This is a genomic window from Leifsonia sp. C5G2 (assembly GCF_013359685.1).
In the GTDB taxonomy this organism is placed as follows: Bacteria; Actinomycetota; Actinomycetes; order Actinomycetales; family Microbacteriaceae; genus Leifsonia.
The window spans coordinates 1-115,343 of record NZ_JABFMV010000012.1; the positions used below are offsets into that span (position 1 = coordinate 1).

At 68.7% G+C, this 115,343-nt stretch carries 101 protein-coding genes and 2 tRNA genes (1 of these 103 running past the window's edge); 65 read left to right on the top strand and 38 right to left on the bottom strand.

What is annotated here, in order from left to right; all coding sequences use genetic code 11:
- On the bottom strand, positions 1-1,152 hold a 1,152-nt coding region (locus HNO83_RS14940), incomplete at its 3' end, for a low temperature requirement protein A (protein ID WP_175338320.1).
- A gap of 2 nt (positions 1,153-1,154) precedes the next feature.
- Positions 1,155-1,583, bottom strand: a complete 429-nt coding sequence (locus HNO83_RS14945) for an Lrp/AsnC family transcriptional regulator (protein WP_175338321.1) — start codon at positions 1,581-1,583, stop codon at positions 1,155-1,157.
- A 127-nt stretch (positions 1,584-1,710) separates the two neighbouring features.
- Here HNO83_RS14945 and pdhA point away from each other — a divergent pair, with 127 nt between their 5' ends.
- The 5 genes from pdhA to HNO83_RS20810 are packed head-to-tail and all read left to right on the top strand — an operon-like array spanning position 1,711 to position 6,271.
- On the top strand, positions 1,711-2,802 hold the full coding sequence (gene pdhA, locus HNO83_RS14950; RefSeq protein WP_175338322.1) for a pyruvate dehydrogenase (acetyl-transferring) E1 component subunit alpha: 1,092 nt from the start codon (positions 1,711-1,713) through the stop codon (positions 2,800-2,802).
- Positions 2,799-3,824: an alpha-ketoacid dehydrogenase subunit beta gene (locus HNO83_RS14955; protein WP_175338323.1), complete on the top strand. Its 1,026-nt coding sequence runs from the start codon at positions 2,799-2,801 to the stop codon at positions 3,822-3,824. The genes pdhA and HNO83_RS14955 overlap by 4 nt, the downstream gene beginning before the upstream one ends.
- On the top strand, positions 3,821-5,143 hold the full coding sequence (locus tag HNO83_RS14960; protein WP_175338324.1) for a dihydrolipoamide acetyltransferase family protein: 1,323 nt from the start codon (positions 3,821-3,823) through the stop codon (positions 5,141-5,143). Before HNO83_RS14955 ends, HNO83_RS14960 begins: the two co-directional genes overlap by 4 nt.
- A gap of 9 nt (positions 5,144-5,152) precedes the next feature.
- Complete coding sequence (locus HNO83_RS20645) at positions 5,153-5,275, top strand: hypothetical protein (RefSeq protein WP_283810106.1); 123 nt, start codon at positions 5,153-5,155, stop codon at positions 5,273-5,275.
- 45 nt (positions 5,276-5,320) lie between these two features.
- On the top strand, positions 5,321-6,271 hold the full coding sequence (locus tag HNO83_RS20810) for a DMT family transporter (protein ID WP_175338325.1): 951 nt from the start codon (positions 5,321-5,323) through the stop codon (positions 6,269-6,271).
- A gap of 9 nt (positions 6,272-6,280) precedes the next feature.
- Here HNO83_RS20810 and HNO83_RS14970 read toward each other — a convergent pair whose 3' ends face one another.
- Together HNO83_RS14970 and msrB are read right to left on the bottom strand one after the other, a co-directional pair.
- Entirely contained in the window at positions 6,281-6,832 is a 552-nt protein-coding gene (locus HNO83_RS14970; protein ID WP_175338326.1) for a nitroreductase family protein, read from the bottom strand.
- Positions 6,832-7,257 (bottom strand): peptide-methionine (R)-S-oxide reductase MsrB, encoded by a 426-nt coding sequence (gene msrB, locus HNO83_RS14975; RefSeq protein ID WP_175338327.1) that lies wholly within the window; start codon positions 7,255-7,257, stop codon positions 6,832-6,834. The genes HNO83_RS14970 and msrB overlap by 1 nt, the downstream gene beginning before the upstream one ends.
- Positions 7,258-7,436: 179 nt before the next feature.
- Here msrB and HNO83_RS14980 point away from each other — a divergent pair, with 179 nt between their 5' ends.
- The 6 genes from HNO83_RS14980 to HNO83_RS15005 all read left to right on the top strand — a co-directional run bounded on the left by HNO83_RS14980 (position 7,437) and on the right by HNO83_RS15005 (position 16,859).
- A complete protein-coding gene (locus HNO83_RS14980) occupies positions 7,437-7,754 on the top strand; it encodes a DUF3263 domain-containing protein (RefSeq protein WP_175338328.1) in 318 nt (105 codons plus the stop codon).
- 15 nt (positions 7,755-7,769) lie between these two features.
- Complete coding sequence (locus tag HNO83_RS14985) at positions 7,770-8,324, top strand: LytR C-terminal domain-containing protein (protein ID WP_175338329.1); 555 nt, start codon at positions 7,770-7,772, stop codon at positions 8,322-8,324.
- 157 nt (positions 8,325-8,481) lie between these two features.
- Complete coding sequence (locus HNO83_RS14990) at positions 8,482-8,685, top strand: cold-shock protein (RefSeq protein WP_175338330.1); 204 nt, start codon at positions 8,482-8,484, stop codon at positions 8,683-8,685.
- A 191-nt stretch (positions 8,686-8,876) separates the two neighbouring features.
- Positions 8,877-10,496: a chaperonin GroEL gene (groL, locus tag HNO83_RS14995; protein WP_175338331.1), complete on the top strand. Its 1,620-nt coding sequence runs from the start codon at positions 8,877-8,879 to the stop codon at positions 10,494-10,496.
- Between the two features lie 243 nt (positions 10,497-10,739).
- Positions 10,740-15,635, top strand: a complete 4,896-nt coding sequence (locus HNO83_RS15000; RefSeq protein WP_175338332.1) for a CLIPPER-2 domain-containing protein — start codon at positions 10,740-10,742, stop codon at positions 15,633-15,635.
- A gap of 288 nt (positions 15,636-15,923) precedes the next feature.
- A complete protein-coding gene (locus HNO83_RS15005) occupies positions 15,924-16,859 on the top strand; it encodes a hypothetical protein (protein ID WP_175338333.1) in 936 nt (311 codons plus the stop codon).
- Between the two features lie 40 nt (positions 16,860-16,899).
- Here HNO83_RS15005 and HNO83_RS15010 read toward each other — a convergent pair whose 3' ends face one another.
- Positions 16,900-18,600, bottom strand: coding sequence for a sensor histidine kinase (locus HNO83_RS15010; protein WP_175338334.1), 1,701 nt, complete (start codon positions 18,598-18,600; stop codon positions 16,900-16,902).
- A 60-nt stretch (positions 18,601-18,660) separates the two neighbouring features.
- Positions 18,661-19,353 carry a response regulator transcription factor gene (locus HNO83_RS15015; RefSeq protein WP_018191755.1) on the bottom strand — a complete coding sequence of 231 codons (693 nt, stop codon included), beginning with the start codon at positions 19,351-19,353 and terminating at the stop codon, positions 18,661-18,663.
- A gap of 104 nt (positions 19,354-19,457) precedes the next feature.
- Between HNO83_RS15015 and HNO83_RS15020 the strand changes: the two genes are divergently transcribed.
- The 4 genes from HNO83_RS15020 to HNO83_RS15035 are packed head-to-tail and all read left to right on the top strand — an operon-like array spanning position 19,458 to position 23,207.
- Positions 19,458-20,678: an NAD(P)/FAD-dependent oxidoreductase gene (locus tag HNO83_RS15020; protein ID WP_175338336.1), complete on the top strand. Its 1,221-nt coding sequence runs from the start codon at positions 19,458-19,460 to the stop codon at positions 20,676-20,678.
- Positions 20,632-21,591: a dihydropteroate synthase gene (gene folP / locus HNO83_RS15025; protein WP_175338337.1), complete on the top strand. Its 960-nt coding sequence runs from the start codon at positions 20,632-20,634 to the stop codon at positions 21,589-21,591. Before HNO83_RS15020 ends, folP begins: the two co-directional genes overlap by 47 nt.
- Positions 21,584-22,345, top strand: coding sequence for a pyrimidine reductase family protein (locus HNO83_RS15030; protein ID WP_175338338.1), 762 nt, complete (start codon positions 21,584-21,586; stop codon positions 22,343-22,345). Before folP ends, HNO83_RS15030 begins: the two co-directional genes overlap by 8 nt.
- Entirely contained in the window at positions 22,332-23,207 is an 876-nt protein-coding gene (locus tag HNO83_RS15035; RefSeq protein WP_175338339.1) for an aminoglycoside phosphotransferase family protein, read from the top strand. Before HNO83_RS15030 ends, HNO83_RS15035 begins: the two co-directional genes overlap by 14 nt.
- 216 nt (positions 23,208-23,423) lie before the next feature.
- Here HNO83_RS15035 and HNO83_RS15040 read toward each other — a convergent pair whose 3' ends face one another.
- From HNO83_RS15040 to HNO83_RS15055, 4 genes are all read right to left on the bottom strand, one after another.
- Positions 23,424-25,067: a DNA repair helicase XPB gene (locus tag HNO83_RS15040; protein ID WP_175338340.1), complete on the bottom strand. Its 1,644-nt coding sequence runs from the start codon at positions 25,065-25,067 to the stop codon at positions 23,424-23,426.
- Positions 25,068-25,104: 37 nt separating this feature from the next.
- Complete coding sequence (locus tag HNO83_RS15045) at positions 25,105-25,521, bottom strand: hypothetical protein (RefSeq protein WP_175338341.1); 417 nt, start codon at positions 25,519-25,521, stop codon at positions 25,105-25,107.
- A 112-nt stretch (positions 25,522-25,633) separates the two neighbouring features.
- Positions 25,634-27,505, bottom strand: coding sequence for a helicase-associated domain-containing protein (locus tag HNO83_RS15050; protein ID WP_175338342.1), 1,872 nt, complete (start codon positions 27,503-27,505; stop codon positions 25,634-25,636).
- A 23-nt stretch (positions 27,506-27,528) separates the two neighbouring features.
- Positions 27,529-27,831 (bottom strand): hypothetical protein, encoded by a 303-nt coding sequence (locus HNO83_RS15055; RefSeq protein ID WP_175338343.1) that lies wholly within the window; start codon positions 27,829-27,831, stop codon positions 27,529-27,531.
- Positions 27,832-27,887: 56 nt separating this feature from the next.
- Here HNO83_RS15055 and HNO83_RS15060 point away from each other — a divergent pair, with 56 nt between their 5' ends.
- Both HNO83_RS15060 and HNO83_RS15065 read left to right on the top strand, forming a co-directional pair.
- Positions 27,888-28,268, top strand: a complete 381-nt coding sequence (locus HNO83_RS15060) for a cold-shock protein (protein WP_175338344.1) — start codon at positions 27,888-27,890, stop codon at positions 28,266-28,268.
- Positions 28,261-28,947, top strand: a complete 687-nt coding sequence (locus tag HNO83_RS15065; protein ID WP_175338345.1) for a DUF3027 domain-containing protein — start codon at positions 28,261-28,263, stop codon at positions 28,945-28,947. The genes HNO83_RS15060 and HNO83_RS15065 overlap by 8 nt, the downstream gene beginning before the upstream one ends.
- A 21-nt stretch (positions 28,948-28,968) precedes the next feature.
- Here HNO83_RS15065 and HNO83_RS15070 read toward each other — a convergent pair whose 3' ends face one another.
- Both HNO83_RS15070 and serC read right to left on the bottom strand, forming a co-directional pair.
- Positions 28,969-29,193 (bottom strand): DUF2530 domain-containing protein, encoded by a 225-nt coding sequence (locus HNO83_RS15070; protein WP_175338346.1) that lies wholly within the window; start codon positions 29,191-29,193, stop codon positions 28,969-28,971.
- 8 nt (positions 29,194-29,201) lie between these two features.
- A complete protein-coding gene (gene serC / locus HNO83_RS15075; RefSeq protein ID WP_175338347.1) occupies positions 29,202-30,317 on the bottom strand; it encodes a phosphoserine transaminase in 1,116 nt (371 codons plus the stop codon).
- Positions 30,318-30,448: 131 nt separating this feature from the next.
- On the opposite strand from serC, the gene HNO83_RS15080 reads away from it, so the two are divergent.
- From HNO83_RS15080 to HNO83_RS15105, 6 genes are all read left to right on the top strand, one after another.
- Positions 30,449-31,141, top strand: coding sequence for an iron-dependent transcriptional repressor DtxR (locus HNO83_RS15080; protein WP_175338348.1), 693 nt, complete (start codon positions 30,449-30,451; stop codon positions 31,139-31,141).
- A gap of 223 nt (positions 31,142-31,364) precedes the next feature.
- Positions 31,365-32,252, top strand: a complete 888-nt coding sequence (locus HNO83_RS15085) for a C40 family peptidase (RefSeq protein ID WP_175338349.1) — start codon at positions 31,365-31,367, stop codon at positions 32,250-32,252.
- Positions 32,253-32,647: 395 nt separating this feature from the next.
- Entirely contained in the window at positions 32,648-33,163 is a 516-nt protein-coding gene (locus HNO83_RS15090; RefSeq protein WP_175338350.1) for an HNH endonuclease, read from the top strand.
- A 31-nt stretch (positions 33,164-33,194) separates the two neighbouring features.
- A tRNA-Arg gene (locus HNO83_RS15095) sits at positions 33,195-33,266 on the top strand.
- A 410-nt stretch (positions 33,267-33,676) separates the two neighbouring features.
- Positions 33,677-35,896 carry a GmrSD restriction endonuclease domain-containing protein gene (locus HNO83_RS15100; protein WP_175338351.1) on the top strand — a complete coding sequence of 740 codons (2,220 nt, stop codon included), beginning with the start codon at positions 33,677-33,679 and terminating at the stop codon, positions 35,894-35,896.
- A gap of 339 nt (positions 35,897-36,235) precedes the next feature.
- On the top strand, positions 36,236-38,236 hold the full coding sequence (locus tag HNO83_RS15105; protein WP_217499108.1) for a nuclease-related domain-containing DEAD/DEAH box helicase: 2,001 nt from the start codon (positions 36,236-36,238) through the stop codon (positions 38,234-38,236).
- A 12-nt stretch (positions 38,237-38,248) separates the two neighbouring features.
- On the opposite strand, the gene HNO83_RS15110 is transcribed toward HNO83_RS15105, so the two are convergent.
- Positions 38,249-39,409: a site-specific integrase gene (locus tag HNO83_RS15110; protein WP_175338353.1), complete on the bottom strand. Its 1,161-nt coding sequence runs from the start codon at positions 39,407-39,409 to the stop codon at positions 38,249-38,251.
- Positions 39,410-39,607: 198 nt separating this feature from the next.
- On the opposite strand from HNO83_RS15110, the gene HNO83_RS15115 reads away from it, so the two are divergent.
- Positions 39,608-39,901, top strand: coding sequence for a hypothetical protein (locus HNO83_RS15115; RefSeq protein WP_175338354.1), 294 nt, complete (start codon positions 39,608-39,610; stop codon positions 39,899-39,901).
- A gap of 14 nt (positions 39,902-39,915) precedes the next feature.
- Here HNO83_RS15115 and HNO83_RS15120 read toward each other — a convergent pair whose 3' ends face one another.
- Both HNO83_RS15120 and HNO83_RS15125 read right to left on the bottom strand, forming a co-directional pair.
- Complete coding sequence (locus HNO83_RS15120) at positions 39,916-42,648, bottom strand: AAA family ATPase (RefSeq protein WP_349627234.1); 2,733 nt, start codon at positions 42,646-42,648, stop codon at positions 39,916-39,918.
- 323 nt (positions 42,649-42,971) lie between these two features.
- On the bottom strand, positions 42,972-43,136 hold the full coding sequence (locus tag HNO83_RS15125; protein ID WP_175338355.1) for a hypothetical protein: 165 nt from the start codon (positions 43,134-43,136) through the stop codon (positions 42,972-42,974).
- A 644-nt stretch (positions 43,137-43,780) separates the two neighbouring features.
- Between HNO83_RS15125 and HNO83_RS15130 the strand changes: the two genes are divergently transcribed.
- The 5 genes from HNO83_RS15130 to HNO83_RS15150 all read left to right on the top strand — a co-directional run bounded on the left by HNO83_RS15130 (position 43,781) and on the right by HNO83_RS15150 (position 54,501).
- A complete protein-coding gene (locus HNO83_RS15130; protein WP_217499109.1) occupies positions 43,781-44,497 on the top strand; it encodes a DUF5067 domain-containing protein in 717 nt (238 codons plus the stop codon).
- A 484-nt stretch (positions 44,498-44,981) separates the two neighbouring features.
- On the top strand, positions 44,982-45,830 hold the full coding sequence (locus HNO83_RS15135) for a serine/threonine protein kinase (protein WP_175338356.1): 849 nt from the start codon (positions 44,982-44,984) through the stop codon (positions 45,828-45,830).
- Positions 45,827-47,002 carry a hypothetical protein gene (locus HNO83_RS15140; RefSeq protein ID WP_175338357.1) on the top strand — a complete coding sequence of 392 codons (1,176 nt, stop codon included), beginning with the start codon at positions 45,827-45,829 and terminating at the stop codon, positions 47,000-47,002. Before HNO83_RS15135 ends, HNO83_RS15140 begins: the two co-directional genes overlap by 4 nt.
- A 1,437-nt stretch (positions 47,003-48,439) precedes the next feature.
- Entirely contained in the window at positions 48,440-51,709 is a 3,270-nt protein-coding gene (locus HNO83_RS15145; RefSeq protein WP_349627236.1) for a helicase-related protein, read from the top strand.
- Positions 51,709-54,501, top strand: a complete 2,793-nt coding sequence (locus HNO83_RS15150) for a class I SAM-dependent DNA methyltransferase (protein ID WP_175338358.1) — start codon at positions 51,709-51,711, stop codon at positions 54,499-54,501. The genes HNO83_RS15145 and HNO83_RS15150 overlap by 1 nt, the downstream gene beginning before the upstream one ends.
- Positions 54,502-54,688: 187 nt before the next feature.
- Here the strand turns inward: HNO83_RS15150 and HNO83_RS15155 are convergent, their stop codons facing one another.
- Positions 54,689-54,937, bottom strand: coding sequence for a hypothetical protein (locus tag HNO83_RS15155; RefSeq protein WP_175338359.1), 249 nt, complete (start codon positions 54,935-54,937; stop codon positions 54,689-54,691).
- A 481-nt stretch (positions 54,938-55,418) separates the two neighbouring features.
- Here HNO83_RS15155 and HNO83_RS15160 point away from each other — a divergent pair, with 481 nt between their 5' ends.
- The 6 genes from HNO83_RS15160 to HNO83_RS15185 all read left to right on the top strand — a co-directional run bounded on the left by HNO83_RS15160 (position 55,419) and on the right by HNO83_RS15185 (position 61,190).
- A complete protein-coding gene (locus tag HNO83_RS15160) occupies positions 55,419-56,774 on the top strand; it encodes a hypothetical protein (RefSeq protein ID WP_175338360.1) in 1,356 nt (451 codons plus the stop codon).
- Between the two features lie 43 nt (positions 56,775-56,817).
- Complete coding sequence (locus tag HNO83_RS15165) at positions 56,818-57,375, top strand: adenylyltransferase/cytidyltransferase family protein (protein ID WP_175338361.1); 558 nt, start codon at positions 56,818-56,820, stop codon at positions 57,373-57,375.
- A 65-nt stretch (positions 57,376-57,440) separates the two neighbouring features.
- On the top strand, positions 57,441-59,222 hold the full coding sequence (locus HNO83_RS15170; RefSeq protein ID WP_249776772.1) for a PEP/pyruvate-binding domain-containing protein: 1,782 nt from the start codon (positions 57,441-57,443) through the stop codon (positions 59,220-59,222).
- Positions 59,219-60,142 (top strand): DHH family phosphoesterase, encoded by a 924-nt coding sequence (locus HNO83_RS15175; protein ID WP_175338363.1) that lies wholly within the window; start codon positions 59,219-59,221, stop codon positions 60,140-60,142. The genes HNO83_RS15170 and HNO83_RS15175 overlap by 4 nt, the downstream gene beginning before the upstream one ends.
- 392 nt (positions 60,143-60,534) lie before the next feature.
- Complete coding sequence (locus HNO83_RS15180; RefSeq protein ID WP_175338364.1) at positions 60,535-60,762, top strand: RNA-binding S4 domain-containing protein; 228 nt, start codon at positions 60,535-60,537, stop codon at positions 60,760-60,762.
- 68 nt (positions 60,763-60,830) lie between these two features.
- Positions 60,831-61,190: an ACT domain-containing protein gene (locus tag HNO83_RS15185; RefSeq protein ID WP_175338365.1), complete on the top strand. Its 360-nt coding sequence runs from the start codon at positions 60,831-60,833 to the stop codon at positions 61,188-61,190.
- 10 nt (positions 61,191-61,200) lie between these two features.
- Here HNO83_RS15185 and HNO83_RS15190 read toward each other — a convergent pair whose 3' ends face one another.
- Positions 61,201-61,662, bottom strand: a complete 462-nt coding sequence (locus HNO83_RS15190) for a pyridoxamine 5'-phosphate oxidase family protein (protein WP_175338366.1) — start codon at positions 61,660-61,662, stop codon at positions 61,201-61,203.
- Between the two features lie 153 nt (positions 61,663-61,815).
- Here HNO83_RS15190 and HNO83_RS15195 point away from each other — a divergent pair, with 153 nt between their 5' ends.
- On the top strand, positions 61,816-62,208 hold the full coding sequence (locus tag HNO83_RS15195) for a hypothetical protein (protein WP_175338367.1): 393 nt from the start codon (positions 61,816-61,818) through the stop codon (positions 62,206-62,208).
- 134 nt (positions 62,209-62,342) lie between these two features.
- Positions 62,343-63,272: a hypothetical protein gene (locus HNO83_RS15200; RefSeq protein WP_175338368.1), complete on the top strand. Its 930-nt coding sequence runs from the start codon at positions 62,343-62,345 to the stop codon at positions 63,270-63,272.
- 735 nt (positions 63,273-64,007) lie between these two features.
- On the opposite strand, the gene HNO83_RS15205 is transcribed toward HNO83_RS15200, so the two are convergent.
- Positions 64,008-65,498 (bottom strand): DHA2 family efflux MFS transporter permease subunit, encoded by a 1,491-nt coding sequence (locus HNO83_RS15205; RefSeq protein WP_175338369.1) that lies wholly within the window; start codon positions 65,496-65,498, stop codon positions 64,008-64,010.
- A 92-nt stretch (positions 65,499-65,590) separates the two neighbouring features.
- Here HNO83_RS15205 and HNO83_RS15210 point away from each other — a divergent pair, with 92 nt between their 5' ends.
- The gene (locus HNO83_RS15210; protein ID WP_175338370.1) at positions 65,591-66,265 is read left to right on the top strand and encodes a winged helix-turn-helix transcriptional regulator; all 675 of its coding nucleotides are present in this window, start codon (positions 65,591-65,593) and stop codon (positions 66,263-66,265) included.
- A gap of 43 nt (positions 66,266-66,308) precedes the next feature.
- Here the strand turns inward: HNO83_RS15210 and HNO83_RS15215 are convergent, their stop codons facing one another.
- Both HNO83_RS15215 and HNO83_RS15220 read right to left on the bottom strand, forming a co-directional pair.
- Positions 66,309-66,515, bottom strand: a complete 207-nt coding sequence (locus HNO83_RS15215; RefSeq protein WP_175338371.1) for a hypothetical protein — start codon at positions 66,513-66,515, stop codon at positions 66,309-66,311.
- 161 nt (positions 66,516-66,676) lie between these two features.
- The gene (locus HNO83_RS15220; RefSeq protein WP_175338372.1) at positions 66,677-69,262 is read right to left on the bottom strand and encodes a winged helix-turn-helix domain-containing protein; all 2,586 of its coding nucleotides are present in this window, start codon (positions 69,260-69,262) and stop codon (positions 66,677-66,679) included.
- Positions 69,263-69,380: 118 nt separating this feature from the next.
- Here HNO83_RS15220 and HNO83_RS15225 point away from each other — a divergent pair, with 118 nt between their 5' ends.
- Together HNO83_RS15225 and rox are read left to right on the top strand one after the other, a co-directional pair.
- Complete coding sequence (locus HNO83_RS15225; RefSeq protein ID WP_175338373.1) at positions 69,381-69,596, top strand: DUF8691 family protein; 216 nt, start codon at positions 69,381-69,383, stop codon at positions 69,594-69,596.
- A 174-nt stretch (positions 69,597-69,770) separates the two neighbouring features.
- Positions 69,771-71,210, top strand: coding sequence for a rifampin monooxygenase (gene rox / locus HNO83_RS15230; protein WP_217499110.1), 1,440 nt, complete (start codon positions 69,771-69,773; stop codon positions 71,208-71,210).
- 3 nt (positions 71,211-71,213) lie between these two features.
- Here the strand turns inward: rox and HNO83_RS15235 are convergent, their stop codons facing one another.
- On the bottom strand, positions 71,214-71,828 hold the full coding sequence (locus HNO83_RS15235; RefSeq protein WP_175338374.1) for a class I SAM-dependent methyltransferase: 615 nt from the start codon (positions 71,826-71,828) through the stop codon (positions 71,214-71,216).
- Positions 71,829-72,072: 244 nt separating this feature from the next.
- Between HNO83_RS15235 and HNO83_RS15240 the strand changes: the two genes are divergently transcribed.
- Positions 72,073-72,693, top strand: coding sequence for a DnaJ family domain-containing protein (locus HNO83_RS15240; protein ID WP_175338375.1), 621 nt, complete (start codon positions 72,073-72,075; stop codon positions 72,691-72,693).
- An 81-nt stretch (positions 72,694-72,774) separates the two neighbouring features.
- On the opposite strand, the gene HNO83_RS15245 is transcribed toward HNO83_RS15240, so the two are convergent.
- From HNO83_RS15245 to HNO83_RS15255, 3 genes are read right to left on the bottom strand one after another with little or no spacing between them, the layout of a single operon-like run.
- Positions 72,775-73,476 (bottom strand): hypothetical protein, encoded by a 702-nt coding sequence (locus HNO83_RS15245; protein WP_175338376.1) that lies wholly within the window; start codon positions 73,474-73,476, stop codon positions 72,775-72,777.
- Positions 73,473-74,039 carry a DUF6114 domain-containing protein gene (locus HNO83_RS15250; protein ID WP_249776767.1) on the bottom strand — a complete coding sequence of 189 codons (567 nt, stop codon included), beginning with the start codon at positions 74,037-74,039 and terminating at the stop codon, positions 73,473-73,475. The genes HNO83_RS15245 and HNO83_RS15250 overlap by 4 nt, the downstream gene beginning before the upstream one ends.
- Positions 74,030-74,626: a DUF6230 family protein gene (locus HNO83_RS15255; protein WP_175338377.1), complete on the bottom strand. Its 597-nt coding sequence runs from the start codon at positions 74,624-74,626 to the stop codon at positions 74,030-74,032. Before HNO83_RS15255 ends, HNO83_RS15250 begins: the two co-directional genes overlap by 10 nt.
- 132 nt (positions 74,627-74,758) lie before the next feature.
- Between HNO83_RS15255 and HNO83_RS15260 the strand changes: the two genes are divergently transcribed.
- A complete protein-coding gene (locus HNO83_RS15260; protein ID WP_175338378.1) occupies positions 74,759-75,346 on the top strand; it encodes a TetR/AcrR family transcriptional regulator in 588 nt (195 codons plus the stop codon).
- Here HNO83_RS15260 and HNO83_RS15265 read toward each other — a convergent pair.
- The 3 genes from HNO83_RS15265 to HNO83_RS15275 all read right to left on the bottom strand — a co-directional run bounded on the left by HNO83_RS15265 (position 75,343) and on the right by HNO83_RS15275 (position 78,277).
- Positions 75,343-75,666, bottom strand: a complete 324-nt coding sequence (locus tag HNO83_RS15265) for a hypothetical protein (protein WP_175338379.1) — start codon at positions 75,664-75,666, stop codon at positions 75,343-75,345. The genes HNO83_RS15260 and HNO83_RS15265 overlap by 4 nt on opposite strands.
- 134 nt (positions 75,667-75,800) lie before the next feature.
- The gene (locus HNO83_RS15270) at positions 75,801-76,709 is read right to left on the bottom strand and encodes a DsbA family protein (RefSeq protein WP_249776768.1); all 909 of its coding nucleotides are present in this window, start codon (positions 76,707-76,709) and stop codon (positions 75,801-75,803) included.
- A 122-nt stretch (positions 76,710-76,831) separates the two neighbouring features.
- Positions 76,832-78,277, bottom strand: a complete 1,446-nt coding sequence (locus tag HNO83_RS15275; RefSeq protein WP_175338451.1) for an MDR family MFS transporter — start codon at positions 78,275-78,277, stop codon at positions 76,832-76,834.
- Between the two features lie 75 nt (positions 78,278-78,352).
- Here HNO83_RS15275 and HNO83_RS15280 point away from each other — a divergent pair, with 75 nt between their 5' ends.
- From HNO83_RS15280 to HNO83_RS15310, 7 genes are all read left to right on the top strand, one after another.
- Positions 78,353-78,991, top strand: coding sequence for an ArsR/SmtB family transcription factor (locus tag HNO83_RS15280; RefSeq protein ID WP_175338380.1), 639 nt, complete (start codon positions 78,353-78,355; stop codon positions 78,989-78,991).
- On the top strand, positions 78,988-80,253 hold the full coding sequence (locus HNO83_RS15285) for an MFS transporter (RefSeq protein ID WP_175338381.1): 1,266 nt from the start codon (positions 78,988-78,990) through the stop codon (positions 80,251-80,253). Before HNO83_RS15280 ends, HNO83_RS15285 begins: the two co-directional genes overlap by 4 nt.
- Before the next feature lie 53 nt (positions 80,254-80,306).
- A complete protein-coding gene (locus HNO83_RS15290) occupies positions 80,307-80,807 on the top strand; it encodes a hypothetical protein (protein ID WP_175338382.1) in 501 nt (166 codons plus the stop codon).
- Positions 80,808-81,009: 202 nt separating this feature from the next.
- Positions 81,010-84,765 carry an AAA family ATPase gene (locus HNO83_RS15295; RefSeq protein ID WP_175338383.1) on the top strand — a complete coding sequence of 1,252 codons (3,756 nt, stop codon included), beginning with the start codon at positions 81,010-81,012 and terminating at the stop codon, positions 84,763-84,765.
- A gap of 28 nt (positions 84,766-84,793) precedes the next feature.
- Positions 84,794-85,015, top strand: a complete 222-nt coding sequence (locus HNO83_RS15300) for a DUF8778 family protein (protein ID WP_175338384.1) — start codon at positions 84,794-84,796, stop codon at positions 85,013-85,015.
- Entirely contained in the window at positions 85,012-85,371 is a 360-nt protein-coding gene (locus HNO83_RS15305; protein ID WP_175338385.1) for a type II toxin-antitoxin system PemK/MazF family toxin, read from the top strand. Before HNO83_RS15300 ends, HNO83_RS15305 begins: the two co-directional genes overlap by 4 nt.
- A 9-nt stretch (positions 85,372-85,380) precedes the next feature.
- Positions 85,381-85,560, top strand: a complete 180-nt coding sequence (locus tag HNO83_RS15310; protein WP_175338386.1) for a hypothetical protein — start codon at positions 85,381-85,383, stop codon at positions 85,558-85,560.
- An 86-nt stretch (positions 85,561-85,646) separates the two neighbouring features.
- On the opposite strand, the gene mscL is transcribed toward HNO83_RS15310, so the two are convergent.
- Genes mscL through HNO83_RS15325 form a run of 3 tightly spaced genes read right to left on the bottom strand, consistent with a single transcriptional unit; the run spans position 85,647 to position 87,002 of the window.
- Positions 85,647-86,084 (bottom strand): large-conductance mechanosensitive channel protein MscL, encoded by a 438-nt coding sequence (gene mscL, locus HNO83_RS15315; RefSeq protein WP_175338387.1) that lies wholly within the window; start codon positions 86,082-86,084, stop codon positions 85,647-85,649.
- 17 nt (positions 86,085-86,101) lie between these two features.
- The gene (locus HNO83_RS15320) at positions 86,102-86,398 is read right to left on the bottom strand and encodes an FmdB family zinc ribbon protein (RefSeq protein ID WP_175338388.1); all 297 of its coding nucleotides are present in this window, start codon (positions 86,396-86,398) and stop codon (positions 86,102-86,104) included.
- 19 nt (positions 86,399-86,417) lie between these two features.
- Positions 86,418-87,002 (bottom strand): 5-formyltetrahydrofolate cyclo-ligase, encoded by a 585-nt coding sequence (locus tag HNO83_RS15325; RefSeq protein WP_175338389.1) that lies wholly within the window; start codon positions 87,000-87,002, stop codon positions 86,418-86,420.
- A 60-nt stretch (positions 87,003-87,062) separates the two neighbouring features.
- On the opposite strand from HNO83_RS15325, the gene galU reads away from it, so the two are divergent.
- From galU to HNO83_RS15345, 4 genes are all read left to right on the top strand, one after another.
- A complete protein-coding gene (gene galU, locus HNO83_RS15330) occupies positions 87,063-88,040 on the top strand; it encodes a UTP--glucose-1-phosphate uridylyltransferase GalU (RefSeq protein ID WP_175338390.1) in 978 nt (325 codons plus the stop codon).
- Between the two features lie 22 nt (positions 88,041-88,062).
- The gene (locus HNO83_RS15335) at positions 88,063-88,725 is read left to right on the top strand and encodes a GNAT family N-acetyltransferase (protein WP_175338391.1); all 663 of its coding nucleotides are present in this window, start codon (positions 88,063-88,065) and stop codon (positions 88,723-88,725) included.
- A 61-nt stretch (positions 88,726-88,786) separates the two neighbouring features.
- Complete coding sequence (locus HNO83_RS15340) at positions 88,787-89,893, top strand: hypothetical protein (RefSeq protein WP_175338392.1); 1,107 nt, start codon at positions 88,787-88,789, stop codon at positions 89,891-89,893.
- A gap of 58 nt (positions 89,894-89,951) precedes the next feature.
- A tRNA-Ala gene (locus HNO83_RS15345) sits at positions 89,952-90,024 on the top strand.
- A gap of 138 nt (positions 90,025-90,162) precedes the next feature.
- Here the strand turns inward: HNO83_RS15345 and HNO83_RS15350 are convergent.
- Complete coding sequence (locus HNO83_RS15350) at positions 90,163-90,762, bottom strand: LysE/ArgO family amino acid transporter (RefSeq protein ID WP_175338393.1); 600 nt, start codon at positions 90,760-90,762, stop codon at positions 90,163-90,165.
- 70 nt (positions 90,763-90,832) lie between these two features.
- Between HNO83_RS15350 and HNO83_RS15355 the strand changes: the two genes are divergently transcribed.
- Positions 90,833-91,780 (top strand): LysR family transcriptional regulator ArgP, encoded by a 948-nt coding sequence (locus HNO83_RS15355; RefSeq protein WP_175338394.1) that lies wholly within the window; start codon positions 90,833-90,835, stop codon positions 91,778-91,780.
- On the opposite strand, the gene HNO83_RS15360 is transcribed toward HNO83_RS15355, so the two are convergent.
- On the bottom strand, positions 91,719-94,598 hold the full coding sequence (locus tag HNO83_RS15360; protein WP_217499111.1) for an aminotransferase: 2,880 nt from the start codon (positions 94,596-94,598) through the stop codon (positions 91,719-91,721). The genes HNO83_RS15355 and HNO83_RS15360 overlap by 62 nt on opposite strands.
- A 171-nt stretch (positions 94,599-94,769) precedes the next feature.
- Between HNO83_RS15360 and HNO83_RS15365 the strand changes: the two genes are divergently transcribed.
- Complete coding sequence (locus HNO83_RS15365; RefSeq protein WP_175338396.1) at positions 94,770-95,195, top strand: DUF3054 domain-containing protein; 426 nt, start codon at positions 94,770-94,772, stop codon at positions 95,193-95,195.
- A gap of 24 nt (positions 95,196-95,219) precedes the next feature.
- Here HNO83_RS15365 and HNO83_RS15370 read toward each other — a convergent pair whose 3' ends face one another.
- The 3 genes from HNO83_RS15370 to HNO83_RS15380 all read right to left on the bottom strand — a co-directional run bounded on the left by HNO83_RS15370 (position 95,220) and on the right by HNO83_RS15380 (position 98,414).
- Entirely contained in the window at positions 95,220-96,329 is a 1,110-nt protein-coding gene (locus HNO83_RS15370) for an aminopeptidase P family protein (protein ID WP_175338397.1), read from the bottom strand.
- A 66-nt stretch (positions 96,330-96,395) separates the two neighbouring features.
- Positions 96,396-97,580: an acyl-CoA dehydrogenase family protein gene (locus tag HNO83_RS15375; protein WP_349627239.1), complete on the bottom strand. Its 1,185-nt coding sequence runs from the start codon at positions 97,578-97,580 to the stop codon at positions 96,396-96,398.
- Positions 97,581-97,658: 78 nt separating this feature from the next.
- Complete coding sequence (locus HNO83_RS15380; protein ID WP_175338398.1) at positions 97,659-98,414, bottom strand: SDR family NAD(P)-dependent oxidoreductase; 756 nt, start codon at positions 98,412-98,414, stop codon at positions 97,659-97,661.
- Between the two features lie 57 nt (positions 98,415-98,471).
- On the opposite strand from HNO83_RS15380, the gene HNO83_RS15385 reads away from it, so the two are divergent.
- Positions 98,472-99,086 carry a TetR/AcrR family transcriptional regulator gene (locus HNO83_RS15385; protein WP_175338399.1) on the top strand — a complete coding sequence of 205 codons (615 nt, stop codon included), beginning with the start codon at positions 98,472-98,474 and terminating at the stop codon, positions 99,084-99,086.
- 10 nt (positions 99,087-99,096) lie between these two features.
- A complete protein-coding gene (locus HNO83_RS15390; RefSeq protein ID WP_175338400.1) occupies positions 99,097-100,077 on the top strand; it encodes an aldo/keto reductase in 981 nt (326 codons plus the stop codon).
- 53 nt (positions 100,078-100,130) lie between these two features.
- On the opposite strand, the gene HNO83_RS15395 is transcribed toward HNO83_RS15390, so the two are convergent.
- Both HNO83_RS15395 and HNO83_RS15400 read right to left on the bottom strand, forming a co-directional pair.
- Positions 100,131-101,015, bottom strand: a complete 885-nt coding sequence (locus tag HNO83_RS15395) for an endonuclease domain-containing protein (RefSeq protein ID WP_175338401.1) — start codon at positions 101,013-101,015, stop codon at positions 100,131-100,133.
- Between the two features lie 128 nt (positions 101,016-101,143).
- Positions 101,144-102,355, bottom strand: a complete 1,212-nt coding sequence (locus tag HNO83_RS15400; RefSeq protein ID WP_175338402.1) for an MFS transporter — start codon at positions 102,353-102,355, stop codon at positions 101,144-101,146.
- A 261-nt stretch (positions 102,356-102,616) separates the two neighbouring features.
- Between HNO83_RS15400 and HNO83_RS15405 the strand changes: the two genes are divergently transcribed.
- From HNO83_RS15405 to HNO83_RS15435, 7 genes are all read left to right on the top strand, one after another.
- Positions 102,617-105,115, top strand: coding sequence for a ribonucleoside-diphosphate reductase subunit alpha (locus HNO83_RS15405; protein ID WP_175338403.1), 2,499 nt, complete (start codon positions 102,617-102,619; stop codon positions 105,113-105,115).
- 124 nt (positions 105,116-105,239) lie between these two features.
- On the top strand, positions 105,240-106,229 hold the full coding sequence (locus HNO83_RS15410; RefSeq protein WP_175338404.1) for a ribonucleotide-diphosphate reductase subunit beta: 990 nt from the start codon (positions 105,240-105,242) through the stop codon (positions 106,227-106,229).
- A gap of 1 nt (position 106,230) precedes the next feature.
- A complete protein-coding gene (locus tag HNO83_RS15415) occupies positions 106,231-107,118 on the top strand; it encodes a sulfurtransferase (protein ID WP_175338405.1) in 888 nt (295 codons plus the stop codon).
- Between the two features lie 235 nt (positions 107,119-107,353).
- Entirely contained in the window at positions 107,354-108,253 is a 900-nt protein-coding gene (locus HNO83_RS15420; protein ID WP_175338406.1) for an ABC transporter substrate-binding protein, read from the top strand.
- Positions 108,254-108,258: 5 nt separating this feature from the next.
- Positions 108,259-109,242 carry an amino acid ABC transporter permease gene (locus HNO83_RS15425; RefSeq protein WP_175338407.1) on the top strand — a complete coding sequence of 328 codons (984 nt, stop codon included), beginning with the start codon at positions 108,259-108,261 and terminating at the stop codon, positions 109,240-109,242.
- Entirely contained in the window at positions 109,239-110,015 is a 777-nt protein-coding gene (locus tag HNO83_RS15430) for an amino acid ABC transporter ATP-binding protein (protein WP_283810107.1), read from the top strand. Before HNO83_RS15425 ends, HNO83_RS15430 begins: the two co-directional genes overlap by 4 nt.
- A gap of 28 nt (positions 110,016-110,043) precedes the next feature.
- Entirely contained in the window at positions 110,044-110,790 is a 747-nt protein-coding gene (locus HNO83_RS15435; RefSeq protein ID WP_175338408.1) for an SDR family oxidoreductase, read from the top strand.
- Between the two features lie 85 nt (positions 110,791-110,875).
- Here the strand turns inward: HNO83_RS15435 and hrpA are convergent, their stop codons facing one another.
- The gene (gene hrpA, locus HNO83_RS15440; protein ID WP_175338409.1) at positions 110,876-114,754 is read right to left on the bottom strand and encodes an ATP-dependent RNA helicase HrpA; all 3,879 of its coding nucleotides are present in this window, start codon (positions 114,752-114,754) and stop codon (positions 110,876-110,878) included.
- 118 nt (positions 114,755-114,872) lie between these two features.
- Between hrpA and HNO83_RS15445 the strand changes: the two genes are divergently transcribed.
- Positions 114,873-115,343: the beginning of a long-chain-fatty-acid--CoA ligase gene (locus tag HNO83_RS15445; RefSeq protein WP_175338410.1), read on the top strand. Its footprint extends 1,101 nt past the window's final position; 471 of the gene's 1,572 nt are visible here — the first part of the coding sequence; it begins with the start codon at positions 114,873-114,875; its stop codon lies off the right edge, out of view.

Below are 115,343 nucleotides of genomic sequence, written 5' to 3' on the forward strand. Positions count from 1 at the left end.
GGGGGAGGCGGCGCGGGCGCGGCGGCGGGAGGCGCGCTCGGCGGCGGCGACGACGTAGGCGAGCACGACCACGGCGCAGGCGACCGTCGCCGCGGCGGGCAGCACCGCTCCGAGCGGGACGAGCAGCAGCGACAGGACGACCGCGGGGACACCCCAGCGCAGCACCACCCGCCACTCGTCGCCATAGCGCCGCGAGATGACCGTGTTCGCGAAGTAGAACAGCGCGATCCCGCCGCCGAGACACAGCGAGAGCGCGAGCGGGAGCGGCTCGCCGGGATGCGCGATCGCCGCCGACAGCGCTCCCGACAGCGCCGTCACCCCCGCCAGCAGCAGGAACGGCAGGAACGCCACCGTATCCCGGACGCCGCGGATGTCCCCGCGCGCGAGCAGCCGCTCCAGCCCCTGGTGCATCGCATCCACCCCGTACAGGAAAAACGTCCACGCCAGCCCGGCGGCGATGAGCAGGCCGAGCAGGCCGACCAGCGCCCCGGCCACGGTCCACGTCGCGCTCACCGCCGCGACGATGCTCAGCACGGACTCGCCGAGCACGATGATCACCAGCAGCCCGAACCGTTCCGACAGGTGGTCCACGTTCAGTGTCTCGAACGCTCCGGACGCCCAGCTCGACGCCGTCGTGATCAGCAGCACGACCTCGAGCGCGATGGCGACCGCCCACAGCACGTACCCGGCCGGCTCCGGCAGCACGATCGAGACCAGCCAGAGCACCGCCGTCACGCCGTTGTACACGCTGATCCGGATGCGCGACGCCACCCCGTCCGCCCACGACAGCCGCACCCAGGCCGCGAGCAGCACGATCCGGAGCGCCGCGTTCCCGGCAGCGAACAGCCAGGCACGCTTGCCGATCGCCTCGGGAGCGGCGACGGCCATCGCGCCGACCGCCACCATCGCGAGCAGCATCACCAGCGACAGCCCGCGCCGGGTGAGCCGCCGCGACACGTTGACGACGAAGGTCAGGTTGCCCCACGACCACCACACCGCCGCGAACAACGCGAGGAAGACCCCGATCGCCGCGAACCCGGGATGCTCGTGCAAGCCGTGCGCCAGCTGCCCGACCAGCGCCACGAAGATCAGGTCGAAGAACAGCTCCATCCAGTCGGCCCTGCCCGGGTCGCGGTCGCTGCTCCCGATCATCCTCATCGCAGGTCGTGGTCCTCGAACACGAGCGACGTCTTGGTGTCACGCACGGAGGGGATCGCGGTGAGCTCTTCCAGCACCACGCGCCGCAGGTCCTCGTTGTCCCGGGCGCGCACGAGGAGGATGACGTCGAAGTCGCCGCCGACCAGCGCGAAGTGCTCCACCTCCGGGATGCGCTGCAGCCGCTCGCGCAGGTCGTGCCAGTCGGCCTGCTCCACCCGCAGCGTCACGTACGCGGACGACGCCCGCCCCGACCGCCGCGGGTCCACCTTCGCCGTGAACCCGGTGATCACGCCCTCCGACACCAGCCGCGAGACCCGCGAGTAGGCGTTGGCGCGCGACACGTGGGCCGCCTCCGCCACGGACGTGATGGAGGCGCGGCCGTCCGCGCGCAGAGCGTCCAGGATCCGTACGTCGATGTCGTCCATGGTGCTGGACAGTCTGGCACCGATTCCGGCCACGCGCACCCGTTCGTCTCGACTCGTGCGCACCCGTAGCGTTCCGCGTCTGCCGAAGTCATCCTGGGGAGGAGCGACGTCTTTCGAAGGAGAACAGATGCACGCGGACGATCTGCTGCCCGGCGACACCCCGCTGCGGCTCATCGACCAGGATGGCGGGTCCCACCCGGACGACCGCCACCGGATGCCCGCCGCCGGCACCCTGCTGGAGGGGTACCGGCAGCTCGTGCTGGCCCGCCGGATCAACGATCAGGCCGACGCCCTGGTGCGCCAGGGCCGCCTCGCCGTCTATCCCTCGTCGCACGGCCAGGAGGCGTGCGAGGTCGCCGCCGCGATGGTCCTCGGCGGGCAGGACTGGCTGTTCCCGACCTACCGCGACACCGTCGCCGTCATCGCCCGCGGCGTCGACCCGTTCGAGGCGTTCGTGCTCCTGCGCGGCGACTGGCACTCCGGCTACGACCCGCACGAGCACCACGTGGCGCCGCAGTCCACGCCGCTCGCGACCCAGCTGCTGCATGCGGTCGGCTTCGCGCACGCCGCCCGGATGCGCGGCGAGGACACCGTCGTGCTCGCCCTGTGCGGCGACGGCGCCACGAGCGAGGGCGACTTCCACGAGGCGCTCAACTTCGCCGCCGTCTTCCACCTGCCGGTCGTCTTCCTGGTGCAGAACAACGGCTACGCCATCTCGGTTCCGCTCAGCAGGCAGACCGCCGCGCCCAGCATCGCCCACAAGGGCGTCGGCTACGGGATGCGCGGCCGGCTGGTCGACGGCAACGACCTGGCCGCGCTGCTCGCGGTGCTCGGCGAGGCGGTCGCAGAGGCGCGCGACGGCGGCGGCCCGACCCTGGTCGAGGCCCTGACCTACCGGATGAAGTCGCACACCAACGCCGACGACGCCACCCGCTACCGCACCGACGACGAGGTGGAGCCGTGGCGCGCCCGCGACCCGCTGCTCCGCCTGCGCGCCTGGCTGACGGCCGAGGGCGCGCTCACCGAGGGCGACGACGCCGAGGCGCACGCGCACGCCGAGCGCGTCGCCGCCGACCTCCGTGCGGCGATCACGACCGACGGGGAGCCGCATCCCGAAGACCTGTTCGCCCACGTCTACGCCAGCCCGACGCCGCAGCTGCGCGAGCAGGCCGAGCAGCTCGCCGCCGAGCTCGCCGCAGCGGAGGAGGCCGCACGATGACCCTGATGCACGACGCCCCCGCGGAGCGGACCGCCGAGGCCCCGCCCACCTTGACGATGGCGCAGGCCCTCAATCGCGCGCTCGCCGACGCGCTCGCCGCCGACCCGTCCGTCGTCGTCTTCGGCGAGGACGTCGGACCGCTCGGCGGTGTCTTCCGCATCACCGACGGGCTGACCGCCCGCTTCGGCGAGGACCGCTGCTTCGACACCCCACTCGCCGAGGCCGGCATCGTCGGCACGGCCGTCGGGATGGCCATGAATGGGATGCGCCCGGTCGTCGAGATGCAGTTCGACGCCTTCGCCTACCCCGCGTTCGAGCAGATCGTCGACCACGTCGCGAAGATGGGCAACCGCACGCGCGGCCGGATGCGGCTGCCGCTGGTCATCCGCATCCCGTACGCCGGCGGCATCGGCGGGGTCGAGCACCACTCCGACTCGTCGGAGGCGTACTACGTGCACACGCCCGGCCTGACGGTGGTGTCGCCGACGACCCCGCAGGACGCGTACGGGCTACTGCGCGCCGCGATCGCGCATCCCGACCCGGTGATCTTCCTCGAGCCGAAGAAGCTGTACTGGTCGACGGGCGAGGTGGACACCCAGGCGCCGCTGCCCGAGATCGGCCGGGCGCGGGTCGCCCGGGAGGGCACGGACGCGACGCTCATCGCCTACGGGCCCTCGGTCCCGGTGGCGCTCGCCGCCGCGGAGGCCGCCGCGGAGGACGGTCGCAGCCTCGGCGTGATCGACCTGCGCTCCCTGGTGCCGTTCGACGACGAGACCGTGTGCGCCGCGGTGCGCGCGACCGGCCGCGCAGTGGTCATCGCCGAGGCCCCGGGCTTCGCGAGCATGGCGGCCGAGATCGCCGCACGCGTCTCGGAGCGCTGCTTCCACCACCTGCTCGCCCCGGTGCGGCGCGTCACCGGCTTCGACACCCCGTTCGCACCGCCGAAGCTGGAGCGCTTCTACCTGCCGGATGTGGACCGCATCCTCGATGCCGTCGACGCGTTGCAGTGGGAGGACGCGTGACCGCCCGGGTGTTCACCCTCCCGGACCTGGGGGAGGGGCTGACCGACGCCGAGCTGGTCCGCTGGCTGGTCGCGGTCGGCGACACCGTCGTGACCGACCAGCCGATCGCCGAGGTGGAGACTGCGAAGTCGGTGGTGGAGGTGCCATCGCCGTTCGCCGGTCGGGTCGCGGCGCTGCACGGCGACGAGGGCGAGACGATCCTCGTCGGCGCCCCGCTGCTGGAGGTCGAGGAGGAAGCGGTTGTGGAGCCTGCCGCGTCCGGCTCCGGGCAGGTGCTCGTCGGGTACGGCACGACCGCGCACGGCGCCCGGCGGACGCGGGCGGCGCGCTCCGGCAGCGGGACCACGGCCGCGGCGACGGCCACCGCGCCCGCGCCGCCGTCGCGCGGCCGCATCGTCCCGGTCGTCTCCCCGGTGGTGCGCGCGCTGGCCCGCAGCCACGGCATCGACCTGGCGACGCTGCGGCCCAGCCGTCCCGACGGCGTGGTGACGAGGCGGGATGTGGAGGCTGCCTTCGCGACCGCGCCCGACGGCATGACGCCCTCGACGCAGAACGCTCCGGCGCCGCTGACCGACACCGGCGCCCCCGACCCCCGCACCGGCCTCACGGTCGCCGCGACCACCCCGTTCTCGCGCCTCCGCCGCACCGTGGCCGAGACGATGTCCCGCAGTCGCTCCGAGATCCCGGAGGCGACCGTCTGGGTGGATGTGGACGCGACCGAGCTGTGGAACGGCCGCCGCCGGCTGGCCCGCGACGGCCGCGCCCCGTCGTTCCTCTCGTTCGTCGCGCGGTTCGCGCTCGCGGCGCTGGCGCGGCATCCCGAACTCGCGGGCCGCGTCGCCCCGGACGGCCAGGGCGTCGTCACCTTCGAGGGCGTGAACCTCGGCTTCGCCGCCGACACCGAGCGGGGACTGCTCGTGCCCGTCGTCCGCCGCGCCGACCGGCTCTCGGTGCGCGAACTCGACACCGAGCTCGACCGGTTGGCGCGAGCCGCCCGCGAGGGGACGCTGCCCCCGGCCGACCTCGCCGGGTCGACCTTCACGATCAACAACTACGGCAGCCTCGGCGTCGACGGCAGCGCCGCGATCATCAACCACCCGGAGGTCGCCATCCTCGGACTCGGCCGCGCCATCGAGCGGCCCTGGGTGGTGGACGGCGCGATCGTGCCCCGGCGCATCCTGCAGTTGTCGCTCGTCTTCGACCACCGCGTCACCGACGGGGGCGTCGCGGCGGGCTTCCTGCGCGAAGTGGCGGACGCGATCGAGTCGCCGCTCGGCGCCCTTGCCGACCTCCCCGGCGCCGTCGGCGGCCGGGCGTAGGGTGGCGGCATGAGCGACAAGAAGAACGACGACGACTACGACCTCAGCGAGGAGAAGGAGGTCGCGCCGGAGGAGAACATCGACTGGCTGCCCCAGCCGGAGCCGACCGACGGCGAGGCTCCCGCTCCCTGAGCTCCGGCGCGCGGGGCTCCCGCCTCACGGCCTAGGGTGGGAGGAGTGACCCCTCGCTCCCTCCCGCTCTGGCTCGCCCTCGTCCTCGCGCTCCTGTGCGGCGCGCTGGTGGCGATCCAGTCCCGCATCAACGGTGAGCTGGGCAGCAGGCTCGGCGACGGCTTCACCGCCGCGAGCATCTCGTTCGGGTCGGGCCTCGTCATCCTCTGCGTCGCCCTCGCCATCGCTCCGGTCGGTCGGCGTGGACTCGCGCGCGTCCGGGAGGCGCTCCGCGACCGCCGGCTGCGCTGGTGGTACGTCTGCGGCGGCGCCGCCGGGTCGTTCCTGGTGCTCTCGCAGGGACTGGCCGCAGCCGCCCTCGGTGTCGCCCTGTTCACCGTCGCGGTGGTCGCGGGCCAGACGATCAGCGGCCTCGTGCTCGACCGCGTCGGCATCGGCCCCGGCGGCCGCCGTCCGCTCACGGCCGCGCGGCTCGTCGGCGCGCTGCTCGCCCTGGTCGCCGTCACCTGGGCGGTGTCCGCCCAGTTCGGTGGGAGTGCGCCGGTCTGGCTCATGCTCCTGCCGTTCATCGCCGGCCTCGGCACCGGATGGCAGCAGGCGGTCAACGGTCAGGTGCGCGTCGTCGCCGAGAGCGCGCTCACCGCGACCTTCATCAACTTCGCCGTCGGCACGACAGTGCTCGTCGTGCTGATGCTGGTGCGGTGGGGCGTCGGCGGGATGCCGCAACGCCTGCCTGCGGAGCCGTGGCTCTACATCGGCGGCGCGCTCGGCTGCGTGTTCATCGGCGTCACCGCGCTACTCGTCCGGATCACCGGCGTGCTGCTGCTCGGCCTCGCGACCGTCGCCGGCCAGCTCGCCGCCGCGCTGCTGCTCGACCTGCTGCTCCCGACCGCCGGCCACCAGCTGGCGTTCTCCACCATCGGCGGGACGCTGCTCGCCATCGTCGCCGTCGCGATCGCGAGCGTCAGGTGGCGCTGGCGGCGCACCGCGGCCTGAGCCGGCCGCTCACTCCAGCGTCGTCAGGAACCGCTCCGGGTCGATCGTCGTGCGGTGACCCTCCTTGCCGTCGGCGGGGATCCCCCCGACGTACAGCCAGCCGAGCAGCCGCTCATTCTTCGCCAGACCGTGCATCCGGTGCACCGCCTTCGACCGGGTGTGGTGGCCGGTACGCCACATCACGCCCCAGCCCGCGTCGTGCAGCAAGAGGCTCAGGATGTGCGCGACACCGGACGCGACGGCGTCCTGCTCCCAGCCGGGGACCTTGTCGCTCTTCGTCCGGACCGACACGATCGCGAGCAGCAGCGACGAACGCAGCGGCTTCGCGGCGAGCTTCTCCGCGTCGGCTCCGGTCGCCTTCGCATCCGCGACGAACGCCCGGCCCAGCCGCTCGCGCGCCTCGCCGCGCAGCTCGATGAGCCGCCAGGGGTGCAGCGCGCTGTGGTCGGCGACCCGGCCGGCGGCCGCGACGAGGGGCAGCAGCTCCTCGTGCGTCGGCGCGTCGGCCGTGACCCGCGAATACGACCGCCGCGCGGCGACGCGGCCCGCGAGGTCGGTCATCACGCCTCCGGCGTGAAGTTCAGCGAGATCGAGTTCATGCAGTAGCGGTCGCCGGTCGGCGTGCCGAAGCCGTCCGGGAACACGTGCCCCAGGTGCGAGCCGCAGCTCGCGCACCGCACCTCGGTGCGCACCGTCCCGAGGCTGGTGTCCTCGATCAGCTGCACCGCCTCCGGTCGCACCGACTCGTAGAAGCTCGGCCAGCCGCATCCCGAGTCGAACTTGGTGCCCGACTTGAACAGCTCGGCGCCGCACGCGGCACAGGTATAGAGGCCGGCGCGACCCTCGTCGAGCAGCTCGCCCGTCCACGGACGCTCCGTCCCCGCCTCGCGCAGCACCGCGTACTGCTCCGGGCTGAGCTCCTCGCGCCACTCGTCCTCGCTCTTCGAGACCGTGTAGCCGTCCTCGGCGGTGTGGTTCTGTGACATGCCTGTCCCTTTCGTCGTCACCAGACTAAACGGCGCGCTTCCGCGTCGTGTTCCCGATTGCGTCCCGCGACGTGCCGCGGAGAAACGGGGAACACACAGGACCCGCGCCCTAGGATGACGTGCGAACGCGGGGACGACCGGGATGCCGGACGCCCAGGCGTCCGCGACGAGGGAAGGCGGTGCGCGTGACCCGGTCAGCCGACGAACGGCCTGCCGACGAACGCGAGCCCTCGGGCGTGGACGGTCTGAGCGATCGGGATGCCGCGATCCTCGCTTTCGAACGCCAGTGGTGGCGTCACGCCGGAGCCAAGGAGCAGGCCATCCGCGAGGAATTCGGTCTGTCGGCGGCTCGGTACTATCAGTTGCTCGGTGCGCTGATCGACCGTCCGGCGGCACTGCGCCATGACCCCATGCTCGTCAAACGGCTGCTCCGGCTGCGCGAGGCGAGACTGGCCGCACGACACGCACGGACGCTCCCGTCCGGCGACCGACCCTGAGGACCCCCACCCCCGATGGCAGAGAAGTTCCCACGCGACCGGTTCGACGAGATCCCGGGCGACCTCCAGCGCGTCGGCGCCCACCGTGCCCCGCGCCGTCGCGGCCGCGGCTGGATCGCCGTCGGCTGGGCGGCCCTCGCCACCGTCCTCCTGGTCGGGGCCGGCATCTTCGGGCTGTCGCTGGTGAACGGAAGCATCGACTTCCACGGCCCGACCGGCACGGGGTCGCGCACCGCGTCGGCGACGCCGACCTCGACGCCCACGCCCACCATCGTCCCGACCGTCAATCCGGCGCTCACCGTCAACGTGCTCAACGGCACCGCGAAGGAGGGCCTCGCGGCCGCGGTCGGCGACAAGCTGAAGGCCGCGGGCTGGAAGGTCGGAGCGCTCGCTAACGCCGACAAGACCGACCTCGCGGCGACCATCGTCTACTACGGGGACCCGGCCAATCAGGCCGCGGCGCTCGGCGTCGCGCAGTCGCTCCCCGGTGCCACCATCCAGCAGAGCACCGCCTTCAGCGACAGCGGCGCCGACATCACGGTGGTCATCGGGGCGAACTACCCGGGCTGAGCGCGCGTCAGCTCTTTGTTTCGCGCGTGTTTAAGTTCGGACACAATTCGGAACGGATTCCCGAAAACACTGGCGTCCACAGGCATTGCACGCATTAGGATCGGGAGTCAACGTGCGGCGTCGGATCGCGCGAGCGACACAGCAATGGGAGTAATGCATGGCGAACGGGACCGTGAAGTGGTTCAACGCTGAGAAGGGCTACGGCTTCATCACCGTCGAAGGTGGGGGACAGGACGTTTTCGTTCATTACTCCGCGATCGACATGAACGGATACAAGGTTCTCGAAGAGGGCCAGCAGGTCGTGTTCGAGGTCGGCTCCGGGCAAAAGGGCCCGCAGGCCGAGTCGGTGCGCCTGGCCTGAGCGGCAGCGCGACGTAACCCGTGAGACGCCGTCCCCTGCGGGGGGCGGCGTTTCGCCGTTCCTCCTGCCTGGATGCTCCACCGCGCGCTTGCACTCTCCCGCCGCGAGTGCCAGAATCGCTTTAGCACTCCATCTGATCGAGTGCTAATCAACGGAATCTTTCGCAGACGTCCGGGAGGGACGAGAAACACATGGCAAAGATCATTGCTTTCGACGAGGACGCGCGCCGCGGCCTCGAGCGCGGCCTGAACACCCTGGCCGACACGGTCAAGGTGACCCTGGGCCCGCGTGGTCGCAACGTCGTCCTCGAGAAGAAGTGGGGCGCCCCGACGATCACGAACGACGGCGTCTCCATCGCGAAGGAGATCGAGCTCGACGACCCGTACGAGAAGATCGGTGCGGAGCTCGTCAAGGAGGTCGCGAAGAAGACCGACGACGTCGCCGGTGACGGCACCACCACGGCGACCGTGCTCGCCCAGGCCCTGGTCAAGGAGGGCCTGCGCAACGTCGCGGCCGGCGCCGACCCCATCACCCTGAAGCGCGGCATCGAGAAGGCCGTCGCGGCGGTCACCGAGGAGCTCATCGCCTCCGCCAAGGAGGTCGAGACCAAGGAGGAGATCGCGGCCACCGCGTCCATCTCCGCCGGCGACACCACCATCGGCGAGATCATCGCCGAGGCGATCGACAAGGTCGGCAAGGAGGGCGTCGTCACCGTCGAGGAGTCGAACACCTTCGGCACCGAGCTCGAGCTGACCGAGGGCATGCGCTTCGACAAGGGCTTCCTGTCGCAGTACTTCGTCACCGACCAGGACCGCCAGGAGGCGGTGTTCGAGGACCCGTACATCCTCATCGCGAACCAGAAGATCAGCAACATCAAGGACCTTCTGCCGATCGTCGACAAGGTGATCCAGGCCAACAAGCCGCTCCTCATCATCGCTGAGGACGTCGACGGCGAGGCGCTGGCGACTCTGATCGTCAACAAGATCCGCGGCATCTTCAAGTCCGTCGCCGTCAAGGCCCCGGGCTTCGGCGACCGCCGCAAGGCCATGCTGCAGGACATCGCGATCCTGACCGGCGGCCAGGTCATCTCGGAGGAGGTCGGCCTCAAGCTCGAGAACGTCACCCTCGACCTGCTCGGCCAGGCCCGCAAGGTCGTCATCACCAAGGACGAGACCACCATCGTCGAGGGCGCGGGCGACCCCGAGGCCATTGCCGGTCGCGTGCAGCAGATCCGCAACGAGATCGAGTCGACCGACTCGGACTACGACCGCGAGAAGCTGCAGGAGCGCCTCGCCAAGCTCGCGGGCGGCGTCGCCGTCATCAAGGCGGGCGCGGCCACCGAGGTCGAGCTCAAGGAGCGCAAGCACCGCATCGAGGACGCCGTCCGCAACGCGAAGGCCGCCGTCGAGGAGGGCATCGTCGCCGGTGGTGGCGTCGCCCTCATCCAGGCCGGCAAGACCGCGTTCGAGAAGCTGGAGCTGACCGGCGACGAGGCCACCGGTGCCAACATCGTCAAGGTCGCCATCGAGGCTCCGCTGAAGCAGATCGCGATCAACGCGGGCCTCGAGGCCGGCGTCGTGGTCGAGAAGGTCCGCAACCTCCCGGTCGGCCACGGCCTCAACGCCGCGACCGGCGAGTACGTCGACATGCTGGCCTCCGGCATCAACGACCCGGTGAAGGTCACCCGCTCGGCGCTGCAGAACGCGGCGTCCATTGCGGGCCTGTTCCTCACCACCGAGGCCGTCGTCGCCGACAAGCCCGAGAAGAACCCGGCGCCGGTCGGCGACCCGGGCGCGGGCATGGACTTCTAAGTCCCACCCACCACGAAGAGGGCGTCTCCCCACCAGGGGAGGCGCCCTTTTCGCGTCTCCGAGCCGGCGCGCCGTCGGTCAGAAGGGCTCGCAGAACACGTCACGATCCGGGTCCGGCGGCGTCTTCATCAATGAGGCATGACGGCCAGAGGTGGCGCCATCGGCGCTGACAGCTGTCTTTCGCGGGTGAAATCGCGTTCCTAGCATGTGCCTCGAATGCCCGAGGTGAAGGAGAACGTTTGAATGGCTGTGTTCCGAGGCGCACGATCGCTGGCGGTGGCCGCCCTCGTCTCCGCTCTGGTGTTCGAGACGGCGGGGGTCTCCCCGGCCGTCGCCGAGGGCGACGTCCGCGTCGCCTCCGAGGGTGTTGTCACGCGCTCCTCCGGTGACCCGTTCACCGATACGTCGCTGGCGCGGGAGCCGCTGCCGGGCGCGCAGGTGCAGCTGGTCTGCGCCGACGACGGCCGGAGCCTCGCGCAGCAGTCGACCGACGATCTCGGTCGGTACTCCCTCTCCGCTTCCTCGGGATGCTCGTCGGTCTCGCTGCGGCTGTCGTCGACCGCGACGGCCGGCTTCTGGTCGGACGGCGCGGAGGCCCACGGCGCACTGAGCGCCGGTGAGGGCTGGCTGGCGGCGCCGGTGCCGTCGCCTGCCACCGCGGATCCGGGCACGCTCGATCTCGCCGTGGTCGACGCCGCGGCATCGCCGAGCACCGCCGGCCAGACCGACGCCGCAGATCCGGCGACGCCGGACCCGTCCGCATCCGAGACCCCTCCCGCATCGCCGCTCCCGGATACTCCGGACCCGTCCGCGTCGGACGCGCCGCCCACCGGGAGCCCTGAGAACCAGGACGCGCCCCAGGCGCAGGCTGATGCGCGGCCGGAACTGCTGACCGTGACGAACACGGCGATCCGCGTGGTGACCGACGGCACGCCGGTGTTCGATGCCGACGATGCGCCGGGCAACGACTCCAGCGCGAACAACGGCATCGTGCGCACCAACGACACCGTGCAGTACCAGTTCCAGTTCAACACCGATGCGGCGTCGACGCAGCCGCGCATCGAGTCGACGCTGCCGGTGGGGATGCGCTGGCAGGGCGTCCCGCCGCAGTGCACCGGGAACGGGACGACGCCCCACGGTTCGGGCATCTACGACTCGGTGACCGGGCTTCCCGGCGGCGATTCGCGCCTGCTGGTGTGCCAGCTGCCCGATGCTCCTGTCCCTGCCACCCTCTCGGTGTCGCCGATTGCGATGGTCACGACGGACTCGCTGAACGGCCAGACCAAGTCGGTGCAGTTCACGGCCTCCGAGGTCAACGGCGGGGCGCCGGTGACCTCGGCCACCGCGGATGTGACGGTCTCGGCGGGCGCGTTCTACGACCTGGTCAAGGCCTCGTCGAGTGGGCCGAGTTTCGCACTGGGAGAGGACGGTACGACCCAGGGCTTCTATCGTCGCTACCAGCTGGGTATCAAGCTGGCCCCACCGGGGCGTACCGGCGACCAGCAGATCAAGGGCATGTCTCCGTTGGCCTCCCCCTTCACTTTCACCGATTCGCTCGCGCAGATGTCTCCGAACTCGCGGCTCTTCACCTGGGGGACGGAAGCCGGCCTTCCGTGTCGGCAGTCGAGTGGGAATGGCACGGGTATGCCGAATGGGGCAGTCGGAATCGTCACGGGCGCCACCACCGTGAATTCTGTGCCGAACTCGGGGTCGATCTCGTGCGTCGGAACGGGATCGAATGTCGCCGTGACGGTGTCGGGACTCGACAGTTCAGGGTCGAGCTTCCCGACTCGCGCGGGCGACGGAGCGGCGCTCCCGGTGAACGATCGCTGGGTGGCTGCATACCAGATCTACATCTGGACACCCGCTCAGGATGTCGTGAACGGTGCCGACGGGGTTCCGGGAACCGGGGATGACAACGTGCTCAACCTGCGCAATACGGTGAGCGGGTTCGACCCGACCGATGTCACCGGGCAGTCGAACTTCGGTGCGGGCCAGGAACCTCTCGCCAACAACACCGTGGTGAGCACGCAGACCGCGACGGCCGGGTGGGGCAAATTCTACGAGGACTACGCACTGGGAAACGGTGTCCCGGTGCCGGGGAGTTCGGGGTTGCGCGCGGGTGACATCCGCGTCAGCATCGGTAGCAAGGTGCGGACGAGAGCCGACATGACGGCTGGAGCGGTGCCCGTGGAGAACGCGATCCTGTGCGACGTCTTCGACAGCACCTCGCAGCGCTTGATCCAACTTCCGGGCAATGGCGGCTCGCCGACGCGCGGGGTGACGCAGGGCGGAGTCGGCTTCACCCTCCAGTACGGAGCCGCCGTGGCGTCGCCCACGACGTTCGCGGGGATGCGCACGTCACGGTGCGATGACGGCGATGCGACCTGGAGCACCAGCCCGACCGATCCAGCGCTGGGCGGTTCGCTGACCCCGAACGGGTTCCGCAGCACTATCGATCGGGTGCGGATGGTCTTCGCCGGACCCACTCTGCCATTCGCCTTCAACTACTTCGAGACAGGGTTGGAAGTCTATGCGAAGTCCTCGCTCGACCCGGCGCTGAATCCTGACGGTACCTGGGTATCGAACTTCGCCCAATTGAAGTCGGGTACCACTCCGGTATGGGCCACCAACAACTACAACCCCCTCGACAACTCGGGCGTTCCTCGAGGCGATCGGATGCAGATCGTGCCGGGTGAGGTTCGTCTGGTGAAGTCGCTGGTGGAGCAGTCGCCGGGCTCGGGGTCGCAGGTGTCACCGGGGTCGGATGTGGGATGGCGGATGCAGCCGGCGGTGGAGACGACGGGTGTTCCGGGTGTTCCGCTGACGGATGTGACGGTGACGGATGTGCTGCCGGCGACCGCGCCGCGGTTGACGGTGAATCCTCTTTCCGTGACGCGTCCGCCGGGGGTCGGGGTCGAGTTCTGCGAGCTCTGCGACGGGTCGGACTGGTCGGCGACGGCGCAGAGCCCGAGCTACGGGGTGCGGTGGCTGTTCGGCGATGTGGTGCCGCGGACTCCGCTGCCCGCACTCGAGTTCACCGCCCGGGTGCCGTTGGCGGCACCGAACGGCGCGACGTACAGCAACACGGCGGTTGCGGGGTCGCCTGACGATCCGTCGTCGCTGTCGTTGCGGTCGTCGTCGGCGAACGCGCAGGTGGTCGCGGGCGCTGCCGTGCTGGCGACGAAGACGGCGGTCGCACCGGTGACGGGGCTCGAAGGCCCGTTGCAGTGGGATCTGGAGGCGCTGAACGCCTCCACCGACCCGATCACGCGCATCGATCTGATCGACGTGCTGCCGCGTCCCGGAGACGGGCGCACCCCGGCGACCACGGGGGTGGGCGGCTACTCCGCCATCAGTGTGTCGGGGCTTCCTGCGGGGGTGACGGCGTATGTGACCAGCGCGGACACGTCGGTGCTGAACGCTCAGGATGGCACCGATGACGGTTACGCGGATCCGGGTTCGCCGGGAGACGGCTGGTATGTGACGCCGGGTGCGGGCGCGTGGTCGTGCACGGTCGCGCAGGTGGGCTCTCCGGGGTGCCCGACCGCGGCGCAGGTGACCGCCGTCCGCTTCGCGACCGCGGAGGGTTCCAGCGCACCGGTCATCGCGGCGGGTGGGACGATGTCCATGCGGTTGTCGCTGACGCCGGTCGGCAACGCGAGCGGTCAGGACTACACGAACCGGTTCCAGTTGCGGGTGAACCCGGAGGTGCTGGCGTTGCCGGTGCCGTCTCCGGATGCGACGGTGCGGGTGGTGGCGCCGTCGGTGTCGATCGCGAAGCAGACCTGCACGGCGGCCGACACGGTCCTGTGCGATCCCGCCGACGATGCGGTGTGGGCGGAAACCGACCTGGTCCGCCCGAGTGAGGCGGGCGTGTTCCGGCTGCGCGTGACCAACACCGGCCCTGTCGACGGCGACATCGAGGTCACCGATGTGCTTCCCACCGGACTGTCGTATGTGCCCGGCTCGGTGGCCTCCAGCGGCGGAGACGTGACGGCGTTCCCGTCGACCTGGACGATCGATGGCGTCGCGTCCGGGGAATCGGAGTGGTTGACGTTCCGTGCGGTCATTCCCGGAACGGGATCGGTGACCAACTCCGCGTCCGCGAAGATCACCGACGAGTTCGGGCAGACCGGCACGGCGTCGGACACGTCGGCGTTGGAAGCGGCGCCGACCGTCGTGAACGTGACGAAGACCCTCGAGAGCGCGACCGTCGACCAGGACGGGGCGGCCCAGCTGGTGTACCTGCTGACCGTGGCCAACACCGGCCGCCTCTCTTCGGTCTACGACCTGACCGACTCGCTGGCCTTCCCGAGCGGTGTCCAGGTGACAGCCGCTGAGGCCGTCAACACTGCGCCAGGGGATGTGGCGGTGAACCCCGGCTGGAACGGCGCCGACGACGCCGCCATCGCCACGGGCGTCTCGATCGCGGCCCAGGCCACCCACACGTACCGCGTGACGGTGTCGGCGACCGTGCCCACGACGCTCTCGGGCGACGAGCGGTCCTGCGCCGCCGGCGGCGGGTTCGCGAACACCGCCGCGGTCTCAGGAGACGGAATCGACGACGACGCCTACGCGTGCGGCGACATCCCCGGAACCGGCCTGACGGTGGCCAAGAGCGGCCCCGCCACCCTGGAACTGGGTGCGGATCGGCTCACCTGGGAGATCTCGGTCGCGAATACCGGCGCGCTCACCCTGACCGATGTCCCGGTCACCGATGTGCTCCCCGACGGGATCGCATTCGTCTCCGCGACCGCGGGTGGCGCGGCCACCGGCCGGACCGTGGGGTGGACCATCCCCGAGCTGCTGCCCGGACAGACGGTCACGCTCAGCGTCACCGGAAGCGTGGACCGGGCCGCCATCGGCGCGGGTCCCATCCGGAACTGCGCCAGCGCGCAGCTCCCGGACGGCAGCGACCCGGTGACCGGCTGCGCCGCCACCACGATCACCCCGGCCGTCATCCCGCCGGCCCTCGTGCCGCCCCTGGCCACCGTGATCGGCGTCCCGGCAGCGCTGGCAGCCACCGGCAGCGACCTGTCCACCATCGCGGTCGCTCTCGCCGTCGCCGTCCTGCTCGCCGGATTCGCACTCCTGGTCATCACCCGGATCCGCCGCCGCCGGCCGCGCCCCGAGTGAGCTGGACTCCCGTGGGGGTGCCGGGGGGCACCCCCACGGGACCCGAGGGCTTCTCAGCAGCGCCGAGCGGGATGCTGCATCCGGAATACATGGCCCCCTATGCTCGGATCGCGGGGTGGACCCGTGTCACACCGAGTTCGGGGGGTCCGGGTGCGTCGTTTCCGTCCCGGCCGCGCAGCGGCCGCCATCCTCATCGTCGCGCTGGCTCTCGCGGGTTGTGCACCTGTCGCGGCCGGCGATCCCCAGCGCAGCAGTTCAACGGGGCGGCCGACCGGCTCGGCATCGCCCATGCCCGTCCGAACGGCCGCGCCGGCGTGCGATGCGCTCGCGACCCCGCAACAGGCCGTCGCCCTTGTCGGCGGGTCGGGTGAGCCGCAGCGCTTCGAGCACCTCCCGTCGGGTTTCCTGCAGTCCTCGTGGGCCGCACTGGCCGCGAACGGCGCCGTCTGCGGTTGGGGTGAGAACGGCCTCCACGAACTCGTCGGATCGACCGGAACGCCCTGGGTCTTCGTCCGTGTCGTCCCGGGACTCGCCGACGAGTGGAAGACTCTCGCGGCGGAACTGTCCCCGTCCGCGGGCGCCGGCTACGACGGCGGCGTGTCCCGCGGCGGCTCGTGCGAGCAGATCTGCAGCACGGATGTCCTGGTCGGCGACGCATGGCTGTCCGTCGAGGCGAACGCCGCGACGACACCCCTCGACGAAGCAGCCTTCCACACGTTCGTGCAGGGGATCGTCTCGCGTTACCGCTCTCTTCCCCAGCCGACACCGGTGGCCATGCATGCGCCCCGGTCGTGCGAGGACGACCGTGTCCGCAGCGCGGTCTCCGCTGCGTTCGGGAGCAAGGGGGTCGTCCACTCCAACCCTCCCGTCTTCTCCCTCGGCGAGGCGCTGCAGCGCGCGGGACTGTACACGTCGTGCGCGTACTTCTCCGGCGGCGATCGCGACACCTGGGAGACCTGGATCACCGTCGTGGATCACGCCGACCCGTCGCTCCTCGCCACCTACCGGGCTGCCGTGGACCATCCGGAAGCCCGGTCCGTCGACGCGTCATCCCTCCCCGCCGGTGCCTTCGCGCTGTTCGAGCCGTCGGTCGATTCGCAGCGGACCATCGTGGACACGCTGAGCGGCTCGTCCTGGATCGACGTGGTCACCTACATCACCTCCGACTCGGCCGCCAGCGTCGGCCTCGCCTCCGCTCTGACGCACAGCGCCTGGCTCGGCTGACGACCGGCCGCCGTCAACCAGACGGGCGGCGTCGGCGGCGTTACGGGGCGAGCGGCTTCGGGGCGGCGGGGGAGCCCGCCAGCGGCAGGGACACGCGGAACGTCGCGCCGCCGCCCTCGGTGTCGACGACCTCCACGGTGCCGTTGTGAGCGGCCACGATCGACGACACGATCGCCAGGCCCAGGCCGCTGCCGCCGGTCTCCCGGGCGCGGGACGTGTCGGCGCGCCAGAAGCGCTGGAAGATCTTCTCCCGCATCTGCGGCGGGATGCCCTCGCCGTGGTCCCGCACCTCCAGGGTCGCCCGCTCGTTGCGGTGGTCGATCTGCACGGCGATCTCGATCGGGCTGCCCTCCGGCGTGTAGCGCAGAGCGTTCCCCATCAGGTTGGTGACGACTTGGCGGAGCTTGTTCTCCTCCGCGAGCACGACGGCGGGCTCGGTCGGCGGGTGCTGCGCGAGCACCACCTTCTCGGTCGTGCTGATCGGCAGCGTGCCGGTGGACCCGCGACGGCTGCGTCCGCGTCGCAGCCGGGCGAGCGCCGAGCCGGCGAAGGCGATCGGCCCCGTCGCGTTCGACGGCCGGCCACTCAGGTCGGGCACCGTCATGGGCACGGTGTCGACGCCGGGCTCCGGCTCCTCGTCCCGCCCTCGCTGCACCGGCTCGGGCGTGAGCACGGTGACGACGCGGCCGGGCGCCCCGGCCATGGTGTCCATCGCGGCGTCCTGGGCGATCTTCACCAGGTCGACGCGCGTGAGGTCGAGCGGCTTGGTCTCGTCGAGGCGGGCGAGCTCCAGGAGGTCCTCGACGAGGGTCCCCATGCGGATCGCCTCCTTCTCGATGCGGTCCATGGCCTGCGCCACGTCCTCCGGAGTCTGCAGCGCGCCCATCCGGTACAGCTCGGCGTAGCCGCGCACCGAGACGAGAGGTGTGCGCAGCTCGTGCGACGCATCGCCGACGAAGCGCCGCATCTGGTCGATGGTGCGCGCGCGATCGCTGAACGCGCGGTCGATGCGGTTCAGCATGGTGTTGAGGGAACGGTTCAGCCGCCCCACCTCGGTGTTCGGCGTCGCGCCGCCGAGACGTTGGCTGAAGTCGCCGTCGGCGATGGCCGCCGCGGTCTCCTCCACCTCCCGCAGCGGGGCGAACGTCGTCGTCACCAGCATGCGGGTGAGGCCGGCGCCGACGATGACGACGATCACACCGAACCCGAGGAAGATCGCGAGGAAGCTCGCCATCACCGTGTCGATCTGGGAGGTGGTGGTCGCCACGATCGCCGTCGCCAGCTCGCCCGAGTTGGCGAACGTCTGCGTGGTGGCGAGCGCACGGTACGTGGTGCGGCCGTCGTTGCTCTGCAGCGTGAAGGGCCCGAGCATGCCCTTGGCCTCGGGCAGCGTCAGCGTCTTCGGGATGTCGGGGCGGTGCGCGTACGGGATGTTCTGCCAGTTGTACGTGACCAGCTTGCCGTTGGAGTCGTACAGCGCCGCGAAGTAGTCGGACGGGCTCGAGTCGGTCGCGATCTTGTCGCCGTCCTTCGAGGAGCTGAACAGGTAGGTGTTCAGGTACGACGCCCCGGACGCCGCCGACAGCTGCGCATCCAGCTGGTCGAGCAGCACCGGCTTCAGCATCGACATCGTGCCGATGCCGGTCACGAGCAGCCCGAGCGTCAGCATCAGCACGGTCACGCCCGTGATCTTCGTGCGGAGGGAGATCGCGTTCCAGCGGTCGAGCAGGCGTGAGTGCATCAGGCCGTCAGTCTATGCGGGGGATGCTGAGCCGGGCATGTGTGCTCCCGGTGACCCGGCTCAGGCCTTGGCCGCCTTGAGCATGTAGCCGAACCCGCGCTTGGTCTGGATGAGCGGCTCGCTGGAGTGCGCATCCACCTTGCGGCGCAGGTACGAGATGTACGACTCGACGATGCCGGCGTCTCCGTTGAAGTCGTACTCCCAGACGTGGTCGAGGATCTGCGCCTTCGACAGCACGCGGTTGGGGTTGAGCATCAGGTAGCGCAGCAGCTTGAACTCGGTCGGCGAGAGCTCGATCGGGGTGTCGCCCACGAAGACCTCGTGCGTGTCCTGGTCCATCGTCAGCTCGCCCGCGCGGATGACCGCGTCTTCGTCGGCCTGCATCGTGCGGCGCAGGATGGCCTTGATGCGGGCGACGATCTCGTCGAGGCTGAACGGCTTGGTCACGTAGTCGTCGCCGCCGACCGTGAGGCCGGTGATCTTGTCCTCCGTGTCGTCCTTCGCCGTGAGGAAGAGGATGGGCGCGGTGTAGCCGGCGCCGCGGAGCCGCTTGGTGACGCCGAACCCGTTCATGTCGGGGAGCATGACGTCGAGGATGATGAGGTCTGGCTCCTCTTCGAGGACCGCGGAGATCGCCTGCGCCCCGTTGCCGACCGCCCGGACGGCGAACCCGGCGAAACGGAGACTGGTGGTGAGGAGATCGCGGATGTTCGGCTCGTCGTCGACGATGAGAATGCGGGGTCCGGCGTTCATGCGCACCATTATCTGCGCGTGGGCTGAGTCCTACCTGTGAGCCGTCGGTGCGCGATGGGTGCGCGGGTCTGGCGCCCGCAGTGTGAAGAGTGGATGCTGAGGTCATGTCGAATCCCACCGTCGTCATCGCGGGCGCCGGCCTGGCCGGTGCGACCGTCGCGACCGAGCTGCGCGAGCGCGGCTTCGAGGGGCGGATCCTGCTGCTCGGCGCCGAGGAGCACCGTCCCTACATCCGGCCGCCGCTGTCGAAGGAGTATCTGAAGGGCGACGCGTCCATCGACGACGCCGACGTCCATCCGGGGCACTGGTACGCCGAGCACGCCGTCGAGTTCCTGCCCGGCGTCACGGCGGGCTCCTTCGACCCGGGAGCGCACGAGCTGTTCGTCTCGGACGGCGGGCGCATCACGTACGACAGCCTGGTGCTGGCCACGGGTGCGAGCGCGCGGCCGCTGGGCGTGCCGGGCAGCGGGCACGGCGCCGTCTTCCCGCTGCGCACCCGCGAGGACGCGAGCTGGCTGCGCGCCGCCCTCGAGGTCGGCGGCCGCCGCGTCGTCGTGGTCGGATCGGGCTGGATCGGGCTCGAGGTGGCCGCGGCGGCGCGCGGCTACGGCAACGAGGTCACCGTGCTCGGCCGCGCAGCCGTGCCGCTGAGCGCCGCGATCGGCCCGGAGCTCGGCGCGGTGTTCGAGCGGCTGCACCGCGACAACGGCGTCTCGGTCCGCAATGGTGCAAAGGTCGTCGGCGTCGACGGCGGCGCCGAGCAGGTGGTCGTGCTCGACTCGGGCGAGCGCGTCCCCGCCGACGTGGTCGTGGCCGGTGTCGGCGCGACGCCGAACACGCAGGTGGCGGAGCGCAGCGGCGTGCGCCTCTCGAACGGCGTGCTCACCGACAAGGGGATGCGGACCAGCATCGAGGACGTGTACGCCGTCGGCGACGTGGCCAACCCGTTCCTCCCCGCGCTCGGTCGCCACTACCGCAACGAGCACTGGGCGAACGCGATCGCCGGCGGCACGGTGGCCGCGCACGCCATCCTCGGCGAGCGCGCCTCGTACGACGACATCCCGTACTTCTACTCCGACCAATACGATCTGGGCATGGAGTATTCGGGCTACCCGCCGCTGGCCGCCGGCAGCCGCGTCGTCTACCGGGGCGACGTGGAGGCGCGCGAGTTCATCGCGTTCTGGCTGCGCAACGACCGCGTCGTCGCCGGCATGAACGTGAACGTCTGGGACGTGCAGGACGACATCCAGCGCCTCATCCGAGGCGGTGAACGGGTGGATGCCGACCGGCTCGCCGACCAGAGCGTCGACCTTGCCGCCGTCTGAGGCGCGGAGCGCGGAGCCGTACCTCCCTCCGCTGCGCGTCCCGGTGCGGACCATCGGCGCCCGCACCTTCGACTTCTCCCGCCGGGTGGCGGTGATGGCCGTCGTCAACCGCACGCCCGACTCCTTCTTCGACCAGGGCCGGACCTACGCCTTCGACCGTGCCGTGGACGCCTGCTTCAAGGCGGTCGCGCTCGGCGCCGACTGGGTCGACATCGGCGGAGCGCCCTTCGCACCGGGGGAGCCCGTCCCGGTCGAGGAGGAGGTGGAGCGGGTGGTCCCGGTCGTCGGGGCGCTGCGGGCCGGCTCCGACGTCGTCATCTCGGTGGACACCTTCCACTCGACCGTCGCCCGGCACGCGATCGCTGCGGGCGCGACCGTCATCAACGACACCACCGGGCTCAGCGACCCGGAGCTCGCGCCGGTCGTCGCCGACAGCGACGCGACCCTCGTCATCACGCACAGCCTGGCGGAGCCGCGGCGGCCGTACCCGCGCCCGCACTACGACGACGTCGTCGCCGACGTGTCGCGGTTCCTGCTGGAGCGGGTGGAGCGCGCGCTGGCGGCCGGCGTGCCGGAGGAGCGCATCATCCTGGACCCCGGCCACGACCTGAACAAGAACACGCTGCACTCGCTGGAGCTGACCCGCAGGCTGTCCGAGATCGCCGACCTCGGGTTCCCGACCCTCGCCGCCGTCTCGAACAAGGACTTCATCGGCGAGACCCTCGACGCCCCGCGCTCCGAGCGGCTGGAGGGGTCGCTCGCGGCCGCGGTCATCAGCGTGATGAACGGTGCGCGTATCGTGCGGATGCACGACGTGCGCGCCTCGGTGGCCGCCATGCGGATGACGGAGGCGGTGCTCGGCCTCCGTGCGCCGGCCTACCTCAAGCACAACATGGGAGACGTGAATGACTGACCCTGCGGTCCCCGCCATCCACCGGCTGTCGCCGCTGCCCTCGCAGACCGGCCTGGCCGACGAGGAGATCGCGGCGCTGTACCGCGAGGGCGCGGGCGACCCGTGGCTGCGGGTGAACTTCGTCACCAGTGTGGACGGCGCGGCAACTCACCAGGGCCTCTCCGGAGGCCTGTCGAACGACGTCGACGCCCGGGTGTTCGAGATCCTCCGCCGGCTGTGCGACGTCGTGCTGGTCGGCGCCGGGACCGTGCGCGCCGAGGGCTACGGGGCCATGCGGGTGGATGCGGCGTCGGCGCGGGCGCGCAGCGGCGCCGGCATGACCGCGCATCCGGTCTTCGCGATCGTCTCGGCCGGACTCGACCTCGACCCGCGCAGCAGCATCTTCCAGGACGCCCCGGAGCGCCCGCTCGTGCTGACGACCGAGCTGTCGCGTCCGGAAGCGCGGGAGGCGCTCAGCGACGTCGCGGACGTCGTGATCTGCGGCCGGGAGCGCGTGCAGGCCGAGCGCGGGCTCGCGGTGCTGCACGAGCGCGGGCTGACGCGCATCCACTGCGAGGGGGGCCCGCACCTGTTCGCCGACCTGATCGCGGCGCGCGCGGTCGACGAGCTGTGCCTGACGGTCAGCCCCCGCCTCGAAGGCGGCACGTCGCCGCGCATTGCGACCGGCGCCGCTCCGATCGCACCGCTCGGGCTGCGGCTCGCCCACACCCTGGCGGGAGACGACACGCTGCTGCTGCGGTATGTGCGCGGCTGAGCTGCGCCCGGAGATCGACGCCGCGCTGGTGCGGCGGCTCGTCGACGCGCAGTTCCCGCAGTGGCGGGAGCTGCCCATCCGGCCCGTCGACCACGATGGGTGGGACAACCGCACCTTCCGTCTCGGGGAGGCGCTGAGCGTCCGGCTGCCGAGCGCCGAGGGGTACGTCGAGCAGGTCGCGAAGGAGCAGCGCTGGCTGCCGCGGCTGGCCGACCTCCTGCCGGCGGCGATCCCGCAGCCCGTGGCGCAGGGCGAGCCGGGGGAGGGGTACCCGTTCCCCTGGTCGGTCTACCGCTGGCTGCCGGGCACGCCGGTAGTGCTCGCCGGCGACGTGTCGCGGGATGCGGAGCTCGCCGACGCCATCGGCCGGTTCCTGGTCGCGCTGCGCGCCGCGCCGACGGCGGGAGCGCCGAGGCCCGGGACGCACAACTTCTTCCGCGGGGCGTCACCCGCCGTCTACGAGGAGGAGGCGCTCGCGGCGTTCGCGCTGCTCGACGAGCCGTGGCGCGGTCGCGCGCGGGCGCTCTGGGAGGAGGCGAGCGCATCTCTGTGGCAGGGCGAGCCGGTGTGGTTCCACGGCGACGTGGCGCCGGGCAACCTGCTGCTGGATGCGTCGGGCGCGCTGTCCGCCGTGATCGACTTCGGAACTTCGGGCGTCGGGGACGCCGCCTGCGACCTGGTCCCGGCCTGGACGATGTTCGAGGGGGAGGCCCGGCACGCGTTCGTCGCGGCCGCCGGCCTCGACGGGCCGACGTGGTCGCGCGCCCGCGGCTGGGCGCTCTGGAAGTCGGCGATCACCGTGCGCGACCGCCCGGCCGACGCCGAGGCGCGCGCCACCCTCGCGCGCATCCTCACCCCCTGACGCGCGCGCCGTTACGCGCCTGCCGCGCCGCGCCCGCCCCGGCATGACTCGTCACGAACTGGCGCGATTCGTCACGAACGGGCGTGATTCGTGACGAACCCCGCGCTCGTCGCACGCGACGGTCCGCGCACGCGCGGCGCCCGCAGGGCAGCGTTGGTCACGAACGGGCGCGATTCGTCACGAACGGTTGCGATTCGTCACGAACCGCGCGAAGCGCTACGCGGCCTCGAGCGCGTGCGCGTCGAGGATCGTGTACGAGTAGCCCTGCTCGGCGAGGAAGCGCTGGCGGTTCTGCGCGAAGTCCTGGTCGACCGTGTCGCGTGCGACAAGCGTGTAGAAGTTCGCCGACAGGCCCGACTCCTTCGGGCGCAGCAGCCGTCCGAGGCGCTGGGCCTCCTCCTGCCGGCTGCCGTACGACCCGGAGACCTGGATGGCGACCGTCGCCTCGGGCAGGTCGACCGAGAAGTTCGCGACCTTGCTGACCACGAGCACCTTCGTCCGGCCGTCCCGGAACTCCTGGAACAGCCGCTCGCGCTCGTCGACCGGCGTCGCGCCGGTCAGCTGCGGAGCATCCAGCGCCTCCGCCAGCTCGTCGATCTGGTCGAGGTACTGCCCGATGATCAGGATGCGCTCCCCCTCGTGCCGCGCCACCAGCTGCCGCACGATGTCGAGCTTCGCGGGGGCCGTCGCGGCCAGACGGTAGCGCTCGTCGTCCGGTGCGGCCGCGTAGCTGAGCCGCTCCGAGGCCGGCAGGTCGACGCGCACCTCGTAGCATGCGGCGGGGGAGATGAAGCCCTGGGCCTCGATCTCCTTCCACGGCGCGTCGAAGCGCTTCGGGCCGATCAGGCTGAACACGTCGCCCTCGCGGCCGTCCTCGCGCACCAGCGTCGCGGTCAGCCCGAGCCGACGGCGGGCCTGCAGCTCGGCCGTCAGCTTGAACACCGGCGCCGGGAGCAGGTGGACCTCGTCGTAGACCACGAGTCCCCAGTCGAGTGCGTCGAGCAGCGCCAGGTGCGCGTACTCGCCCTTCCGCTTGGCCGTCAGGATCTGGTAGGTCGCGATCGTGACCGGCTTGACCTCCTTCACCTGCCCCGAGTACTCGCCGATCTCCTCCGCGGTCAGCGTCGTGCGCTTCAGCAGCTCGTCGCGCCACTGCCGGGCCGAGACGGTGTTGGTGACCAGGATGAGCGTCGTCGTCTTCGCGGTCGCCATCGCGCCCGCGCCGACCAGGGTCTTGCCCGCGCCGCAGGGGAGCACGACGACGCCCGAGCCGCCGTCGAAGAAGTTCGTGATCGCCTTGCGCTGGTAGTCGCGCAGCGCCCAGTCGTCCTCCTGCAGCCCGATGTCGTGCGGGGTGCCGGGCGTGTAGCCCGCCAGGTCCTCCGCCGGCCAGCCGAGCTTGACCAGCTCCTGCTTCAGCTGCCCGCGCGCCCACGCCTCCACGACGAAGGTCTCGTCGTCACGGCGCTCCAGCAGCAGCGGGGAGATCCGCTTCGCGCTCGCGACCTCGGTCAGCACGGCGAGGTCGGTGGAGCGCAGCAGCAGCGTCCCCTCGTCGTCGCGTTCGATGACCAGCCGGCCGTAGCGGGCGACGGTCTCGCTCACATCCACCGAGACGGTCTGCGGGATGGGGAACTTCGAGTACCGCTCCAGCGTCCCGAGCATGTCCTCCGCGGTGTGGCCGGCGGCCCGCGCGTTCCACAGGCCGAGCCGGGTGATCCGGTAGGTGTGGATGTGCTCGGGCGCCCGCTCCAGCTCGGCGAAGACGGCGAGGTCGTGGCGGGCGTCCTCTGCGGCCGGGTGCGCCACCTCGAGCAGCACGGTGCGGTCGCTCTGGACGATCAGGGGGCCATCGGACATAGCTCACCAGCCTACGCCCTGACGGTGTGCTCCCTGCTCAGGGTGTGGGGACCGCTCCGCACAGCGGGCACGACGGCATCGCGTCGAGCGGCGTCTCGAGCAGCGGATGGTTGCGCCCCTCGGCGGCGAGCCACGGCACGTCGGAGCGCGACGCCTCGGCGATCAGGGCGCGATCGGTGAACAGCCGGACGCGCGCCGCGAGCCAGACGCGGGCGGAGCCGCCAACCTCGGTGCGGCTGAGTGCCAGCACCATCCGGGCGACGCCGTGGCGCGACCCCGTGGCCAGGTCGAGCCGGTCGAGCAGTTGATCGATCGTCACCGCGACGATCTCCAGCGGAGGAGCGGTGGGATCCGCGTCGGGCACGACCGTGGCGAACAGCACGTCGTCCCGCTCGTCGTAGCCCCAGGAACTCGCCGCGGAGTAGCCCGCGATGTCCAGCACGTACTCGTCCACGGGCCCCCGTCTCTCTCCGACCTGGACAAGCTATTCCGCCCCGGCAGGGCGGCGGAAGGGAGCGGCAGAGAGAATGCTGGCATACCTTTCGGAGCCCTCGCCCGGCGGTCGATCAGGGCGCCGGACGCACCCCGCGCACGCTCGACAGCGGCAGCGTCCGCTCGATGTCGGCCGCCCGGTCCCGCCCGCGCAGCCGGCCCCCGCCGACCCCGGTCGGTTCGAGCAGGTAGTCGACCACGCGGCCGTCCGGCATCGCCACCTCGATCACGATCGGCGACCGCGACCGCACCGCGAGGTCGAGCTGGCGCGCCAGCCAGCGCTCGCCGGTGTCGTCGCCCGCCTCCTCCTCCGCTGTGCGCAGGCGCGCCACCAGCTCCGCGTCGCGGTCCTCGACGGCTTCGGCCCGCGCCCGGGCGACGCGCTGGCGGCGCAGGATCACCTCGCGGCCCCCCGCATCCTCCGCGACCACGGGATAGCGGGCGTCGCTGAGCGCCCAGAACACCACATCCCGCGGGAACCGGCTGAGCAGCTCGCCGTCGCCGCCCTGCGAGAGCCTCAGCGAGCCGAGCGCCTGGTCCACCTGGATGGTGCGCAGCAGCGTCCCGTCCGCCGACCGCACGGCCGACCGCGCGCCGTCGGTCCCCTCCGCCTCGCGGACGCGCACCCGCCCGTGCCGCTCCGCCGCGTCGGTGACGAGGTAGTCGAGCGGCTGGGGGAGGCCGGTGAGCGAGATCGAGGAGAGGAACTCCCGGATCCCGTCGGCCGTCTCGCCCGCCGTCAGCGCCCGGTCCACCGACGCGGCCGAGAGGCGGAACGTCGACGCCAGGGCGCGCGACTCGAGGTCCGCGATGCCGCGCAGCCGCGTCTCCACCTCCGGCGCCAGCGGCCCGGGGGAGACGATGGTCAGGTCGTGCTGCAGGTAGACGCGGTCCACCTCGGCCGGGAACAGCTCCGCCATCGCCGCGGCCGCCGCCTCCGGCCCCTGCTCGACCAGGGCGGCCCCGGCGGTGCTGGGCGCCTGGTGCGCCGTGATCCCGAGCCAGTCGGCCAGCCGGGTGTGCGCGTCCACCCGCTCCTGCGCCTCCTCGACCGCCGCGGGATGGAGCCACGCGACGTGCTCGCGCAGGCTCTCTCCCCACGCGGCCCGGCTGCGGAGGGCGAGCAGCGACCGGACGTCGTCCGGCAGCGCCTCCAGCCACGCCGTGGCGAGCGCGCGCCAGCGCTCCGGCGTCGGGGCGTGCGACCAGGAGGCGGCGCGGTCGGTCGGCAGCCACATCCCGTCGTCCACCGCCGCGAGGCCGGCGCGCTCGGCCGCGGAGAGCGCGACCGGCACCAGCTCGGCGTCGACCGACATCGCCTCGGCGAGACGCTTGATCGCAGGCAGGGCGACACCGCCCTTCTGCAGCCGTCGTGCGCCCTCCCTGGCGAGCTCGGCGAGCAGCTCGGACACCGCGGTGACCGCCTCGAACGCGCGCTCGGCCGCCAGCCGGTCGGTGAACCGCCGCTCGGTGTCGGGCACCGGCGCCAGCGCGGGCGGCGGCGCGGTGCGCAGCAGCTCGTCGGGGGAGGGGATGCCGAGGTCGGCCCACGCGTCCAGCTGGGCGGTGACCGCGTCGTAGACCGCGAAGCGCCGGGGGTCGCCGTCGGCGGGCTGCGCGAGCAGCAGTCCGGTGAGGTCCTCCAGGGCAGCGGTCACCGCGTCGACCGCGATCCCGGCCGTGGCCGGTTCGGCGGCGAGGCGTGCGGCGACCTCCTCGGCGCTCAGCGGCTCTGGCGCCCGGCCCAGCACGACAACCGTGGCGAGCCTCGGCCGGTCCAGCGGCACGAGCGCGCGCTGCACCGAGTCCGCGTCCAGCAGCGCGTCGGCGAGGTCGAAGAAGTCGGAGACCCCCGTCCGCCGGTAGGCGCGGCGGTGCAGCGCGCCGACGAGTGCGGCGTCGTCCAGCTCCCGCAGCCGGGCTGCGAGAGCGAGGGTGGTCGTCATCGCGCGGACCGCCGCGATCGCGGCTAGCGCCGGCCCTTGGAGTCGCCGGGCCGAGAGTCGCCGGACCGGTTGGCCGCCCTGTTCCGCACAGCGCTCACGATCAGCAGCACGATGATCAGCACGAAGGCGATCGGCAGGGCCACGAGCGGGAAGAAGAAGACCGTCGGCCAGATGCCCTGCCCCGAGCCCTGCTGCGCGAATTGGCCCGCCGCGGTGCCGATCAGGATGGCCGCGATGCAGACCAGGGAGACGATGACGAGCGCCGCGACGATGTACGACAGGATGCGCTGGAGCCGCGATGCCGGCGGCGGGGTCTGCTGGGTCACGAAATCAAGGATAATTGAGGCTGGTCATTCGATCCCCCATGCGAAGTGAGGTTCCCATGCCAACCGGCAAGGTCAAGTTCTACGACGAGGAGAAAGGCTTCGGCTTCATCAGCTCCGATGACGGCCAGGAAGTCTTCCTGCACGCCTCGGCCCTTCCCGCCGGCGCCGTCGTGAAATCGGGGACCCGTCTGGAGTTCGGCATCGCCGACGGCAAGCGCGGCGCCCAGGCGCTGTCCGTTCGCGTGCTCGACGCCCCGCCGAGCCTCGTCAAGCTGAAGCGCAAGTCGGCCGACGACATGGCGATCATCGTCGAAGACCTCGTGAAGCTGCTCGACGGCATCGGCGCCAACCTGCGCCGCGGCAAGTACCCGGACAAGGCGCACGGCGCGAAGATCGCGGCCGTGCTGCGCAAGGTCGCGGACGACCTGGATGCCTGAGCTCGGCGACGAGGTCGACCCGGCGGCGGAGACGCCGGCCGGGCCGACGGACGCGCCCGCGGAGGGTGTCGAGGCTCGGGAGGCTGCCGAGCCCGAGGTCGAGCTGGTCGCCGATCCCGAGCTGGTGGCCGCCGTTCCGCTGGCGCGGCAGGCGCTCGCCGAGATCACGCCGGAGCGCACGATCGGCGAGCCCCTCGGCCACGTCGTGGAGGCGCCGGGCGTCGTGTCGCTGCTGTTCGCGAGCCTGCTGCCCGGCTACCCGGACTGGCGCTGGACCGTCACCGTCGGCCGCACCGGCGACGACGAGGAGCCGACCGTGCTGGAGGCCGAGCTGATGCCCGGCGACGGCTCCCTGCTCGCGCCCGACTGGGTGCCGTGGTCGGAGCGGCTCGCCGAGTACCAGGCCGCCCAGGAGGCGCTCGCGGCACAGGCGGGCGAGACCGCTGAGGACGGCGACGAGGCTGAGGACGAGGACGACGACGTCGAGGACGACGACGTGCATGATCTGCACGCCGACGACGACCTGGACGGCGTCGACATCGACAGTGTGGATGTCGAATTCGACGAGGAGACCGATGTGGACTCCGACCTCGACCTGGAGGCCGAGGAGGCGGCGGCGCTCGCCGACGCGGACGGCGACGACGCGGATGAGGACGACGACTCCGACGAGGAGGAGTGACCCCTCACCGCCGTTGCGCGGTCACCGTCGCCGGCGTGTGACCGTCAGGTAGCCCATCCCGAGCGCGCCGAGCGCCAGCCCGACCACCACGGTCCACATCGCGGTGGTCCCGCCGCCGCCGACGGCGAGCACGACGATCAGGGCGACCGCCCACAGCACGAGGCCGACGAGCACCGCCCGCCGGTCGTCCGTCTTCGCGGGGACCGGGTCGGGCCGGCGCTCGTCGTCGCGCAACCACAGGCGCATGGCTTCGCTCAGCCCAGCCGCTCGACCACGTACTCGATGCAGCCGATCAGCGCCCGCACATCCGCCGGCTCGATGGCCGTGAAGGTGGCGACGCGCAGCTGGTTGCGTCCGAGCTTCCGGTAGGGCTCCGTGTCGACCACGCCGTTGGCGCGGAGGGTCTTCGCGACGGCCGCCGCATCCACACGGGTCTCGAAGTCGATCGTGACGACCACCTGCGAGCGGTGCGCCGGGTCGGCCACGAACGGGGTCGCGTACTCGACGCTCTCAGCCCACGAGTACAGCGCGCCCGACGATTCGCGCGTGCGGGCGTCGGCCCAGGCGAGGCCGCCGTTGCCGTTCATCCACTCGAGCTGGTTCTCCAGCAGCACGAGCGTCGCGATCGCCGGGGTGTTGAGCGTCTGGTTGAGGCGGGAGTTGTCGACCGCGTTCTTCAGGCTCAGGAACTCGGGGATGTAGCGCCCGCTCGCCGCGATGCGCTCGACCCGCTCCAGGGCGGCGGGGGAGAAGAGCGCCAGCCACAGCCCGCCGTCGGAGGCGAAGTTCTTCTGCGGCGCGAAGTAGTAGACGTCCGCCTCGCTCACGTCGAGGTCCACCCCGCCCGCGGCGCTCGTGGCGTCGATCACGGTCAGAGCGCCGTCGTCGCCGTGGACGCGGCGCACCGGGGCCATCACGCCCGTCGAGGTCTCGTTGTGCGGCCAGGCGTAGACGTCGATGCCCGGCACGACCTCGACCTCGCTGCGCGACCCGCCCGGGGCCTCCAGCACGTGCGGGGCCTCCAGCCACGGGGTCGTCGCCGCCTTGGCGAACTTGCCGCCGAACTCGCCGAACACCAGGTTCTCGCTGCGCTTCTCGATCAGCCCGAACGCGGCGGCGTCCCAGAACGCGGTCGACCCGCCGTTGCCGATGACGACCTCGTAGCCGTCGGGCAGGCGGAACAGCTCGCCCAGGCCCTCGCGCACGCGGCCGACCAGGTTCTTCACCGGCGCCTGGCGGTGGGAGGTGCCGAGCAGCTCGGCGCCGGGGCCGGCGAGGTAGGCGACCTGCTCCGGGCGGACCTTGGAGGGTCCGCATCCGAATCGACCGTCGGCGGGCAGCAGCTCAGAGGGGATCGTGACGTCCGGCATAAAGGAAGTGTATTGGCTGTTGAACGCTCCGAATGGCGGGTCGTGCACTGGCGGTGGCCGCCTGCCCGCTGCCGTCGGCGGCACCAAGTAGGCTGAGATGCGGCACTCGCGCGCCGTCATGTGGAGGGGTAATGACCGATCTGATCGATACGACCGAGATGTACCTTCGCACCATCCTGGAGCTGGAGGAGGACAACATCGTCCCCCTGCGCGCGCGCATCTCCGAGCGGCTGGGGCACTCCGGCCCGACCGTCTCGCAGACCGTGGGCCGCATGGAGCGCGACGGCCTGGTCGTCGTCTCCGGCGACCGCCACCTCGAGCTGACCGACGAGGGCCGCCGCAAGGCCGTCCACGTCATGCGCAAGCACCGCCTCGCCGAGCGTCTGCTGAGCGACGTCATCGAGCTGGAGTGGGAGTACGTCCACGAAGAGGCCTGCCGCTGGGAGCACGTGATGAGCGAGCAGGTGGAGCGCAAGCTGCTGACCATGCTCGGCCACCCGACCGAGTCGCCCTACGGCAACCCGATCCCGGGTCTCGGCGAGCTGGGCGCGCCCGACTCCTCCGTGTCCACCGAGAGCCTCGTCAACCTCGTCGATGTCGTCCGCGGCAACGATTCCGGGGTGACTGCCAGGATCCGCCGTCTGGGGGAGCCCGCGCAGGTCGACCCCGAGCTCCTGCTGCAGCTCAAGCAGGCGGGCGTTTTTCCCGGTTCGACCGGCACTTTCTCTCCCGCCGGCTCCTATGTCGCCGTGCAGATCGACGGCTTCGAGCCCGGCCTCGAACTGCCCAACGAGCTGGCCGCGCACATCTTCGTCGACGCCTGATCGCCGTTACCGATTCGTTAAAAAGCGGCCGAAACGTGTGACAAACGGCGGCGCTTCCCCTAGGCTCTAACGAGTCCGAACGGGTCAGAAGCCGGCCCATCAGGACCCCGGATCGTGACGCTCCACCCCCCTATGACCCGTCTCGCGATCCGTGAAGCCGAAGCCACCCAGCTTGGGACGGGGGCAGCATCCCTAGTGCTGCCGGAGCGCTGGAGGTCACACTTTGGCACTGTCGAGCACGCCCGGTCCCGACAAGGACCGTACGAACCCGGACCAGAGCACCACGGACATCTCGTCTTCCCCCGCCGTCTCGCGTCGCGTCGCGCGCGCTGCGTCGCGTCCGACCGCGGTCTCCACCGCGACCGGCTCGACCGCCGCGCAGTCGAAGAAGAAGCGCAAGGGCGGCTGGATCCTGAACGCCGGCGTCATCACCGTCGCCACCGGGCTCATCGCGACCATGTCGCTCCCCGCCTTCGCCTTCAACCCGGACAGCGCCGAGAACGCCGCTTTCGGCCCGAGCGCCGCCGACTCCATGAAGAAGGCCCAGTCGCAGACCGTCGAGGTGGGCGGTGTCGCCTCCTCCGCGGTCACCCGTGACGCCGCGTCGGCCACCAGCGAGGAGCAGCTCAACGCCCAGAAGGCAGCCGCTGCCGCCGCCGCAGCAGCCGAGGCCGCCCGCCGCCAGGCCGCCATCCAGCTCACCAGCTACGCCAGCAAGTCGTCCTCCGGCCCGTCCGTCTCCGACTTCCTCGCCAACCCGCCGTACCCGAACTTCAGCCTCTCGCAGGTGTTCTCGGTCGCGCAGCAGTACATCGGCACCCCCTACGTCTACGGCGGCTCCAGCCCGGCCGGTTTCGACTGCTCCGGCTACGTGATGTACGTCTACGCCCAGTTCGGCATCTCGCTGCCGCACTCCGTCTCCGGCCAGGCCGCGGCGGGCAAGCGCATCTCGATCGCGGACGCCCAGCCGGGCGACCTGGTCATCATGTCGGGCCACGACGGCTTCTACGCCGGCAACGGCAACATCCTGGACGCGCCCACCGAGGGCAAGTCGGTGTCCATCCGCCCCATCTGGACCAGCGACTACTACATCGTCCGCCTCGGCATCTGAGCGAGGTTGTCGAACCGGCGTCGAGCCGGTGAACATTCAGCACCACAGCACCGGAACGGCGTGCCACGAATAGGTGGCGCGCCGTTTCTGGGTTACCCTGGCGTTCTGACGCTGCGTCACCGCAGTTGCTGATCGGAGGATCCGATGGCCGGAACGCGTTCCGCCGGGTCGCTGAGTGCGACCGGGTGGGACGAGCGCGGCCTCCGACCGGGATCGAGCATCGAGCTCTCCCGCTGGGGAGACTTCCTCGCCTGCCGTCACCACGTCGAGGCCTGCCACCGCCACCATGTGGCGTGCCGCCACCATGCCGCCTCCTCCTTGGGCGCTGTCCGCACGGACAGTGCCCTTTTTGTTTGCCCTTCAGCCCGCTCCCGCCTTTTCCCGGAAGGTCGCCCATGAAGACTCTGGTTCTCAACGCCAGCTACGAACCCCTCGGCGTCATCTCGACGCGGCGGGCGGTCATGCTCGTGCTGGCCGGCAAAGCATCCACGATCGCCGGCAGCGGTGCGCAGCTGCACAGCCGGTCCCTGGTGCTGGATGCGCCGAGCGTCGTGCTCCTGAACCAGTTCATCAAGGTCCCGCACCGCCGTATCCCGCTGACCCGCAAGTCGGCCCTGGAGCGCTACGGCCACGTCTGCGCCTACTGCGGCAAGTACGGCGACACCCTCGACCACGTCATCCCGCGCGCCCGCGGCGGCACGCACACCTGGGACAACGTCGTCATCGCGTGCTTCCGCTGCAACAACGTCAAGTCGGACCGCCTGCTCGCCGACCTCGGCTGGAAGCTCCCCTTCGAACTGAAGGAGCCGCACCTCAACATGGCGTCCCTGATCAGCATGCGCTGGAACGACCCCAACTGGGAGGAGTTCACCGAGCCCTGGCGCCGCCACGAGCTGCAGCTGGCCGGTTAGCGCGTGGCCGTTCGCTAGACTTGCGGGGCCAGCCTCTGTAGCTCAATGGAAGAGCAGTTCCGTCCTAAGGAAACGGTTGGGGGTTCGAGTCCCTCCAGGGGCACTTTCGGTCGACAGTAAAAGTGCTGGTCAGAGGCGCATTTCGACCGATAAATAACACTCACTATCCACGATTTGCCCACAATTTGCCCACAGGGCCGCCGAAAAACTCTAAGAAACTCTAAGAGCGTCGCGGAGATGACCGTGCAACGTTTGGCATCACATGTCCGTGGCCCCTAGAAAGGGCCGCTTTCGTGCGGTCGTTTGCCTGGCGTTTGGATCGCCGGGCTGGGATTGCCTTTGGCGAAACCCTAACCGGGACTTTGTTGGAGGCCCTCGCGCCGGCCATTCTCAGCAAAACCGGTATGTTCTTTCTGTCTCCAACACGTGCTGGTGAGACCTTGTGATGCCCGAAGTCACAGACGAGAGTCAGTCGCTATTCGGGACATGGACGCTAACGCAAAGGAGCAGGGCATGAAGCCTGACAAAGTGAACCCGCGGGAAGTCTTTTATCAACCCTCCCGAATGGTCGTGCCTCTCTTCCAGCGTCCCTACGTATGGTCCCGTGACCGCCAGTGGCAGCCGTTATGGGAAGACATTGCGCGGCTCGCCGAAGTTCTCGAGACGAAGAATCCCACGGCCACCCACTTCTTGGGCGCTTTTGTAGTTCAGCAGCTGCCGTCCACGCTCGGGGCCATGCCCGAGTGGAGTGTGATTGACGGTCAGCAAAGGCTTACGACACTGCAGATTCTGCTCGATGCGCTGCACTCGCAGCTGGAGGCAAAGGGAATGCCTATGCTGGCTGCGCAGATCGAGCCCCTCATCGTGAACCCAGCAGCGTTCCACAAGAAGTCCGAGGATCGGTTCAAGGTTTGGCCGACAAATCACGATCGCGCCGGCTTCGAGTCAGTGATGAGCGCACCCGTCCCGGTCGACTACTCGGCTGTAGTTCCATCGCGTCTAGCCGAGGCGCACGAATACTTCAGCTCGGCGATCGAGGAATGGCTCGGAAGAGAGGGCAACGTTGAGGTGCGTGGAAAGCTGCTCGTTGATGCAGTGTCCGGCCAGCTCGAGATTGTGAGTATCCGCCTCGACGCGACCGAGGATGCGCAGGCGATCTTCGAAACGCTGAACGCTCGCGGTGAGCCGCTAAGCGCCGCCGATCTCATCAAGAACTTTGTCTTCCAGAACCATCCTGGTTCCGAAAGTGAGGTGGAGCAGGCCTACCTCGCCTACTGGGCAGAGCTGGAGACACCGTGGTGGATTACTCCGATCACCGCGGGTCGCGTGACGCACCCGCGTGCTTCATGGTTTTTGTGGCACTGGCTTCGTGCAAGGCTGCTTGAAGACTTTCCCATTCGCGAGCTCTTCGCGCAGTTCAAGGACTACATCGCCGACTCTGGCATAGGGCTCGCGACATTGCTTCCCGAGGTGAAAGCCGCCGCCGATCGCTACCGCTTCCTCGTTGAAGGCTCGCAGGCAGAGAGCGGCACGCTCACCCGTGCTCAGTGGTTCACCTATCGAGTGGGGACACTCGATTCCGAGGTGATGAGACCGTTGCTGATCTGGCTCGACGAGTCCTCTCAAGCGGACGTCCCCGATGGCGAGAAGACTAACATTTTGAAATCGCTGGAAAGCTGGTCCGTGCGACGGGCGCTCGTTAAGGCGCCGTCTCAGGGCTCCAACAGGTTCATCGTTGACCTCATGGTGCACCTGAGCAAGCAACCGCATGATGCTCTGGCGGCTGAAACCGAGGCCTATCTTGCGTCGAACAAGACACCTGTGGGTTATTGGCCGGACGACGGCGAAGTGACACACGCGCTCTGGACTGCGCCGGCCTACAACAAATACGTACGCGCTCGTCTACGCATGGTCCTCGAAGCGCTAGAAGACCATCGGCGTGGTTATCCAGATTGGAAGGCATTCGGGATGGGGCCGGTGCCGCGCGGCGTTGGAACGATCGAGCACCTTCTACCCCAAGCGTGGCGAGCGAATTGGCCGCTTGCTGCGACGGCGGATGAGCGACCGGCGAAAGAAGCCGCGAGGGATCGGGCCTTGCAACAACTGGGAAACCTGACTCTCGTCACGCAGAAACTGAACTCCAAAGTGTCGAACGGCGCGTGGGAAACAAAGCTCGCGCACTTTCAGCAGTACAACGACGTGCTCATTACCAACGACGTGATCCAGAATCACGCGGACGGATGGGACGAGGACCTGATCGCGGAGCGCACGGCAAAGCTGACCGAAGCGATTCTCGAGATTTGGCCCACGCCTCCTGGGCACGTTGGCTTGGCGGCTCGGGTAGCCGAGGCTCCGGCCGCGGCAGCGGCCGGGGACGTTGATGTTGCCGTCTTGGTCTCAGCGGGGCTGATCGAACCGGGGGCCCTCCTCATCGCCCGACCGGCAGTTCTCGCAGGCACGACAGCAGCAGTCGGCATCGACGGGCGCATCTTTGTCGGAGAGCAGGGCTTCGATACTCCCAGCGCCGCGGCAGTCGCGGTGAACAGCGAGGGGCTCTACAAAGGGGGAATTAACGGCTGGCGGTTCTGGAAAGTGCGGGAGACGGGGAGGTCGCTGTGGCAGATTCGTGATGAGTATCGCTTGAGCCTCGGCGAAGAAGTCGAGGAAGAGTCCGAGGAGATTGAGGAAGAACTAGCGGTTTCTGAGAGCGTCGGCGACGCGCTTCGGCTGTAGGGTTCCCATCCGGTCGGACGCAAGAATCGAGCTGCAGAGCAGACGCCTCATCCGCCGTTCGAGCGAATGCGACTTTCCTTGGATGGGCGAGCACGCCAATGCTGCTCCCTGGCTTACAGGCGTTCCGGGGCACGTTTGCCCGATCCTCTTGATCCTCAACGTCGTCTGCTCCGTGCGCCAACACAGGGGCTGACCGTTCCGAGTCCCTCCTAATGGGCGTATCGGCACTACTCACGCGGCAGGGAGACTGGGTACCGAGATCTGCGACAGGCCGCTTGGGGGTGCGTTTTGGGATCGGCAGGACATTCCGCCGGTGAAGAAGGGCGAAGACTCAGCGCCTTGGCGGCCGAGCACGACCGACTTGCTGCAGAGGCTCGAGAAGCCGCGGAGCGCTGGATGATTGCGCACCGAACCGAACGGCAAGTCGCCGGCAGCTTGGCGCCACTCTCTGCGGCTGGCTACTCCTTTCTTCACGACCGAGGATGGCCTGGCTCCCGGTCTCGCGCCCAGATTGATCATGTGCTCGTTGGGCCTGGCGGCCTGTTCATCGTCGACACGAAAGCGTGGGCGGACGTGGAGATCGCGGCCGGTCGCATCTTCCGAGGTCAAGCGGACGTGACGGACGACCTGGGTGCTTTAGCTGACGTCGGCTATGGGACCGAAGCGGTCATGGCGGAACTGGGTTTGGCGCCCGGGGAAGTGCACGTCGTTGTAGTGCTGGCTGGTCGCCGCATGCCGCCGACAGAGGTGGGTGGTGCCGTCGTGGTTGGTGAACGACAGGCCGCAACCTACATCAATTCGTATGGGCGACGTCTGACGGATGTGCAGGTCAATGCTGTCCTCAGCGCGGCGCTCAACCACTTCCCGGTCCTGAGCTCGTCGCCCGCGGGGTTGGACACTAGCGTCCCTGAGCCAGTCCTGGTGGAGTCAGAGCCGGAGCCGCTGCTGGAGATCGAGGAAGTGACGGACATCCTTCTCGCGGGTCTGATGGCTGAGCCGATCGAGGAGTGGATGGCTTTCTTGCACCCGAGTCAGGCAAAGCTCGTGAGACGCGGTTTCAATGGTCCAGCGCGCATCCGGGGTGCTGCTGGTACAGGCAAGACGGTGGTAGGTCTTCATCGGGCCGCCTATCTGGCACGGTCACAGCGGTCCAAGGTTTTGGTTACGTCGTTCGTTCGAACGTTGCCGGACGTGCTGAGTAATCTCCTGGCCCGGCTCGCGCCTGACGCTGCGGACAACGTTGAGTTCGTCGGAGTCCATGCGTTCGCGCTGCGTCTACTCAAGCAGCGCGGCATCCGGGTCAACCTTGACGGCTCGGAGGCCGCCTTGGCGTTCTCATCAGCCTGGCTAAGTGTGGCCGCCGGCGGCCCACTCGCCGGCGTCGATTCGAATCCGCACTACTGGCAAGACGAAATCAGTTACGTGATCAAAGGGCGCGGACTGTGGCGCTTCGAGCAGTACGCGGACCTGGTCCGGACGGGACGCCGCCGGCCGCTGAACGTCGATCAGCGACGTGAAGTATGGAAACTCTTTCTGGCTTACGAGGAAGAGCTTCGAGAACGGAAAATCCACGACTTCGATGATGTGATTCTGCGGGCCGAAGCTTCGCTGCGTTCCCAACCAATCACCGAATATGGCGGCGTGATCATCGACGAGGCCCAAGACCTGACCTGTGCGATGGTGCGCATGTTGTACCTGCTCGTCGGAGACAAGCCAGATGGGCTCACGCTTATCGGGGATGGACAGCAGACCATCTACCCGGGTGGATTCTCTCTAACCGAAGCGGGCGTTTCGATCGCGGGCCGGGGAGTCGTGATGTCGACCAATTACCGGAACACGAAGGAGATTGTTGACTTTGCCGCGGCACTGGTCGACGGCGACGAGTTCACTGACATCGAAGGCGACATCCTCGGTCGAGACGCATTCGACGATGTGCCGAGGTCAGGCCCCGAGCCAATCTCCCAGCGCTTCGCCGATCGAGCGACCCACGACAAGCACCTGATCGCCTACTTCGCCGGTTTGGAATGCCCGCCCGGCGACGTGGGCGTGCTGTGCCTCACGAACCAAGGGGTCCGAGACGCAATTCGAGCTCTTAGCTCGGCGGGTGTCCCCGTCCTTGAGCTGACGAAGTATGCGGGAATACCGGTCGACGCGGTGAAGGTTGGCACGATCAAGCGTGCGAAAGGTCTCGAATTCAAGCATGTTCTTCTGCCGCGAGTTCCCCCCTCGCTGCTCGATTCCGTCGACCGCGACGACGAGACCGCCACGATCCATCGGCGAGAGCTGTACGTGGGGATGACTCGGGCACGAGATGGGCTCTGGGTTGGTGTTTGTCCATAGGTCCGTGCCGCGCTAAGTCCAGAGGCTGCCTCCGCTCTCGGCGATCACGCGTTCGTTAAGCCGATCAGCGACAGACCCTAGATCGTCCTCGAAGAGATCGGCGTAGGTGTCCAGCGTCATCGCGGCCGACTTGTGACCGAGCATGCGCTGAAGGGCTTTGACGTTCGCACCGGCGCTGACGGCCAGGCTAGCGGCGGTGTGCTTGAGGTCGTGCGGCGTCATGTGCTCAAGTCCGGCATCGCGCAGCGCGGTCAGCCACCAGGATTGCCGGTTCAGGGCGGTGTCTGGTCGAGCGAGGTAGCCGCCGGCGCGGGCAGGGAATACGAGGTCGCTACGCTTCTTTCCGGCGATCAGCGCCTCGAGACGAGGCGCAAGGAACGCTGGGAACGGTACCGAACGGGCCTCCCAACTCTTCGGCGGCCCCACGTGGATGAGCCCGTCCACTTCTGTAGCGGTTTGGTGGATGGCGAGACGGCAACGTTCCAGGTCGATGTCGTTGACCGTGAGCGCGACAGCTTCACCCCACCGGATGCCGGTGTAGGCGAGAGTCAGGACGAGGACGCTTCGCATGTCGTCGGGCACGGCGTGTGCGAATCGGAAGACTTCCTCGTTGGTCAGGTATCGGCGACGCTTCTTGGTTCCCTTGCGCGGAAGGTTGCTCGCGCCGCGAGCGGGGTTCGCTGGAATCCTGCCGTCGCGCACAGCAACGTCGAGGATGCCCGCGAGGATCCCTACCGCGCGGAGAACGACGCCGGCCGATCGTGGCTTACCGGCGTTACCTTCGCGGACCCGAACCGTGACAGCCTTGCCTTGGCTTAGCTCGCGGATCCACTTCTCGACGGCCGACGGCCGGATCGCGCCGATCGGAGTCGCCGCCCAGCGCGGCTCGACGTACACGCGCCATGCAATGCGAATGGGCGAGAAGCTTGAGGGCTTAAGGGCTTGCTCCTTGTTGGCGAGCCACTCCGAGGCGAGCTCACCGACGGTGATCTTCGACTGGGATGCCTCGAAGTAGGTTCCTCTTGCCATTGCCACTTCGACCGTAGCGTTGTACAGCTCTGCTTCGCGCTTGGTACGAAACCCGCGCTTCTCACGCTGTTGGTGTTCGGGGTCGCGCCAGCGCACGCGATAGCGCCGGCCCTTGGCCGACTCGTATGCGTCGATGCTTCCCACTTCCAGAACCTAACTCGAGCCACCGACGACGTCGGCTTGCGTTGATGCAGGCAAGCTAGCTCGTCGGTTATCCGACGATGGGTGCACTCTGGACGTGTGAGAGTGACGCCTGAACCAAGACCGCGCGGAGCGACAGACGATGAGGCAGTCGAGTTGTGCAGAGATTGGATGTGCTTCCTCGGTGCCACAGACGCAGTCGTGGCGAAGGGTGAGTCGCGCCAGTCCTGCGACCTGTATGCCTCCGGCTATCTTGGCTGGGTTGAAAACAAGCGAGGGAACCTCGGATTGGAGGCCGTGGAGCGAGCTGCGCTGGTTGTCGCTGCAGACGGGCGCCGGGGCTTGATCTTCATTCGCGCAGGAGCTCTCCCGCAAGCGGTCGACAGAGCTGACGCCCTGGGCATCGCAATCTTCGGCTTCGATCCTGAAGGCGGCACGTTGGATGGGGTAAATCTGGTCGGCCGAGAGTTGTGCGCGGTTGGTATTGGCGGCTAGCGCTGTCGACCCGGTCATTGGAGGCCAATCGCGGTGAGTTGGGTTTCGGTCACCGCGGTTATCGGTTCGGCAGACGACCGAGCAGCCCGCCGAAGCTCGACCTGAGCCGCCGCCCGCGATTTCCTCATGGTCTCTTCCGTCGGCTGGCGTTGCATCATCTCGACCAGCTGCGCCTTGGCCGAGTCCGCGTCGGCAGCCACTAGCACCGCCGTGTTGTGCTGCTTGCCTCGAGTCAGACCGACGTAAAGTCCGGCTGCGTCCACTCCGGGTCCGACAAGGGCGCGGTCAGTCGTCTCACCCTGAACGCCGTAGACGGTTGTGGCATAGGCGAGGTGGATGTGCGACGCAGCGTAGTCGAGGCTGACCTTCCTCAAATCGGTTGTGTCGGTGCTCGCGGCCAGGATCACGTGGTCCTTGGCGATCGTCTTCACGACCCAGTTCTGGCGGTTTTGCACGTCCGAAGCGCTGTCGTTGCGTCGGGTCTGGACCACGTCACCAACGAAGATCGCCTGGCCGGATTGTCCACTAAGTGTTTGGCTAGTGTGAATTGCCCCGGCCTCAATGCGTCGGCGTTGTATAGCCTCGCTGATCTCCTGCGCTTCACTGTGAGTCGCTGTCACCAACGCGATTGTCTCCCGGCACTGCAGAGCCTCAAACCATCCTTCGACCATCGTTTCGCGTGCGGCGACGTCGCTATCGGCCATCACGATATGGTCTGTTTGAACGAGGGCCTCAGCGATGTCTCGACTTTGGTCCTCGCTGTACGGGTGCCGGAGCCGAAGCGTCATGGCTGCCCACGTCTCATCGTTGAAGCGGTGAGTAGTCGTGAGCTCAATGCGCCGCGATGACCGGTGCCAGAACAGCGCCATGGCCCCCGAGTGCCCGACTGGCAAGGCTTGATACTGGTCACCCACGAGCGCAACTCCCGCGCCGGTGGCGCGGACGATGTCGCAAAGCGCAGACGCCGCCTCGAGGTCCAGCATGCCAGCCTCGTCCACGACAATGCGATCACCAGGGTCGATGCGGGTGCGGGGGCCGCGATAGCTGCCGCCCGTGGGCGGGTCGACCTCGCCAATCGAGAGTCGCCGCCACTCGGTTGCGCCGGATGCGGTAGTCGCCCAACGCCATCCGAACTCGTGGAGAAGCTGGTGGAGCGACGATGATGCGCTCATTGTTTCGCGTCCGGCGACAGACGAAGCCTTCTTAGTTGGCGCGACGATGATCATCTTGTGGCCGCGCCGCCGAAGCGCTGCGCCGGCCACTTTGAGCATCGTGGTCTTTCCGGTGCCGGCGGGGCCGGAGATAACGACGTTGCGAGACGTGCCGCCGATCGCGGCCGCGCCAGCCAGCTGGGCTTCATCGAGCGTCCGATCGGGCTCAATCGCCCGTCCGATCGCGGCGACCTCATCCGTGTCCAGGGTCTGCCCCGGCTCGGAGAACGCGTCGACCTTCTGAGCGAGGGTGGCTTTCAATGTGGCGGTGGTGACGGCCATCAGGTGCTTGACGTGCTTCGGGACGTCCGGCTCGGAGATCAGTGTCACCGTGTGCGAGCGCGCCACGACTTCCTCAGCGAGATTCGCGAGGACGTCCCGCTCGGCGACAACGCCGGTGGCGGCGATCGCCCGGAGCGCACCCGCCCGCACATCCATCGCGCTGAAGCGACCACCGCTGCCGGTTGAGCGGGCATCCGCGTCGACAACGGCCTTGGCTGCCAGCAATCCGATGTCGAGTTCCTCGACGGCAAGAGGACTCAGTGTCGCAGGAGAATGCTGCCTTCCAATGGTCGGGTCGGCGGAATGCAGTTCCTTGCGGACGAGGGCGGCCCAGTCGTCTTCGTTCAACTCGCCCGGCTTGTTGGGTCGGCCGACCGCCCACGCCCAGTGGTCGATCTGGCTGAGCACATCGTGGGAAGGTTCCTGCCCGGGGTGCTGCCGCCTCCACCAAGCGGTGCGGGCAATCTTGTTGGCCTCGATCTGCGCGGACCGCTTCGACAGCGGTCGCACGAGGTGCTGGAGCTGGGTGATCTCTCCGTCCTCGTTGAGGGTGAACCCCTTAGCAGCGAGAGCGCCGATCCATGCTGGGTCGGTGCGGGAGGCGAGGTCGCCTTCGGCATTGATGACGTTCTGAAACCGCAAGGCCACCCTCGTGTCGATGTTGGACCATTTGCCGTCTTGGCCTTGCACTTTGACATTCAGCCAGAGGTGGCGGTGCTTATGCGGGTCCAAGGAACGGGAACGTTCGTGGCGTAGCTCGACGACCTCGACCCGGGCAAGGTTCTCCCAGATGGATCCGCCCTTGCCGCGGCGAGCGTTGAGCTCGGACTGCCACAGCTTGATAATCCGGTCGCGGAGCCGGTCTTGGAGATCTTCGTACGCGGCGGCCAGGTCGGCGTCGAGCATGGCGACGATCGAGAACGACTTCGGGGCGTTGATCGTCGCATCCAAGATCAGGTCCGCGACGGGCGACTCGAGGTCGCGGCCCCGGCGTTCCCCGGTAAGCGGGTCGAGTCCGTCGACCCATTCCTTCAACTGGGAGCGGGTAAGCAGGTCGTCGCGGATCGCCCCGTTCTCGACGATGTACCGCGTCATGACGGCGTCGGCGTAGCCGGCGGCCGCGATCACGCCGTCGGCGGTCTTGGCGGTGAGGGTGGCGTCACAGACCCCGGAGAAGGCGTAGTTGACCGCTTGCTTGACCCCGTGGGACTGCTGTCCCCGCTTCCATCTGGCTACTCCGCCTCGCACCCGCACTCACCTCCCTCACGCGTGGTTTCTGGACTTCCGAAACCAGGCAGTCTCGTCCTGTCGGAAACTGCCCTCTACTTATTACTTCCGGTTCGGCGATGGGTTTGGCGCGCATTTGGCGCGCGCTGCTGCTTTTCCCCGAAGCCGCGCCCTCCGGGAACGGCGGCGACCGGCCGCACCCGGCACGCTGGCGATCTGCGTTGCGGTACTGCCTCCGGATTGAATGCCCTCATACCTACACGTTGTGTTTCCACGCCGGTTTTGACGCGCAAAACCGAAATCAGTTGGGTCCGGCCCGAGCAGAGGCCCCTGCCGGGTGATACCGAGGGCTAAGCCGATTCCCTTTGGAACCACGGATGCGCGGCGAGCCGGGCCAGATTCACGAAGGGCACGCACGCTGTTTCGGCGGTGAGTGCGGCCAGCCATCCGATGTAGGTGTGCGGGTCGGCGGCGATCGCCCACCCATCCGCCACATAGTGGCTGACGGTCTCCACGCATTCCTGCTTCTCAGCGGCAGTCGGGTTCGAGGACCCTTCCACCCCGATGAGTCCGCCTCGCAGTTCTGGGGCATATTGCTGGTGTCGATGATGAATACCCGCATCCCACCCATCCCCTCTCGGGTCGATCGTCTTTGAGTGCCTTTCCGGCGGGTGATCGAGAGCGAGTGGGAGGTGCGCAGTGCCGGGTCCGTGGAGTACCGGGGGAGCGAAGCGGAGGAGGATACGCCGCGAAAGCCCGGCACGCAGCACCGGGAGGAAGCTACGATCGGGCGGCGGAAAGGCCCTCAACCCTGAAACCGCGCCGCTGGCGGTGTCTTCGACGAGAGACGCCCGGATGTACTTGTGCCCCGGTCGCTCGTTGTGGACCGCTTGTAGCTGACGCACCTTTACCGCCTGGTGCACGGGCCGCTGCACCGCGCTAGTGAGGTGACGATACCCCTCGTTTGCGGGGCCGCGAAAATACCGAACGTCCAGTAACCTCTTGCCTGCGCCCGGGCGACCAGAAGCCCGCTGCGTCAACCGCACCCGACCCAGGAGTTACTCTGTCCGAGAATCTGTCACCCCAGGTACCAACCATCCCGCAAGACCCTCGAGCTCCTCAACCGCCGGCCTCGGGCAACGGCTTCGGGATCGCCTCGATGATTCTCGGAATCGTCACCATGGTGGGCTTCGCGATTCCGTTCCTCAACTACATCACCATCGTCACAGGTATCGCGGGGGTAATCCTCGGAATCGTCGGTCTGGTTATCAAGTTCCGTCCGCGCAAGGCGGCCATTGCCGGCGTTATTCTGTCGGGTCTCGGTTTGGTCCTCTCGATCATCCTGGTGGTCGTCTACACGGCGGTGTTCGTCGGCGCGGCGTCTGCGCTCAGCGAAGAGAAGGTGCCCCTGGCCTCTGCGTCGCCCAGCACTTCCAGCTCGACGGATAAGCAAGCCGACAGCTCGAGTTCGTTCGCTAACGGGGTGTTGACCACGTCGAACATGAAGATTACGATTACCGACCACAAGGTGATCCCGGTCGGGGCCCCTGGTAACGAGTACGGCACCAAGCCGGTCCTTGCATTCTGGTACTCAGTCACGAATCTGACGGACAAGAAGCTCGATCCGACGACCGCTTGGATTGGCACGATCACCGCCATTCAGGACAACAATCCGAACGCGGTGAACAAGCTCGAGGTGGGCTCGCTGCCTGACCAGACGTTCCTCGACACCCAGCTGGAAGACATCAAGAGCGGCGGCACGGTGCAGAACGCGGTCGCCTACGAGCTCACGGACACGACAACCCCCGTGGATCTAGTTGCGTCCGACGACCTCGGCATGACGACGATCGGCAAGCTCAGCTACGCCGTTCAATAGAGGTCGGTCAGCCGTCTCAACGATGTGAAGCAGCTCCCGCCAGCATGGCGGGGGCTGCTTCGTTTACTCTGAGCACAGCTGGAAACTCCCGATTAGGGGGCGAAGTTGCTTCGGTTACCTCTGGGGTGATGCTGGCCGTTTCACTTGAGTGCCTACGTGCATTCGCTCTTAGTACATTCGCTCTTAGTACATTCGCTCTTAGTACCTCCTTCGTCTGTTTGCCTGGTCGTGTCCTCCCACATTCGTCCTCAACGCGTTCTTCTCGTTTCGCCTCCTCGATTTCCGTTCAGGCCCCTCTCTCCCTTCCCGCTCGTCTCTTGGCATTGCGCCAGGAATCTGTTGCCGATGGCTGACCGGCCACAAGATACGGAAACGGATGCACAAGACAGCAACCAACTGCGACGCTCCAGCGCGCGACCGAGGCCCCCGAAGTGGGGCAGATCCGGTCGGTTCCCCCGCTCGATCCCATCGCTAGATTCGACGCATGACGGTTCCTAACGACGTTCTTATCCAGGAAGCCGTTCAGGCGCTCGGCTTGAAGGACCTCGGTCCGATCGGGGCAGTCGGCGGGCAGAAGGCCGTGCGACTGGTAGACGCCGCAAATGGGGAACGTCAGGTACTTGAGGTGATCGCGGTGGATTTCGCCACAGACGAAGCGCTGAAGCGCGCCGAACGCGAAGTTTCGTTGCTTCGTTCGATCGCAAACGCGAATGTAGTCTTGGTGACGTCAGAGCTCGTTGAATTGGGAAACCCGCCGCACGGTGCTGCGTGGGTTGAGGAATACCTCGATGGCGACGACTTCGGGGCGATCGTTGGCGCGGACCCATGGAGTTGGGATGCCACACGGTCGATGGGGATCGACGTCTGTAATGGTCTTGCCGAAGCGCATAAACGTTCCGTAATTCACCGCGACCTCAGCGCAAACAACATTCGGCGGCTGGGCGACGGCAGTTACAAGGTTCTGGATTTCGGGTTTGCACGACATACGCTTTTGTCGGGAGTGACCGTCGCCGGGCAGCCGGGAACTCCCGGATTCCTGTCGCCAGAACATCTGAATAGTTACAGCGGGGGACCTATGAAGATGTCGGATGTCTTTCAGGTTGGCAATCTGATGTATAGAGCGCTCACTGGGGTACTCCCAATTCCATATGCGGGCGACGATTTTGAGTACGTGGAACGGGTGCGCAGGGCCGCGGTGACACCGCTCCAGACGTTGCGGTCGGATCTCAGCGCTAATCAAGCGGGCGTTGTCATGCGCGCGCTACACCCGCAGCCGGCTCGGCGATTTCTTGATGCCGCGGCGCTCCGCAACGCATTGATCGGAACCCCGTGACAACACTCATTGAAGACAGTCCACGTGCGAACTTGGCGGGGTGGATCGGCGAGGCCGTGCAAAACGGAACCGCCTCTGGAGCGGTGTTGACGCCGTGGGCCTCGCCATACGTTCATCGGGGTGGCCCGGGCCTGAAGCCGGGCATCGGTAAGCGAACGGAAGAGCTTCGGGACTCCGGCATACCATACTGGTTTGATCCGATGACTCATGTCCTCCAGATGACTGGAGTTGGTGATTACCGCTACTACCGCGAGTATCCACTCTGGGGCGGCCCGCAGGGCGATCTGACGCTTGACTCATATAGGCGTGAACACGTTCGTCGTGTCTTTCGTTTGCAGAATGAGGTCGGTGCGTTGCATCTGGCTCCGGCTCCGCTGCTGCCTTCGGGCCTGAATAATTTGAGCACTCTCGCTCTCGACACGGCCAAGGCTGCGATGGATTTGGAGCCCGATACCTACTTGACTATCGCTGGCACATCGAGCTTTTGGAGCGATGCCGGCGATTTAGACGCGCACGTGGGAGCGCTTGCCGCATTGCAGCCGAGCGGATGGTTCATCTCCTTCGTTCAACCGAGCAATGACCTTCCGCCGGCGGTGACGGCAGATGAAGTATTCGGTGTGGCTCGTACCGTAAGAGCCTTGAGTGAGTACGCGCCAGTCCACATTTCGCATGGAGACTTCGCGGCCCTTCCAGCTGTGGCGGCGGGGGCTTATTCCGTCGGTACCGGGTGGGACAAGCGTCAACGTGTCGTTGCGTATAGCGACTACGGTCCAAGGCCCGTTCCGGTTCCCGGCGAGCAACAGATGGGTGGGTGGCTTGAAAGGCCAACGCTCGCAGGGCTGCTTGGCTCGCTGGGCAAGTCAGATGGGGCACTGTTGTCGCGCCAAGACCCTGCGCTGGCGACTCGTCTGGGTGGACTGCCGTCCGCCCCCGGGGCCAAAGATGCGTACCTGCACCACGTCGCCCAACTCCAGTTCGCGATCAGCCGAGTAGAAGGCGCCGCGACGTATGAACAGCGTTTCAGGGATTTGGACGCCATGTACACCGCCGCGGCGGTCAATTGGGCCGCGCTACAGACCTCCACTGGCATCCGCGATGCTTCAAGTAGGTGGATCTTCCCCTACCAGCAGGGCCTTCGAATGTATGCACTAAGTGAAGGTTGGACCGCCTAATCCTGCCTTGGTCGCTGAGGAGAACATTTCGGAAGCTTGGAAACGTCGCCATCCCACCGGTGGCTCGATTCGCGGGCGCGCGAGCCATCTGCCATCGACCACGAGACCGCCGCGATCTTGGTTCACCTCAGCGAGCAGAGCGTTGGAGCCTCGATTCGAGATGTCACTCATTACGAGTACGTAGGCATCTGCCCAGGTACGGTATGTGCGAGCTTGGCGGAGCGCCTTTCGCCAGTCCTGAAGCTTAGTTTCAATTGCGTACAGCCGTCCCTGTACCGCAAGTTCCGCCGGGCGGATAAAGCTACCCGGGCTTCGTTCTATGAGAGCGCCAGAAGCGACTAAACGTCTAATCCGTCCTGCCACCGTCTGGGTCGGCCAACCCAGCGCAGACGCGAGCGCGTTTACGTTGCGGCCGCGGTTGATGAGGGCGACGGAGAGGATACCGGCGTCAATGTCACTGACAACGGGTGGCACCCCGAGCGACTGTCGCGCCCTGAGACTCGTGACAGGCCCGACATAGGCAGTGAAGTCCGGCACTCCCAAGGACCCGGCGAATTCAGGAACGACAACTAGGCCCCGCTGCGCACCATGGAGCGACTCCGCAGCAGCCAATGCGGCCTCATGCAGTCGCCGCTCGTGCGTAGGCTCAAATCGCTTGCCAGGGCGCGGGGTAGATGTTTCGATGTGGAGAGCGTTTGTCATTTGGCCTTCTCGCTCACCCCTCCAAGCGTAGCCGAATCCAAATTGTGAGTCTCACGTGGCTGCCCGCAACTGATGTAGCGGGCCACGCAGCGGCCTGCCATCACTATTCAACTTAAGTACTTTGTGGCTGCTGTCGTATAGCTCAGGCGACGGGAAGCATCGGACGACGAGTGCGACGACTAGGTCGATAGCTGCGCCCGATGGGACCGATCATCAGTGCCATCGGGCGACCGGCTTTCCGCGCCCCCGAGCTGGGATTCGTCGCTGACACTATCGGATCCTGATGCCGCATCCGGCTCGTCTTCGGCTCGGCGTCACGGTCGCGCCGAATTGCCGCACTGCCTCGACAGAACGGCGACCGATCTCGATTGCGTCGTCGTTGGCGTCCCTGGCGGCGGGCAGCCACGGCTTTGCCTTGAGAGCGGATCGGCTCGAGTCGATGCCAAGCCGCTCGTGAAACGTGATGACGTCGTCCGCAACCTCGTTGCCGGAGCGTACGACGCGTCCGACCGCAAGCGGGTGAGAGAGTACCTGCTCATTTCGCGCCTGCCGCAGGTGCATCCATCCGGGCTAGCAGCCGCTGAGTGGCGGCGACATGCATGGCGCGAGCGCGGAGAGGACGGGCGGGGAGAGTTCGCCGCGCCGTGTTTAGGGTGACATGTCCCTTGCCTGTGTGGCTCGGTAGGCTGAGGACAACTATCTTCCTGGAGGACCGGGAAGCGACGAGGGAGCGCCGTGACCCGGATCTTCGACAACATCGAGCTCCGCCTGGGAGAACACCTGCAGGCGACGCTGCGCGACTTCGATCGCATGGACGTCGCGGTCGGTTACTTCAATCTCCGTGGCTGGAATGAGTTCGATGAAATTGTTGCCGCGAAGCAAGTAACGAACGGACCCGTTGCTCGCATCCTGATCGGAATGGTGTTCGCCGGTCCCGAGCAGGAGACCCTCGACCAGCTCCAAGCAACCGTCGACGGCCAGCCGCGCCCTGACGCGGACGCTCAAGTATCAAAGGAGCGAAAAGCCCAACTTCTCGAGCACCTCCGGGTCCAGCTCATGCGAGGCGCACCGTCTGCGGAAGACCGTAGAACCCTCGGTGCGCTCCGCGAACATTTGGAGTCAGGAAGGGTAGAGGTCAAGGTCTTCACACGGCGGCCACTCCACGGAAAGACATTCATCTTCCACCGGCAGGATCTCAATTCGCCCATTATGGGATTCGTCGGCAGCAGCAACCTGACGCCGTCGGGCCTGAATGCCAACCTAGAACTGAACGTTGACGTGCCGGACGCATTCGGGGGCGGCAAGGATCTCGCGACATGGTTTGAAGCACGCTGGAACGATGCGCACAGCCGAGTCGTCACCGCGGATCTGCTCGCACTGCTCGACGAATCATGGGCATCGGTGCACCCGAAGTCGCCTTACGAGGTCTTTCTCAAGCTCTGCTACGACCTCTCCCGGGACGTCCGCGAAGGCCAGGAGGAGTATTCAGTACCGATTGAGGTGCAGTCCGAGCTGCTTGAATACCAGGCAACCGCCGTGCGCACCCTTGCCCGACGCATCGTTACGCGGGGTGGGACCATGTTAGGCGACGTAGTCGGGCTCGGAAAGACCATTACGGCGGTCGCCGTTGCGCTGATGCTCCGCGAGGAACACGGCTACCTCCCGCTCGTCGTCTGCCCAAAGAACCTCAAGCAGATGTGGGAGGACTATTTCGACGCGTACGAGGTGCCCGGCAGGGTCGTGTCCTACACCGAGGCGCACACCGTGTTACCGGCCATTAGCCGTTACCGATTTGTCATTGTTGATGAGTCGCACACGCTTCGAAACGACAAGCGCCGCGACTATCAGGCGGTCCTTGAGTACCTGGACCGCGTCGGAGCGAAGGCGCTTTTGCTGACTGCGACGCCCTACAACCGGCGCTTCGAAGACGTGGCCAACCAGCTCGGGCTCTTCATCCAACCCGATGACGACCTGGGTATCTCGCCTGTCAACGCGCTCGCGGCGGACCCGAGGCTGGCCGACCGAGTCGACGGCAAGATCACGACGTTGCAAGCGTTCAAGCGCTCCGATGACCCGGACGACTGGAAACGCCTCATGAGCGAACACCTCGTGCGGCGGACGCGCTCGTTCATCAAGAACAACTATTCGGACACGGACGAGGATGGGTCGAAGTTCCTGCGATTTGCCGACGGGACGAAGTTTCGCTTTCCCGAGCGGATTCCCCTTCCAATCGATCACCCGTTCGAGGGCGACGACCCGGCCGCCCTCATGGTCAGCGACAACACCTTAAACACTCTCCAGGACCTAGTCCTGCCGCGGTACTCGCTGATCGCATACGTGGACGAGACGCACAAGTCGGAGTGGTCCGATGAGGACAAGCAATTGGTTGATAATTTGCGTCGAGCCCGCGGGCAGGTAGCAGGGTTCGTGCGCACCACTCTGTATAAGCGGCTGTCTTCTGGCGGCTACGCCTTCATCCTGTCTTTGCGGCGCCACGTTGCTCGTAATGAGTTGTTCCTCTACGCAATCGACAACGGACTTCCGCTGCCGATCGGCACTATCCAGGAAGCCGACCTGCTCGAGGACGACGACATCGTGGAGCATGAGGTCGACGACACCGAACGTCTTGGCGATGCGGTGGCGCAGCGCTACAAATCTCTGGTAGATGCAGCCCCCGGCTACATCACCTGGGTGCGACCAGAGCTATTTAAGACATCGCTGCGAGACGCCCTGCTTGCCGATACAGAGGCGTTGTCTGCACTGCTAGACGCCTACGGGCCATGGGAGGTAAGTCGCGATTCGAAACTCGCGGCGCTGGCGCAGCTTGTCACGGAGCAGCACCCGGACGAGAAGGTTTTGGTGTTCACCGAGTATAAGGACACCGCAAACTACGTTGCCGCGGCGCTACGCTCGATGGGTGTCGACGCGGTCGATTCTGCTACGGGAGACGACGAAGATCCAACGAAGCTCGCTCGGCTCTTTTCCCCCGAATCCAATAAATTGCGTGGCAAGCCTGATGCGGATACGGCCGGCGACGAGCTCCGGGTACTCATTTCGACCGACGTTCTCAGCGAGGGGCAAAACCTTCAAGACGCTCACATCGTCGTCAATTACGACCTTCCCTGGGCGATCGTGCGCCTCATTCAACGCGCGGGACGAGTTGACCGCGTCGGCCAGGCGTCACCCGAAGTTCTGATTTACTCGATCTTCCATGGCTCGCTGAATAACGTGCTGTCGCTTCGTCAGCGCATCGCGGACCGACTTCAGCAGAACGCACAAGCGTTCGGTTCGGACGAGGCTTTCTTCGGCTCCGAAGATGAAGTCCGGACAATCACAGATCTGTATGACGGCACGTTAGACGAAGCGGAGGATGTCGAGGAAATCGACGCCGCCAGCCTCGCTTTCCAGTATTGGAGCAATGCGCTGCAGCAAACTCCGGAGGCTGCCGAGCGCGCACGGCGGCTGCCGGATTTGGTGGACGCCACGAGATCGAAGCGCGTCACGGACACAGAAGACGGGGTGGCCTGCTACGTGCGCACCGAGGCCGGACTCGACGGATTCGGTTGGACGACCGTCGACGGCGAGACCCGGCTGCTAACAGGCTTCGAGACGCTTCGGTTGTTCGAGAGCACGCCCGATGAGCCGTCCGCGGACCGGATCGCGAATCACGACGAGTTGGTTGGAGCGCTGGTTAGGGGCCCACTGGCGAACCCGCCCACCGCTGCCGGACGCCTGCGGGGCGTCCGTCGCCAGATCTGGAAGCGCCTAGGCGAGAGCCTCTTCGAGTTCGGACCCGAAGCATCAGCAGCGCTCGACCTGCTGTACCAGCACCCGCTCACGAACGAATCCGACCGTCGACTTCGGAATGCCATCCGGAACGGAGCCTCGGACGATGAACTCGCAAACCGCGTCACTGCGTTGGCTCGTGAAGACAAGCTTGTCATCGAGCGTCGTTCGGGAAACGACTCGATCCGGATCGTTAGCACTATGGGAGTGAATCACTAGTGCAGAGCGCAGCGCACCTAGGCCTCGTCGATCGGCGCGAGTTCCGTGATCTCTTCGTTGATCACCTTGGTTGGAGCAACCCCGACCAAGCCGAACTCGGCGTCGAAGCGGACGACGGTGTTCACACGCTGACTCAGGTCGCGGGGTTCAAGGGCCTCCGCGTCTGGTTCCACGACGGCGTGCCCACTCGCTCCGTTCAGCGGCAGATAGATCAGGCGGTCGGCGCCAAGAGTCTCGAACGTCTTGTCATCTTCGCCGACGAACACAACCAGGCATGGCGCTGGCCGAGGCGCGCGCAGATGGGCGGGGCCAACGCCAAGCTAGTGCTCCACGAACACCGGGTGGGAGACAGCGACGCTCGGCTCGTGCGTCAGCTCGAAGCCATCTCGATCGGCTTCGATGAGGAGATCACGCTGGTTGACCTTCTCGCTCGCATGCGCGGGGCGTTCGACCGCGAGGCTGAGACGACCGCTGCTCAGGCGGCGCGACTCATGAGCACTCTGTATGCTGAGCTCGAGTCCGCCGGTTGGGACCAACACAACGCCACACTGCTTCTTGCCCGCCTCCTCTTTCTCTATTTCGCCGACGACTCGGGTATGTGGAAGCAAACGGGGAGCCCTGACAAGTTCCAGGCGTTCCTCGTCGACTACACGACCCCCGAAACACTTGCCGGAGATCTCTCTGGGTTGTTTGAGGCACTCAGCCACCAGCATCGACGCCCTGAGCTACCCGAAGTAGTCCGCGAGTTCCGTTACGTCAACGGCGGTCTTTTCGCTGACAACTTCGTGATGGGAGTTCTCACCCCAGCCTTCCGAGACGAGTTGATCGAGGCCGGCAAATTCGATTGGTCGGTGATCTCGCCGGCCGTTTTCGGATCGATGTTCCAGACGGTCAAGACGCGGTCTGATCGACGAGGCGGAGGTGAGCACTACACAACCGAGACGAACATTCTCAGGACGATCAACCCGCTCTTCATGGACAGTTTGCGGGATCGGTTAGAGCGCTCGTGGAACGACCACGGACAGTTAACGCGGCTTCACAATGACTTGGCAAAGATCCGAGTGCTTGATCCTGCGTGTGGATGCGGCAACTTTTTGATCGTCGCGTACCGCGAGCTCCGCGCACTCGAGCTGGAACTTCTCCTTCGTCAGCGTGAGCTGAATCTCCAAGCAAAGGGTCGCGACTACGCCCAATTGTCGTTCGACGTCACTGGTGATTTGAAAGTCACGCTCGACCACTTCTATGGGATCGAGATCGAGGAATGGCCCGCGCGTATCGCAGAAACTGCGATGCTTCTGGTTGACCACTTGGCGAACCAGCGCATGGCGGAAGATTTTGGGCTCGCTCCAGACCGGCTCCCGATCCAAATCGCGCCCAAAATCCACCTCGGTAGCGCCCTATCGACTGATTGGAACGTCGTCGTTCCCGCAGCGGACCTGGCCTATATTGTGGGCAACCCGCCGTTCAACGGTTCGCGGACCATGAGCGCCGCCCAGAAGGCGGAGCTTCGAGCCGTTGCCCACGGAATTCGAGAAGCTGGATTCCTGGACTACGTGGCCGGATGGTATCTGAAGGCTGGCCGCATAATGAGCCAGAACCCCACAATCAAGTGTGCCCTGGTGTCAACCAATTCGGTTGCGCAAGGCGAGCAGCCGGCGATCATTTGGCGACGGCTCTACGACGGTGGCATGCACATTAACTTTGCACACCAGACGTTCGAGTGGGATAACGAGTCGCCCGACGCGGCAGCTGTGCACTGTGTGATTATTGGCTTCTCCTCCGAGGACTCCGCCATTAAGCGCTTGTTTTCGTATACGCGGGGACGAGGCGAGCCCGCAGAGAGCAAGGTGGGGAGTATCAGCCCCTACCTCCTAGAGGGAATCGAGTATGCCGTCGGCAACCGTCAATCCCAGATCTCAGGTCGCGCTGAAATGGCTTTTGGCAACATGCCGGCCGACGAAGGATCGCTTATCCTGTCGCCCGAGGAGCGCGTCAGACTTCTTGCCGACTATCCGCAGGCTACTTCGTGGGTGCTTCCGCTATATGGTTCGCGGGAGTTCATCCGGGACCGTCCACGGTTCTGCCTTTGGCTCGATGGCGTGCCGGAGGAGGAGTGGCGAGCTGTTCCACCAGTCGCCGCGCGGGTTGATGCGAATGAGCGCATACGGGCAACCTCATCGCGACCCAAGCTTGCACTAATCCCACACCTCTTTGCCCAAATCACCCAGCGTCCGGACCGAACGTTCCTGCTGATCCCGAGCACCTCGTCGGAGCGACGGGACTACATACCGATGGGATTCTTCGGCGCTGGGGTGGTGGCGTCGAACTCATGCCTCGTTATTGAAGACGCCGATATAGCGGACTTCGCGGTGCTGACTAGTCGAATGCATATGGACTGGGTCCGCGCCGTAGGTGGTCGCCTCAAGAGCGATTACCGTTATTCGAAGGACGTGATCTACAACAACTTCGTGTTTCCAACGACTGATTCGGCAGCGCTAGACACGTTGGACAAGCTAGGTCGAGCAGTCCTTGAGACGCGCGACAATCACGAGCAGACGCTTGAGTGGCTCTATGCTTCGAGCACCATGCCCGGCGATCTGCGGTTGGCCCACGCCGAACTCGATGCGTTCGTCGACGAGCTCTATAGGACCGGGGGCTTCTCTAGCGTCAGCGAGCGGGTCGATCATCTTCTCGAACTTCACCGGTCGCACGAGGCTGGCCTCTTGCGCTCGATCTCAGCTCAACCAGGGACGAGGTCGGCCCTCCCCCGCAGACGTCGCTCGACTGGATGAAATCTGGCGGCGCGGTAGCGGTTCGCTGAGGAGTGCGTCAAGCTGAGCCGCGCGCGAAGTCGAGTGCGGGTCCCACGCTCGTCGAAATGCACCAAACGTTCGGCGTCACGTGGCTCAGCGCCACGCCTAAAGCTTCCGATACCTGCGCCCATGTCAATTGCGAAAGATGTTGCAGCCGGGAGTGGATTTAGTCGCGCGCACGGCGCCCCGCCTGGCGACGTGGGGTCCCCTTGATTGTCTTGACTCGTGCGCGAAACTCGTCCTTGCTGGCCCGGATGTCGACGCGTCCGTCCTTAACAAGCAGCAAGTTCAGGGCGACGAATCCGATGAGGGCCCCAACCACAAGAACGAACAATCCGATGGCTTCAGCGTAATGCGCGCTCAACAGCATCACGATGAAGCCGGCGGCACCCACCAAGGCCACGAAGATGGCCAAGCATGATGCCAGTCGGTTGATCGAGATGGAGAGGCGCTTTCGGACCGCATCGGGCTCCCGTGCAGCTCCCTTATTCGAAGTGCGGCACGGCAACTTGCGTGCGGCCCTCCCGCAGTCGAGGTGTTCAACCCCGAACTCTGATGCGCGGCAGGGTGGGTTCCGATCGGCCAAGTCCGGCCGCTCTCTGCTTGTCAACATGGCGTCCCTCCTCAACGTGAGTCCGACGCGACTTGTCGAACCTAGAGCCCCAGTCGAACATCCGGCCGTGGACGATCTCGGGTATCTGCGATGGCGGAGCAGTGGTACCACTAATTTGAGGTATTCTCACGTTTCACCGGCGTTTCACAAGTCCTTCATTCGCCGGTCGTAGCGTCTGGGTAGACCCCGACCCAGGTACACGAAAAAGATTTGGGAGGCTCCAGTGATAAAGATTTGCACTAGCAGCCCCACCGTCCTGAACCGGGCTGGCGTGGAGGTAGACGTGAAGGAGCGGGCCGGCGTACTCCTGCGGATTCTGTTGCTCGATCCGGACCCGCGAGTTCCGGTCGAAGGTGCTGCTGCTGTCATGGGAATTGCGACCTCGGGATTTGGCCAGTACTTGGCGCAACTACGTCGCTCCTTCGGGGACGACGCTCTCGTGCCGCGAGCCAACGGGCACGTCTGGTTCGCCGGTGATCGCGAAGGCAACGATGCCGCGCTCATCAAATCCATCCACAGCGAGGTCGCGCATGAATATCCAGATTCAGCGGCTTTGAGCCCAGAGACTGCAGGGCGGATCATGCCGGGCCTCGAGCGGATTGAGCGACTGTATGCGGGCAATCCGGCCATGGGTCTTTCGGGCTTCAGCATCGATGACGTGCCGGACCAGTATGTGCAATGGGCGATCGCACTCGACGACGTGGTGTCCGAGTGGATGGAACGTTGGAGCTCGGTGCAGCTTTTGCTCGCGGATTGCAGAATGACTTTGGCGCCGGATCGTCAAACGGGTCGCCGCGTACTTGCTGACTTGCTCAAAATAGCTCGCAACCGCGATCCGGATGAAGAGGTTTTTCCACGCCTCCTCCGCGCGGCCAAAATGTCCCAGGACATTCGCCAGCATCGCAATGCGTGGGAGTTGGTACGGAGATTCTATGAGCAAGAACGCATAGATTTTCCGGATGAACTGTCGGAGCTGGCTCCGAGAGTTTCGAGCCTGCCCAACACTCCTTGGGCGCCGCACAGGGCACGGCCGCTCAGCGAGCCGCTGGAATCCGGGATCAAGGTTGAGGATCATCTTCACGAAATCGCTCGACTGCTCGGGATCACGACCGATTCGACACTCGCGCTACGCGGTGCGGAGGTGGAACCAGCGGAATGCATCGCACGAACCACTCGTCGGCTCTACTTCTCAGGGATCTTGGCGTCAAAGTGGGTTATGGAGCCTGGCCTCCGAAGCGAATTCGATGAAATGCTGATTCGCCTAGACGGAGAACGCGACGAGCCAGGCGACGTGCGATTTATGATAATCGACCCAGATGGGGACGCGTACAAAGAGCTATTGCAATTACGCGGGGGTCGTCTGAGCAAGGAGTCGGTTCCTCATCTGCGCGACCTCGCATCGCGGCACCCGTCCTTCGAGGTGCGGGTAGTGAACTCTCTGCCGGCCTTCCGCATCGTGGTTATCGACGACGATGTGGTCAGTTTCTCGCCTTACGCGCTTGAGGGAGAACGCTATGCCACGAGCAAGCTCGGCTGGGAAGCTCCGCACGTGCTGCTTGACCCCCTCGCGCCATACCCGCTCGCAGACGCCTTCCGGCTCTACTTCGAGGAACGGTGGCTAAGCGCGAAGGTGCTCTAGTTACAAGCAACTGGCGAAACTCTGGATCTTGGGAGGAACTGGAATGGTACAGAACGGCATCGTGCTTGGGCGGTTTCAACCGCTACACCTCGGGCATGTTGAATACCTGGATGCGGCCCGCGCTCGATGCGTTCGCCTCTTCATTGGCATCACCAATCCTGACCCAAGCCCTTCTTTGATCGTGGAGAGCGACTCGAAGAGGTCGGAAACAGCGAGCAACCCCTTCACATACATCGATCGCCACCTAATGATCGAGCAGGGCTTGATTGAGCTGGGCTGGGCGCGTCAAGACTTCTGTTTGATGGCTGCTCCCATTACCGATCCGAAACGCTTATCGTCGTACCTCCCGTCCCCCAGGACATCTGAGTTCTTTGTCACCATTTACGACGACTGGGGCGACCAAAAGGCGCGCGAGATTACCGCGCTCGGTTACACCACTACCACCTTGTGGCGACGAACGCACGATCAGCGCCTGACGTCTGGGACCGAAATTAGAGCGGCGATGCGGTCAGGGCAACCCTGGCGACATCTGGTACCCACCGGGGTAGCGGACTACATCGTCGAGAATGAGCTCGAAAGTGCAGTGGCGGCGAAGTCATGATCGACCTATCAGAGGGCCTAGCCGATCCCGCCAAGTATGGTTGGAAAGCGCACTACTTGAGCCTTATGCTCGTCGGCGGGTTTGCTGTACCGCACGCGATCGCGATCGATCCCGAGGAGGACCTGCACGGTCTGCCATTCGATGAGCAAACAGTCTTAGCGGTTAGAAGTTCTGGATTCGGCGAAGACGATACGTCTGAATCTCACGCAGGCCGGTTTACGACGGTGTTGAACGTCGACGGGGAAGATGCCGTCAGGATCGCCGTCCACAGCGTCAGGGCAAGCGGAGACAACGAAATGCCGATGGGTGTTGTTATCCAGGAAATGGTCGAAGCGCCCATTCTGTCGGGTGTGGCGTTTTCATGTCATCCGATCACGCTCGACCCTGAGCTCATAACGATCTCTTGGGTAGCTGGGTTGGGTGTGGGGCTCGTTGACGGTACCGCGAAAGCGTGCGAGCTCGAGGTTCGTCGCATCGATGGGGCAATCGCCTCGGGTGACTGGCCCCTTTCCGCCGAGTTACTAACCGAGCTAGTGCACGCGGTGATTGCACTCGATGGCATTCTCGACAGTCCAGTCGACGTCGAGTGGACGATTGATTCTGATGGAGCATTGTTGCTTCTTCAAGTGAGGCCGGTCGTGATCGGGCCAGCCTTATGCGTCGACCTCGACCGTGCTCAAGCGTTCGATAGCCTTCCGGGCCCCGTGAAAAGCCATAACAAGATATCCCTCCGTCGCGATGCCGTAAGGTTGCATATTCCTATGTCACGAGCGCGCGCGGTGGTGGCCACCCGCGGCGATAGCCGTCCGTCGATACCGGAGATGGTGCCGAGCGAGGAGTCGTCGGGCCGTAGCGTCGTCCTGCTTCATCCGCGCCGCGTGAATGGACGCATCGTACGAAAGTTCTCGATGGACCGCCCTATGGATGTAGAGCTAGCTTTGCGCGGATGCGAACGATATGCGATACGTCAGTATCCCGATCCGAACTTCGCTGTCGGTGCGGTAGAACGCGTCCTAGCAACGGGTCTCGAAGCGAGCCCGCTTTCGTGTGTCATCGAGCAAGAACTGTTGTATGCCTATGCCACCGGCATCCTGCGGCGCACGCGTGAGGGCTATCTGATCGAGCTCGCCGTTGGGCACTTCGTGCCCAAAGGATACGTAGAGACATGCACGTTTGTACTCAACGAGCAAGGCGAGGTGTTGTTGCGCTCGCGGCCCTTGCAGTCCAAGGCGTATCAGTTCGTGAACGGGCACGTTGTAGTTGAGTCACCGCCGTTCGAACAGCTAGATGTCTCGGACATCGACCTGGAGAGAACCGTAAGTACTCTCGTTCCACTTATCAACGAGCGACCCAGCGCGGCGATCGAATTTGGCCTGCTTGGAGTCCCCGGCCGTTTGGCCCCCTACATGATTGATATTGCCGAAAGCGACGATAAGGGTGGTCGGATGTCTTCGGTCGAAATTGAGCGAGGGATAGTCTCGTCTGGGTCAGCTGTAGGGACGGTTGTCGATCTCCGAGTCGCGCCGTCGCTGATCGATCTAGATTCCCATTTGCACGACGGTGTGTCCCCTAGTCGAAAGGTTTCCACCGAGTCCTCCATTTATGTCGCACGGCGGGCTTCTGTGGAACTTCTCACCCTCGTTAGGACCTGTCATCCGTCCAGCGGCTTCGTGTTCGAGCAGGCATCGCTACTGTCTCACCTCGCCGTGGTCATGCGAGAGCGGGGTATTGCGGGACTGATTGCGAGTCCCGAGGTACTCGATCGTCTTACCTCTTCAGGCGGCCGATGGCGGCTCGATACCTCAAAGAAGGACCCTGTCACCCCGGCGGAAGTGAGTGCAAATTGACGACGATAGTCACCTCGTATGTCAATCCGGATCTAGACGGCGTAGCGTCGGCGATCCTGGTCGCCGGCTACCTCATGCCGGCCGCCTCGTTGAGGTTTGCCGGCCGTCTCAATGCCGAAACGCTCGGCGTTCTCGGCGCTTTGAGACTGCAGTCCGACCTTGGCGATTTCCTACAGCCGGTCACAAACCCCGCAAACTTCGTTCTTGTGGATTGCCACCATCCCGCTCAGCTGCCCAGCTTTGTCCGGCCCGAAGACGTCATACAGGTAATCGACCATCACCCGGACGGGCATCCCGAGGCGTTTCCCAATGCCGTCGTACAAAACGAGAAGGTCGGTGCCGCGACGACCTTGGTGGTCGAACACGTGCTTCTCCGGCCGGCGTCGCCGCTACCAGCTATTTCGGCGCATCACGCAGGCCTAGTTGCATGCGCAATCGCATCGAACACACTCGATTTCACCGCACCATCGACAAGCGCTCGCGACATGAAAGTTTTCGGCTTGGTCCGTCGCTTGGCGCAAGGCATCGAACTTGATCCTCTTCTTGCCTCGATGAGAGAATGGCGCGCGCAAATTCTCTCCGCCTCAACTCGTGAAGCGGTAGAACACGACGTAAAAGTTATCGACTCCAGTTTGGGCAAGGTTGCGGTAGCGCAGATAGAAGCACACGGCGCTCGGGTCCTGATTCATCGACCTGAGCTCCGACAAGAACTCGAGGCGCTGGCATCTAGCCGCGGTGCCATTTCGGCCTTGCTCAGCTTGGTAGACACGGAGGAGGGCACGACGACTCTCTTTGTCACGAATTCAGAAGTTGGCAAGCTAGTCGCCGCGCTACACCCTTCCTCGCAGAGCGAATTCGTTTTTAAGCTTCCCTACATCGCACTCCGCAAGACCCACGTAATCCCCGCGTTGCAAGGCTGAGATCGACGCAGCCATTCATTCCAGACCCTGACTAAGCGTTGAAGACTGGCTAAACGCAATAGAACCATTCTGACTACGGATCTTCACCATTGACTGGGTCGTCGACTCTCTCACCGGATTCAAGGAAGAAGATTTGCCCACAATTTGCCCACAATCGAGCGAGTTCCTGTGTGATCGCGGTCATCTCCTGAGGTCAAAAAGCGCGGAATTCCGCGGTTTTCGGACCCTTGCTGGTAGGGACTAGATGGTGGTCGCAGTTTTCGAGTCCCTCCAGGGGACGCCGACGTGCACGACGGTCGCCAGGGCGCTCCAGAGGCTCTGACGGCGCCCTCACCGACGGTTGGGATGGCGACGGGAATGATCGGCTGCTCGCGGTGGGCTACCATTCCGGCATGACGAACTCCGCCCACATCGAAGACATCCCGATCGGCGGTGAGGGCATCCGCCTCGGGCAGTTCCTAAAGTTCGCCGGGCTCCTCGACTCGGGCGGCAACGTCAAGGAAGCCATCATCGACGGCTACGTCACCGTGAACGGCGAGGTCGATCGCCGGCGCGGACGGCAGCTGCAGCTCGGCGACGTCGTGACGTTCGAGGGGCGCAGCGTCCGCGTCTCTGCGTAGGTCGCCCGACGGGGCGTGCCCCAGCGGCAGGCCCTGGACACCGCCCGCAATCGATGAGACCCTGCCCCATGTCCGCAGCCGACCACCAGACCCTCCGCATCCTCGACGGCCACTACGTCCTCGAGCGTCTGACCACCGCTGCCCCGCAGACCGACGTGCTCGCCACCGTCCACGGCCCCGACGGCGGCGCCCGGATGCGGCGCGACGACTCCGCCACCGCCGACACCTGGGTCGCCCTCTGGAACGGCGACGCCGCGCATCCGCCGGAGGCGACGGGCATGCTCGCCGCGATCGTCGCGTCGCTCGCGGCGGGCGGTGTGCCGGTGTGGACGGCCGCGAGCTACGACGGCGACATCGTCCTCGTGCCGCAGGACCGCTTCGCGGACGCCACGCAGCTGCTCCGCGGCGCCGGCCACGCCATCAGCTGACGGCCCGGCCTCACACTTCCAGCGACATGTCCAGCACGTTGCCGTGCTCCGGGTCGCCGCCGCGAACCAGCACGTACCGGTGCAGGATCCGTGCCTGGTAGACGTCCATCGGGCCTCCCGCGTTGACGTCGGCCGGTGAGAGCGCACGACCGGACGGGAGACGGTCGTTGAGCGCACGCAGGGCCGCATCCACCTCGTCCGCCGGGACGCGGGAGGCCGTCGCGTCGAAGTACGCCGCCTCCGCGCTCCCCACCGGGACCGTCGAGTCGAAGACCGTCACGGCGACCGACGAGCGGGACGCGATGTTCCGGGAGTGCCGCGCGTCCGCGCCGGACACCCAGCACAGCCGGTCGCCGCCGAGCGGGGCGAAGAACACGGGCGTCGCCCACGGGCGTCCCGAGGCATCGGCGGTGGCCAGCACGCAGTAGCGGTTCGCGGTCAGGATGCGGTCGATGGTGGCGCGATCGGTCATGGCGACCTCCTCAAAGAAAATCAGTGATGCGGGGCGCCCAGCGGCGCGTGGGCCGGCGACGGAACCGGGCGGCCCGACGGGCGGGCGAACAGCGTCCGGATGGTTCGGGCGACGGTTGTGCGTTCCATGATGACCTCCGAAGAGACGAGACGGGTGGATTCAGTGCGCCGGCACCGCGGCCGGCTTCCGCACCAGCAGCGCCAGCGCGATGACCGCCAGCGACAGCACGCCGCCGGCGACGAACGCCAGGTGCGCTCTTTCGGCGTGCTCATCCGGGTGATGGTGTCGCTCATGCGCAGGCTTGCCCCGTGGCAGGTCGCCGACGCCAAGGCCATCGCCGACCCCGGGAACCGTCTGTCCGCCGACACCGCGATCGCGTCGCCGGCCCTGCTCATGGGAGGGTCGCGGATTCCCGCGCGCCTCGGGCGTCGGCTCGGCTCTATGGCGACCATGCTTCCGCAGATCTTCGGTGTCGTGATCGAGGGCCAGGGGCACAGCGCGAACTCCCGGGACACAGAAGCAGATAGTATATTGGTACTTCGGTAAAAAGTCTTGAGTACTAGACCTCACGCTGGTAGCTTCGGGCTTCCGGGGGTCGCCGACTTGAGTTCGCTCCAGAGGGGTTGCGAACTGCTGTCTACGCCATTGGTCTCAACGACGAAAGTTGCTACACAATGCAGATGAAGAAGTACATGGGGGGAATCGCTCTCGCCGCGTCGGCCGCGCTGACCATGGGGCTGCTCGGGGCGTCTCGTGCGCTAGCGGATACCGCGACGGACGATCCGCTCGGCGCCGTCACCAGCGCGACGCCGTCAACGGCAAACAATGCCGCAACGGTGACCACGAAGGAGACAGGCGAAAACGCTATTTCCGCAACCGTGGCCGGCGCCGACGTCACTGTTCCCATTGACCCGTCCTCGGGAATCTCCCTCGGTACGAGCGCTGGCGACCTCACCGTTTCGCTTCCGTTTGCCGCGAAGGCTGACGACGCGGCAGCAGAGAAGAAGGGCGTCGTCTCCTACGACAACAACAACGGCTCGACGACGGTCCCGGTTGTGACCAAGGACGGCTCGCTGCAGGTCAACGCCGTCATCTCTGCTGCGACTGCGCCGAAGCGCTACACCTACGACCTCACCCTTCCGGCGGGAGGCCAGATCGTCCAGGCGGGGGAGGGCTACTTCATAGTCAATGCCGAGAGCAACGCGGTGGCGTATGTCTCTGCCCCTTGGGCGAAGGACGCCAACGGCGCGCAGGTCCCGACTCATTACGAACTGAGTGGCAGCACGCTGACTCAGGTGGTGGACTTCACGTCCACGACAGCGTTTCCGGTCGTGGCTGACCCGCAGTTCGCCTGGCACGGCATCCTGCCCTCGGTCAAGCTCACCCGCGCCGAGACGAAGACTGCAACGACACTCACGGGCATGGCAACCGTGTGTGGCTGGGTCGGGCGATACACGAGTGCCGCGGGCGCTGCTCTGTGCGGTCTCAATGCGGCGTCTATCATCGTGAACACGCAGCGCATCTACTTCAACGAGAAGCGCTGCGCGCAGCTTCTCGTAGGCCCTGGGGTCATCGGAACCATCGGTTATTCGGGAGGGTACTGCAAGTGAAGATTCGTGATGCATTCCGCTCGGACGCGCGACGGGCTATAAACGCCACGCCCGCCCGTCGGATTGCGTCGTTCGGTTCGATGCTCGTGCTGGTCGCGCTAGCAGTGGCATTCGGATCTGTCGCTCCCTGGTGGGTGTGGCCGGTGCTAGTAGTCCTTGAGGGAATCGTCTTTCTTGTTCTCGGGAACCACTGGGCCGGACAGGATGCACTCGCTAGAGAACCTCAAGAGTGAAGCGAGGGGGTGTGGCCAACGGCTGCGCCCCTTCCGCTCTCAGCGCCGAACGTTTGTCAGGATGCTGTCGGCGATCGCCACGAACACCTCGCCAACGCGGGACACCCACAACTTGATCGTCCACTTTCGGCCCGGTTCGCGCTTATGCATCTACCGCCCTCCTAGTGCAGACCGAGGGTAGCGCATGTGGCTCCTGGTTCCGATGGGAGCCCGAAGAGATGGCTCGACTCATCAACGAGTTCTCCCTGGCGTGCTCGGCCCGGACGTCTCCTCCCGGCTGTCCGACCGGGTGCGCACGGCCGGGGGCGGCCCTGCTGACGTGTCACGATCGGTCATGGTGGCGTCTCCAGGCCGAGTGAGCGGTCAGTGGTGCGGGGCGCCCAGCGGCGCGTGGGCCGGCGGCGGAACCGGGCGGCCCGACGGACGGGCGAACAGCGTCCGGATGGTTCGGGCGACGGTTGTGCGTTCCATGATGACCTCCGAAGAGACGAGACGGGTGGATTCAGTGCGCCGGCACCGCGGCCGGCTTCCGCACCAGCAGCGCCAGCGCGATGACCACCAGCGACAGCACGCCGCCGGCGACGAACGCCAGGTGCGCCCCAGCGGCAGCGGCCGCCGCGGACGGCAGGTCCGGGTCGGCGGCCCCGGTCGAGGTGACACCGGTGGCGTACAGCGCCACGAAGATCGCGGTCCCGGCGGCTCCGGCGACCTGCTGCAGCGTGGCGATGGTGGCGCTGCCGTGCGAGTACAGGGCCGGCGGAAGCGAGCCGAGCGAGGAGCTGAACGCGGGAGTGAAGAGGAACGCCAGCGACAGCATCAGGACGATGTGCGCCCCCAGGAGCACCACCCACGACGAGCCGACCCCGAGCGCGAAGGCGAAGGTCCACAGCGACGCGGCCAGGCCGATCGAACCGGGGATCACCAGCGGGCGCGGGCCGAAGCGGTCGTACAGGCGGCCGACGGTCGGGCCGGCGAGGCCCATCAGCAGGCCGCCGGGGAGCAGGATGGCGCCCACCCAGATCGGCTCGAGGCCCAGCGTGTAGCGGGCGAACTGCGGCACGACGATGAACGCGCCGAACAGCGACACCATCGCCGCGGTCATCATCGCCACCGAGACGGCGAAGTCGCGGGAGAGGAAGGTCCGTAGGTCGAGCAGGGCGGAGTCCGTGCGCTGCAGCACGACCTGCCGCCAGCCGAAGAAGCCGAGCGTGATGAGACCGGCGACGATCGGGATCCAGGGCTGCACGGCGGCCTCGCCCACGGCGGCGGCACCGATCTCGCTGAGCCCGAAGACGAGGGCGGAGAAGGCGAGAGCCGAGAGGATGACGGAGAGCGTGTCGAGCGGGACCTTCCGCGTCTCCGACACGTTCGGCACCTTGCGCACGCCCACGGCGAGCATCGCGGCGCCGATCGGCAGCATCACCCAGAACAGGCCCTGCCACGGCAGCACCTGGATGAGCGCTCCCGACACGATCGGACCCACCGCGGGCGCGACCGACATGACGATCGAGACGCGGCCCATGATGCGGCCGCGCTCATCCGGCGGCACGATGGTCATGACCGTCGTCATCATCAGCGGCATCATGATGGCGGTGCCGACGGCCTGGATGACGCGGCCGGCCACCAGCACCTCGAACACGGGCGACAGGGCGGCGACGAGGGTTCCGGCGACGAAGCTCGACATGGCGACCGTGAAGACGGCGCGCGTCCGCAGCCGCTGCATGAGCCATCCGGTGATCGGGATGACGACGGCCATGGTCAGCGCGAACGCCGTCGTCAGCCACTGGCCTTCTGTGGCGTCGATGTGCAGGGACTCCTGGATGCGCGGCAGTGCCACCGCCATCATCGTCTCGTTCAGGAAGACGACGAACACCGCGGCGAGCAGCAGCCCGAGCGCGGTGCGGTCGCGGGCCGTCAGGGCGGAGGCAGGAGCCGGGGCGGCGGCAGCGACCCCGGCGGTCTCTGCATCGTCGCGGGCGATGGTGTCGGTCATGGGTCGTCCCCTTCGTCGGAGTTGCGTCGATGAATTGCTGCAAAAAATAAAGCACACTGCAAATAGTGAAGTCAAGTGGTAATATCGGCGACATGACGAACCAGCACTACGGACAGTTCTGCGGACTCGCGCGGGCGGCCGAGATCGTCGGCCAGCGCTGGACGCTGCTGATCCTGCGCGACCTCAGCGTCGGTCCCCGGCGCTACTCGGAGCTGGTGGCCGGCCTCCCGGGCATCCCGACGAACACGCTGGCGACGCGGCTGAAAGAACTCGAGGACGAGGGGCTGGTGGCTCGGACGGCTCCATCGGGCGCTGAGCGCTCGGTCGTCTATGCGCTGACCCCGCGCGGCGACGAGCTGCGCCCGACGCTGGACGCGCTCTCCCGGTTCGGGGCCGGAGGGATGCGGACCCCGCGCGAGGGCGAGATCGTGACGAGTGCCTCCATCACGTCAGCGTTGCAGGTGGCGGCGGGGGAGGGCGTGGTGCCCGAGGATTGGGACTCGGTCTACACGGTGCGCGTCGGCGAGATCGAGGCGCATGTGATCATGCGGGACGGGGCGATCACCGTCGGCGAGGGCCCGGCCGAGCATCCCGACCTCATCATTACGGCCGGCCCGCAGATCCGCGACGTGCTCGCGGGCGAACTGGATGCGCCGACCGCCGTCGCGACGGGAGTCGTCCAGCTGGAAGGGGACGCCTCCCTGTTCGAACGTTTTGCGGAGACCATGCGGGTGCCGTACAGCGCGCACGTGCCCGCTGAGGCGTGATGGCCGCGGTCTGCGGGCCCGAACTCACAGACCGCGGCCCATCTCAGGGCATGAACCGCAACCACTCCTGCCGCGACAGCCGCAGCCGTCGCCCGAGGTGCTCCACCACCCACTCGTCGGGGGTCGAGGAGACGTAGACGGCCAGGATGGTGTGCGCCGTCCACTCCTCCGTTCCGCGCGTCCAGTGCACCAGGTGGAACTCCGCGCCGATGCGCGGCGTGAGGCCGATCGGCAGCTCGATGTCGGTCATGTCCCCCTCCCGTTCCGGGGTGAGGCGGCCGATGGCCCGATCCTCCGGCGACGGCTCACCCCTGTGCGCAGCACGCTACGGCGGCGGGGGAGTGGGGCGCGTCACCCGGCACGGGTGACCCTGGGGGTGACTCGGGTGCGGCGGCCGTCGACGCGAGGCGGTCAGAGCGTGTCGCCCGTGCCCAGCGGCTCCAGCAGGCCGAGATCGGCCGCGCGGTCGACGGCGGCGGAGCGGGACTGCACGTCCAGCTTCCGGTAGATGCGGGCGATGTGGGTCTTCACCGTGTTGAGGGAGACGTAGCTGCGGCTCGCGATCTCGGCGTTCGAGAGGCGCGTGGGCAGGTACGCGAGGATGGCGAGCTCGCGCCGGGTGAGCGGGTCGGGGAGCTCCTCCGCGACGGCGTGGCCGACGGCCCCGGCGATGCGCACGAGCCGGCGGCGGAACGCGTCGGGCGCCCCGGGGAGGGATTCGATGAGCGCCGCGACCGGACGGCCCGCGGCGAGGAAGGGGCCGAGCAGCTGCTCCGGTTCGGCGAGCGAGAGGGCGCGGACGAGGTGCCGCTCCGAGGCGCCGCGGTCGCCGGACGAGGCGTGGAACCAGCCGAGCGCCAACTCCTGCTCGACCTCGGCGATGAGCGACGGCGAGGGGTCGTCCCGGAGCGCGTCCCGCAACCGGCGACCCGCGCCGGTCGTGTCGCCGCGTACGAGACGGGCGGCGACCTCCTCGAACGAGACGGAGGACCAGCCCTCGGGCGTCTCGTGCGCCGGCTCCGGCAGGCCGGCCAGGCGGGCGGCGCGCAGGCGGAGGGCGTCCAGCTCGACCTGCACCACGGGCGGCGCGGGGGTGGGCGGCTCTTCGACCTCGGTGGGGCCGTCCGGACCGGGGGAGAGCCGTTCCGCCAGCACGGCGAGCCAGAGCAGCTGGTGCCGGGCGTTCCCCGTCGCGCGCAGCACGCCCTCCCGCAGCGAGAGCGCGCCCGACTCCGGCGTGCCGCGGCGCGCGGCGACGAGGGCGAGCGCGATGTACGGGTCGCCGGTGGACTGGTGCCCGAGCAGCGCGGTCTCCTCCGCCAGCTGGAGCGCCTCGTCGGCCCGCGCTGTCGCCTCCACCAGCCTCCCGCTCAAGGCGTCGACCACGGCGCGGCTGCCCAGGGCGTGGATGCGGTAGGGCGCATACAGCGCGCCGGGGGAGGCCAGCATGCGGTCGAGCCGTTCCGCCGCCGGGCCGAGCCGGCCCAGGAACAGCTCCGCCCGTGCGACGGACGCCGCGGTGAGCGCGTACAGCGGCTCGCGCTGGGTCAGCTGCATGATGTCGGGCAGCGACATCTCCGGGTCCGCGTCGAGCGCCGCCAGGGCCAGCTCGCCGTCGACCAGGAGCGCCTCGGCGGGCGGGACGAACTGGACGCCGGCGGCCAGGTACCCGCGGGCGATCGTCCTGATCCCGTCCTCCAGGTCCGGGCGGTCGGCGACGATGCGCAAGACCTCCAGGGCCTCCCTGGCGTGCCCGCTGATACCGAGCGCGATGCCGTAGAGGACCTCCGCCCGCGGGTCCGAGCGGCGTACCTCCGCGGGGACAGCGGAGAGCCAGCGCACCAGCGTGGCGGCGTAGCCGACCTCGAACGCTTCGCGGCCCGTGGAGAGCACCAGCTCCAGAGCGTCGTCCCACTGCCGGGCGCGCAGCAGTGCCTCCACCGCGGTCACGGCATCGTCTCGGTCCCGCGACCAAGCGGCGAGCTGCACGAGCAGGGCCTGCTCCAGACCCGGATGCTCGACGCGCAGCCGCAGCCGCATCAGGTTGCGGAAGAGCGGATGGAAGGCGAACCATCCCGGACGCTGCGGCTGCGCGGTGAGGAACATCGACTCGCGCTCCAGCTGGCGCAGCAGGTCGGGGGCCGGCCCCTCGCCGGCGAGCAGGGGCACCAGGTCGGGGTGCAGCTCGTCCGCCACCGACAGGCGGAGCAGTGCGTCCCTCCGCTGCGGCGGCTGCGCATCCAGCACCTCCTCGCCCAGGTAGTCGACGATCAGCCGGTCCGACTCGGCGATGCTGGCCAGCAGGTCGTCGTCGGGCCGCGACCGGAGGGTGAGGCCGGCGAGCTGCACGCCGGCGGCCCAGCCGTCCGTGTGCTCCCGCACCAGAGCGGCGGTGCGGGCGGGCACTTCCCCGCCGCTCAGCAGGCCGAGCAGCCGGGCGGCGTCGTTGTCGTCGAACCGCAGCTCCCGCTGCCGGATCTCGACCAGCGAGTGGCGCAGGCGGTGCTGCGTGAGCCGCATCCCGGTGTCGACCCGGGAAGACAGCACCAGGTGGGAAGTGGGCGGGAGGAGGTCGGCCAGCCGCCACAGGTCGTCGACGAGGGCGGGGTTGCGCAGCTTCTGGACGTCGTCGACGACGATCGCAACCTCGGCCTCGGCGTCCGCGAGCGCGCCGGCGACGGCGTCGAGGTAGGCTTCGCCGAGACCGCCCGTGGTCTCCGGCTGCGGGAAGGCGGAGGCGATCGACGGGTGCGCCCCGGCCAGCGCGGCGCCGAACCGGCGCGCGAAGCGCACGGCGTCGCGGTCCGCGTCCGACACCTCGAACCAGGCCACGGCGAGGTCGGGACGCGACGCCACCCACTGCGACAGCAGCACGGTCTTACCGGACCCCGCGGGGGCGATGACGACGGTCAACGGCGACCGGATGCCCGCATCCAGCAGCCGCAGCAGGCCGGGACGGGCGACCGCGTGGACCGGGATAGAGCGGCGGTCTGGCATCCGGGGCTCCCGTGATCGGACTTCGGGATACGTGTGTAGAAGTCATCCTATTGGGGTGACGACAGCCTCCACCCGCTCCGCCATCATGCGCAACAGGGGAACGAAAGGGTGGTTCTGCATGGCGGGCCGGCATGTGGAGGTCGTGGTCGAAGGCAATCTCGGGTCGCTGCTGGAACAGGTCGGGGCGCTGCACGGCTTCGCCTGCACGGCCACCCCGGACGGCGGCACCAGCATCGTGGGGCAGGTGGCGGACCAGGCGACGCTGCTCGGCCTGCTCGAGCTGCTGGACGAGCTCCACGTCGAGGTGGTGTCGGTGCGGCGGGTGGAGCTCTAAGAGCGGCTCCTCGCGGAGGAGCGGAGCGAGCGGGCGGCGGACCGTCCGTCCGGCCTCTGCCGCATTTCCAGGATACCGGAGGGGCGGGGGCTTGCGGCAAGGGCCCCGGCATCCACCAGAATGGCTGGTCGCGGCCGGAATTCGACGATCATCGGGCGCGGGGACGGGGCGAGGATGACGGAACACGTGTACGACGCGATCATCGTGGGCGGGGGCCCGACCGGGATGATGCTGGCCGCCGAGCTGCGGCTGCACGACGCGGACGTGCTGGTGCTGGAGCGGGACGCCGAGCCGACGCAACTGGTGCGGTCGCTCGGGCTGCACGCGCGCAGTCTGGAGATCATGGACCAGCGCGGACTGCTCGACCGGTTCCTCGAGCTCGGCACCCGCTACCCGGGCATCGGCAGCTTCGCGGGCATCCCGGCGCCACGGCCGGTCGTTCTCGACACCGCCCACGGGTACACGCTGGGCCTCCCGCAGCCGGTGACGGACCGTCTGCTCGCGGAGCGGGCGGCGGAACTCGGCGCCGAGGTCCGCCGCGGCGCGGAGGTGGCGGGCTTCGAGCAGGACGACGAGGGCGTCACCGTGTCGCTCGCCGACGGCGGGCGGCTGCGGGCGCGGTGGATGGTCGGCTGCGACGGGGGTCGCAGCCTCACCCGGCGCGCCCTCGGGATCGGCTTCCCCGGCGAGGCGCCCACTACGGAGTGGATCCTGGGCGAAGCGGAGGTGACCGCTCCGGCGGAGGAGATCGCCGCGATCTCGGAGGAGGTGCGGAAGACGCACCGCGGCTTCGGGATCGGGCCGGCAGGGGAGGGACGCTACCGCGCGGTCGTTCCCGCGGCGACCGTGTCGGAGGACCGTGCGACGCCGCCGACGCTGGACGAGTTCCGGGAGCAGCTGCGCGCCTACGCGGGCACCGACTTCGGCATCCACTCGCCGCGGTCCCTGTCCCGGTTCACCGACGCGACCCGGCTCGCAGACCGCTACCGCGTGGGCCGCGTGCTGATCGCGGGCGACGCCGCGCACGTGCACCCGCCGCTCGGCGGGCAGGGGCTGAATCTGGGGATCCAGGACGCGTTCAACCTCGGCTGGAAGCTCGCCGCCGAACTGAGCGGGCGCGCGCCGGAGGGGCTGCTCGACACGTACTTCGCCGAGCGGCACCCGGCGGCGGAGGAGGTGCTGACCGTCACGCGCGCGCAGAGCGAGCTGATCGACCCCGCGCCCGGACCGCAGGCCGTGCGCCGGCTGCTCACCGAGCTGATGGCGATGGACGACGTCGCCCGGTTCTTCGCCGAGAAGATCGCCGGTACCGGCGTCCGCTACGACCTCGGCGGCGGCCACGGGCTCGTGGGTCGCCGGATGCGCGACCTCCCGCTGACCCACGGCCGACTCTACGAGCGGATGCGCGACGGACGCGGGCTGCTGATCGACGAGACCGGCACGCTGTTGCCCGACGGCTGGGCGGACCGGGTCGACCTGGTCGCCGAGCCGGCGGAGGGGCTGGAAGCGCCGGCCGTACTGCTGCGTCCCGACGGCCACGTCGCCTGGGCGGGCGACGATCAGGCGGAGTTGGAGGACGCGCTGCGGCGATGGTTCGGGCGTCCCGTCGACTGAGGGTCAGGCGCTCCGGGCCAGCTCGGCGATGAGCACCTCGTCGGCGCCGTCGGTCCAGGTGTCGGTGCGAGCGACCGCGAAGCCTGCGGAGAGGACGGTCGCGGAGAGGTGCGCGACCGAGTCGAACGGGCTGTGGTCGATGAAAGCGGGCGGCGGGGCGGCCCGGTGGCGCGTCCGGTCGAAGGCGAGGAATGTGGCCGTGATCGCCCGGCCATTCGGGCGGAGGACGCGGGCCCACTCGGCGATCGCGGCGTCGGGGTGCGGGAACAGCTGCAGACCGGTCACGCACGTCACCAGGTCGAACGCGTCGTCGTCGAACGGGAGCCGCGTCGCGTCGGCGACGACCAGGTCGGCCTCCGGGAGGTGGCGGCGGGCCTCGTCGATCATGCGCGGCGCCAGGTCGACGCCGGATGCGGAACCCTCGTAGCCTCGGTCGCGGAGGGCGCGCAGGACGAGGCCGGTGCCGGTCGCGACGTCGAGCACCGCCTCGACGCCGGCGAGGTCGGCGAAGGCGGCGACAGCCGCAGCCAGGCCGCGGTGCATGGCGCTCTCGTCGTAGGTGGGGGCCCGGTCGTCGAAGCGTTCGCGGACCACCCGGAGGTGCTCGTCATCGGTCACGCGCGCCAGCGTAGCGGGAAGGCGAGGCCCGGGAGAAGGTGCGGCGGTCGACTCCACCCGAAAGAGCCGACCGCCGGCGCACCGGGAATGCAGTACAGCTGCCCGCCCCCTGCGGTTCAGCCTGCCATCCGGTTGCTTAGTGCACACATTAAGCGGAATCGGGACGAAGTCAACCCGTTCGCCGAATTCATCCCTGGATGTTCACGTCGAGTTCATGGTCGGAGGCCGAGCGTAGGGTGGAATCATGGCCCGCAACCGTGACGAGCAGCGTCGTGCGGCCGGCGAGTCGGACCCGCTCGTCGAGGCCGCGCGCTACCGCCTGCGCCGCGACGCGGAGGCTCGGGGCGAGCCGGTCGAGGAGGCGAACGCCGGCCAGCCGAGCATGGACCAGCGCGCGCAGATCGTCGAGACGGCGATCCAGCAGGCGATCCGCCGCGGCGACTTCGACGACCTGCCCGGTGCGGGGAAGCCGCTGCCCGGCCTGACCGGCACGCACGACCCCGACTGGTGGATCCGCCGCAAGATCGAGCGGGAGCAGCTCACCGGGCTCGGGCCGCCCGCGCTCCTGCTGCGCACGGAGGACAAGGAACTGGAGGACCGGCTCGACCGCCTGGGCTCCGAGAGCGCGGTGCGGGAGCATCTCGAGGGCTTCAACCGCCGGATCGTCGAGGCCCGCCGGCAGCTGCAGGGCGGCCCGCCGGTCGTCACCCCGACCCGGGACGTGGAGGCCGAGGTGGAACGCTGGCGCGACCGGCGCCGCGAACGACTGCGCCAGGCGGAGGAGGCGCGGCGGGCCCAGCAGGAGGCATACGCCGCGCTCTCCCGCCGAGAGCGGCGCCGGTTGCGGCGCGAGTCCGGCCGCTGATCGCGCCTGCGGGCGTCCATGGGGCGCAACACGCCGTCCCGGGTGCGGCGGTCACGGCGTGTTGCGGCCCATCGATCGGCGCTACTCGGTGAGGTGCTGGTGCGGCGCGGTGAAGTGGATGCTGTCCGCGGTCACGCCGACGAGCCCGAGGGTGACGCGCAGCAGCTGCGGCGGCAGTCCGTCGGCCGGGGGAGGGGTGGCGGCGCCGAGCGTGACGCCCTTGCCGTCCGGGCCGGTCGCGGTCGCGGAATCGAGGTAGACCTGAACGTTGCCGCGCAGCGCCATCTGGTCGGCGGTGGTCGCCAGCTTCGGGCCGGTGTCCTTGCGGACGGTCAGGCTGAACCCGTCGATGGTGATGCTGTCGGCGGAGATCTTGAGCACCGGGATGCGGCTGCCGTCGGCGAGCGGCACGGTCACCACGCTGATGCCCTTCAGGCCCGAGAACGACAGCGAGCTGCTGCCCAGCTGCGCCGGGGGCTGGGTGAAGACGGGAGCGCCGGCGTCCGGGGCCGCCGGGGCCGCGGGCGCGGTCGGCGTTGGCGTCGGGGTCGGAGCGCCGGGAACGGCGGGGGAGCCGGGCACCGGGAGCGCCGGGACGCCCGGGACACCGCTCGTCGGAATCGGGGTGGGGGTCGGGCTCGGCGAGCTGCACGACATGAAGAGCGGGATGCACCAGGCGGTGTGAGCGGTCGTCGGCACGCGCGCGGCGCCGAGGCCGGCGAGCGACGCGGCCACGCAGGCCACGAGTGCTCCGGCGACGAATCCCGAGCGGCGGCGGCTCACGCGATCGCGCCCTTCGCCGGGTCGGCCGGCTCTGCGGCGGCGCCGTCCGTGATCGCCGCGGTGCCGGTCTCGGCGTCGTCGGCCGCGTCGGCGTTGTCGGCCGCGCCCTCGTTCTCGACGTCGTCCGGCGCGGCCGGGTCGGTCTCCACTTCCGGCTTCGGCGGCATCCACGCCACGGTCAGCACTCCGCCGACGCAGCTCAGCAGCATCCCGATGAAGAAGCCGCCGAGGTTCACGCCGACCAGCGAGTACACCGCGACCGCGAGCGCGATGATGCCGTAGAAGATGCGGTGCGCGGGCATCGCGATCACGAGCACGCCGAGCACGACGAGGAGGATCGGGATGATCGTCGCCTGCAGCCCCTCGATGCCGAGCTGGACATGGATCTTGCCGATGTCGAGCTGACCCGAGAAGAACATCTCGATGCCGCCGAGGGCCGTGAGCAGGCCGCCCCAGAACGGCCGGCTCCGGCGCCAGGCGCGGAACCGGGCGCGGCCGCCGGGGGCGTCCGTCCCGTCCGCTGTGCCCTGCCGGGTGGCGTGCGCGGCCACGATCAGAAGCATCCCTTCGAGCCGTCGGTCAGCTGCACGTGCATGCCGTTGAGGGTGAAGACCGAGGCCTGGGTGCTCCACGCGGTCTGCTGCAGGTTCGTGATCGTGACGGTGTCGGCGTCCTGCGCGAAGTCGCCTGCCGCGCCCTTCGCCGTCGTGTTCACGGTGGAGGCGTCGACGCCGATGCGGATGTTGTGGAACTCGGAGTCGCCCTTGAGGTCCGTCATCCCGATCTGCAGGTCGGAGGCCGAGGCGGGGTTGCCGCCGCCGCCCGCGGTGATGAGCATGCCCACCTTGCCGAGCGGAGTGTCGGTGACGACCGCCTGGCAGAGGTCGGAGAGCGTGGCCGACTTGATGTTGGCGATGGCGACCTGGTGGTCCTTGCCCGCGGTGTCGGGGGCGACGCCGGCGTACTGCGAGAAGCCGGTCCCGTCGAGCTTGGTCGCGCTGATCTGGAACTGGCTGCCGGAGACGGCGAACGACACGGGCACAGCGCCCTGCGCGACGCCGGTCATCAGCACCGTGGAGACGATCGCGACGGGGACGGCGGCGAGAACGATCCGTCCGGCGTGCGAACCGGCGAGCTTTCGGAACTTCATCGATCCTCCTGTTCGGGGGACTTGACAGCAACGCCGCAGTCAGGTCCAGATGCGAGCTTAGACGTTATTGACCGTGTGTCAATAGTTGCGCCTGCACACCGTTCGCTTGAGCGAGGCGGATAGGCTCGACGCATGGAGAACGACCGGCGCACGCGGTTGACGCCGGACGAGCGTCGGGCGCAGCTGGTCGCGCTCGGGGTGGCGTTCCTCGCCGACAACCCGCTGGACCAGCTGACGATCGACGACCTGTCGGCGCGCGCTGGCGTCTCGCGCGGCCTCCTGTTCCACTACTTCGGGTCGAAGCAGGGGCTCCACCGGGAGGTCGTGCGCACGGCCCGCGACGCCATGCTGCACGCGACGGAACCGGTCGACGGCCTCCCGCCGCTCGACCGGCTGCACGACACGCTGGAGCGGATCGTCGCGTTCGTGCGCGAGCACAGCGGCACGTTCTACTCCCTGGTGCGCGGTGTCGCGTCCGGGGACACCGAGGTGCGCCAGGTGGTCGAGGAGGCCCGTGCCGAGCAAGCGGAGCGCGTGGTGGCCGTGTTCCTCGAACTCGGCGCGGCGGACACCCCGATGCTGCGCATCGCGCTGCGGTCGTGGATCGCCTTCGCCGAGGAGGCGCTCGTCGAGAGCGCCATCGGCACCGACCTGGCCTCGGAGGAGATCGTCGGTTTCCTGGAGCGGAGCGCCCGCGGCGTCGTCGACGCCCTGGGCTAGATCCCCTCCTCCTCCACGTCGTCCTCGGTCAGCACGCCGTCCTCCTCGGAGTCGCCGCCGTGCTCGTCGTACACCGGCTCGGCCTCGCGTGCCTGGCCGCCGGTCGGGCCGTCGTTGCCGTCGCCCGGCCCGGACCAGATCGTCTCGCCGGCGACTGCGTCGTTGGTGACCAGTTCGTCGGCGAAGTCGGCCTCGGCCTCCGGGTCGTTCAGCGCGTAGTCCACGTCGCCGTCCGCCGGGTCGGCCCAGCCGGGGGTCTCGCCCGCGTCGGTCTCGCCGATCTCGACGTCGTCGACTCCGTCCTCCGGAATCCGCTCCATGCGCAGCCTCCCTCTCGCCGTGTCGCTTCCCCACGCACCCTACCCCCGCCCTCACGCAAACAGCTCCGGAGTTCTTCGAGCGAATCGCGGGGATTCGGTCGTAGGACTCCGGAGCTGATGGCTGGGGACGTAGGTCAGTTGGAGGTCGGGAAGGTGATGGTCTTGCCCGAGCCGGCGTCCTTGACCGCGGCGTCCTTGAAGGCGGCGAACTGGGCCGCGTCGGTGAAGCCGCCCTGGTAGCGCTCGCCGTTCACGAACACGGTCGGGGTGCCGAAGCCGCCGGACGTGGGGTTCTTCAGCTGCGTGTTCTTCGTCGCGTCGGCCGTCATGTTGGTCACGAAGTCGGCGAAGGTCTGCTTGTTGACGCAGTCGGTCACGGCCTTCGAGTCCACCCCGGCGTCCTTGAAGATGGAGAGGATCTCGGAGTTGGTGAGGCCGGTGCCGGTCTGCTCGTCGGGCTGCTTGGCGAACAGCGCTGAGTTGACGTCCCAGAACTTGCTCGGCTCGGAGTTCGCGACGCACGACACCGCGGCTCCCGCCCGGGTCGAGTACTGCTGGTTCTGCGCGCTGTCGAGGATCGCGACCGGATGGATCTCGAGCGTCGCCGAGCCGTCGCTCAGCCACTGCTTGATCTGGTCGTCGTTGGTGGTCTCGAACTGGTCGCAGTACGGGCACTGGTAGTCGAGCCAGATCTGGATGTGCGCGGTCTTGCCGTCGAGCTCCATCTTGTTCGGCGTGGGCTGCGCGCCGCTCTTGATGGCGGGCGTGGAGACCGCCTTGTCCGGTGCGGTGAGCAGGATGCCGCCGCTCGCCATGTTCTTCGGGTTGGCCGCCGCGCCGCCGCCGGTGCCGACGGTCGTGAAGATGACGACGCCGATGATGGCGAGCACCGCGATCACTCCGACGATGACGGAGCTCTGGACGATGACCTTGCGCCGCTTCGCCTTCTTGGCGGCCTCTTCGCGCATCCTCCTGGCTGTCTCGCGCGCCTCCTCGCGGCGGTCGCGTTTCGTCGGACCTGTCGATCCCTTGCCAGTTGCCATTCAGCTCATCCCATCGAACCGTGAACAGTGTCCTCCTGATCGTAGGGGGGATTTGCTATGAAGCCGCTGTGCCGCAGCTCCGGCCTCTCTATCCGCGTGCTCCACGGAGACTGCTCAGCGGCTCACTCGGCCGCCGCCTGTGCCCGCCCGAGCTCCACGTCCTCCACACGCGACCGCGGCATCGCCAGCCCGGCGACGATGGTGAGCACCGCCGCGACCGCGACCGCGGCGAACACCGACGTGGAGGCCGCCTGGATGGTCGCCGCGTCGTGCGCACCGCCCGCCGACGCGCCGATGATGGCGTTGGCGATCGCGCCGAACACGGCGACGCCGACCGCGCTGCCGATGGACCGGGCGAACATGTTGCTGCCGGTCACGACGCCGCGCTCGTTCCACGGCACGCTCGACTGCGCCGCGATGAGCGTCGGGGCCGCGATGAGGCCCATTCCGAGGCCGACGACGAAGCAGCTCGCCGCGACGAAGAGCACCGACGGCGTCAGGGAGGTCAGCGCGAGAGCGCTCGCGCCGAGGATGGCGATCACGGTCCCGAGCAGCGCGGTGTTGCGGAATCCGATGCGCAGGTAGAACCGCCCGGAGAGGCTCGCGGCGATCGGCCAGCCGAGCGTCAGCGCGGCGACGGCAAGACCGGAGACGATGGGCGCAGCGCCGGTCGTGCCCTCCAGGTAGGTCGGCACGTACGAGGTCAGCCCGATCAGGATGGCGCCGACGCCGAGCGAGATGAGCGTCGTCGTCACCAGCAGGCGGCGGGAGAACACCCACAGCGGAAGGACCGGCTCTGCCGCCTTCCGCTCGACCAGAACGAAGGCGACGAGCAGCACGGCGCCGAGGGCGAACGAGCCGATGCTCCAGATCGAGTCCCACGCCCAGGCCTGGCCGCCCTCCAGCACCGCGAGGATGAGGAGTGTCATGCCGCCGGTGAGGAGGGCGGCACCGGCGTAGTCGATCCGGTGCTTCCGGCGCTCGATGCTCTCGTGGAACGTGCGGATCAGCATCCACGCCGCCAGCAGGCAGAGCGGGACGTTGACGAAGAAGATCCACCGCCAGGACAGGAACTGCGAGAAGACCCCGCCGAGGGTCGGCCCGACGACCGAGGAGATCGCCCACACGCTCGCCAGGTAGCCCTGGGTCTTGGCCCGCTCGGCGACGGTGTAGATGTCGCCGGCGATCGTCATCGACATCGGCTGGATGGCGCCCGCCCCGAGCCCCTGCAGGGCGCGGAACGCGATCAGCGCGGGCATGCTCCAGGCGAACCCGCACAGCACGGATCCGACGAGGAACAGCGCGATGCCGATCAGCACGATCGGCTTGCGGCCGACCGTGTCGGCGAGCTTGGCGTACACCGGCACCGAGACGGCCTGCGCGAGCAGGTAGATCGAGAACAGCCACGGGAACTGCGCGAAGCCGCCCAGGTCCTGCACGATCGAGGGGACCGCCGTCGCGAGGATCGTCGAATCGATGGCCACCAGCCCGGTCGTCAGCATGAGGGCGATCAGGATGGGGCCGCGTTCCGATCGGAAGCCGACGCTCGCTCGGGTGGGTTCGTTCATATCCATCAACAAGTCTCCTCCTTCCGCGGGCATTCCCGCTTGACGTGAAAGAGGAGCCGCGCGACAATCTGAAACATGTCTTTCACATCGGGCAGACCGGAGCGCCGGACCACCGTCACCGACCCGCGCGCGCTGCGTGCGCTCGCGCACCCGCTGCGGCTCGCGCTGCTCGACCACCTGATGTCGTTCGGCCCACGCACCGCGAGCGAGTGCGCGGCCGTCGTCGGGTCGACACCGTCCAACTGCAGCTACCACCTGCGGGCGCTCGCCAAGGTCGGGCTGGTGGAGGCGGTGGACGCGGACGACGGCCGCGAGCGCCCCTGGCGGTCCGCCTCCACCGGCCTGACGTTCGGACGGTCGGAGGACCCGGAGTTCGCGATCGGCTCCGACACCGTCGAGCGCGCCCTTGCCGACCGGCAGGTCGACGACGAGGCGGCCCTCATCCACCGCGCGATCGCCCAGCGCGACGACCAGCCGGTGGAGTGGCGGGAGGCCAGCATGCTCTTCGGCTACGCCCTGCGGCTGACGCCCGCCGAGCTGCGCGAGCTGGGGGAGAAGCTGGATGCGCTCATCCGCCCGTACATCGCCCTCACGCGCGATGACGCCCCGGCCGGGAGCGACGTCGTCGCGCTGCACCTGAACGCCTTCCGCCACCCGGATGCCGACGCCGCGGCCCGCGCGGCGGACGCCTCGAGCGAGGAGGACCTCCCGTGACCACCGCCCCGGCCCCCGCAGCGCGTCCCGCCCGCTCGCGCTCGCCGCTGTTCCGTCGCGACTTCGCGCTGATCTGGACGGCGGGCCTCGTCTCCGACACCGGCGACTGGCTGCTGATGATCGCCCTGCCGCTGTTCGCGCTCTCGGCGACCGGCTCGGCCCTCGGCGCGTCCACCGTCTTCCTGGTGGAGCTGGTGCCGATGCTGCTCCTCGGCAGCTTCCTCGGCGTCCTGGTCGACCGCTGGGACCACCGGAGGACCATCGTCGTCGTCGCGCTGCTGCAGGGTGTGCTGCTCCTGCCGCTGCTGTTCGCGACCGCCGACACCATGGGCATCGTCTACGCGGTCGCGGGTGTGGAGGCGGTGCTCGGCGCGATCATCAACCCGGCCAGGCAGGCGATGATCCCGCAGGTGGTCGGTCCGGACCAGCTCGCCCGCGGCAACGCGCTCGTCGCGGTGAGCGACAGCCTCGCCCGGCTCATCGGCTCGCCGATCGGCGGTCTCGCGTTCGCGTTGTGGGGTCTGACCGGCGTCGTCATCGCCGACGCCGCGACCTACCTGGTGACGGCGGTGCTCGTCGCGATCAGCAGGCCGCATCCACCGGCCGCACCCGACGCGGAGGGTGAGGAGCCGGTCGCCGCGGAGCGCCGCATCCTGCGCGAGTGGGTGGAGGGCCTCGCCCTGATCGCCCGGTCCGGGACGCTGCGCGTCCTCGGCCTCATCGCCGCCCTCGGCGGGGTGGCGCAGGGTCTCTTCCTCGTCCTGTTCCTCGTCTACGTGACGCAGAACCTCGGCGCGGGGGACACCGGCGCCGGCATCATCCGCGGCGTGCAGGCCATCGGCGGCGTGGTCGGCGGCCTCGTCACCGGATGGCTCGCGCGACGCCTCGGCCCGCGCTCGCTGGTGGGCGGCGGCTACCTGGTGTTCGGGATCCTGTCCCTGCTCGCGTGGAACCTCGCGCCCTTCACCACGGCGCTCTGGGTCTACGCCGGGCTGTTCATCGCCATGGGCCTCCCCTCGGTGACCACCGCGACCGGCGAGATCACCTTGGTGCAGACCCTCGTCCCGCCCCGCGCGCTCGGCCGCGTGATCGCCGCAATGACCACGGTGGACGGCGCCGCCCAGGGTCTCGGACTGCTGCTCGGCGGCCTTCTCGCGGACAGCGGCGACATCGTCCCGATCCTCGACTTCCAGGCGTCGCTGTACCTGTTGTGCGGGGTGATCGGGGTGCTCGCCCTGCGGCGGGAGAAGCGTCTTCCATAACGGGTCTCCGGGCCAGTAGTGTGGCGCCACCGAGGTCTCGCCGGAGGTGAGTGATGACGTTCCGCATCCCGCTGATCCGCCGTACGCCGGCACGGCGCACCGTGACGGCCCTCGTGCTCGCCGGCGCCGCGTTCACGGGGCTCACCGCGTGCACGCTCTGGGCGCCGCAGGACACCCTGTACATCGAGGAGGCCAGCGTCGGGCCGAGCGCGACCGTCGGCGACGTCTTCGTCGGGAACGCGGTGCTGGTCAGCGGTGGGGGCGACACGGCGAACCTCGTGGTCACGCTCGTGAACGAGGGCGGCGACACCCAGCAGGTGCAGCTGGCGCCGCAGGGCAGCCGGACCATCTCGGTGACGCTCGAGCCGCGCGAGATCAAGAAACTGGGCGACCCGCCCGACGAGCTGTCGACGGTCACGGGCCTGACCGCGAAGCCCGGTGCGCTCACCACGGTCACCGTGACGAGCGCCGGCAACACGGTCGGCCTCCAGGTGCCGGTCGTCACCCCTGCCTTGCAGCCGTACTCCACCCTCACCCCCTCCCCGTCCTCCTGACCCGCTCCGACCCGCCCGCAGCCGTCAGCTCCTGAGTTGTTCGAGCGACACGCCGCGACGAGGTCGAAGAACTCAGGAGCTGACGGCTGGGGCGTCATGAGCGGGATGGGCACGTTCGCGTGCCGACATTCCGCACGTGATATTGGCGCGAAACCCCTCAGGAATCCCGGCGATTCCGCGGAAGTGAACGTAGGGTGTCCGTGTGTGGCGACTGGACAGGAAGACCGAGGATGACGACGCGACGTCGGACATCCCAGAAGACGACGCCCTGAACCCGCGCACGACGACCGCGCCTCACACGCTCAGCCTGGGCGACCCGGCGCTGGTCGCCGGCAACATCGCCGACCCGGTCTGGAGGCGCTGGCGCGAGGAGATCGCTGCCGTCGGCGGCGCCTCGCCGCTGCTCCACTTCGAGGACAGCCCCCGCACGCGCATCGAGCTCAGCACCACGCACCCCGGAGGCCTGCCGCAGTTCATCACGGGGAAGAGCACGTTGCTGTCCAGCCTGATCCGCGACGAGCTCGCGCTGCGCACGGCCCGGGCGGCCGCCAACGCGATCACGGCGAAGGGCATCGAGCTGCGCTCCGTGCGCGGGATCGAGTCCATCCACCTCGCCATCGGCCTCGCCCAGTGGCGCCACGGCGGCGACGAGTTCATGGCGCCGATCCTGCTGCGCCCGCTCGCCATCCGCCGCTACGGCCGCGACTTCGAGCTGAAGCTGAAGGGCCACACCTTCCTCAACCCGGAGCTCGCGCGCGCCCTCAACGACCAGTTCCAGATCACCCTCGACGCCGACGCGTTCGTGGCGCTCGCCGTGGAGGGCGGGGTGTTCAAGCCGCAGCCGGTGATCGACCGGCTGCGCGGCCTCACCTCGCACCTGCCGTGGTTCAACGTGCAGCCCCGGCTCGTCGCGTCCTCCTTCGCCGATGTCGCCCCGGCCCTCACCGAGGAGGCCCGGGACCTCGACACCGTGCTGCTGGATGCGCTGGCCGGCAACCCGACCGCGCGCACGACCGTCGAGAGCGCCTTCAACCCGGTGGAGCCGATCCGGCAGGACGAGCGCCCGCCCGCGACCGACACCCTCCTGCTCGACGCGGACGAGGCGCAGGAGAACGTGGTCGCCCAGATCGCCGCGGGCAACTCCCTCGTCGTCAAGACGCTGCCGGGCACCGGCGGCACGCAGACCATCGTGAACGCCATCGGCGCACTGGTGGCGCAGCACAAGCGTGTGCTCGTCGTCAGCCCCCGCCGCTCCAGCCTCGACGACATCGCCCAGCGGCTGGCGAAGGTCGGCCTGCCCGGACTCGCGGTCACGCCGCGCACCCTCCGCCGCGACCTCGTGCAGTCCATCGGGCGCAACGAGAGGGCGACGCAGCCGAAGGTCACCGACGTCGACGAGGCCCTGGTGCGCCTGCGCAAGGTGCTGGTCGACTACCGCGCGGCGCTCACCCGCCGCGACCCCGTGCTCCGGGTGTCGGTGCTGGATGCGCTGCGCGAGCTGTCGCGCTTGTCGCTGCTGCCGTCGCCGCCGTCCACGACCGCACGCCTCGGCCGCCGGGCGATCGAGGCCCTCGCACGCGACCGCGCCGCCTCCGCCGACGCCCTCATCCGTGCGGCCCGGCTGGGCGAGTTCCGCTACGGCCCCAACGACTCGCCCTGGTACGGAGCCTCCTTCTCCACTACGGAGGAGGGCAAGGCCGCGCACGAGCTGGCGAAGAAGCTGAACCGCGCCGAACTGCCGCGGCTCATCGACCGCGCCAACGCGCTCATCGGCCAGACCAGGATGCGCCCCTTCGCGTCCATCGCCGAGCTCGGGGTGTACCTGCGGCTGCTGCTCGACATCCGCGAGACGCTCGACAAGTTCACGCCGTCGGTGTTCGACCGGTCGCTGACCGAGCTCATCGCGGCCACCGCGTCCCGTCGCGAGTCGCCGTCGATGTCGAGCGCCAACCGCCGCCGCCTGCGCAAGCACGCGCTCGAGTACGTGCGCCCGGGCGTGCACGTGACCGACCTCAACGAGAGCCTGCGGCGCATCCAGCAGCAGCGCATCCTCTGGAACCGCTTCGCCGTCGCAGGCGTCGTGCCCGAGGTGCCGGTCGGCATCGCGGACGTCCAGGTCGCCTACCAGCGTGTCGCCGAAGACCTCGCCCGCCTCGACATCCCGCTGCGCCGCACCGGCACGCCGCAGTCGCTCGCTGCGCTCCCGATCGACGAGCTGACCCGGCAGGTCGCCGGGCTCGCCGCCGAGTCGGAGGTGCTCGCCAACCTGCAGGAGCGGACGTCGCTGCTCACCCAGCTGCGCGAACGGGAGCTCGACCCGCTGATCTCCGACCTCTCCATCCGTCACGTCCCCGAGACGCAGGTGAGCGCCGAGCTGGAGCTGGCCTGGTGGCAGTCGGTGCTGGAGTCGCTGCTCGCCTCCGACCGCGCCCTGCTGAACGCGAACACCGCGGTGCTCGACCGCCTGGAGGCCGACTTCCGCCTGGTCGACGAGGCCCACGCCTCCGCCACCGGCAAGCAGCTGGCCTGGATGCTGGCCGAGACCTGGAAGATCGGCATCGTGGACTGGCCCGACGAGGCGGCCGCGCTGAAGCGCCTGCTGAAGAGCGCCGTGCCCACCGCAACCACCCTCACCGAGGCCGCGCCGCACCTGGCGCGCCCGCTCGCTCCGGTCTGGCTGATCTCGCCGTACGAGGTGTCGTCGATCGGCCGCGAGGTCGGCTTCGACGCCGTGCTGCTGGTGGATGCGGGCGCCTCGAGCCTCGCCGAGAACGTCCCGGTCATCCGTCGTGCGCGGCAGGTCGTCGCGTTCGGCGACCCGGTGACGCAGACTCCGTCGCGCTTCGACATCGGCGTGCACGAGTACGGCACGACCGTCGAGCCCGCCGACGTGGACGCGCTGCACGCCGACTCCGCGCTGGCCCGGCTCTCCGAGCTGCTCCCGGTGTACACGCTCAGCCGCAGCTACCGCGCGGGCGGGGAAGACCTCGCCGAACTCGTCAACCGGCGATTCTACGGCGGGATGATCGACTCCCTCCCGTGGGCCGGCACCTACCTCGGCCACGGCAGCCTCGCGCTGCACTACGTGTCCGGCGGGCAGGGCATGCCCGACAGCGACACCGGCGCGGTCGAGTCGACGGATGCGGAGGTCGCCAAGGTCGTGGAGCTCGTGCTCGCGCACGCCACGGAGCGGCCGCGCGAGTCCCTCATGGTCATCACCGCCAGCGAGCGGCACGCGGTGCGGGTCAACCAGGCCGTGCTGTCCGCCTTCGCGAAGCGGTCGGAGCTGGCCGACTTCATCCTGGGCGACCGGGCCGAGCCGTTCACCGTGGTGACGCTCGACCAATCGGTCGGCCAGAGCCGCGACCGCGTGATCTTCTCGATCGGCTACGGCCGCACCCCGCACGGCCGGCTGCTCTCCAACTTCGGCGCCCTGGCCGAACCGGGCGGGGACCGCCTGCTCGCCGTCGGCATGACCCGCGGACGCCGCGGCATGGACATCGTCTCGTGCTTCAAGCCGGAGGACATCGACGAGTCCCGGATGCGCCACGGCATCGCCGCGCTCGCGCAGGTGCTGGGGGAGGCCGACCAGCTGCAGGCCGCCGCGCCCGAGTACCTGAGCCCGGACGCCGACCCGATGGTCGTCGACCTGGCGAAGCGCCTCGCCCGGCGTGGACTGGACGTGCACCTCGGCTACCGGGGCAAGCTGACCCTGGTGGCGTCGAACGAGGGCCGTGCTGTCGTGGTCGAGACGGACGAGGACGTGTCGAAGGGCAGCCTCCGCGAGTCGCTGCGGCTGCGTCCCGACGTGCTGCGCCGCCTCGGCTGGCACTACCTCCGGGTGCACAGCTTCGAGCTGTTCGCCGACCCGGACGCCGTCGCCGGCCGCATCGCGAAGCTGATCGGCAAGCCGGAGCCCGAGCCCGAGACCGCGCCGATCACGCTGCCGACGCTGTAGGGCGATCCGACCCTGGTAGCATCAGGGTATGACCAAGCTGAGCGTGAGCCTCTCCGAGGAGGATGTGGCGTACCTCGACACCGTGGCGGCCGACTTCGCGGGCAACCGCTCGGCCGCGATCCACCGGCTCATCCGCCTCAAGCGCGAACTCGATTCCGAGGCCGCCTACGCCCAGGCCTTCGAGGAGTGGGAGACGTCGGGCGAACAGGAGTTGTGGGATCAGACGGCGGGAGACGGACTCGACGAATGAGGCGGGGCGAGGTCTACGACGTCCAGCTCGACCCCGTGGTGGAGGGGGAGGCCGCTCGGCTCCGGCCATGCATCGTGGTCAGCAACGAAGGTGTGAACGCCGCGGTGACCCGCCGCGCGCGGGGCGTCCTCACGTTCGTCCCCCTCACCTCCAACGTTGCGACTGTCCACGAGTTCCAGGTGGCGGTCCACGAACCTGAGGACTTGGCGCTGATGGGCCTCGAGAGGGCGTCGAAGATCCAGGCGGAGCAGGTACGGGCACTCGGGCACTCGCGCATCGGGCGCTATCGGGGTGTCGCCCCGGCATGGATCATGCACCAGGTCGACGAGGCTCTGCGCTTCCACCTCTCGCTCTAGGCTGGAGGGGTGAGCGAGACCTCCGGACGACGCAAGCACCGCCGGGTGCAGCGCCCCGGCGCGCCCGGGACCGACCCGGCGCCGAAGGTCGAGCCACGCGAGGACGCAGCCCGTCCGGCCGACGGCGACCGCCCGTCCTGGTCGTCGAACGACGACCGCCTCCGCCGAGACGTCCCACCCCACTGGTGACGCCGTGAGGTGCTCGTAGATGTTGCCGACACGCCGTACGGCGGTGCAACGACGAGCACCTCAGCGAAGGGGGATGGGGGTGGGGCTCAGGGGAGGGGGTCGGCGTGCTTGCCGGCGGCCTGCGGCGGGGACTGCTGCGCCTGCAGCAGGTCGCGGATCTCGGTGAGGAGGTCGAGCTCCGTGATGGGGGCCTCCGGCTCGACGACGCCCTTCTTGCGCAGGCGCTCGGCGCGCTGCTTCGCCAGGTTCATCGGGAACACGAACACGAAGTAGACGACGACGGCGACGATCAGGAAGTTGATGATCGCGCCGATGACGGCGCCGAGGTGGAACTCCGACTTGTTGATCGTGAAGACCAGGGCCGAGTCGAGCGACTTGGCGTCGAAGAAGCTGTTGAGCAGTGGATTGATCAGGTTGGTGACGATCGACGTCACCACCGCCGTGAACGCGGCGCCGATGACGACCGCGACGGCCAGGTCGATGACGTTCCCGCGGAGGATGAACTCCTTGAAGCCTTTGATCATGGCCGAGACGGACCCTTCTACGCGGCGGAGCCCGACGACGGCGTCGACGGGGTCGAGGAGGTGGAGGAGCTGGACGACGACGAAGAGGACGAAGACGAAGACGACGACGACGACGACGAGTCCGCCTTCTTCGTGCCGCCGCGCGAGTCGGTCCGGTAGAAGCCGGAGCCGTTGAACGTCACGCCGACCGTGCCGAACACCTTGCGGAGCGAGCCGCCGCAGGTGGGGCAGACCGTCAGTGCGTCGTCGGTGAAGGCCTGCTGGATGTCGAAGGCGGTGCCGCAGTCGCGGCACGAATAGGAGTAGGTGGGCATTCTTCTTCCCGCTGGGAGGTCAGGTGAACTGGACGATCCTGGTCGGGGTGACCGCGCCGTCCACCGGCTGGTCGTGGCGCTCGCGCGGCACCTCGTCCACGAGTTCGCCGTCGAACAGGACGGCGTACACCGGGGGACATTTTTCCATGCTCCCCAGGGTCTTGTCGAAGTAGCCGCGGCCCCACCCCATCCGCATCCCGGTCGCGTCCACAGCGGCCGCCGGGACCAGGATGAGGTCGACGTCGTTGATCGCGATCGGACCGAGCAGCTCGCCGACCGCCTCCGGGAGGCCGAACAGCCCCTCCGTCTCGGACTCGCCGTCGCCGGTGGTCCAGTCGAGCAGCCCGTCCTCGCGGGAGACCGGGAGCAGCACGCGCAGCCCCTGGGCGTGGGCCCAGTTGAGGAACGGCCGGGTGTCCGGCTCCATCTGCGTGGAGAGGTAGGCGGAGACAGAACGGGCCGACAGGTCGGTCGCGAGGTCGACGAGGTTGCGGGTCAGCCCGGCCGTCGCGGCCTGCCGCTCGGTGCTCGTGAGGTTCTGCCGGCGCTCGCGGAGCTCGGCGCGCAGGGCGCGCTTGCGATGAGCGGCGGTGTCCGAGTCCATAGGGCAATCCTAGGAGATGCCGTCGGTGTGCTCCGTGGAAATGCGGATACTGTAGGCGGCATGGCTAATCACGACCGCGTCACGAAAGCAGTGATCCCCGCCGCCGGACTCGGCACCCGCTTCCTCCCGGCGACGAAAGCGATGCCCAAGGAGATGCTCCCCGTCGTGGACAAGCCCGCCATCCAGTACGTGGTGGAGGAGGCGGTGGACGCCGGCCTGCACGACGTCCTGATGATCACCGGCCGCAACAAGAACGCGCTCGAGAACCACTTCGACCGGAACGCCGAGCTGGAGGAGACGCTCACCAAGAAGGGCGACACCGACCGGCTCGAGAAGGTCAACTACTCGACCGCCCTCGCCGACATGCACTACGTGCGCCAGGGCGACCCGAAGGGTCTCGGCCACGCGGTGCTCCGCGCCAAGATGCACGTCGGCCGCGAGCCGTTCGCCGTGCTGCTCGGCGACGACATCATCGACGGCCGCGACGACCTGCTCAAGCGGATGCTCAAGGTGCAGCAGGAGCGGCACGCGACCGTCGTCGCCCTGCTCGAGGTCGACCCCGACTCCATCCACCTGTACGGCGCCGCCGCGGTCGAGGAGACCGACGAGGACGACGTGGTCCGCATCACGGGCCTGGTAGAGAAGCCGGACAAGGAGCACGCGCCCTCCAACTACGCCGTCATCGGCCGCTACGTGCTCCGTCCCGAGGTCTTCGACGTCCTGGAGCGCACCGAGCCCGGCCGCGGGGGAGAGATCCAGCTGACCGACGCCCTCCAGTCGATGGCCGAAGCGCCCGACTGGACCGGCGGCGTGTACGGCGTCGTCTTCCGCGGCCGCCGCTACGACACCGGCGACCGGCTCGACTACATCAAGGCGATCATCCGTCTCGCGATCGACCGCGAGGACCTCGGCCCCGAGCTGCGGCCGTGGCTGCGCGAGTTCGCGAGCGAACTGGAGGACGAGCCCGTGGAGTTCGTCGAGGAGATGCCCGCGGACCCGACCGGTCCGATCCAGACGCTCTCCGCCCGGGACAACTGACGGCCTGCTGAAGGGAGAGCCCGTGGCGATCGTGATCCCGACCCTCGCCGAGGGTCGCGTGGGGTTGCGTCCGATCCGGTTGCGGGATGCGCGCGCGCTCGAGCGCTCGCTGCTCGACAACCGCAGCTGGCTGCGCCAGTGGGAGGCGACGAGCCCGTACGCGCCCGGGTCGTTCGACACCCGCGCGAGCATCCGGTCGCTGCTGGCGAACGCGCGAGCCGGCCACGGCCTCCCGTTCATCGTGGAGTGGGACGGGCAGCTCGCCGGGCAGCTGAACGTCTCGTCGATCGCCTACGGCTCGCTGTCCAGCGCCACCATCGGCTACTGGATCGCGGAGGAGTTCGCCGGACGCAACATCACGCCGACCGCGGTCGCCCTGGCCACCGACTACTGCTTCTACCAGCTCGGGCTGCACCGGATGGAGATCTGCATCCGGCCGGAGAACGGCCCCAGCCTGCGCGTGGTGGAGAAGCTCGGGTTCCGCTACGAGGGACTGCGGCGCCGCTACATCCACATCAACGGGGACTGGCGCGACCACTTCTGCTTCGGTCTGGTCACCGAGGAGCTCAGTCAGGGCGTGCTGCGCCGGTGGCTCGACGGGAACGTCCCGGCCGACGCCGCGGTCATCCCGGCCGAGGACCGGGCGGCCGCCGCGGTCCCGCTCCCGGTGGCCCGGCACCGCTGAACCCGTGACACACCCCCGCAGGTGACACCGGCCCGGTGTCCCCCGCCCCTACCGTAGAGGCATGAACGGGGATGTGATGGGCGGAGGGGTCGTCGTCGCGATCGCGGCCGTGCTCTGGCTGGCCTATCTGGTCCCGGTCTGGCTGAGGCGCCGCGAGTACCTCGCCACGGAGCGCAACGCGGTGCGGCTGCAGCAGACCCTGCGGATCCTGGCCGAGACGAGCGAGCTGCCCGACGAGGTGCGCATGGAGGCGACCGCGCGCACCGTGGCGGAGCAGCAGCGCATCCTGCGCCGGGCGGAGGAGCGCAAGCTCGCCGCCGCCCGCGCCGAGGCCGCCGCGCACGCCCGCCGCGAGCAGGCGATCGCGGAGGAGCGCCGCCGCGCCGCCGAGGAGGCCGAGCGCGCCGCGGCCGAGGCGATCGCCGTCGAGCGCGCCGCCCGCGCGGCTGCGGCCCAGCGGGCACGCGTGCTCGCCACCTCCACCGTCGCGTCCGCCCTGACCCCGCAGCGCCGCCGGCGACTGCGCCGGGCGCGCGCCCTCTCGACCCTGGTGCTCGTCGCCGGACTCGCCGGCCTCGTCGCCGGCGCTGTCGTCGCCGCCGAGACCGGCGCGTGGCTGCTGGCCGGGCTGTCCGGGGCAGCCGTGCTGCTGTCCGGCTGGATGCTCGCCCGCCTCGCGCGCCCGCAGCGCGCGGCGGTGGCGGCGCAGCCGATCGTGCGCACTTCGCAGGTCGCACCGGAGCTGTACGACGACGCGCAGCACGACGTGCCCGTGCAGGAGCGGCTCCGCCAGAGCTGGACGCCGCGGCCCCTCCCGAAGCCCCTGCACCTGTCGCCGGGAACGGTCGCCGCGGCCGCCATGGCCTCGGTGGATGCCGCCGCAGAGCTCCGCCGCGCCGCCGTGCGCGCCGAGTTCGAGCGCAAGGCGGCCGAGGTCGTCGCGCCCGCTCCGGCGCCCGTTCCGCTGCGCCCGGTCGCGGCCGTCGCGCCCGCGGCATCCGTTGCGCCGGTCGCATCCGTGGCCTCTGTGGCGACCCTCGGGACCGTCTCGTCTGCGGCCGAGCCGGCCGCTCCGAGCCGCTACGCGAGCATGGGCGTGCTGGACGACGTGGACGCCGCCGGCATGGACCTGGACGCCGTCCTGCGGCGTCGCCGGGCCGCCAGCTGAGCCGCCCTCGATTTCGACTCGACCGCGGTCAGGTGCTATTGTTTCTAAGCAGTTCCCCGGGGCTATGGCGCAGTTGGTAGCGCGCTTCGTTCGCATCGAAGAGGTCAGGAGTTCGAATCTCCTTAGCTCCACCGGTACCGGAAAGGCCGCCCGCTCGGGCGGCCTTTCTGCTTCTCCGGGCAGTTGCGTGTTCTGCGACTGCGCCCTCGCGGAACGTCTGCGGGTGCGCGACCGGCCGCATTCGTTCCGAACCGCCGCAGTCGCGGGGGTCAGAGCACCAGCAGGACGGCGAGCACCAGCATGAGCACGGCGATGCCGCCGTCGAGGATGCGCCATGCGACCGGCCTGGCGAACACCGGTGCGGCGAACCGCGCCCCGAAGCCCAGCAGCGAGAACCACAGCACGCTGGCCGTGGCGGCGCCCGCGCCGAACACCCAGCGGCCGGGGTCGCCATGCGAGGCGGACAGCGAGCCGAGCAGCAGGACCGTGTCCAGGTACACGTGCGGGTTCAGCCAGGTGATCGCGAGGCACGTGCCGACCGCCGCCGCGAGGGAGCCGGCCACCGCGCCCGCCGCGTTCAGCGCCTGCGGTCGCAGCGCCCGGCGGGCGGCGAACACGGCGTAGCCGAGCAGGAAGGCGAAGCCCGCCCAGCGGACGATCGTCAGGGCGACCGGAGCCTGCTTCACCAGCACACCGATCCCGGCGACGCCCGCGGCGATGAGGACCGCGTCGCTCAGCACGCAGATCAGCACGACGGGGAGGACGTGCTCGCGGCGGAGGCCCTGGCGCAGCACGAACGCGTTCTGCGCGCCGATGGCGACGATGAGGGAGGCGGCCGAGCCGAGGCCGGTGACGAAGGTGGCGAACACCCTTCGACGCTAGGGATGTGCCTCCACTAAGTACAGCTCAGGTTTCTTAGCAGCCATTAGCATGGCTTAGGTGACAGCCAACGCCGATCAGCTGCGCGCCCTCGCCGCCGTGGTGGACGCCGGGACGTTCGAGGCGGCGGCCGCTGCCCTGCACGTCACCCCGTCCGCAGTGAGCCAGCGCATCAAGGCGCTGGAGGAGCAGAGCGGGCGCGTGCTGGTGCGGCGGAGCAAGCCGGTCGAGCCGACGGAGGCGGGCAGCGTCCTGCTCCGGCTGGCGCGTCAGCTGGCTCTTCTCGAGAGCGAGGCCGAGGCCGCGCTGGCGGGACGGCACGAAGCGGCGGGTGCGGTCGTGCCGCTGGTCGTCAACGCCGACTCCCTGGCGACCTGGGTGCTTCCGGCTCTGGCCCGGGTGGACGGCATCCGCTTCGAGCTCGCCCTGGACGACCAGGAGCACACGCTCGATCGGCTCCGCGACGGCACCGCCATGGCGGCGATCGGCTCCGACCCGGAGCCGGTGCAGGGCTGCACCGCCCGACCCCTGGGCGAGATGGTGTACCGGGCGGTGGCCTGCCCGGCGTACGTCGAGCGATGGTGCCCCGGCGGCTGGACGCCGTCGGCCGCCGCGGAAGCGCCCGTGCTGGTGTTCGACCGCAAGGACGCGCTGCAGGACCGCTACCTGGATGCGTTCGCGCCCGGCGCGCGCCCGCCGCGGCACTACATCCCGGCGTCCACCCAGTTCGTCGACGCCGCCGTCCTCGGGCTCGGCTGGGGGATGCTGCCCGACCTGCAGGCGGACGCGCTGGTGGCCGAGGGGCGGCTCGTCGTGCTCGACCCCGTCCGGGTCGAGCGTGTGCCCCTGTACTGGCACCGATGGTCGCTGCGGTCCGCGGCGCTCGACGCCGTCGCCGAGGCGATCGCAGCCGAGGCCGCGCGAGTGCTGGTCCCGGTACCCGCGGCTAGAGAGTCGCGAGCACCAGGTCGAGGGCGTCCACGAAACGGTCGGCGCTCTCCCGCGTGATGCACAGCGGCGGCTTGATCTTCAGCACATTCTTGTAATCGCCCGTCGGCTGCACGATGCAGCCCTCGGCGAGCATCCGGTCGCACACCAGCGCCGCCTCGGCCGTCGCCGGCTTCAGCGTCTCGCGGTCGAGCACCAGCTCCATGCCGAGGTAGAGGCCCATGCCGTGCACCGCGCCGACGAGAGGATGCCGGTCGCCCAGCTCCCGCAGCCGCGCGGCGAGGTGGTCGCCGACGGTCGCCGCGTTCTCCTGCAGGTGCTCGTCGCGCATCACGTCGAGCACCGTCAGGCCGACGACCGACGACACCGGGCTCCCACCGGCGGATGAGAAGAAGCTGCCCTCGGCGGCGAACGACTCCGCGATCTCCCGCCGGGTGATCACCGCGCCGAGCGGCTGCCCGTTGCCCATGGCCTTCGCGATCGTGATGACGTCGGGCACGACGCCCTGCTGCTCGGCGCCCCAGAAGTAGTGGCCGAGACGGCCGTAGCCGACCTGCACCTCGTCGGCGATGCAGACGCCGCCGCGGGCGCGGATGCGTTCGTAGACACCGGCCAGGTAGCCGTCGGGCAGCATCAGGCCGCCCGCGTTGCCGAAGACCGGCTCGGCGATGTAGCCGGCCACCTCGGTGCTCGCGGCGTCGAGGGCGGCGAGGTCCGCATCCAGATCGGCCAGGTAGGCGGGCGCCGAGCCGGGACCGAGGTGCTTTCCGCGGAGGGAGTTGGGGGCGGCGACGAGCGTCACCCAGTCGGGACGCGTCTCCAGCGCCCGCGGGTTGTCGCCGAGGGAGGACGAGACTGCATCGGAGGCCATGGTCCAGCCGTGGTAGGCCTCGGTCACCGCGAGGATGGTGCGGCGGCCGGTGTGGATCTGCGCCAGCCGCAGCGCGAGGTCGACCGCCTCGCTGCCGCTGTTCACGAGGAAGACCGTGTCGAGCCCGTCCGGCGCGAGTTCAGCCAGGCGCTCGGTGAAGCGGGACAGCTCGTCGTAGTGGAACCGCGAGTTCGTGTTGAGGCGCGCCCACTGATCGCGCACCGCCTCCACCAGCCGCGGGTGCCCGTGACCGATCTGCGTGACGTTGTTGACCATGTCGATGTAGCTCTGCGCGCGGGTGTCGACGAGGTGGTGGCGCCAGCCGCGCTCGATGAGCGGTGGATAGGCGAAGTAGTGCTCCTGCACCTGCGCGAACGTGGCATCCCGGCGGGCGAGGGACGCTGCGGGGTCGGGCGCGGCCACGGCGAGGTCGGCTCCGAAGAGCGCGGACGGGTCGGGGGAGACGGCAGACCACTCGGCGAACGGGAGGGCCGGGGTGACGAAGGCCGGCGGCCGGTGCCCGGCGAGCGTGCTCAGCTGGGCGGTGAGCCGCACAGCGGTGCCGATGACCTCGCCGGCCGCGATGGAGGCGGTGGTGAGCGGGCGCACGAGGCCGTCGAGCCACAGCTCGAGGCCGGCGCCGGTTCCGCGCAGGAGCCACGAGCCCTCGACGAGGGCGAGCTCACCCGCGAACGGAGCCGTGACGTCCAGGCCGGCCGGGGCGTCGACCGTGACCGCGAGGGCGACCGTGGCATCCGGGAGCGAGCGGTCGGCGGTGGTGCGGGTCAGCCGGGCCTCCCCGTAGCGCGTGACGGCGTGGCCCCGCTCGCGGCAGACGCGGGCGAGCACTACGTCTTCCGCATCCTCTTGCAGCCAGACGCCGGCGTCGAGGTCGCGCGACTCCACCGAGAGGTCGGCGAGGTGGGCGGGGGTGGTCGTCAGAGGGATGAGGCGGCCGAGCGGCGTGGCTGCGGCTGCAGACGGGCCCGCCAGGCGGGCACGGACGAGGGTCTCCAGCTCACCGGCGTCGAGCCGCCGGGCGATGTCGAAGGCGACCCACTCGTGGGCGCGGTTCTCGTCGGCATAGACGTTGTCGGCCTCGAGGGCCACCTGCTGCTCGCCGCTGACGACGAGCACCGCTCCGCGCAGCACGACCAGGGGCCACAGCGCGGCCAGGTCGGCGTCATCGAGTGGCGCCTCGGCGTGGAAGGCCTCGATCACATCCAGAACGGCGAGCGGCTCGTCCGGAACGTGGTGCAGGGCGCTCGTGACCGTGGCGGCCAGCTCGGCGACGAGCCAGCCGTCGGACACGTCGCCGAAGTCGATCACGCCCGGACCGTCGTCGCCCAGCACGATGTTGTCGTCGGTGACGTCGCCGTGCACCGCCTGGACGCGCAGCCGCCGGCGGAGGGGCTCCAGCCGCGCGAGGGCGGCATCCGTCGCCTCGCGCACGACCCGGCGCTTCGCCGGCTGCTCGACGTGCTCCAGGAGCAGGTCGACGACCTCGCCGCCGATGCGTGCGTCCCACTGGGTGGTGCGGTCGAGGCCGGGATGCGTCAGCGCGGCCAGGCCGCCGGCGACGCGGCCGGCGAGGGTGCCGAGCGTGCGCAGCTGGTCGCGGGTGGGGCGGCCGACGCCGGTGAGTGGCTCGCCGTCGAGGTAGCGGAGCACGCGCGCGAGGAGTGTGCGGCCGGCGACCTCGACCTCCACCAGTTCGGCGCCGTCGAGCGAGGCGACGACCTCGGGGATGCGGATGCCCGAGCCGGCGAGGGCCGCGAGCGCGGCGTTCTGCGCCAGGAGCTCGTCGGCGGAGAACACCGGGTTGGCGAGCTTGAGCACGAAACGCTCTCCGCCGGTGTCGATGCGGAAGTTGCGATCCTGGTTGCTGCCCAGTTCGACGATGTCGCCCTCCAGCCCGAACCGGGTCGCGGCGATCGCCGCCGCGTCCTCCACCGTGACCTCGGGTCGGGGGAGCGCGGGCTGGGTGAGGAAGTCGAAGTTCGGCAACGGGGCTCCAGGGCTCGGCGGCGATTTCGAGGTCAGTCTAGTGAGGGGGCGCCGACGCCGTGTCGAACGGAGGGCGCGCCTGTGGACACCCTGCTGATTGTGCATCACAGTCGGTATCAGCACGGCTCCCGCCCAGCGAACGTACGGGAGGCTCCGCGTAGCCTGGGGCCTGTGAAGCCTTGGAGGACCGCGCTCGTCGCCTTTGTGATCGACGCGGCCTTCGTGACCCTCTTCGTGCTGATCGGGCGCCGCAGTCACGGTGAGACCACGTCCGCCGCCGGCGTCTTCGACACCCTGTGGCCGTTCCTGGTCGCACTCGTGGTCGGCTGGCTCGTGACCTGGGCGTGGCGGCGTCCGCTCGCCATCGTCTGGCCGGGCGTCCCGGTGTGGCTGATGACGGTGGCGCTCGGGATGCTGATCCGCACCTCCGCGGGCCAGGGCGTCGAGCCGTCGTTCATCGCCGTGGCGGCGGTCGTGCTCGGGGTGTTCCTGGTGGGCTGGCGTCTGGTGGCCCTCCCGTTCGTTCGGCGCAGACGGATCGCGCGGACGGCTGCGGCTGCGGCCGCGGCCGTCGCGGTCGACCGCAGCGTGCGGTAGCGGCCGCGCCACGCGTCGGCGGACTCAGCCGACCAGGTGCAGCTCCCGGCTCGAGTTGTTGAGCCGGTGCGCGCCGTCCTCCGCGGCGACGACGATGTCCTCGATGCGGACGCCGAAGCGGCCAGGCAGGTAGATGCCCGGCTCGATCGAGAAGCACATCCCCGCCTCGATCGGCTGTTCCTCGCCCTCGACCAGATAGGGCGGCTCGTGGGTGGTCACCCCGATGCCGTGGCCGACCCGGTGGATGAAGAACTCGCCGTAGCCGGCCTCGCGGATGACCCGGCGCGCCGCCCGGTCGATCTCCTGGCACGGGACGCCGACGGCGACGGCCTCGAAGGCGGTCTGCTGCGCCTGCCTGACCACCTCGTACACCTCGTGCTCCTCGTCGGTCGGTTCGCCGACGTGCACGGTCCGGGTGGTGTCCGAGCCGTAGCCCGCGAGCAGGCCGCCGAAGTCGAGGACCACCATGTCACCCTCCGCGATGATCCGCTCGCCGGGCTCGTGGTGCGGGTCGGCGCCGTTCGGGCCGGACGCGACGATCGTGAAGTCGACCTGCTCGTGGCCGTGCTCGCGGAGCAGCCTGTCGAGGTCGGCGGCGAGCTGCCGCTCGGTTCGCCCCGCGAACGGCACGCGCAGCACGTCTTCGAAGGTCGCGTCGGCCGCGGCGCCCGCGGCCGCGAGGCGGTCGACCTCGTCGGCGGACTTCACCGCTCGCAGCATCGGGAGCGCGTTCGAGATGGCGGCGAATCGGGCGCCCGGCAGCTTCTGCTGGAGGCCGAGCAGGTGCATCGCCCAGGTCGCATCGGAGATCGCGTAGCGTCCCTCGGGCTGGAGCAGCCCGGAGGCCGGGGCGTACTCGTCCTCGCCATCGGTCCAGGTGAGCAGCCGGATCGCCCCGGACGCCCGGGTCTCGGCGGCGCCGCCGCGTTCGAGGGCGGGCACCAGAATGGTCGGCTCGCCGTCGGCCGGGATCACCAGCAGCGTGATCCGCTCGGTGGTAACGGGCAGATAGTCGGCGAAGTAGGCCAGGTCCGGACCGGGCGCGATGACGAGCCCGTCGAACCCGGCCGCGCGGGCCTGTCGTGCCCCGCGCTCCAAGCGCTCGGCGAAGTGCCGTGCCGTGATCTCCCGCATGTCCGGTGCCCTCCTGGTCGCGGTTCCTGCTTGGTGTGGACCGCGTTGCCGGTGCGGTCCTCGTGCTCAGTCCTCGATCGGTCCCAGCCACGCGGTGGCGACCGTGTTGTGCGCCGACTCGGCGTCGGACGGGTGGAAGAGGCCGGCGAGCACGTCGCGGTACAGCCGGCCCAGCTCGTTGCCCGCGAAGAACGTCGATCCGCCGGAGACCCGGACGGCCTGGTCGACCACGCGACGCGCGGTCTCCGTCGCGCGGATCTTGAGGCCGACGAGCTTCGGGAACCAGAGGGCGCCATGCGAGGCGAGGGTGTCGACGTCGCGGGCGAGCGCATCCAGCTGGGGGAGCAGGGCGTCCTGCTCGATCGCGGCCTCGGCCACGCGCCAGCGGATGTCGGGGTCGTTCGCGTAGCTCCGGCCGTCGTTCTTGAGGCTGGTGCGCCGGTGGGCGGCCTCCACGGCGAGCTCGAGCGCGCGCGCACCGATACCGGTGTAGACGGCGGCGAGCAGGATCTCGAAGTTGGCGAAGATCGCGAACACCAGCGGGTCGGGGTTCGGCCCGGGATCGAGCCGGCGGACCACCCGGTCGGCCGCCGCCCGTGCGCCGACCAGCACCGTGGTGTTGCTCTGGGTCGCGCGCATCCCGAGCGTGTCCCAGTCCTCCCGGATCTCGAACCCGCCGCCGGTGCGCTCGATGAAGCCGTAGACGATCTTCGGCGCATCGGGGCTCGTGCTGTCGAGGCCCATTGTGCCGAGCCGCGTCCACGCGGGGGAGAGCGAGGTGAAGATCTTGCGGCCGTGGAACCGGTACGAACCGTCCGGCTCCGGTCTCGCCTCGGTCGTCGAGCCGAACAGCACCAGGTCGTTGCCGGCCTCGCTCAGCCCGAACGCGAAGACCTCGCCGGCGCCGGCCTCCCGTAGCACGAACTCCAGCGAGTCGTCGCCGCGGTCGCGCAGCGTCTTCGCGATGCCGGTCCAGACCAGATGCATGTTGACGGCGAGGGCGGTCGCCGGAGCGGCGCCCGCCAGCCGGGCCTGAAGTCGTGCTGTCTGCTCCAGGCTGAGCCCGAGTCCCCCGAACTCGGTGGGCACCAGAGCCGTGAGATAGCCGCCGTCGGCGAGCTCGGCGAAGTCTTCCGTGAAGAAGCGGTTCTCGCGGTCGTACCCGGCGGCGCGGGAGCGGATGCGGGACAGCAGCTCGTCGTTCAGAGGGTCGGCAGGGTGCGGGTCGGAGGAGGGGTCGTGCTCGGTCACGCTCCTCACATTAGGGGAGCGCGACCGGGCACGGGAGCCCTCACGGGAAGGTGTGGAAAGTCCGGTTTCTGTGGACGATCACTGGGCGGTGTAGCCGCCGTCGACCAGGTGGTAGCTGCCCGTGATGAAGCTGGCGGCGTCGGAGGCGAGGAACGCCACGAGCGCGGCGACCTCCTCGGGCTCGCCCAGGCGACCGAGCGCGTGCTTGCCCTCCAGGAAGCTCAGCGTGTCGGCGTCGAGGTTCGAGGCGACCAGGGGCGTGCGGATGAAGCCGGGGCCGACCGCGGTGACGCGCACATTCTTGCCGGCGTACTCCAGCGCGGCGTTCTGCGTCAGGCCGAGGAGCGCGTGCTTCGCCGTGACGTACGCGGAGGAGTTCGCGAAGCCGACGCTGCCGAGGATGGAGGCCATGTTCACGATGGCGCCCCCGCCGTTCGCGGCGATCGCGGCGAGCTGGGGCTGCATCCCGTAGAACACGGCATTGAGGTTGACCTCGATGACCTTGCGCCACGAGTCGAGCGGGTACTCGCCGACCGGAGCGGACGCCCCGCCGATACCGGCGTTGTTGACGGCGATGCGCAGGGGTGCGAGCTGGTTCGCCGCGGCGACGCTGGCCTCGGCGAAGGACGGGTCGGTCACGTCGCCGGCGAGCGCCGCGGCCGTGCCGCCGGCCGCTTCGATCTCGGCGACGACCGCCGTGGCGTGCTCCTCGTTCAGGTCGGTGACGAGGACGGAGGCACCGCTCGCCGCCAGGGTGAGGGCGATGGCGCGGCCGATGCCCGAGCCGCCTCCTGTCACGATCGCGGACCGGTCGGCGACGTCGTACTGAGCCATGGAGATCTCCTTTCGCTATCCGACATCTGTCGGATAACTCCATTGTACGATCGTTCGGTGGATGCGAGGCAGCAGAAGACGTACGCCCGGCTGAGCGCGACGGTGCTCGACCTCGCGACCCGGGGGCCGGTGACCGAGGTGACCGTGTCGGCGCTGGCCGCGGCCGCCGGCGTGCACCGGTCGACCGTGTACGAGTACGCCGCATCGCCCGCCCAGCTGCTGGAGCAGGTGTTGCGCGGCGAGCTCGACGAGCTCCGCGCCCAGTACCTCGTCGACGTCGACCCGGCGGACGCGGCCGCCGCGGTGGTGGGCGTCACGCGCGCCGTCCTCCGGCACGTCGACGAGCACGACGCCGTCTACCGCAGGGGCCTCGGCGCCGAGAGCGGCGCTGCCAGCCTCCACGCGATGCTCAGCGAGCACTTCCAGGCGTCCATCGACCTGCTCCTGGAGCAGCACAGCCTCGTCGTGCCCGCGGAGGACGATGTCGAACGCCGGGCCGTCGCCCGCTACCTCGCCGACGGCACCATCGGCGCGATCGACGTCTGGCTCACCCGCCCGCGCCCGCGCGACGTGGACGCCTTCCTCGCCCTGGTCGGCCGGCTCACCCCGGCGTGGTGGCCCGGAAGCGCCTCGGAGGGGCGCGCCACCGGGGTGCCGGCCGACCCGGCATAGGGTGGGCAGCATGGAACAGCGCATCCTCGGAGGGACCGGCCGCGAGGTCTCGGTCGTCGGACTCGGCACCTGGCAGCTCGGCGCGGACTGGGGCGACGTCTCGGAGGACGACGCCCTCGCCGTGCTCGAAGCCGCGGCGGAGTCGGGCGTCACCTTCTTCGACACGGCGGACGTCTACGGCGACGGCCGGAGCGAGCAGATCATCGGGCGGTTCGTGACCGAGCATCCCGAGCTGCCGCTCACCGTCGCCACGAAGATGGGACGGCGTGAGGCCCAGGATCCCGCGAACTTCACGCTGGCGAAGTTCCGCGAGTGGACGGACCGCTCCCGCCGCAACCTCGGCGTCGACCGCCTGGACCTCGTGCAGCTGCACTGCCCTCCCACGCCCGTCTTCTCCACCGATGCGGTCTACGACGCGCTCGACGCCTTGGTCGAGGAGGGCAGGATCGAGAACTACGGCGTGAGCGTCGAGACGGTGGACGAGGCGCTCGCCGCGATCGCCCGGCCCGGCACGGCGACGGTGCAGATCATTCTGAACGCCTTCCGGCTGAAGCCGCTCGACCGGGTGCTTCCGGCTGCGCGGGAGGCCGGCGTCGGGATCATCGCGCGGGTGCCGCTCGCCTCCGGGCTGCTGAGCGGGCGCTACACCGCCGACACCACGTTCGCGGCGGACGACCACCGCACCTACAACCGTCACGGCGAGGCCTTCGATGTCGGAGAGACGTTCTCGGGCGTGGACTTCGAGGAGGGCGTCGCCGCCGCGCGCGAGTTCGCGGAGCTCGTGCCGGACGGCGTGACGCCCGCGCAGGCGGCCATCGCCTGGATCGTCGCGCAGGATGGCGTCAGCACAGTCATCCCGGGTGCCCGCTCGCCGGAGCAGGCGCGCGCCAACGCCGCCGCGGGTGCCGTGCGCCTCCCGGCCGGCTTCGACGAGGCCGTCCACCGCATCTACGACGTCCACTTCCGCGCCGCCGTCCACCCCCGCTGGTAGCCCCGCCGAGTGGTGACATCTGGTCACTATTCGCGCCGAGTACTCGCGAAGACTCACCGTTCGAGGCCCAGAGCCCGGCGAAGGCGGGCGAGGAGGGACGTGGGGGAGGTCAGGTCGGTGGCGGTGACACGGATGATGCGCCAGCCGAGGTCCTCCAGGCGTCCCTGGCGGTGGATGTCCTTGTGCCATTGCGCCTTATCGGTGCGATGGTGGTCGCCTTCGTACTCGACGGCGACGCGCTGGTCCGGATAGGCCAGGTCGACCCGGGCGACGAACCGCGCCTGGCGGTCGAAGACGCTGAAGTTGAGCGACGGCGCGGGCATGCCTGCATCGTGGAGGGTGACCCGAAGGAGGCTCTCGCTCGGCGATTCGGATCCGGCGCGCACGAGGGGCAGGGCGAGTCGCGCGGTGGCCAGGCCGCGGCGGCCCCGGGCTTCGCCGAGAGCCTCGCCCAGCGATTCGATGTCGGCCAGACCGTGCGCCACGAAGTAGTCGCCGACGGCGACGAGCTCGGGGCGCTCGAGAATCGCCGAGGCATCCACCCACGACTGCGCGGGGTCGGTCACAGGAAGGCCCCTGTGCTGACAGACGCGGAGCCGCCTCGCGACGTGGCCGGCCACTCCCGCGATCTGCGGTGCCCGGGCGGGGGCGGCCACGGTGACATGGATGCGCTCATCGTCGCGGGCCCGCGCGGGCAGGGGCGCGCCGTAGAGCTTGAGCGCGGTCACGTGACTGAACACGAGGTCGGGCCGATGCAGTCGCAGGGCCTGGCAACGCGGCCGGAGCCCCGCTCCGGCCGGCACCCGGAACCCGCGGACCGGTCGCGCCAGGTCTGCGCCGCGGAGACGGCTCTCGGTGACCCCGAGGGCGGCGGCATCGACGATCGAGAACGCTCTCCGGCTGAGCTGCTCCGGCAGAGGGACTGGTGTTCGGCTCATGCCCACACCCTGCCGATTTTCTCCGAGGACCGCCGGATTCTCTCCACAGGCAGCAATCGACTGGTGAGTTATCGCGGATATCTCGGACGAGTGGTGACGTTATGTCACCACTCGGCGGGAGGGACGCGTTAGGAGGGCTGGACGGGGACGGGCTCGGTGTCGGGGATGGGGGAGGCGTCGCGGCCGCGGAGGTCGGGGTGGATGCGGTGCGCGAGGGCCGGGACGACGAAGCCGACGAGGGCGAACGCTCCGGCGACCCAGAACGCGCCGACCGGCCCGACGCCGTCGATGAGGAAGCCCGCGAGGGCGGAGCCGAGGGCGGCGCCGATGAGCTGGCCGGTGCCGACCCAGCCGTACGCCTCGGCGGTGTCCGAGAATTTGACGCTGGCGGACACGATGGCGAACAGCACTGCGAGGGCGGGCGCGATGCCGACGCCGGCGATCAGCAGGGTGGCGGAGAGACCCCACCACGACCACAGCATGAAGGTCGAGAGCACGACGCCGACGAAGACGATGAGCATGCGCCGCGCCGTCGCCCAGGGCCCGATCGGGATGTGCCCGAGCGCGAGGCCGCCGACGAGCGATCCGAGCGACCAGATGGCGAGGACGATGCCGGCCAGCGGGGACCCCTCGCCGAAGTTGGCGACGACTCCGGCCTCGACCGCCGAGCAGGAGCCGATCAGCAGGAAGCCGACGACCGTCGCGAGCAGCACGGGAGGCCGCGTCAGCACGGTCCCGAACCGCCGCTTGCTGCGGGGGATGCGCACCCGGCCGACCTCGGGGGAGGAGATGAACCAGCAGCCGCCCGCCAGCATGATGGCGACCGACATCAGGATGCCCTCGACCGTGCCGATCTGGGTGGAGACGAACGTGATGGCGACCGGGCCCGCGATCCAGATGATCTCCTGGGCGGACGCGTCGAGCGAGAACAGCGGGGTCAGCTGCCGCGAGTTGACCATCTTGGGGTAGATGGTGCGCACGGCGGGCTGGATGGGCGGCATGCTGAGGCCGGCGAAGAACGCGATGGCCATGGTGACCGGCACCGGCATGACGAAGAGGCCGATGGCCGCGACCGCGGCGGAGCACAGGCCGAGGGTCGTCCACAGCACCGTGCGCATGCCGAGCACGCCCATCAGCCGGCTGGTCATCGGGCCGGCGATGGCCTGGCCGATGCTCATCGCGCCGAGGACGAGGCCGGCCGCGCCGTAGGAGTGGTGGACGCGCTCGATGTGGAGCAGGAAGGCGAGCGAGAGCATGCCGAACGGGAAGCGCGCGGTGAGCTGAGCGGCGATGATGCGGGCGACGCCCGGCGTCTTCAGGAGGCTCGAATACGTGCTCACAACACCCAAGACTAGTGGTCCGCGAGGCCCCGTCGAGGGGTATCCACAGGTGGTCGTGACGTGTTCGGGGGGTGTGGAAACTGTGCATAACTTCTCCCCATCTGTGGACGACACGCCCACTAGATGTGGGGGGATGGAAATGTCGGACCCCCGCTATATAGTGGTCGAGCACGAAGGGCCGGACGAGCGTCTCAGACGCCCGACGTCGCGGTTCCGTGGGGTTTTCCGCCGTCTGATCGGCACATCGAAGAGGGAGAGACAGTGGGTATCACAGTCGTCAAGCGCAACGGCGAGCGGGAGCCGTACGACGCCAACAAGATCAACCTGGCCATCGAGAACGCGGCCCAGGGTCTTGACGAGAACATCACGTGGGTGACGCAGATCGCGAGCGAGCTCGAGCTCACGCTGTTCGACGGCATCACGACGCAGCAGCTCGACGAGGCGGTCATCCAGGTCGCCCTCCAGAACGTCAAGGACGACCCGGCGTTCGACACCGTCGCCGCGCGCCTGCTCCTCAAGACGATCTACAAGCGCGTCCTCGGCGACTACGAGAACCACGACGAACTGGTCAGCCTCCACGCGGAGCGCTTCCGCTCCTACATCGAGCGCGGCGTCGCCGAGACCCTGCTCGACGGCCGCTTCACCACCGCGTTCGACCTCGACCGCCTCGCCGGCTACCTCGACCCCTCGCGCGACGAGCTGCTGAAGTACATCGGCGTCGTCACCCTCAACAACCGCTACGGCATCAAGGCCCGCAACGGCGACTCGCTCGAGGTTCCCCAGTTCTTCTGGATGCGCATCGCGATGGGCCTCTCCCTCAACGAGGCCGACCCCACCAGCCACGCGATCGCGTTCTACGACAAGATGTCGAAGCTCGAGTACCTCGCCGCCGGCTCCACGCTGGTCAACGCGGGCACCGCGTACCCGCAGCTCTCCAACTGCTTCGTCATGGAGATGCAGGACGACATCGAGCACATCGCGAAGAGCGTGCGCGACGTCATGTGGCTCACCAAGGGCACCGGCGGCATCGGCCTGTCCGTCACGAAGCTGCGTGCGCAGGGCTCGCCCATCCGCTCCAACAACACCACGTCGACCGGCCCGATCCCGTTCATGCACACGATCGACTCGGTGCTCCGCGCGGTCAGCCGCGGCGGCAAGAAGTTCGGCGCCCTGTGCTTCTACATGGAGAACTGGCACATGGACTTCCCGGAGTTCCTGGACCTGCGCCAGAACTCGGGCGACCCGTACCGCCGCACGCGCACCGCCAACACCGCGGTCTGGATCAGCGACGAGTTCATGAAGCGCGTCCAGAACGACGAGGACTGGTACCTCTTCGACCCGCTGGAGGTCGCCGACCTCAACGAGCTGTACGGCAAGGCGTTCTCCGAGCGCTACGCCCACTACGTCGCCGAGGCCGAGGCCGGCACCCTCAAGATGTTCAAGAAGATCAGCGCCCGCGCGCAGTTCAAGGACATCCTGATGAGCCTGCAGACCACCAGCCACCCGTGGCTGACCTGGAAGGACACGATCAACAACCGTGCCCTCAACAACAACACGGGCACGATCCACCTCTCCAACCTCTGCACCGAGATCACGCTGCCGCAGGACCGCGACAACGTCTCGGTCTGCAACCTGGCCTCGATCAACCTGAGCCGCCACCTGATCGACGGGAGGATGGACTGGGAGCGCATCGAGGCGAGCGCCCGCCAGGCGGTCCGCCAGCTCGACAACCTCATCGACATCACCGTGTCGAGCGTTCCGGAGGCCGACTACTCCAACCAGCAGAACCGCGCCATCGGCCTGGGCGTCATGGGCTTCACCGACGTCGTCGAGAAGCTCGGCCTCAGCTACGAGAGCGAGGAGGCGTACGCCCTGATCGACGAGATCATGGAGCACGTCTCGTACGCCGCCATCGACGAGAGCGCCGACCTGGCGCAGGAGCGCGGCGCCTACCCGAACTTCGAGGGCTCCCGCTGGTCGAAGGGCCTCGTGCCCTACGACTCGATCGCGCTGACCGAGGCCGACCGCGGCGTCCCGATCACGGTGGACCGCACCATCCGCCTCGACTGGGATCGCCTGCGCGAGAAGGTCAAGGGCGGCATGCGCAACGCGACGCTCATGGCCATCGCGCCGACCGCGTCCATCGGCCTGGTCGCCGGCACCACGCCGGGCTTCGACCCGCAGTTCTCGCAGATCTTCAGCCGGTCGACCTCCTCGGGCAAGTTCCTCGAGGTGAACCGCAACCTGGTCGAGACGCTGCAGGAACGCGGCCTCTGGCAGGACGTCCGCGAGGCGATCCTGCGCTCGCAGGGCGACATCCAGAACATCGCGGAGATCCCGGACGAGGTGAAGGCCACGTTCAAGACGAGCTTCCAGCTCTCGCCGTACGCCTTCATCGAGGTCGCGGCCCGCGCCCAGAAGTGGATCGACCAGGCGATCAGCCGCAACATGTACCTCGAGACCCGCGACCTCGGCGACATGATGGACATCTACTACGCGGCCTGGGAGAAGGGCGTCAAGACGACGTACTACCTCCACATGAAGCCGCGTCACCAGGCCGAGCAGTCGACCGTCAAGGTCAACAAGGCCGAGGAGATCTCGGGCGGCCGCAAGGGCTTCGCGTCCGTCGGCGCCGGCGCTCCGGCTCCGGCCGCCGCGCCCGCGGTGACCGAGACGGCTCCGGCCGCCGCCCCCGCCCGTCGCGGCTTCGGCTTCGGCGGCCTCACCTCGAACAACGCCGCGGGTGGTGAGAACAAGTGAACAGCACCAAGATCGAGGAGTACTACGTGCCGGTCGACCCGATGGACGACCTGCAGTGCGAGTCCTGCCAGTAGTTCCGGTCAGCACGGCACCCGGCCGTAGAAGCAACGAGGAGAACGACACCATGGGGATTCTGGGCACCGGAATCGAAGAAGGGCTGCTGCTCAAGCCCGTGAAGTACCAGTGGGCGATGGACCTGTACGACCAGGCCGTGGCCAACACGTGGTTCCCGAACGAGATCCAGCTCGGCGAGGACATCGCCGACTTCAAGAAGATGACGGACGAGGAGCGCCACGCCGTCACCTTCCTGATGAGCTACTTCAACCCGAACGAGCTGCTGGTCAACAAGGCGCTGGCCTTCGGCGTCTACCCCTACATCAACGCGGCCGAGGCGCACCTCTACCTCGCGAAGCAGATGTGGGAGGAGGCGAACCACTGCATGTCGTTCGAGTACGTCCTCGAGACGTTCCCGATCGACCGCGAGCAGGCCTACAACTCCCACGTCGACGTGCCGTCGATGGCGAAGAAGGAGGAGTTCGAGGTCCGCTTCATCAAGCGGATGACCGAGCAGGCGCTCGACATCACGACCACCGAGGGCAAGCAGGACTTCATCCGCAACCTGGTGGCGTACAACGTCATCCTCGAGGGGATCTGGTTCTACTCGGGCTTCATGGTCGCGCTGTCCTTCCGTCAGCGGAACCTGCTGCGCAACTTCGGCTCGCTGATCGACTGGGTGGTGCGCGACGAGTCGCTGCACCTGAAGTTCGGCATCAACCTCATCCTGACGGTGCTCGAGGAGAACCCCGACCTGCAGACGCCGGAGTTCGCCGACGAGATCCGCCAGATGATCCTGGACGCCGTCGAGATGGAGGAGCAGTACAACCGCGACCTGCTCCCCGGCGGCATCCTGGGCCTCAACGCCAACTACATCAACCAGTACGTGAAGTACCTGGCCGACCGCCGTCTGGAGGAGCTGGGCTTCGAGGCCGAGTACAAGGTCGCGAACCCGGCCAAGTGGATGGCGACGGCCAACGACACGCTGGAGCTGGTGAACTTCTTCGAGTCCACCAACACCTCCTACGAGTCGAACGCCAAGGCGTCCACCGGACGCTGAGATGAGCACGGAGACCTCTCCGCTGATCACCGCCGCCGCGCTGGATGTCGCTCTCGGGGCCGAGTCCCTGTGGAGCGGCGCCGGCCGGCGGCGTTCGGCGTGGCGCGTGCTCGACGTCCGCTGGAAGCTGGGCGGCCCGCCCGGCCGTGAGGAGTTCGAGCGCGGCCACATCCCGGGCGCCGTCTACGTCGATCTCGACACCGAGCTCGCCGGCCACGGCGAGCCGACCGACGGGCGTCATCCGCTCCCGGCCGAGGCGGACTTCCAGGAGGCGGCACGCCGCTGGGGACTCGACGACGGCGACGCCGTGGTCGTCTACGACGACGCGTCCGGCACCTCGGCGGCCCGGGCCTGGTGGCTTCTGCGCCACGCGGGTGTGCGCGACGTCCGCGTGCTCGACGGCGGCATCGCGGCGTGGCGCGACGCCCGGATGCCTCTGGCCACCGGCCCGGCACCCGCCCCCATCCCCGGCGGCCTGCACGTACGATTCGGCGAGCTGCCGACGCTCGACGCCGACGCGGCCGCCGCCCTGGCCGACGACCCCACGGCCGTCCTGCTCGACGCGCGCGCAGGAGAGCGCTTCCGCGGCGAGGTCGAGCCGGTCGATCCGCGACCGGGCCACATCCCCGGCGCCGTGAGCGCTCCGACCACAGGCAACCTCGACGACACCGGCCGGATGCTGCCGCCCGCTGACCTGCTGGCCCGGTTCGGCGCGCTCGGCGTCCACCCCGACACGCCCGTCGGCGTCTACTGCGGATCCGGCGTGACCGCGACTCACGAGGCGCTCGCGATGGTCGCTGCCGGCCTTCCGCTGCCGTCCCTGTACGCCGGCTCGTACTCGGCCTGGTCCAACGACCCCGAGCGGGCCGTGGCGACCGGGAACCGATAGCCAAACGAGACCCGGGCGCCCCGGCCCCCGGCGGCCTCCCGTTCCGCCGCCAGAACGGCGTCAAACGGCGGATTTCGCCGCCCAGACGGCCGAAACCTGTCGGAAACCTCCGCGAAAAACGCTGTTCCCTGCGCGAATTAGTGTTGAGGCGCGGCCACGCCGCTGCGGTATCCTCCCCTTACCCTTGCTATACGCAGACACCATTCCTGCACCAGGAAGAAGGACAACGACAATCATGCGCATCCGAACCGTGGCCCCCGTCGCCGCAGTCGCCGCCGTCGCAGCGCTCGCGCTCGCCGGTTGTGTCGACAACTCCACCCCCTCCTCCAGCTCAACGTCGAGCGCCGCGGCGGACGTGAAGAAGGACGACGCCCTCGCCAACCAGCTCCCGCAGAGGATCAAGGACTCCGGCAAGATCGTCGTCGGCATGGACAACACGTACCCGCCGAACGAGTTCAAGGACGACAACCAGCAGCCGGTCGGCTGGGAGGTCGACCTCGCCAACGCCATCGCCGCCAAGCTGGGCGTGAAGACGAGCTTCGCCATCGCGAAGTTCGACAACATCATCCCGAGCATCACCGGCGGCAAGGACGACTACGGCATGTCGTCGTTCACCGACACCACCGAGCGCGAGCAGCAGGTCGACTTCGTCAACTACTACTCGGCCGGCATCCTGTGGGCCGCCCAGAAGGGCAAGAACATCGACCCGGACAACGCCTGCGGTCTGAAGGTCGCCGTCCAGTCGACCACCTACGAGGACACCGACGAGGTCCCCGCCAAGTCGAAGAAGTGCACGGACGCCGGCAAGCCGGCCATCCAGGCGCTCCGCTACGACACGCAGGACGACGCGACCAACGCCGTCGTCCTCGGCAAGGCCGACGCCCTCAGCGCCGACTCGCCCGTCACCCTGTACGCGATCTCGAAGGCCAACGGCAAGCTCGAGGCGGCCGGCAAAACCTTCGACGAGGCGCCGTACGGCCTCCCGGTCAAGAAGGGTTCGGAGCTCGGCCCGCTGCTGCAGAAGACGGTGCAGGCGCTGATCGACGACGGCACCTACAAGAAGATCCTCGACAAGTGGGGCGTCGCCGACGGCGCGGTCGACAAGGCCGAGATCAACGCGGCCTCGAAGGGCTGACCTTCATGTCCCAGAGCAACACCGCCCGGCCGGCGACGGGATCCGTCCCGTCGCCGGCGGGCTCCCGCTCCGAGCCGATCAAGGCGATCAAGCTCAAGCACCCGTGGCGGATCGTCTTCGCCGCCATCCTGATCCTGCTGCTGGTGTGGTTCATCGTCGACGCCGCCCAGCGCCCCGCGTACGGCTGGCAGTACGTCGGCAAGTACGTCTTCGACAAGCGCATCAGCGCCGCTGCGCTCGTGACCCTCGAACTCACCGTCTTCTCGATGATCATCGGTGTCGTCCTCGGCCTCATCCTCGCGGTGATGCGCCAGTCGCCGAACCCGGTCGTGAAGTCGGTGGCGTGGGTGTACCTGTGGATCTTCCGCGGGACGCCGGTCTACGTCCAGCTGGTCTTCTGGGGCCTGTTCTCGCTGATCTACCCCCAGATCTTCCTCGGCGTGCCGTGGACGAACATCGGGGTGGACCTGAACCTCGGGTTCATGCAGAACGCGTTCATCATCGCGATCGTCGGCCTCGCGCTCAACGAGGCGGCGTACATGGCGGAAATCGTGCGCGCCGGTCTGCTCTCGGTCGACAAGGGCCAGGAGGAGGCGGCCACCGCGCTCGGCATGTCGTGGGGCCAGACGATGCGCCGCATCGTCATCCCGCAGGCGATGCGCGTGATCATCCCGCCGACGGGCAACGAGGTCATCTCGATGCTGAAGACCACGTCGCTGGTGGCGGCGATCCCGCTCACCACCGACCTGTACGGTGTCGCGCGCGACATCTCGGCGGTCACGTACACGCCGATCCCGCTGCTCATCGTGGCGTCGCTCTGGTACCTGCTGTTCACGTCCATCCTGATGGTCGGGCAGTACTTCCTGGAGAAGCGCTTCTCGCGGGGTGTGAACGCACGGCGGCCCGACCGCACCGAACCCGCCCTCGCGACCGGCGCGCTGCCCGCCGCGGGAGCACCCGACGGAAACGACCTCGGAGGCAAGGGATGACCGACACCACGACCACCCCCATGGTGCTGGCGGAGGGCGTCTCGAAGAGCTTCGGCTCGAACGAGGTGCTGAAGAGCATCGACCTCAAGGTGAACCAGGGCGAGGTGCTGTGCATCATCGGCCCGTCGGGCTCCGGCAAGTCGACGTTCCTGCGCTGCATCAACCACCTGGAGCGCGTCGACGCCGGCCGGCTCTCCGTCGACGGCGAGGTCGTCGGCTACCGCCAGCACGGAGACAAGCTGTACGAGCTGAAGCCCAAGGAGGCCGCCCGCCAGCGCCGTGAGATCGGGATGGTGTTCCAGCGGTTCAACCTGTTCCCGCACATGACGGCGCTGGAGAACATCATCGAGGCGCCCATCCGGGTGAAGGGCCTGTCGAAGGCGAAGGCGGTGGAGCGCGCGACCGAGCTGCTCGCCCGCGTCGGGCTGTCCGACAAGGGCGACCACTACCCGTCGCAGCTGTCCGGCGGGCAGCAGCAGCGCGTGGCGATCGCCCGGGCGCTGGCGATGGACCCCAAGCTGATGCTGTTCGACGAGCCCACCTCGGCGCTCGACCCGGAGCTCGTCGGCGAGGTGCTCGACGTGATGAAGGGCCTGGCGGCGAGCGGCATGACCATGGTGGTCGTGACGCACGAGATGGGCTTCGCCCGCGAGGTCGCCGACGAGCTGGTCTTCATGGACGGCGGCGTCGTCGTCGAGTCCGGCGACCCGCGCGAGGTGCTGAGCAACCCGCAGCACCAGCGCACGCAGGCCTTCCTGTCGAAGGTGCTCTAGCCGCAGCAGGCTCTGCCAGGATGAGGGGATGACCGAACAGCGTCGTCCCCTCGTCCTGGTGACCGGCGTCGGCCGGCCGAACGCCATCGGGACGGGCATCGTCCGCCGGCTCGGAACAGGCGGGTTCGATGTCGCGTTCGCCGACCTGCAGCCCGACCCCGGCTTCCACGAGGCCCTGGCCGCGGAGGTTGAAGCGGCGGGGGGACGCGCGCTGGGTCTCACCGCGGACCTCTCGGATCCGGCCGGGCCCGCGGACCTCGTCGGCCGCGTCGCCGAGCGGCTCGGCCCCATCCAGGCCCTTGTGGCCAGCCACGCCTACTCGGTCGACAGCGGGCTGCTCGACACCAGCGTCGAAGCGTTCGACCGCCACTTCGCCGTGAACACGCGCGGGACGTGGTTGCTGATCCGAGCGTTCGCCGAGCAGTTCCCCGCCGGGGCCGCCGGCCTGGGGCGGATCGTGGCGCTGACCAGCGACCACACCGCCCACAACCTGCCCTACGGCGCGAGCAAGGGCGCCCTCGACCGCATCGTCATCGCGGCGGCCGTCGAGCTCGCGCACCTCGGGATCACGGCGAACCTGATCAACCCCGGCCCGATCGACACCGGCTGGATGACGCCCGACCTGGCCGAGGCCCTGGCCGCCGAGACCGCCCTCGGCCGCCTCGGCCGCCCGCAGGACACCGCCGACCTCGTCGCCTTCCTGCTCTCGGTCTCCGGCGGCTGGATCAACGGCCAGCTCCTCCACTCCAACGGCGGCTTCCACCTCCCCGTCTGACCCTCCGCCAAGCCATCAGCTCCTGACTTTTTCGAGCGAATCGCCGCAGGAAAGTCGAATAACTCAGGAGCTGATGGCTGGGGGGTCAGGTGGTGAGGAGTTTGCGGAGGCGGGGGAGGGAGACGGACTCGGCGGTGCCGAGGGACTGGGCGAAGAGGGAGACGCGGAACTCCTCGAGCATCCAGCGCGCGTGCACCAGGGCGGGGGACGATCCGGGGGCGAGCGGGATGCGGCCGCCGGCGTCGGTGTAGAGCGCGACGGCGGTCTCCACCTGGGTCTGCCACGCGCGGTCGCGGCCCGGATTCGTCGGCAGCGCCTGCATCCGCTGCGAGATCCCGGCGAGGTAGCGGGGGAGGTGCCGCAGCTGGTCGAGGCCCGTCGCCGAGACGAAGCCCGGATAGACCAGGCCGGCCAGCTGCCCCTTCGCGTCGTTGAGCGCCGGCAGGTACGTCAGCGCGGTCACCCCCGAGATCGCCTTCTCGGCGGCCCGCGCCGCCGTGAGGATGCGCGTGACCAGCGCGACCGTCTCGAACATGGAGTCCATCACGATCCCGGACACCCGGTCGCGCACCGCCTCGAACTCGGCGCGCATGAAGACCTGGCCGTCCGGCTTCATCCGGTACAGCACGGAGTCGACGACGGCGAGCAGGCAGTCGTCGAACAGCGCCTTCGTGTTCGGGTAGGGGCTGGCCGCGAGCGTCAGCTTCTCGTTCGAGGTCAGGTGCTGCTGCACGTACGCGACCGGCGACGGGACGCTGGCGAGCAGCAGTCGCCGCACCCCGCCCGGCATCGCGCGCGCCTGCTCGGCGGGCGTGCCCACCAGGCGGATGCTCACCGACGACCCGTCGTCGACGAGCGCCGGGTAGGCACGGATGACGTTCTTGGTGCCGCCCGGGCCCGTGTGCTCCGAGTCGACGAACCGGGGGAGCTCGTCGAGGTCCCAGGTGGTGAGACCGGACCGCTCGATGGCGTTCGGCGTGCGCGCCTCCGCGACCTTGGCCACCGAGTCGCGGGCGCGCGACCGCAGGCGGTCCTGCAGCGCCGCCAGGTCCTTTCCGGCCGCCAGCGGTCGCCCGCGTTCGCCGACCACCTGGAACGTGGGACGCAGGTGCGGCGGCAGCCGGTCGAGGTCGAAGTCGGTGCCGCTGACGCGCGACCCGGTCAGCCGCGAGATCGTCGCCGCCAGGGTGTCGGCGAGCGTCCCGGCAGGGCGCCGGCCCTCGTGCGCGCGCATCCCGGCAGCGTCGGACAGCTCGCCGAGCAGGCGCTGCGCCCAGTCGGCGGCGGGGACCACCTGGCGGCGGATCGCCTTCGGCAGCGACTTGATCATCGAGGTGACCAGCTCGTGGCGGAGGCCCGGCACCTGCCAGTCGAAGCCGTCCGGCAGCAGCCCGGCGAGCAGCGGCAGGGGAACCTGCACGGTCACGCCGTCGTCCTCCGCGCCCGGCTCGAACCGGTAGCGCAGGGTGAGCCGCTGGTCGCCCTGCCGCCAGACCGGCGGGAAGGCCTCCTCGTCGACCTCGGCCGCATCCTCGTCGAGCAGCGCCTCCGGCGTCATCGTCAGGAGGTCCGGCGTCTCCTGCCGCGCCTTCTTCCACCAGCCCTCGAACGAGCGCGTCGACACGACGTCGGCCGGGATGCGCTTGTCGTAGAACTCGAAGACGGCCTCGTCGTCGTTCAGAATGTCGCGCCGCCGCGTCCGCTCCTCCAGCTCGCGCAGTTCGGCCCGGAGCTTCCGGTTGGCCCGGTCGAACGCCTGGTGCGAGTCCCACTCGCCGTCGACGAGCGCGTGCCGGATGAACAGCTCGCGCGACAACTCGGCGTCGATCCGCGCGTACTGCACCCGGCGGCGCGGGATGATCGGCACGCCGAACAGCGTGACGCGCTCGTAGGCGACGACCGCGCCCTGGTTCTTCTCCCAGTGCGGTTCGCTGTACTGCCGCTTGCACAGGTCGCCCGCGATCGGCTCGGCCCAGGCCGGGTCGATGGCGGCGTTCATGCGTGCGAACAGGCGTGAGGTCTCCACCAGTTCGGCGCTCATCACGGCGTTCGGCTGCTTCTTCGCCAGGGTCGAGCCGGGGAAGATCACGAACCGGGTCTGGCGCGCGCCGAGGTACTCCGACTGGCGCGACCGCGGGCCGCCCTTCGCGCCGGCGCCGCCGCGCGGGTTCGACCCGGTGTCGCGTGCGTCCTTGAGCCCGATGTGCGAGAGCAGGCCGGCGAGGAGCGAGCGGTGGATGCCGTCGGGGTTCACCGACGGCTCGCCGATCGTGAGCCCCAGCGGCTTCGCGAGCTGCCGCAGCTGACGGTAGACGTCCTGCCACTCGCGCACCCGCAGGAAGTTGAGGTACTCGGCCTTGCACAGCCGGCGGAAGGCGCTCGACGAGAGTTCCCGCTGCTGCTCCTCCAGGTAGTTCCAGAGGTTCAGCAGGGTGAGGAAGTCGCTGGTCGGGTCGGCGAAGCGCGCGTGCTTCTCGTCGGCGCTGCCGCGCTTCTCGACGGGACGCTCGCGCGGATCCTGGATGGTGAGGCCCGCGACGATCGCCATGACCTCGCGCGAGGTGCCGTGGCGCTTCGACTCGACCACCATGCGGGCGAACCGCGGGTCGATCGGCAGCTGCGCCAGCTGGCGGCCCACGTTCGTCAGCTTCGTCTCCGCTTTTCCGGAGGTGATCGCGCCGAGCTCCGTCAGCAGGTCGAGGCCGTCCTTGATGCCGCGCGAGTCCGGCGGGGTGAGGAACGGGAACGCCGCGATGTCGCCCAGTCCGAGCGAGATCATCTGCAGGATGACGGCCGCGAGGTTGGTGCGCAGGATCTCCGGCTCGGTGAACTCCGGACGCTTGGCGAAGTCCTCCTCCGAGTAGAGGCGGATCGCGATGCCGTCGCTGGTCCGGCCGGAACGGCCGGACCGCTGGTTGGCGCTGGCCTGCGAGATGGCCTCGATCGGCAGCCGCTGCACCTTGGCGCGCGTGCTGTAGCGGCTGATGCGGGCCGTTCCGGCGTCCACCACGTACTTGATGCCCGGGACGGTGAGGCTGGTCTCTGCGACGTTGGTCGCCAGGACGACGCGGCGGCGGATGCCGGGGGTCGTGGAGCGCTGGAACACCCGGTGCTGCTCGGCCGCCGACAGCCGGCCGTATAGCGGGAGCACCTCGGTCCCGGGCAGGTTGCGGCCGCGGATCGCGTCGGCGGCATCCCGGATCTCGTTCTCACCGGAGAGGAACACGAGCACGTCGCCGGGTGCCTCGCGGGCGAGCTCGTCGAGGGCGTCGTTGATGCCCTGCAGGTAGTCGCGGTCGGCGGCGGGGACGGGGTCCGGGTCGTCGTCGTCCTCCTCCAGCGCCTCGGCGACGAGCGGACGGTAGCGGAGCTCGACCGGGTAGGTGCGGCCGGAGACCTCGACGATCGGCGCCGGGGTGCCGTCGGGCGAGGCGAAGTGGGCGGCGAAGCTCTCCGGGTCGATGGTGGCGGAGGTGATGATGAGCTTGAGGTCGGGACGCTGCGGCAGCAGCTGCTTCAGGTATCCGAGCAGGAAGTCGATGTTGAGGCTGCGCTCGTGCGCCTCGTCGATGATGATCGTGTCGTACGCACGCAGCATCCGGTCGCGCCGCAGCTCGTTGAGCAGGATGCCGTCGGTCATCAGCTTGATGCGCGTCTGCTTCGAGACGCGGTCGGTGAACCGCACCTGGTAGCCGACGAGCTCTCCGACCTGCTGGTCGAGCTCCTCGGCGATGCGCTCGGCGATCGTGCGCGCCGCCAGGCGCCGCGGCTGGGTGTGCCCGATGCTCTCGCGGCCGAGCTCGAGCGCGATCTTCGGCAGCTGCGTCGTCTTGCCAGACCCGGTCGCGCCGGCGACGATGACCACCTGGTTGTCGCGGATGGCGCGCGCGATGTCGTCCCGCTTGCGGCTGACGGGCAGCTCGGGCGGGAACGTGATGCGGGGGAGGGTGTCGGCGGAAGACATCAGCCCTCCAGTCTACCCGCGGCGCGCCCCGCACGAGGGCGTTGCCCCGACGCCCGAGAGGACGTAGGTTCGCCTCAACCCGGATCGGTTCCGGCGTCGATGAGGACGAGGAGAACCCATGAGTCACGGCTATGCCACCATGTCGGTCGCGAGCATCCTGGCGGAGACGGCGCACAGGATGCCCGACAACGTCGCGCTGATCTTCGCCGGCCGCGAGATCCGGTACGGCGAGCTGTGGGACCAGACCCGTTCGTACGCCGGCGCCCTCCGCGACCTCGGCGTCGGTCCGGGCGACAAGGTGGCGCTGATGCTCCCGAACGTCCCCGACTTCCCGCGCGCCTACTACGCGGTGCTCGCCCTCGGCGGGGTGGTGGTCCCCATCCACGCGCTGCTCAAGGCGGAGGAGATCGCGTACGTGCTGCGCGACTCCGGGGCGTCGCTGCTGATCTGCGCCGCGCCGCTGCTGGCGGAGGGCGCTCCGGGCGCGGGGCTCGCGGGCGTCCCGACGGTGTCGGTCCTGGTGCCGGACGAACTGGTCGAGCAGCTGCCCTTCCCGCGGCTGGAGGAGCTGTCCGCCGCCGCGGAGCCG

What these genes read in the sequence shown, in the direction of transcription:
- HNO83_RS15100 (WP_175338351.1), top strand. Translation starts at nt 33,677, where the DNA reads ATGAAGCCTGACAAAGTGAACCCGCGGGAAGTCTTTTATCAACCCTCC.
- groL (WP_175338331.1), top strand. Translation starts at nt 8,877, where the DNA reads ATGGCAAAGATCATTGCTTTCGACGAGGACGCGCGCCGCGGCCTCGAG.
- HNO83_RS15265 (WP_175338379.1), bottom strand. Translation starts at nt 75,666, where the DNA reads ATGGAGCGGATTCCGGAGGACGGAGTCGACGACGTCGAGATCGGCGAG.
- HNO83_RS14955 (WP_175338323.1), top strand. Translation starts at nt 2,799, where the DNA reads ATGACCCTGATGCACGACGCCCCCGCGGAGCGGACCGCCGAGGCCCCG.
- HNO83_RS15180 (WP_175338364.1), top strand. Translation starts at nt 60,535, where the DNA reads ATGACGAACTCCGCCCACATCGAAGACATCCCGATCGGCGGTGAGGGC.
- HNO83_RS15435 (WP_175338408.1), top strand. Translation starts at nt 110,044, where the DNA reads ATGACCGAACAGCGTCGTCCCCTCGTCCTGGTGACCGGCGTCGGCCGG.
- HNO83_RS15185 (WP_175338365.1), top strand. Translation starts at nt 60,831, where the DNA reads ATGTCCGCAGCCGACCACCAGACCCTCCGCATCCTCGACGGCCACTAC.
- HNO83_RS15190 (WP_175338366.1), bottom strand. Translation starts at nt 61,662, where the DNA reads ATGACCGATCGCGCCACCATCGACCGCATCCTGACCGCGAACCGCTAC.
- mscL (WP_175338387.1), bottom strand. Translation starts at nt 86,084, where the DNA reads ATGATCAAAGGCTTCAAGGAGTTCATCCTCCGCGGGAACGTCATCGAC.
- HNO83_RS15000 (WP_175338332.1), top strand. Translation starts at nt 10,740, where the DNA reads ATGGCTGTGTTCCGAGGCGCACGATCGCTGGCGGTGGCCGCCCTCGTC.
- HNO83_RS15135 (WP_175338356.1), top strand. Translation starts at nt 44,982, where the DNA reads ATGACGGTTCCTAACGACGTTCTTATCCAGGAAGCCGTTCAGGCGCTC.
- HNO83_RS15210 (WP_175338370.1), top strand. Translation starts at nt 65,591, where the DNA reads ATGACGAACCAGCACTACGGACAGTTCTGCGGACTCGCGCGGGCGGCC.
- HNO83_RS15170 (WP_249776772.1), top strand. Translation starts at nt 57,441, where the DNA reads ATGCTCGTCGGCGGGTTTGCTGTACCGCACGCGATCGCGATCGATCCC.
- msrB (WP_175338327.1), bottom strand. Translation starts at nt 7,257, where the DNA reads ATGTCACAGAACCACACCGCCGAGGACGGCTACACGGTCTCGAAGAGC.
- HNO83_RS15220 (WP_175338372.1), bottom strand. Translation starts at nt 69,262, where the DNA reads ATGCCAGACCGCCGCTCTATCCCGGTCCACGCGGTCGCCCGTCCCGGC.
- HNO83_RS15275 (WP_175338451.1), bottom strand. Translation starts at nt 78,277, where the DNA reads ATGAACGAACCCACCCGAGCGAGCGTCGGCTTCCGATCGGAACGCGGC.
- HNO83_RS14985 (WP_175338329.1), top strand. Translation starts at nt 7,770, where the DNA reads ATGGCAGAGAAGTTCCCACGCGACCGGTTCGACGAGATCCCGGGCGAC.
- HNO83_RS15420 (WP_175338406.1), top strand. Translation starts at nt 107,354, where the DNA reads ATGCGCATCCGAACCGTGGCCCCCGTCGCCGCAGTCGCCGCCGTCGCA.
- HNO83_RS15380 (WP_175338398.1), bottom strand. Translation starts at nt 98,414, where the DNA reads ATGGCTCAGTACGACGTCGCCGACCGGTCCGCGATCGTGACAGGAGGC.
- HNO83_RS15015 (WP_018191755.1), bottom strand. Translation starts at nt 19,353, where the DNA reads ATGAACGCCGGACCCCGCATTCTCATCGTCGACGACGAGCCGAACATC.
- HNO83_RS15065 (WP_175338345.1), top strand. Translation starts at nt 28,261, where the DNA reads ATGCCTGAGCTCGGCGACGAGGTCGACCCGGCGGCGGAGACGCCGGCC.
- HNO83_RS15340 (WP_175338392.1), top strand. Translation starts at nt 88,787, where the DNA reads ATGAACGGGGATGTGATGGGCGGAGGGGTCGTCGTCGCGATCGCGGCC.
- HNO83_RS15425 (WP_175338407.1), top strand. Translation starts at nt 108,259, where the DNA reads ATGTCCCAGAGCAACACCGCCCGGCCGGCGACGGGATCCGTCCCGTCG.
- galU (WP_175338390.1), top strand. Translation starts at nt 87,063, where the DNA reads ATGGCTAATCACGACCGCGTCACGAAAGCAGTGATCCCCGCCGCCGGA.
- HNO83_RS15390 (WP_175338400.1), top strand. Translation starts at nt 99,097, where the DNA reads ATGGAACAGCGCATCCTCGGAGGGACCGGCCGCGAGGTCTCGGTCGTC.
- HNO83_RS15070 (WP_175338346.1), bottom strand. Translation starts at nt 29,193, where the DNA reads ATGCGCCTGTGGTTGCGCGACGACGAGCGCCGGCCCGACCCGGTCCCC.
- HNO83_RS15290 (WP_175338382.1), top strand. Translation starts at nt 80,307, where the DNA reads ATGACGTTCCGCATCCCGCTGATCCGCCGTACGCCGGCACGGCGCACC.
- HNO83_RS15415 (WP_175338405.1), top strand. Translation starts at nt 106,231, where the DNA reads ATGAGCACGGAGACCTCTCCGCTGATCACCGCCGCCGCGCTGGATGTC.
- HNO83_RS15250 (WP_249776767.1), bottom strand. Translation starts at nt 74,039, where the DNA reads ATGCTTCTGATCGTGGCCGCGCACGCCACCCGGCAGGGCACAGCGGAC.
- HNO83_RS15255 (WP_175338377.1), bottom strand. Translation starts at nt 74,626, where the DNA reads ATGAAGTTCCGAAAGCTCGCCGGTTCGCACGCCGGACGGATCGTTCTC.
- HNO83_RS15035 (WP_175338339.1), top strand. Translation starts at nt 22,332, where the DNA reads ATGTGCGCGGCTGAGCTGCGCCCGGAGATCGACGCCGCGCTGGTGCGG.
- HNO83_RS15240 (WP_175338375.1), top strand. Translation starts at nt 72,073, where the DNA reads ATGGCCCGCAACCGTGACGAGCAGCGTCGTGCGGCCGGCGAGTCGGAC.
- HNO83_RS15270 (WP_249776768.1), bottom strand. Translation starts at nt 76,709, where the DNA reads ATGGCAACTGGCAAGGGATCGACAGGTCCGACGAAACGCGACCGCCGC.
- HNO83_RS15060 (WP_175338344.1), top strand. Translation starts at nt 27,888, where the DNA reads ATGCCAACCGGCAAGGTCAAGTTCTACGACGAGGAGAAAGGCTTCGGC.
- HNO83_RS15030 (WP_175338338.1), top strand. Translation starts at nt 21,584, where the DNA reads ATGACTGACCCTGCGGTCCCCGCCATCCACCGGCTGTCGCCGCTGCCC.
- HNO83_RS15090 (WP_175338350.1), top strand. Translation starts at nt 32,648, where the DNA reads ATGAAGACTCTGGTTCTCAACGCCAGCTACGAACCCCTCGGCGTCATC.
- HNO83_RS15300 (WP_175338384.1), top strand. Translation starts at nt 84,794, where the DNA reads ATGACCAAGCTGAGCGTGAGCCTCTCCGAGGAGGATGTGGCGTACCTC.
- folP (WP_175338337.1), top strand. Translation starts at nt 20,632, where the DNA reads ATGCCGACCGGCTCGCCGACCAGAGCGTCGACCTTGCCGCCGTCTGAG.
- HNO83_RS15080 (WP_175338348.1), top strand. Translation starts at nt 30,449, where the DNA reads ATGACCGATCTGATCGATACGACCGAGATGTACCTTCGCACCATCCTG.
- HNO83_RS15215 (WP_175338371.1), bottom strand. Translation starts at nt 66,515, where the DNA reads ATGACCGACATCGAGCTGCCGATCGGCCTCACGCCGCGCATCGGCGCG.
- HNO83_RS15280 (WP_175338380.1), top strand. Translation starts at nt 78,353, where the DNA reads ATGTCTTTCACATCGGGCAGACCGGAGCGCCGGACCACCGTCACCGAC.
- HNO83_RS15050 (WP_175338342.1), bottom strand. Translation starts at nt 27,505, where the DNA reads ATGACGACCACCCTCGCTCTCGCAGCCCGGCTGCGGGAGCTGGACGAC.
- pdhA (WP_175338322.1), top strand. Translation starts at nt 1,711, where the DNA reads ATGCACGCGGACGATCTGCTGCCCGGCGACACCCCGCTGCGGCTCATC.
- HNO83_RS15430 (WP_283810107.1), top strand. Translation starts at nt 109,239, where the DNA reads ATGACCGACACCACGACCACCCCCATGGTGCTGGCGGAGGGCGTCTCG.
- HNO83_RS15325 (WP_175338389.1), bottom strand. Translation starts at nt 87,002, where the DNA reads ATGGACTCGGACACCGCCGCTCATCGCAAGCGCGCCCTGCGCGCCGAG.
- HNO83_RS15040 (WP_175338340.1), bottom strand. Translation starts at nt 25,067, where the DNA reads ATGTCCGATGGCCCCCTGATCGTCCAGAGCGACCGCACCGTGCTGCTC.
- HNO83_RS15225 (WP_175338373.1), top strand. Translation starts at nt 69,381, where the DNA reads ATGGCGGGCCGGCATGTGGAGGTCGTGGTCGAAGGCAATCTCGGGTCG.
- hrpA (WP_175338409.1), bottom strand. Translation starts at nt 114,754, where the DNA reads ATGTCTTCCGCCGACACCCTCCCCCGCATCACGTTCCCGCCCGAGCTG.
- HNO83_RS15010 (WP_175338334.1), bottom strand. Translation starts at nt 18,600, where the DNA reads ATGCACTCACGCCTGCTCGACCGCTGGAACGCGATCTCCCTCCGCACG.
- HNO83_RS15205 (WP_175338369.1), bottom strand. Translation starts at nt 65,498, where the DNA reads ATGACCGACACCATCGCCCGCGACGATGCAGAGACCGCCGGGGTCGCT.
- serC (WP_175338347.1), bottom strand. Translation starts at nt 30,317, where the DNA reads ATGCCGGACGTCACGATCCCCTCTGAGCTGCTGCCCGCCGACGGTCGA.
- HNO83_RS14945 (WP_175338321.1), bottom strand. Translation starts at nt 1,583, where the DNA reads ATGGACGACATCGACGTACGGATCCTGGACGCTCTGCGCGCGGACGGC.
- HNO83_RS14970 (WP_175338326.1), bottom strand. Translation starts at nt 6,832, where the DNA reads ATGACCGACCTCGCGGGCCGCGTCGCCGCGCGGCGGTCGTATTCGCGG.
- HNO83_RS15200 (WP_175338368.1), top strand. Translation starts at nt 62,343, where the DNA reads ATGAAGAAGTACATGGGGGGAATCGCTCTCGCCGCGTCGGCCGCGCTG.
- HNO83_RS15005 (WP_175338333.1), top strand. Translation starts at nt 15,924, where the DNA reads ATGCCCGTCCGAACGGCCGCGCCGGCGTGCGATGCGCTCGCGACCCCG.
- HNO83_RS15320 (WP_175338388.1), bottom strand. Translation starts at nt 86,398, where the DNA reads ATGCCCACCTACTCCTATTCGTGCCGCGACTGCGGCACCGCCTTCGAC.
- HNO83_RS15395 (WP_175338401.1), bottom strand. Translation starts at nt 101,015, where the DNA reads ATGAGCCGAACACCAGTCCCTCTGCCGGAGCAGCTCAGCCGGAGAGCG.
- HNO83_RS15260 (WP_175338378.1), top strand. Translation starts at nt 74,759, where the DNA reads ATGGAGAACGACCGGCGCACGCGGTTGACGCCGGACGAGCGTCGGGCG.
- HNO83_RS15130 (WP_217499109.1), top strand. Translation starts at nt 43,781, where the DNA reads ATGATTCTCGGAATCGTCACCATGGTGGGCTTCGCGATTCCGTTCCTC.
- rox (WP_217499110.1), top strand. Translation starts at nt 69,771, where the DNA reads ATGACGGAACACGTGTACGACGCGATCATCGTGGGCGGGGGCCCGACC.
- HNO83_RS15305 (WP_175338385.1), top strand. Translation starts at nt 85,012, where the DNA reads ATGAGGCGGGGCGAGGTCTACGACGTCCAGCTCGACCCCGTGGTGGAG.
- HNO83_RS14990 (WP_175338330.1), top strand. Translation starts at nt 8,482, where the DNA reads ATGGCGAACGGGACCGTGAAGTGGTTCAACGCTGAGAAGGGCTACGGC.
- HNO83_RS15020 (WP_175338336.1), top strand. Translation starts at nt 19,458, where the DNA reads ATGTCGAATCCCACCGTCGTCATCGCGGGCGCCGGCCTGGCCGGTGCG.
- HNO83_RS15410 (WP_175338404.1), top strand. Translation starts at nt 105,240, where the DNA reads ATGGGGATTCTGGGCACCGGAATCGAAGAAGGGCTGCTGCTCAAGCCC.
- HNO83_RS15370 (WP_175338397.1), bottom strand. Translation starts at nt 96,329, where the DNA reads ATGCGGGAGATCACGGCACGGCACTTCGCCGAGCGCTTGGAGCGCGGG.
- HNO83_RS20645 (WP_283810106.1), top strand. Translation starts at nt 5,153, where the DNA reads ATGAGCGACAAGAAGAACGACGACGACTACGACCTCAGCGAGGAGAAG.
- HNO83_RS15165 (WP_175338361.1), top strand. Translation starts at nt 56,818, where the DNA reads ATGGTACAGAACGGCATCGTGCTTGGGCGGTTTCAACCGCTACACCTC.